Genomic DNA, 108349 nt, shown 5'->3' on the forward strand with positions numbered 1-108349 from the left:
ATCGGAGCCGGATTTATGTTATCCCCAGCAATTAAGGATGCGGCCAAGTTCGAGGCGCTGATGGGCACGTTGAGTGAAACGCTTGGCGACAGCATGAAAGATTTTATTAAATGGCAAAACACCGTCGGGGCATCGCTTGGGTTCTCGAAACTCCAATCCGCCGAGCTGGCGAATACGTTATCGCTGAACGTTAAACAGATTGCCACAAGCCAACAAGATTTGATGGAAAAAACCACAAAAATGATGGAAGCGGCGGCCATCATCGCCAACAAACGTGGAATGAGCATGACTGAAGTAGCTGATCGTATCCGGTCTGCGATGAACCAAGAGGCAGACGGCGCAGACGAACTCGGAGTCAATGTCCGTGTGGCGGCGATTCAGGCGTCGAATGCGTACAAAACGATGGCCAATGGCGTGCCGTGGGAACAGCTGAGCACGAACATGCAGAAAGCCATTTTGTATCACCATATCCTCGAATCGGTGAGCACGAACCTTGGAAACACGTTGCAGAACAACACAGCAATGAAAATGGCTGTGTTCACTGCATCTTTGAACGATGTGAAGTTGGCCTTGGGACAAGCTTTCCTCCCAATTTTAAACGTTGTTCTTCCTGTTCTGACTGCGTTTATGCGAAAGATCGAAGCGGCATTTCGATATGTCGCTGCCTTCACGCGAGCGCTCTTTGGTTTTTCGTCGGACACTAAACAACAGTCTAATCAGATCAAAGTATTTCAGCAGCAGACAGCAGCGACGAATAAACAAACAACAGCTGTCGCTGGGTTGGGGAATGCTTTATCCGGCCTTTCTAAAGCGAATGATCGGGTAGCAAAGAGTACAGAGAAAGCAGCTAAAGCCCGTAAAAAAGCACAAGGCTCGTTGGCTGGTTTTGACGAGATTAATAACATCAAAACAAGTTCATCGGACGCCGGAACTGGAGGTTCAGTCGGATCGGGAGGCAGTGGCGGCGCCGGCGGAGGGGTAGGTGGCGGAGTAGGTGCGCCGGTATCGACCCCTATTTTTGATGCAGGTCAGAGCGAAACAGCACTTGGGAAAGTCAGTAAGAAAGTGCAAGAGTTTGCGAATAAAGTTAAAAAATTTTTCCGTCCCATCGCCGAAGCGTTTAAAAAAGCATGGGAAGAAGTGTCTCGGTACTTCAAAGGGAAAGTACAAGAGTTAATTCAGTTTTGGAAGAAATACGGAGGACAATTTGTCCAGGCACTGAAAAATATTTGGTCTTTCCTCAAGCCGATTGTGTCATGGTTGGTCGGATTTATATGGGATTCAATTAAGGGTCTGATTGATGGTGTGATACAGTTTTTTGAAGGACTGATTAAGTTTATCGCCGGGGTGTTCACCGGCGACTGGAAAACGGCTTTTGACGGATTAAAAGACATGGTGATCGGTGCGTTTAAAGCCGTTTGGAACTTCTTCAATTTAACTCTGTTGGGTGGCATCAAGAAGGGTGTTCTAGCTCTTGTTAAAAACGTCATTAAAAAGCCTTTCTCAAGCCTATCGAAGTTCTTTAAGGACACCGGAGAAAAGATGGCCGAAGGCATCCAAAAGCCATTTTCCAGTGCTTCTCGTTGGTTCACGGAAAATGTGACCAAAAAGATTGTAAATGCATTCAGCGATGTTAAGAGCTCTGTAGCACAAAAAGCGGAAAACGTATGGAGCGCAATAAAAGACAAGTTCAAAAACGCCTATACATGGTTTGTTGACAATGTTGCGAAAAAGCCAATGGAGGCGCTCAACAATTGGAAGGCGTCTATCGCGAAATCGGCAGAAAATGTATGGAATGCCATTAAGGACAAATTCAAAGATGTTTATACATGGTTCGTTGAAAATGTCGCGAAAAAACCGATGGAGGCATTTAACAATTGGAAAAGCTCGATCGCCAACACGGCATTGAATGTGTGGAATGCGATAAAGGAAAAATTCAGCAACGCCTATGATTGGTTCAGAGATAACGTGGCCAAAAAGCCGATGGAAGCATTCAATAACTGGAAGACATCCATCGCCAATTCGGCATTGAATGTGTGGAATGCGATCAAGGAAAAATTTAGAGGCGCTTATGAGTGGTTTCGCGACAACGTTGCGAAAAAGCCAATGGAGGCGCTCAACAATTGGAAATCAGCAATCGGCAATGCCGCGTTGAATGTGTGGAACGCGATCAAAGAGAAATTCGGCGGTGCTTATACTTGGTTTAAAAACAATGTGGCAGATAAAATCGCACAAGCGCTATCTAAAATCAAAGACGCATTCAAAAAGGGAATCGGCGACGGTCTGAAAGCCGTCCTAAACCAGTTTATCAGCCTATTTAACAACACGATCGATAGCTTTAATAAATTCAAAGACCGAATTCCGATCATCGGCAAAAAAATTCCCGACATCCCGAAAATCCCGAAGCTTGCACAAGGCGGTTATGTAGCTGCCAACAATCCGATGCTGGCGATTGTCGGCGACAACCGGACACAAGGGGAAATCATCGCGCCGGAAGGGAAAATCTACGAACAAGCATATCGAGCGATTTCTGATGCTCTCGCTTCACTAGGTGGAATGGGAGCTAACCAACCGATCGAACTGACAATTAATCTTGGTTCAACAAGAATTTTTAAAGAGATCATAAACGGCATCAATAAAGTGCAACGTCAATCCGGGAAAACACTTATCACTGTGTAAAGGGGTGAGGCTATGCTTAAAATCAATGGGGTCAGCATTAAAGCGCCATCTTCATTTAAGGTGGACATCATGGACTTGGATGGGGAGGCGACGCGAAACGCGAAAGGCGAACTCATCCGCGACCGGATTGCCGTGAAGCGGAAAATTGAGTGTGAGTGGCCAGCGCTGACTATGTCGGAAATATCGACTATCCTTCAAGCTGTGCAGGACGTATACTTTCAGCTAGAATACCCAGACCCGATGGCAGGGGCGACCATCACCAAGACATTTTATGTCGGCGACCGTTCCGCGCCGATGTATCGCAATGTAAATGGGAATATCCTATGGGAAGGGTTGTCGATGAACTTCATCGAGAAGTAGGTGATTGGAATGTATAATGCATCAAGCGGTTTTAAAACAGCAGTTAAACAGCATTCTAGGGTTTTAGGGGCTAAAGTAGTTATCAATAGCAATACGTACTACGATGACAATATCGTGGAAATGGTATATGAAGACACGTCCAATTCGTCAGAGACATTCAGTGTTGGGGACGTGTCTTCTGCTGTTTTGGAGTTGACTGTAACCGGCGTGAATGAGGCGTTTGAAACAGCGACAGTCACACCATACATCGGAGTGAGTGTGAGTGGGACATTAGAATATGTCCCGCTTGGCGTTTTTTACGTGGATAATGTAGACAGAAAAAAAGATGTCACGAAACTCACTTGCTACGACGGGATGATTAAGCTTGAAAAGGGATATTTCAGCAGTCTCACCTATCCAGCTACGATCGCAGCTGTGATCAATGAGATATGCGCACAGACCGGCGTGCAGTTTTCCGGGACGCTTCCTAACTACTCGATCACGACAAAACCGGAAGGATATACGTTACGTGAGATGGTGGCTCTCATCGCATCGATGTGCGGCGGGTTCGCGAAGTTCGACCGAACCGGCAAGCTGACAATCAAGTCATACACAACGATAACAGAATCCGTCACGGCCGACCAATATATCGAATACGCCAAGAAAAAAGATAGCGTGTATAGAATTGATAAAGTAACGTGCCAAGTTGGTGATAGTACACTCAGCAAAGGAACGCTCTCGGCAGGCGGCAGTGAAGTGACATTTGAAAACCCGTTCGTAACAGACGCCATCCTAACGGACATCTATAATAAACTGAATGGGTTTCAATACATGCCGCTATACGTGAAATCCAACGGCAACCCCGCGTTGGAATGCGGCGACATCATTACCTTTACGACAATTGACAATCAGACCTATAGCATCCCGATTATGTCACATCGATTGACATATAGTGGAGGTTTAATCGGCGAGATTGAGTCGGTCGGTGAAACGCAGAACAGCAACCAGTTTAGCAGCAGTGGCTCGTTGGCGCAGAAAGTCGATCGCGTAGTATATGAACAAGCAATTATCAATGACGCAATGGTGAACAGCTTAAACGCGACGAATGCTCGGATTGACAACTTGCGTGTAACAACCGCGATGATTGATGACTTGGCTGTGACGACTGCAAAGATTGCGGATGCGGCTATCACAAACACGAAGGTGGCGAACGCAAGCATCGACAACGCGAAAATCGCGAATGCCGCAATCGGCACAGCGAAAATCCAAACAGGAGCGATTACCAACGCTCTCATCGCGAATGCGGCGATTCAAACAGCGAATATTGCAGATGCCTCCGTTACTAATGCCAAAATACAAGACGGAGCGATTACTAATGCCAAAATTGCCAATGCAACGATAGGAACGGCGCAGATTGCCGATGCTTCGATTACTACAGCTAAGATACAAGATGCAGCAATAACCAATACGAAAATCGCTAACCTAGCTGTGGATAATGCGAAAATCGCCAATGTAGACGCCGGAAAAATAACAACCGGAACATTAGACGCGAACCGTATAGCTGCAGGTTCAATTACAACCGATAAATTGGTTGTTGGTGATTTTACCAACCTGTGTACGAACCCTGTCTTTGAGGACGGAACAACAAAAGATTGGACGGGTATTTCTGTGTTAATCTCGTCTGACCCAAGTGTTCCTACAGACGCACCTACCGTTTATGTTGGAAAACAGAGTGCGCGTGATGGGTATGGAAGCGACTATTTTCCTGTTAGCCCCGGGGATAAATTTTATTGTGAGGTAACTGCCGCAACGTTAAACAGTACGAATCAGTTTAAAGCGGGACTTGCTTTCTATGATAAAAACAAAAAAGAATTCATTTGGCTAGGTACAAACTATTTATCACCATCTAGCACTTGGACGACAGCAACCGGAACTGTCATTGTTCCTTCAAACGCTGTTTACGCGAGAGTGTGGACGCAGATAAACGCTTTTTCAAATTTCGGAGATTGGTTCTTTACAAACGTCAAAGTGCGGAGAATTGTCGGTACGGCTTTGATTGACGACCTATCGGTAACAACAGCAAAAATTGCGGACGCAAGTATTACCAATGCGAAAATCGCCAATTTGGCTGTCGATAACGCTAAAATTGCAGACGCTTCTATTACATCGGCAAAAATTCAAGACGGTTCAATCACGAACGCCGACATTGCTAACGCGACCATCACCGGTGCTAAAATTGCAAGCGCAACGATTACAGGAGCAAATATCGCAAGTGCGACGATTGATACAGCGAACATAAAAGCAGGAGCAATCACGACAGCGTTAATCGGTACAGGTGCGGTTCAGACAGCACAAATTGCGGACGGTAGCATTACGGACGCTAAAATTGTTTCGTTGACCGCGAACAAAATTACAGCAGGAACAATTGATACCGGACAGGTAACTGTTCAAGGAACGAACGGAAAGTTGAAGATAGCGGGAAACAGACTGCAAGTGTTTGATAACCAACCGAAACCTGTAGAACGTGTAGCGTTAGGCGATGTAAACGGCGATGGGACGGCATATGGTTTAAAGGTGAGAAGTGCGGACGGAACAACTGTACTTTATGACCATAACGGAGTGTATTCGGCAGGTATTACGGATGGGGCTATCACAAATTCAAAAATTTCGAGCGGTGCTGTTGATAATCGCGTCATAGCTGCTAATGCTATTACAGCCGACAAAATCGTCGCAGGCACAATCACTGGCGATAAAATAGCGTCTAACACCATTACAGCAAACAATATCGCCGCTAATACGATTACAGCCGGATCGGCAATCATCGCAGACGGCGCAATTACAAGTGCCAAAATCGCTACTGCGGCAATTGGCACGGCTCACATCGCCGATGGCTCTATTACAAACGCCAAAATCGCCAATGCGGCAATTGATAATGCCAAGATCGCAAACATCGATGCTGGCAAGATCACGACAGGTACGCTTAATGCCGATCGTATCGGCGCTAGTAGCATTACAGTCGATAAACTGGTAGTAGCTGACCTTACTAATTTTTGCGTGAACCCTGTATTCGATGGCGGTAGCAACCAAGAATGGTATGGCGTGGTTGCTGTGCATAATAGCGCGGCTGGTGTACCAACAGGAGCGCCAACAACATATGTCGGTAAACAATCTAGCCGAGATGGCTATTGCGGCAAGTTTTTCCCGGTACGCGAGGGCGATAAATTCTATATCGAAGCATGGGTGGCAACGCCAGACAGCACATATCAATTCGGCGTGGGGTTGAATTTCCAAAAAGAGGATGGCACGAATACATGGGTACGAGGTTTTCAAACAGCGCCTGTTGGCTCATGGACAAAAATTAGTGGCGAGGTAACAGTACCATCTGGATTTACGAAGGCAAGAGTATGGACACAAATCGACGCTACTTCCAACTTCGGCAACTGGTATATGACGAAGATTACTGTACTTCGCAAGGCTAACACTGAACTAATCGTCGATGGAGCCATCACAGCATCAAAAATTGCCGCCGGAGCTATTACTGCGGGCTCTGCAATCATCGCAGACGGCGCAATTACAAGCGCAAAAATCGCTGACGCGGCGATTGGCACGGCGGCAATTCAGGATGGTGCCATCACAAATGCCAAGATCGCTAAATTAGCAGTAGGCACGGCACAAATCCAAGATGGTGCTATCACCAACGCGAAGATTGCAAATCTTGCAGTAGACGATGCGAAAATCGCTAGCTTACACGGTTCAAAAATTACAGCAAACTCTATTACAGCTGATAAACTCAATGTAACAGATTTATCTGCAATATCTGCTAATTTAGGAACAGTTACAGCAGGGACATTAAAAGCTGTTACATTAGACTCTGTTACAGGTACATTTTCTGGAAGCATTAAAGCGACAACATTGGTCGTTGATTCACAAAACACCGAACCACACCAAATAAAATTAAGAATGAACTTCATGAACGGTACAACTTACGCTGTCATCAAGGGATATAATGACGGTATTTATGCTAGAGGAACCCTATTTATTAACAGGGAAGTAGACGGAGTTCCTTCTTCATTAGGTTGTGTGAATTTAAACGTAACAGCTTTAGAATTAAACTCCGGTAATCTTCAAACGAAAGGAACTGTCTCATGTGCCTATGTTATATCAAGTGGAACTGTTGACGCTTTTGAAGGTATCAATGTGTATGGTTCTAGTTATATCTATACTCCTGACCGTGGGTGGATTGCCCCGACATTGTTAAATGGTTGGGTCAACTATGGTAGTGGTTATGAAACCGCGAGTTACTATAAAGACGCGCTCGGATTTATCCGTCTCAAAGGTCTAATTAAAGGTGGGACAATGGGGGCAGCTGCATTTGTGCTACCGGCAGAGTTTCGTCCTTCGGCTAGAAAAATATTCACGGTATTAACTGCAGGTGGCGTTGGGCGTGTGGATATTGATACATCGGGGAATGTACTGATAATGAACTATGGAACAGCTTCAAACGGATGGGTAAGTTTAGACGGAATAACATTCAATAGGTAATGAGGTGGTGACAATGATTAAGCAAGTATCAAAGATTGATAGTGACGGATTTTTTGTCGAGCCCGTAATTGTTAATGATGAAGATTTTGATGAAGATAATCCATTACATTTTAGCGACACCACAGGAGGGGGAATAGAATGAACGCTAATGTCGATTTAGTCGCGAATGAAGGGAGTGAGGCGTGATGGAAGTGAAGCCGGAATTGGTCATTAATGAGTTGCTGTCCCAAATCACTGCGTTGTCCCGTGAACGTGCGATCTATGCGGCGCTTGTGACGCAATACCAACAAGAACTTGCACAGGTCAAACAGGAACTCGAACAATTGAAACAAGAAAGCCCTGACAAAGAATAGTCGGGGCTTTTTCTATATCACATCTATATCACAATAGAAAGGGGAATGGATCATGAAAATCAGGATTGTAGAACATAGTGGAGAAGAACACATTACGGAAGTGGAAAAATTTAGCGCTAAAGCGGTGTACGAGCAAATCAAAGCGGCTCAAAATCACGATACGCCGGATTATGTCGTCGCGATTGGGGATGTCATTATTGATGCGAGAAGTGTGAAAGCAGTTGTGCCAATCAGAGAGTAGAAAGGTGGGATAGTATGGAACGATTTGACGCGATAATGAATATAACAAAAAAACCTCAGGAGCGTATTCCTGAGGTGAAAGTAAAGAGTATAGTTTATTCATCAGGTGAAATAGCAGATACTCGCTTGATGTATGAAAAAATTAAGAATTTAGAAAAATGTAATTTCCATTTTCAGGGTCAAAAGTGATGCCAGGAACAATCTGACAGACGATTTTACTTACCTCAATTTCATCGTCTGTGTCCCAAAAGTGATGGACATATTCTTCCACAAGACAAATAATTTTTTGTAATTCGCTAAGCCGTGTCCATTTTTCATAGCGAAACATCGCGTAGTTGGCTTGGGAACCAATTTGGTTTTCGGAAAAACTCAGGTTAACCGAATCATTGTCGGCAAAAATGACGTTGAGTATTCTTTTTCTTTTGTTTTTGAAGTCAGGATGATTCATTAACAAAATAATAGACATTTGGACAGCCTTTTTATCATCACCTGACAGTTCGACAGTAGATAAGAAGTTAAAAAGGCCGTCTATTTCTTTGTTTTGAAAAAACAATTTCTCTCGCGCGTTTTCAAGTTTCAAGCAATTCACCTCCTTTCCGTGGAAAATTATATCATTTAGAGGTGATAAAAAATGTTTACTGTAGATGAGTATTTTTAATAACAATATTCGCCGCGTCATAAATGAACTCGACGACGCTGTGGCCTTTCCGTGATCGAAGAAGCTCCAATCGGGCGGAGAGGTCTTGCTGGGATTCGACGATGTAAATGTGACTTTTATTGGGAAGGGGGGTTACATCACCTGACCTTTTCTTATGTCTATAAGGGGGGAATTCATATTCCTTATCATCACTCGCGGAGGTGGAATGAATGGAACGGTTTGATGTAATGTATAAAACCGGCGCGGCTGCGGTTGGGGCTGTTGTCGGGTATTTATTTGGGGGATGGTCTGAACTACTCGGTATTTTGCTGGCATTTGTCGTCATGGATTATGTCACGGGCGTATTGGCAGCGTCGAAAGAAGGAACATTGAGGAGTGCAGTTGGCTTCAAGCGTATTCCAAAAAAAATTATGATTTTCGTACTCGTAGCAGTCGGGCATTTAATTGATCGTGCAGTCGGAACGAATGGATTGTTCCGAGACGCAACGATCTTTTTTTATTTGGCCAATGAGCTTTTATCGATTATTGAAAACGCTGGTCGGATTGGGTTGCCAGTGCCGGAGCAAATCAAACAAGCTGTCGAGGTATTGCAGGGAAAAAGCGAGAAAGGAGAGGATCAATAATGGTACGTATCGTTTTAGACGCAGGACATGGTGGAAAAGATAGCGGAGCTGTAGGAAACGGGTTGAGAGAAAAAGACTTGACGCTGGACATCGTTAAAAAGATCGGCAATTTACTCGCCGAATACGAAGGTGTAGAAGTACATTACACCCGTACAGACGACCGATTTCTTGAACTTTCCGAACGCGCGGAGATCGCGAACAAATTGAAAGCCGATTATTTTATTTCCGTTCACATCAACGCAGGCGGCGGCACGGGCTTTGAGTCGTATATTTATAACGGCAACGTCAGTCAAGCGGCAATCGCATATCAAAACGTGATTCATTCGGAGATCACGAAAGCAATCGGCAACGTCAAAGATCGCGGCAAAAAACGAGCGAACTATGCGGTGCTTCGCTTGACGAATATGCCGGCCATTTTGACCGAGAACCTGTTCATCGACAACGCCAACGACGCGGCAAAGCTCAAATCGGACCAATTCTTACAACAAATCGCATATGGACATGTGGTGGGGTTAGAAAAAGCATTCGGACTCAAGAAAAAAGCAAAACCACAACCGCAACCACAACAAAAAACGTCTGACAAAAAACTGTATCGCGTACAAGTCGGGGCTTTTTCCGACCGGAAAAACGCCGAGCGATTGGTCGAGGAATTGAAGCAAAAGGGGTATCCGGCGTTCATTACAGACTGATCCCCGCCGTTTTGGCGGGGATATAAAAAATAACTGAAATAGAAAAATTTTTATTTTATCTATTGTAATATTTAAATAGATATGTTATAATACAATCAGAAAGGAGGTGAACGACAGGGAGATGATGAGGTGGCTGGACATCATCGAGAAACTTTGCAGTATCGCCGGTTTCGTCCTAGCGACTATCGCCTTCCTAGAAGGACGAAACCAAAAGAAAAAGCGACGCTCCAAAAAGAAACGTCGCAAATGACCGAAACGGAAGCCCGACCTTCGGGAAGGGCTTCTGTATAAAAAATATTATCATCTCCCGAAATGTATGTCAAAAGTAGCTTGGATTGCAAATATCTTATTGGCGTTTGTTGCCGTACGTTTTTTCGTGATCACTGACTTTAGGCATCTTAGCGTATTGGACATCGTGTTATTGATCGTTATTGTTGTATGGGGGATTGCAGGTATTACTTATGTTATCTCGTATTTTCGCGACAGATGAGGGGGAAGTGAACGTGTCATATCGCTTTGCATCACGAAAAGAACTCGAGGACTTCATTAAAAGTGAAGTCCTCGGAGTTGCTGAAACACTAGAGATTTTAAACGTGACATATCAACGTCTTAGCAAATTGATCGAGTCGGGAAGGATTGTTCCAATCAAGAGCTTTCAAAAAGATAAATTGTTTTTCCGAGATGATGTTGAAACACTTGCGAAAGAATTAAAGGAATTGCGGAAAAAATATCGACCGTATGATGCAGAATAATGCAAAAGCCCTTCTCATGTGAGAAATATCCGTTTTTCCATGAAGTTGAGGAAGGTAATTAGAAAGATCGGGAAGACAAGAAGCCTACTCGCTTTGAGTAGGCTCTTTTTTTATCCATATTTCATTGATCGGAAGCCTTAACTCCTCGCAAATTGCGTATGCCACTTGAAAAGAGGGCAGTGATCGGTTATTCACGATAGCACTCAGCGCTGCCTGGCTGATCCCGATCCTCTTTGCGAAATCCCCTTGTTTAATACCCCGTTCCGCAAATATCACTTTCAACCGGCATTTGAACTCCATTTTTTATCCCCTCGTGAAAAAGATAACCAATACAAAACTTTTTTAACCGGACAAGATATAAAGGACATGCCTTTTCTCATACCTTTTACCATACTCCGTTTCCTGCTCGTTTTCCTGCAAATATCACTGAAAAAAAGCAAAAACCGCGATTGCGGGAATAGCAACGGGAATGGAGGGTTGGCGAAAAAAACTTATTTCACAACCCGAAAAGGAGGGTGACAAGTATGTTAGAAGTCGTCGGAGGCGGATTGATTCTTGTGGGAATTGCCTTCGCGGAAAACCGTGGTTGGTTGGACAGGGAGAAGGTTGGTTTCATCGTCAACGTGGGTATGCAGGCGGGAATATGCGGGGGCTTGCTCTACTTCATCCATAAGTTGTCCGTGTTGTTCTTGTGATGTCTACCCTCGCATATTCCCCCACAGAACACGGGTGAGCAGGTTCGTGTTCCTGTATTCTATTGTATACCCAAGCTATCGGGAATATACCCGATGCTTGGGATAGTCTTTCTCTCCAGGGGTGATGTTTATGCTTGAATTTTTTCTCCTCCCTCTCACGGTGGGGGCAGCGGCCGTCGCATTCGGCCGACGGAGGCAAGGAGATTATGAGCGTGATATAGAAACCGCCTTTAAACACTTAAAAGTGGGTACAACCGTCTGCGGTGAGCACGTCTATCCGAAGCTCGTCGCAAAAGAGACAAAAGACTTGTACACCCGATATGTGTACCGTGTTCCGCTGGGATTGACCAAAAAGGCGCTTGAACCAGTTAAGGAAGTGCTGGAAGCAACGCTCGACCGATATGTGGAAGTGACGTTCAAAAAGTGGTTGTATATTGACGTGTTCCATCATGCGATGCCGGGAAAAGTGATGTATAAAGACGTGCCGGATAGAGGCGGATGGGTGATCCCGTTGGGGTTCAATGAGAAAGGGTGGCATTTTCACAACTTTGATAAGACGCCGCATTGTGTCGTCGGCGGAACAACACGCTTCGGAAAAACGGTATTCATCAAGTCGGCAATGACTTACCTCATCGAACACCATCCCGATGATGTGGAAATTTTTATTCTCGATATGAAGGGTGGTTTGGAATTTGAAAAGTACCGAAACATTAAACAGGTCATAAACGTGGCTAGCAGCCCCGCAGAGGCGTTTCAATGCTTGGAGAGTATTAAGACATTGCTTGAGCAGAAAATGATCGAATTTAAGCGAAATGGCTGGGCTAACGTGGTAAATAGCCCATATCCCAAACGAACATTTCTGTTTGTCGATGAAGCGGCTCAACTAGTGCCGGAACGATTCATGCCAAAAGAAACCCGCGATATGCTCTCCTATTGTCAAAGTGTATTGTCCGAAATTGCTCGGATCGGCGGAGCGTTGGGCTTTCGATTAGTGTTCTGTACGCAATATCCAACAGCTGATGCACTACCAAGGCAGATCAAACAGAACGCAGACCTAAAGATTTCATTCCGGTTACCAACCAGCTACGCTTCGTCTGTAGTGATTGATGAACACGGAGCTGAAGAATTGCCGAGCGACATAAGAGGGCGGGCGATCGTCAAGACGCATGAGAAAATGATCGTACAAACGCCCCTTATTGACGATGATGAGATGATGAAGCGATTGGAGGTGTACTGCGTTGAAAAGCCGGAGCGCCGAGAAGTTGACCGAACGTCAACTCAAGATTTTATACACTTTGAATAGCCTGCAAGCCCTCTCTCGTTCACAAATACAGCACATGTTTGAACTGGGAAGCAAGCGCAACGCCAATCGCATCCTGCACGGGATACGAGACTACACGCACACCAAACGGATCGGCGAGGACGTGTATTACCTAAACAAGCACGGTGCGGAGCTGATAGGTGGAGAAGCGACGATTCGCCGCAACAGTCCGCTGGAACACATCGTCATGCGGAATGACATCTATATTTTTTATCACTATCCGAACGATTGGAAAGCGGAAGCAAAGACGCGCTGGAAAGAAGGCAGCAAGGAATACAGCGTTGTGTCCGATGCGCGTTTCACTTATCACGGGCAAATGTACTTTTTAGAGGTGGACATCACGCAAAAGATGGTTGAGAACAAACGGAAAATCGAACGCTATGCTTACTTATTCCGGTTTATCCAGCGGCAGCAACTCGGCGAACCTGTTCTGCTGTTCTACACTGTATCCCAAATGAAGAAACGACAGATTGAAGCGATCACGAAGGAATATGGTGTTCATTGTGAATGTTTACTGAAAGCGTGAAGGAGGAGAAAGCATGATTGACATTTTGGTGAAACTGTTCCTGCTGCAAGCAACCGTCGCGGATCACCGACTACAATATGCGATGATCGAGACTGACGAGGAACGGGAACGGGCGTTTATTGAAGGAGTGCTGGCGGCGTGTGAATTCTTTGAGGAGGCGCTAGAAGAGATGTGGGAAGCGTAGAAAAGAAGAAAAGAAGGCGGAGTGATCCGCCTTTTTTATTGTCCTATTATAATACCTGTCCATTTGGTCGTCTCGACGATGCACGCCGCCGATGCAGTCGGCGCCGTCTACCGGCTGCATGAATTCGGCATTCCGCTCGGCGATTTGGCCGAGACGCTGCTTGCCGTCTCTGCCCAGCGGCTTGTCGAGCTTTGCTGCCCGCTGTGCGGCGACGATTGCCATCCATCGTGCGGCCGTCTTGGACGACGCCGGCGCACGGCTGTTTATGAGTTGCTTTGCGGTTCAGCACTGGAGGACGTGATTCGTTCCCTCTCCAATGGGAGAGGGAAGCCAAAGCGCTCTTATATGACGCTGGCGCGCTTGATCCGCAAGGGGATTGCGCTCGGCTACCTGCCCGTTCGCATGCTTGAGCTCGTCGGAGGGGGAGAAAGATGAAACGCAAAATGTGGCCGCTCGCTGAACAGGCGTTGTTTTTCACTCGGCTCGGCCGGTTGCTCGAGCGCGGTTACCCCCTTGGGCAAGCGCTTGAGTTTTTGGCCATTCAGGCTCCCACACACCGCCGGATGGAAGTGGAACGCTGTCTGCAGCAGCTGCGCGCCGGGCTGCCGCTGTTTGCGGCTGTCGAAGCGCTGTCGGTCGACCGCATGGCGGTTAACCTTCTCTTTTTTGCCGAACGGCATGGCGATTTACCGCGCGGCATGGCAGAGACAGGGGAAGCGCTGGCGCAAAAAGCGCGCTTCTACGAGCAGCTTCACCGCTTCAGCCGCTATCCGCTGTTCCTTCTTTCTTTGCTCATCATCATGCTCGTCTTGATGGAATGGTGGCTGCTGCCGCAGTTTGAACGGGCGGCGGCGGCGTTTTCTCCACAACGCGGGCACACCGCTTGGCTGCTTGCGGTGGTCGCCCATGCCCCTATGGCGATGGCGGCCATCGCCGTCTTGGCGGTGTTCTCCGGGCTGTTTTACACCGCTTATTTCCGCCGCTGGCCGGTCTCCCGAAAACTTCAATTCGCCTTGCGAATTCCAGGGCTTGCTTCGTTTCTAAGACTGTTCCTCACCTGCCTGACTGCCCGACAGCTCGGGCGCTTGCTGCAGGCCGGGTTGTCGGTTTATGATGCGCTCGGCGTGTTCAGCGAGCCGTCGTCCTGGCCATTTTTGCAAATGGAAGGCCGGCGCCTTCGCCACGGGTTGATGAAAGGGATGGCGCTTGACAGATTAATCGGCGCCGCCCGCTATTACGAACAAGAGCTGGCGCTTGTCATCCGCCACGGCCAGTCGAACGGCGAGCTTGGCAAAGAACTTGAACATTACAGCGAGTTTTTGCTGCAGATGATCGAAAAACGGGCCGAGGCTGCGCTGAAGCTCGTGCAGCCGCTTTTGCTGTCGGTTGTCGGGGCGCTGATTGTCGGCATGTATTTGGCCATTTTGCTGCCAATGTTTTCGATGTTGAACAGCTTGTAAAACAAGCGATAACTACATTTGTCGAGCGAGGAGGAATAGTTGTGAACCAAAAAGGGTTTACGCTCATTGAAATGTTGATCGTCCTGATGGTCATTTCCGTGCTGCTGCTCATTGCGATTCCGAACATTGCGAAACATAACAGCATGATTAACGAAAAAGGGTGCGAAGCGTTTCTGAACACCGTGCAGGCGCAAGTGAAGGCATACGAGATGGAGCATAACAAAATTCCGACGGTGCAGGAATTGCTCGCTGGCCGCTATATCAAGTCGGACAAATGTCCGAACGGTCATGCCATCCAAATCAGCGCGAACGGCGATGTGAGTGAAAGTGGCTCGTAACGGCGGGTTTACGCTGCTTGAGATGCTGATCGTTTTCTCGGTGGTGCTGGTGCTTGCCGCGCTGGCTGTTCCGACGCTTGGCAGCGCTGTGCGCCATCAAGAGGAGATGTATATGCTGGCTGTGCTGCGCGCGGATTTGTATGGCGCGCAGCAGCATGCCATCGCCCGGCGGGTGAATGTAGCGGTTTTTTTTACAGACGGCGGCGCTGGGTACAAGGCGATTGATGCAACGAGCGGCCGGCAGATTGTCGCTCGTTCGCTCCCTTCTCCGTGGCGGTTTCGGCTCGGCACGCTGCGCAATCCGCTCATCTTTACTGACAACGGCAACATTGAACGGGCTGGAACTATTTGGATAGGGGGTGGCCAAATAACTTATAAAGTCATCTTTTTGCTGGGGAAAGGGCGATTTTATGTGCAAAAAATGTAGCGGCGGATTTTTGCTTGTTGAAGCATTGTTCGCTTTGGCGCTGCTATGGACGACAGCGGCCGTTCTTCTTCCACTGTTGATGCAAATGGCGCATGAGCGCAACAGCTTCATTCTCGAGGAGAAAGCGCGCCGGCTGTTGGCCATCGCGTTGTATGAGGAGCCGCTTGCCGGAGAAACCATGATCGCCGACGGGCGTACAGTATTTCGGCTGCAAGCGAGCGATGAAGGGGGACGAATGTGGAAAGTATGCGTGCGTTGGAACGATTACGTCGGCCGCGAGATGGAGCGGTGCGGGTATGGCAAGCGGTAGCGGCAAAAGAAAACGGGTTTACGATGATCGAAGCGCTGTTGGCGCTGGCGGCTGCGATGGCGGTGGCGGCGGTCGTTCCGGCGTTGTTGTCCGTCCGCTTGCTGGCTCCGGAGCCGACGGACGCGTTTTCCCGCTTGGAATGGCGGCTGTTTTTGCAACAGCTGCAAATCGAGCTGAATGAAACGAGGCAGTGGTCGACTGGGGGCCATGTCCTCTATTTGCAAAAATGGAGCGGTGAGACGGTCAGTTTTTCTGTTGTTGCGTCAAGAGCCCAACTGATCCGCCAGGTGGACGGCGCTGGCAATGAAACGGCGCTCCGTCATGTGCGCGCTGTTTCGTACCGCGCCGGCGCCCGCGGGATATTTTTGCAAGTGACGGCTGATGACGGCACCGTTTGCGAGGCGTTTGTGGCGCGGGCGTTTTAGCGGGCGGCTTGTACGGTGAGACCCCCTTGACCGCCGCTTCCCCCTTTTAGACTGGAAAAACGAGGGAAGGGGAAATGGGTCGACAAGATGGTGTCATTTTTCCGATTGTGGCTGTCGTTTCTTTGTTGCTTGTCTTTTCTGTCACGCATGTCTTGCTCCTCTATGAAGCGGAACGACAGGCGGCTTATGCGGCCCGGCAGGCAGCCGAGGCGGACGAGCTTGTGCAGATGGCCGTGTTTGACGTAAAAGAACGCATCGCATCAGCCGATCCGTCGACCGCGGGAGAGGCTGGGGAATGGACCTATCCGCGCGGAAGGGCCGTCTACCGGTGGGTGCGGGAAGATGCAGCGCACGTTCGGGTTTCTTTGTCCATCCGTTCAGCCTCTGGGCTGAGGCGCGCTGTCATGTTTACTGTCACGCTTCCGGCGCTTCATATTGTCGAATGGAGCGAGCAAAACGGTTAAAAGAGGAAAGAAGCGGAAAAACTAAAAGAAAAAAGGGGGGATTTGATGGCGGTCAACGATTATGTCAAGTTTGTCACCCAACAATTTGTCGCCTACATGGACTTGCCGAAAGAGGAGCGGAGGCAGCGGCGTCAGGTGCGGAAACAAGAGCAGCTTCCGCTTTCATACCGCTTGTTTGGCATGGTGCCGCTTTCGCTTCGCTTGCTGTTTCGGCGCCGCCCGTAGCAGCCGCCCGCTGGCCTAGGCCGGCGGGCGGTTTTCGTGCCGACGGAAGGGAGTTCGTCGGTTTGAGCGCTGTGAGCCGGATGGACCCATCCCGGGGTTGATTCACGATGAGCGGGGCAGCAAATAAAACAGTCCGCCGTTGATGACGGAAACGGTGATGCGCGGCTTGTACTGCTTTTCCAACGCTTCCTTCTCAATATAATAGCACTCCGGCTTTTCTTCGCAGTCTTTGTAAAATTCATCAAGCAACGCCAAATCGTCGGCCCAGCGTCGGCGCGCCTCATCCGCCCACGCATGGTTGTCGGCGGCGATGCGGCTGCGTATGTATTGCTCGAGACGGCCGATGCCGCTTCTCGGTTTAATGAGCGGGGAGATGGTGAAACAGTAATCAGGGATTTTCGGCGTCAGCCGTCGCTCGCGCATCCGCTCATGAAACGACTCGACGATCGTTCCGCTAATGAGATGAAGGCCAAGGGAGACGATTTCATCTTTTTTTCGGTCGCATTCGTACGAAATCGTGACGTTCATGCCGAGCCATGGATGGAGGGCGGCGTTGCCTTCCAAAGGCGCGCTTGGCTCCTCATACAGGCGGATGAAGCTGCCGCGTTTTTGCGCTGAGCGGAACAGCTGGTGCAGCCGGGGAGCGCCGAAATGGAGGCGCTCGCCTTTGAGTTTGTCCGTCCGCTCGCTAGCGCGGGTGATGAGCGTCAGTCGCATCGGCTGCGGCACGCCGCCTGTCCGTTCAATATAATGCCAGTAAAACGGCCGATTCATCAGTTCTTTGTCCATTTCTGCCGTCAGCTGCACGGTGAGGTAGTCGTCGCTTGCTTCCACAAACGTGCAGCCGTTGGCCGCAAAATAGCGTTCGACAAAGCGGCGGATTTCATGTTGCTGCATGCCGCTCTCCTCCTTCCTTTCCAAGCTGCTCCGCCAGCTCGATCATCGCGACGATGTTTTCCATTTTGATTTTCATCTCCCCTTCGCTTCGTGAATGAACGAAGGCGTCTTCGAAGTAGCGCTCCAGGTTGGCGAGGTTCATTTTCGCCAAAATGTCGTCCAGCTCGCCGACGACTCGTTCGAACAGGCGGATTTTTTCGTACAGAAGCGTTAAAATATGTTCTTCGACCGTCTGTTTGACAGCGAAGTTATAAATGTAGACGTCATCCGTCTGCCCGAGCCGGTGGACGCGGCCGATTCGCTGCTCAAGGCGCATCGGGTTCCACGGCAAGTCGTAGTTGATGACATAGCGGCAAAACTGCAAGTTGATGCCCTCGCCGCCCGCCTCGGTGGCGATGAACACTTGGGCGTGGTGTTTAAACAGTTCCTGCATCCAGTCTTTTTTGCCGCGCCGGAAGCCGCCGCGAAACGGAACGGACGAGATGCCGTGCTGCTTTAAAAACCATTGCAAGTAAAGCTGCGTCGCCCGGTATTCCGTGAAAATAATGACTTTGTCATGAATGGAACGGATAAGCTCGAGCGCTTTTTCCGCCTTTGAGTTCGTCGTGACGGCGTTGATTTTTTCCAATACGCGTTCAAGCGGCTCCGGAACCGCTCCGCTGCATTTATCGATCATGTTTTTGATCGTGAGAAACAGCGCCTCGCGGCTGCTGCACGCCTCACGAAGAAGTGTGATGAGCGAAAACGAGCCGGCGAACGATTCGCGGCGGAGCGCCTTGACCGCTTCATACAGTTCCCGCTCCTCATTCGTAAACTCGATCAGCACCGGTTCAACGTGGCGCTTCGCCCATTCGATCGGCGTATCGGCGCGGCGGTTGCGGATCATCACTTTGTTGACGAGCGCTTTTAAATGGTCGTTCGTCTGTACGGCCCGCGTTTTTCCGTACGTTTTGGCAAACTGTTCCGAGCTGCCTAAATGGCCGGGTTTCAACAGCGAGACGAGGTTGAAAATTTCTTCGATCCGGTTTTGGATCGGCGTCGCTGTCAGGAGCAAACAAAACTTCTTTTTTAAATTTTGCACAAACTCGTAGTTTTTCGTTTTGTTATTTTTCAGTTTGTGCGCCTCGTCGATGATGATCATGTCGTACGACTGCCCGTAGATGATGTCACGGTGCGGCGGTTTTTTCGCCGTGTCGATCGAGGAAACGACGATATCGCACTGCTCCCAGACGTAGCTCTTTTTCTGCTGGACGGCCGGGATGAAAAATTTTTCGTTCAACTCTCTCACCCATTGCGAAACAAGGGAGGCGGGAACGAGAATCAGCGCTTTTTTCACAAGGCCGCGAATCATATATTCTTTTAAGACGAGCCCGGCCTCGATCGTTTTTCCAAGCCCGACTTCATCCGCCAAAATGGCTTTGCCGTTCATCTCCTCGACGACGCGGCGCGCCACTTCAAGCTGGTGCGGAAGGATCGTCAAGTGGGGCAGGTGTTTGGGCGCCTGCAAGCCATTAAATTCTGGGACGCTTAAATGATGGGCGGCCTCAAGAGCCAGTTCGTACATTTCCCAGCTCGCCCACGGACCGTCTTTTTCGATGCGTGCCAAAAATTCCTCCTTCCATGTTTCATCCATTTCAAGGTCAATGTTCATGGCGATCCCCTTCCCTTGTTGCGAATGTTTATATAGATTGCATGTGGTATGTTGAATAAAAAAAGAACATTATTATGACTAATTGCCATGAAAGTTCGATTATTTCCTATTGCCCTTTGACTGTGATTGATGGTAGTATAAATTTAGAACATTCTCATGACTCGTTGATCAGGGTGTTTGTTAGTATGCCCGATATGGAAACAATTTATTGATGGGCGGATGACGGCAAGGGGAGAGACTACGGAATGTAGCGCCGAAGGAGCAAGCGGAAACGCGAATCTCTCAGGCAAAAAGACTCTTGCTTGACGCAGCTCTGGAGAGCGCCTGCGTTCACGCAGGCCACCCAAGAGGAAACCGATCGGCCCCATGGACCGCGAACGGACGCGCCAAACGGGCCGGCGGGAAACTTTCAGGTGCCAGGACAGAGCCCCCTTACTTGTTGATAGGGGAAGTCTGTCCTTTTTTGTGTGACGTGGATCAAAGGAGGGAATCAGATGCTAAAGCGCACGCCCCTATTCTCGGTGTACGCCCGTTGCGGCGCCAAAACGATTGAATTTGGCGGCTGGGAAATGCCGGTGCAGTTTTCCAGCATCAAGGAAGAACATGAGGCTGTAAGAACGCGCGCCGGGCTGTTTGACGTCTCCCATATGGGGGAAATTGTCGTCCGCGGCCGTGGGAGCCTCGCGTTTTTGCAAAAGCTCATGACCAATGACGTCGCCAAACTGCGGCCCGGCCGGGCGCAATATACGCTCATGTGCTATGAGGACGGCGGCACAGTCGATGATTTGCTCATCTATCAAAAAGGAGAGAATGACTACTTGCTGGTCGTCAACGCAGCGAATACGGAAAAAGACTTCGCTTGGCTAAGCGGGCATGTTGAGGGCGACGTCGAGCTTCAAGATGTATCGTCCGAAACGGCTCAGCTTGCCTTGCAAGGGCCGGCAGCGGAGCGCGTCTTGCAGCGATTGACGGATTTTGATTTGGCGGCGCTGCGCCCGTTTTCATTCGCCGACGGCGTCGAAGTCTCGGGCGTGAAGGCGCTCGTTTCGCGCACCGGCTATACGGGGGAAGACGGGTTTGAGCTATATTGTAAAGCGGAAGACGCCGCCGCGCTATGGGAGGCGATCCTAGCGGCCGGAGCTCGTGACAGCGTTCTCCCATGCGGACTGGGGGCGCGCGATACGCTCCGCTTTGAAGCATGCCTGCCGCTTTACGGTCAAGAGCTGTCCGACTCGATTTCACCAGTTGAAGCCGGGCTTGGTTTTGCCGTCAAAACGGAAAAAGAGACGCCGTTTATCGGCCAAGCTGTATTGAAACGGCAAAAAGAGGAAGGGCCGCCGCGCCGGCTCGTCGGCATTGAAATGATCGACAGAGGCATTCCGCGCCACGGATACCTTGTATTTGCCGATGGCGAAGAGGTCGGGTTCGTCACGACCGGCACGCAGTCGCCGACGCTGAAGAAAAACATCGGCTTGGCCTTGGTGAAAGCGGATGTGGCTGCCATCGGCCGGGAGGTGGAGGTGGACATCCGCGGCAAGCGGCTGAAAGCGAACATCGTGCCGATTCCGTTTTACAGGCGGGCCAAGTGACGATTCCAAAGCGACAAGGAAAGGGGAAAAACGCAGTGCTCCATCGTTATTTGCCGATGACGGAAGAAGACAAACAGGAGATGCTGAAGACGATCGGCGTCGCCTCGATTGACGACTTGTTTGCCGATATTCCAGAACAAGTCCGCTTCCGCGGCGAGCTGAAGGTGAAACCGGCCAAATCCGAGCCAGAGCTGTGGAAAGAGCTTGCGGCCTTAGCGGAAAAAAACGCCAGCGTAAAACAATACGTTTCCTTTTTAGGAGCCGGGGTGTACGACCATTATATTCCGGCTGTCGTCGACCATGTCCTGTCGCGCTCTGAATTTTATACGGCCTATACGCCGTATCAACCGGAAATTTCCCAAGGCGAGCTGCAGGCGATTTTTGAGTTTCAAACAATGGTGTGCGAGTTGACCGGCATGGATGTCGCCAACTCGTCGATGTACGACGGCGGCACGGCGCTTGCCGAAGCGGTGCTTCTTAGCGCCGCGCATACGAAGCGGAAGAAAGTACTCATCTCGACCGCCGTTCATCCGCAATATCGGGAAGTCGTGCGCACGTACGCCAAAGGACAGAAGCTCGAAGTGAAAGAAATTCCGTATGACGGCGGCATCACCGATCTTAAGGCGCTTGAAGCGGAAATGGGGGATGATGTGGCGTGCGTTGTCGTCCAATACCCGAACTTTTTTGGTCAAATCGAGCCGCTGAAAGCGATCGCGCCGCTTGCGCATGAAAAGAAAAGTTTGTTTGTCGTCGCCAGCAACCCATTGGCGCTTGGTGTGTTGACTCCACCCGGAGCGTTTGGCGCCGACATTGTGGTCGGCGACATGCAGCCATTTGGCATCCCGACGCAATTTGGCGGCCCGCATTGCGGCTATTTCGCTGTCAAAGCGCCGCTCATGCGCAAAATTCCAGGCCGTCTTGTCGGGCAGACGACCGATGAGGACGGGCGCCGCGGGTTTGTCTTGACGCTTCAAGCGCGCGAACAGCACATCCGCCGAGATAAGGCGACATCCAACATTTGCTCCAATCAAGCGTTAAACGCCTTGGCCGCTTCCGTTGCGCTGTCGGCGCTTGGCAAGCGGGGCGTGAAAGAAATGGCGGCGATGAATATTCAAAAAGCGCATTATGCGAAGGTGGAACTTGAAAAGCGCGGACTGTCGTCGCCGTTTGCCGGCCCGTTTTTCAACGAGTTCGTCATCCGGCTTGGACGGCCGGTTTCTGATGTGAACGATCGCCTGCTCGAAAAAGGAATCATCGGCGGCTATGACCTTGGGGCTGACTATCCGGAGCTTGCCGGTCATATGCTTGTTGCTGTCACCGAACTGCGGACAAAAGAAGAAATCGATCGGTTTGTCAATGAATTGGGGGATGGCCATGCATAACGATCAACCGCTTATTTTCGAACGAAGCAAGCCGGGGCGCATCGCCTACAGCCTGCCAGCGCTTGACGTGCCGGCTGTCGATGTCAGCGAGCTCGTGCCGGCCGATTATCTTCGCACTGAAGAGCCGGAGCTCCCGGAAGTGTCGGAGCTTGACTTAATGCGCCATTATACGGCGCTCTCGAAACGAAACCACGGCGTCGATTCCGGTTTTTACCCGCTCGGGTCGTGCACGATGAAATACAATCCGAAAATCAATGAAAACGTCGCCCGCCTCGCCGGGTTTGCCCACATTCATCCGCTTCAGCCAGAGAAAACGGTGCAAGGGGCTCTTGAGTTGATGTACGACTTGCAAGAGCATTTAAAAGAAATCACGGGCATGGATGCGGTCACCTTGCAGCCGGCGGCCGGCGCCCACGGCGAGTGGACCGGGCTGATGATGATCCGCGCTTACCATGAAGCAAACGGCGACTTCAACCGGACGAAAGTGATCGTCCCGGATTCAGCGCACGGGACGAACCCGGCGTCGGCAACGGTCGCCGGTTTTGAGACGGTGACGGTCAAATCGACCGCCGATGGACTTGTTGATTTAGAGGACTTAAAGCGCGTCGTCGGTCCGGATACAGCGGCGCTTATGCTCACGAATCCGAATACGCTCGGGCTGTTTGAAGAGCAGATCGTCGAAGTGGCTGAAATCGTCCACGCAGCCGGCGGCAAGCTGTATTATGACGGGGCGAATTTAAACGCGATTCTTGGCAAGGCGCGCCCGGGGGACATGGGCTTTGACGTCGTTCATTTGAACTTGCATAAAACGTTCACCGGCCCGCACGGCGGCGGAGGCCCAGGCTCAGGCCCGGTCGGGGTGAAAGCCGACCTCGTTCCGTTTTTGCCGAAGCCGGTCATCGAAAAAGGAGAAAACGGCTATTATCTCGATGACGACCGCCCGCAGTCGATCGGCCGCGTCAAGCCGTTTTACGGCAATTTCGGCATCAACGTCCGGGCGTACACGTACATCCGCTCGATGGGGCCGGACGGCTTAAAAGCGGTGAGCGAGTACGCCGTGTTAAACGCCAACTATATGATGCGGAGGCTTGCCGACTATTACGATTTGCCGTACGACCGCCATTGCAAGCACGAGTTCGTCCTGTCGGGACGCCGGCAAAAGAAACTCGGCGTCAGAACGCTCGATATTGCCAAGCGGCTGCTTGATTTCGGCTTCCATCCGCCGACGATTTACTTCCCGCTCATCGTCGAAGAGTGCATGATGATTGAGCCGACGGAGACGGAGTCGAAAGAGACGCTTGACGCGTTTATTGACGCCATGATCCAAATTGCCAAAGAGGCGGAGGAAAATCCGGAAATCGTTCAAGAAGCGCCGCATACGACCGTTGTGAAGCGACTTGATGAAACGACCGCAGCGCGCAAGCCGATTTTGCGCTACCAAAAACCGAAACATAGCAATAACTGACGTTTGAGCATTGATGAGCGCTCGCTCCCTAACGGAGCGGGCCGTTTCTTTGTACGCCGGATGAGCCATTGACAAAAACGTCGAATTAGTTTATTATATAAACTAAGATCAAGAAAGAAAAAGCATGTGTCCATATGGAGAAGTTAGCCTTAACAGTCGGTGCACGGGCGCCCGACGGCTTGAGTGAAAAAGCGGATGGCTAAGAAGCCTGCACGGCAGGAATCGACGGATGCAGCAACCGCCATAATAGCGAGGCGCCCCTGCCCTTTCGCAAGACACATTCGATCAATCAAATGAAAAGGATGACAGAGACGTGCGGACAGGAAACATTTCTCTTGTAAAAAAAATGAATAAACAGCTCGTCTTAAAATTGATTCGCGACCAGCATCCGATTTCGCGCGCCGATATCGCCAAGACAACCGGATTGAACAAGGCCACTGTCTCCGCGCTTGTTGACGAACTGATCGCCGAGCATTTCGTCCATGAAAGCGGAATCGGCGAGTCAACCGGCGGGCGCCGGCCGCTCATGCTTCGCTTCAACGCCGACGCCGGCTCGCTTATCGGCGTTGAGCTGGGGGTGAACTATTTGTATGCCGTGTTGACCAATTTAAACGCGGACATTCTTTGGGAGCAACGGCGTTCGTTCCGCCCGTCTGAAGGGCAGGAGGCGATCATCGGCGAAATGATGGAGCTCATCGAGGCGGCCATCCGCCGGGCGCCGGCGACACCGTACGGTGTGATGGGAATCGGCATCGGCGTGCCGGGCGTCGTCCATACCGAAAGCGGGACCGTTGTGTTTGCTCCGAACTTGCGCTGGGACGATGTCGCCTTGGCGGCTGTTTTGCGGCAACGGTGGCCTGAGCGTCCTGTCATTGTCGAGAATGAGGCGAAACTGGCGGCGCTTGGAGAAAAGTGGTTCGGCGCCGGCAACGAGTTCGCCCACTTTGTTTACATCAGCGCCGGAATCGGCATTGGCGCCGGCGTCGTTCTTCACCATCAGCTCTATCGGGGTGTCAGCGGCCTAGCGGGTGAAATCGGCCATCATACGATCGATGTCAACGGCATTCGCTGCAGCTGCGGCAACATCGGCTGCTGGGAAATGTATGCGTCGGAAAAATACATTGAGCGCCGTTTGGCTGAAGAAGGGCGTTCCGAATGGCTCGATGAACGCTTTTCCATCGCTGCGATGGCGTTGGCAGCAGAAAGCGATGAACAGCTGGCGCGCATTTTGGAGGAAACGGGGCGCTATCTCGGCGTTGGATTGTTGCAGGTGATTTATGCGTACAATCCAGAAGCAGTCATCATCGGCGGTCCGATTGCCCAAGCGGGCGAGTATGTGATCGGTCCGGCGCGCCAAGAAGTGAGAAAGCGAATTCTCGTCAAAAAAGAAAGCGAGCCGTCCATCATCTCCTCCAAGCTGAAAGAGAAAAGCTGCGCCATCGGCGCGGCTGCTTCGGTGCTTGAGGCGGTCGTCCTGCCGCCGGAATTTGCGGCGGTCTAGCGCATGCGAAAAGAGGCGCCTGCCTGTTTGGGCAGAGCGCCTTTTTGGTTAACGGGCTACGCTTTTTTCTTCACTTTCCCGGTCCATGTTTTAAATCCGCCTTTTAAATGGTACAAGTCGCGGTATCCTTTTCGGTAGAGCATTTGCGCGGCTCGCCCGCTGCGCAGTCCGTTTTGGCAGTACAAATAGATCGGCTGGTCTTTGCGCAATTCTTTCATGCGCATGCGAAGCTGCGTGAGCGGGATGTTGCGAGCCCCTAAAATATGTCCAGCCGCAAACTCATCCGGTTCGCGGACGTCGACGAGTTGCGCTTTTCGATAACCGGCGCGGAACTCTTCCTCTGTCAATGCTTTGACAATTCTCTTCTGCCAGAAGTACGTAATGACGGAATACACGATGATTGCGCCGAGAATAATGAGCAATGCTTCCACCCGTCATGCCTCCTTTCGCTTCGTCTGCTATTTCCTATTATATAAAGTCGCCGCCGGGAAGCAAAGAGGTTTTCGCGATGCCATTTTTCTTTCCTTCACCGGCGTTGTTTGCTAAACTAATAAAGGCGGCCAAAAGCGTCCCGCCCCTTGGCGGTGGTCGACAAGCCGCCGCAGCGTTTAGAGTATGGAACAATAGAGAAGGTGGAACGATGGCAAAAGAAGTATGGCGCTTTATCGATTCCGGCTATTGCCCGCCGGCGTTCAATATGGCGCTCGATGAGGCGCTTCTCGATTGGCACAGCGAAGGCAAAATTCCGCCGACGGTCCGCTTTTATGGCTGGAATCCGCCGACGTTGTCGATTGGTTATTTCCAAAAAGTGGAGAAAGAAATTGATTTAGAGGCGGTCAAACGGCACGGCCTCGGCTTTGTCCGTCGGCCGACCGGCGGGCGCGGCGTCCTGCACGATAAAGAATTGACATACAGCGTGATCGTCTCCGAGTCGCACCCGGCGATGCCGAAGACGGTGACGGAAGCATACCGCGTCATTTCGCAAGGAATTTTAGAGGGATTTCGCTATCTTGGGTTGGATGCGTATTTTGCCGTGCCGAAAACGGAAGAAGAGAAGGCAGATTTGCGCAGCCCGCGCTCGGCCGTTTGTTTTGACGCGCCGTCATGGTACGAGCTTGTCGTTGAGGGGCGGAAAATCGCCGGCAGCGCGCAAACGCGGCAAAAAGGCGTCATTTTGCAGCACGGATCGATTTTGCTTGATCTGGACGAAGAGCTGCTGTTCAGCTTGTTTAAATATCCAAACGAGCGGGTGAAAGAGCGTCTGCAGCGCGATTTTAAAAAGAAGGCAGTCGCGATCAATGAGTTGACGAGCCGCACGGTGACGATCGAGGAAGCGAAAGAGGCGTTTTACAAAGGATTTGAAAAGGGATTGAACATCGTATTGGAACCGTACACGCTCACCGCCGAAGAGCGGGCGTACGTTGAAGAGCTGGCGCGGGCGAAATACGAAAGCGACGAATGGAACTTCAAGCGCTGAGCAGCGACGCGGTAAATCGTTCGTTTTCCGGCAAAAACAGCGGCACTCCCCCGTTTTTCTCCGCTTTTCGCCGTGTTTTGTTTTTTTGCTTGACAAAATGAAATCATTTGTTCTCTTTAACAATATATAGTATGATTTTCATAAAAAATCATACTATATATTGTTTTTTTCTGTTTGATATGGTAAGGTAGAGAAGACAGGACAACTTTGCCAAAAACATGAGAGATTATATAAAAGAGGAGAGATAGGAGAATGACGGTGGCGTCGTCCGAAAAAATGAAAATCAATATTGACAAGCTGAACGAGGATATCCGCCTATTTCCGCAAGTGCATCCGATTATGCCGGATATGCACATCACCCATAAAGGCGTATCCCGTTTGGTCATGCTTGACCGGTATTCATTCAAAGATACGGAAAAGCTGACGCTCACACCGGGCGATTTCGTCGTGTTGACGATCAAGGAGGACCCGAAATTCCCAGCCCGCGGTCTCGGTTTTATCGTCGATATTGACTGGGAGGCGAAAAAAGCGCGCGTGTTGATTGAAGACGAATACCGGCACGTGCTCGAAGGGGAAGAGGCGGAGACCGGCATTGTGGTTCGGTCGCTCGACATTATTGATAAGCCGCTCGAGATTTTCTATGAGCAAATCGCCAAGCGCAATGCGACTGGGCTGGCGGCGGTGGAAAAGACAGAAGAAAAGCGGAAAGAGTGGTTCGAAAAGTTTTATCAAGAGCTCGCAAGCTTGAATTTTGTTCCGGCCGGCCGTGTGTTGTACGGGGCGGGTTCGGGCAAGGAAGTGACGTATTTCAACTGCTATGTGATGCCGTTTGTGAAAGACTCGCGCGAAGGAATTTCCGAACATCGGAAGCAGGTGATGGAAATCATGAGCCGCGGCGGCGGCGTTGGGACGAACGGCTCGACATTGCGGCCGCGCCATACGCTTGCGCGCGGGGTGAACGGCAAATCGTCCGGGTCGGTCTCGTGGCTTGACGATATTGCGAAGCTGACCCACCTTGTCGAGCAAGGTGGCTCCCGCCGCGGCGCCCAAATGATTATGCTTGCTGACTGGCACCCGGACATTATCGAATTCATCGTCTCGAAAATGCAAAACCCGCGCATTTTGCGCTACCTGCTCGAAAATATGGAAGACGAAGGCATCAAAAAAGCAGCGCGCGACAAACTGAAATTTACGCCGCTCACCGAGCGGGAGCGGGCGATGTATGAAGCGATCGTCCGATACAAGAACGCGCCTGACTACGGCGGTTTCACTGAAGAAATCATCAAAGACGCCGAAGAAAAACTGCGCACCGGCGGTACATATACGGTGCACAACCCAGACTTTTTGACCGGTGCGAACATTTCCGTCTGCCTGACGAAAGAGTTCATGGAAGCGGTCGAAAAGGACGAAGAATACGCGCTCCGCTTCCCGGACGTGGAAACCTATTCCGAAGAGGAAATGCGCATTTACAACGAAAAATGGCATGAAGTCGGCGATGTACGCGAATGGGAGAAAATGGGCTATCGCGTCCGCGTCTACCGGAAAATCCGCGCCCGCGAACTGTGGAAGCTGATCAACATTTGCGCGACGTATTCAGCCGAGCCGGGCATTTTCTTCATCGACAACGCCAACGAAATGACGAACGCCCGCGCGTACGGGCAAAAAGTCGTTGCGACCAACCCGTGTGGGGAACAACCGTTGGCACCGTATTCGGTGTGCAATCTGGCCGCCATTAACTTGGCGAACATGGTGGACAAAGAACGGAAGGTCATTGACTACGAAAAACTGAAACGCACGGTCGAAATCGGGGTGCGGATGCAAGACAACGTCATTGACGCCACGCCGTACTTCCTTGAGGAAAACAAAAAACAAGCGCTCGGCGAGCGCCGCATCGGCCTTGGCGTCATGGGGCTTGCAGACTTGCTCATTTACTGCGAAAAAGCGTACGGCTCTGAGGAAGGAAACCAGCTTGTCGATGAGCTGTTCCGCACGATCGCCACGACCGCATACCGGGCATCGATCGAGCTGGCGAAAGAAAAAGGCAGCTTCCCGTTTCTTGTCGGCGAAACGGAGGAAGAGACGCGCAAGCTGCGTGAAGCGTTCATCAACACCGGCTACATGAAACGGATGCCGGAAGATATTCGTCAAGATATTTTGAAATACGGCATCCGCAACTCGCACTTGCTGACGGTGGCGCCGACAGGATCGACGGGAACGATGGTCGGCGTCTCAACCGGGCTTGAGCCGTACTTCTCGTTCTCGTACTACCGGAGCGGGCGCTTGGGCAAATTTATCGAAGTGAAAGCGGACATCGTCCAAGAATATTTGGACAAACACCCGGAAGCCGACCCGAACCACTTGCCGCCTTGGTTTGTGACGGCGATGGACTTGCCGCCGGAAGCGCACGCCGATGTGCAGTGCATCATTCAACGCTGGGTCGACTCGAGCTTGTCGAAAACGGTCAACGCGCCGAAGGGCTACACCGTCGAGCAAGTGCAAAAAGTGTACGAGCGTTTATGGCGCGGCGGCGCGAAAGGCGGCACCGTCTATGTCGACGGCAGCCGCGATGCGCAAGTGTTGACGTTAAAGGCTGAGGAGAATCAGATTGAAGAGCAACTTGAACTGCTTCCAGAGGAGCTCGAGGAAAAAGAGACGAAACGCCCCGTCGTGCTCGTTGATACGATTCAAGATGTGCGCGCCACCGATGTGACAATCGGTTCCGAAATCGGCAATATTTGCCCGATTTGCCGCGAAGGGACGATCGAAGAGATCGGCGGCTGCAACACGTGCACAAGCTGCGGCGCGCAGCTGAAGTGCGGCCTGTAATGGCGATACGGATGGGTTTGAATGGATGAAACGCTGGTTTCCGTAGAGGAACCGGCGTTTTTTTTACATAAAAGGCAAAAGCCAAAATATAGTGGTAAAAGGAGGGAACGAAAGGGGGAGCGTCATGATTGTTCATGTCGTAAAGCGCGGGGAGACGCTTTGGCAGTTGGCTCAGCGTTACGGCGTTCCACTCGAGCGGATTGTCGCCGCCAATGAACTGAGCGACCCGAACCGGCTAGCCGTTGGCCAAGCGCTCGTCATCCCGGTTCCATATCGTTACCATACGGTCCGCACAGGGGAAACGTTATGGCAAATTGCGCGCCAGTATGGAGTGGCGGTCGAAGCGATTATACAGGCGAACCGGATCACGAATCCGTCGCTCCTTTATCCAGGGACAACGTTGTTCATCCCAGCGCGCATCCATACGGTGCGAAGCGGGGAGACGCTGGCGCAAATCGCTTCGTTCTACGGAGTGACGGTTCAGCAGCTGATCGAAGTAAACGATATTACCGATCCGAACCGGATCGTCCCCGGACAGCGGCTCATCATCCCGCCGGCGAAGCCGCTCATCGAGGTGAACGCATTTACGGTGGACCAAGGGGAGAAAGGAGCGGAGCAAGTGCGCGAAGTCGGCCGCCATTTGACCTATGCCGCGCCATTCGCTACGGGGCGTCCATCCAATACGATGCGGCGGCCGCCTCGCCGTTTTACCGGTACACGGACGAGCAAGGCCGCCAGCACGAAGTATGGTTTGAAGACGCCCGCAGCGCGTTGGCGAAATTTGAATTGGTGAAAGAATACGGATTGCGCGGAATCAGCTACTGGGTGCTCGGGTATCCGTATCCGGAAAACTGGGTGCTGTTAGAAGACAATTTCCGCATTCGCAAGCGGGGATAAGCGGTTCGAGCGTATGCGCCGGTCATCGGGCATGCGCTTTTACTTTGTTTCTTGGAGTTCGAGCCGCTTTTTTAGCTGATAAATTTCCAGATCGTGCTGGCCGATCTTATGGTTTAAATATTCAATCGCAATGTTCGCGTTGCGCCAATCATGTGACAATATCTCGAACATGCGCCGATGGTCGGCCAGCTCGTCCTCGATTTTTTTGAAATGGCTGCGCGTCTCGATAATGAAATGGTCCAACTTTTCCTCGAGGCGTTGTTGCTGTTCTTCGAGGCGCTGTTGTCGTTCTTCGAGGCGTTGTTGTCGTTCTTCGAGGCGTTGTTGTCGTTCTTCGAGGCGTTGCTGTCCGGCTTCTAGGCGGTCGAGGCGTTCATGAATCGGCTGCAATTCCTCTTTCAGCACCGAGCGAAGCAATTCGACAAGCTCGTGAGACATTCTGCATCCCTCCTTTCAGTTTAGTTTTATTGTATCATTGCGTTCATGAGCTGTCATGGCAAATCTTGAGCAGCTTCGCGAAATCGGCCGCCAACGGGATTTGTTCCATGTGTATAACAACATGTGGGATCCGAAACTGCATCTGGATCGCATGATCAATGGCCGAGAATGCCGGCAAATCGTTGCCGAAACCGACGGCCATGCCCGCTGGTTTCGTTGGGAGGCGGATGGATGTGGATGAGGAGGCGACAAGGAAACGAAAAAAGAATTCCAAATAAAGTAAGATAACGACTCCCCCGTTCTCGTCCATACTAACTGTAAAGATGGACGAAATGGGGGAAAACGATGAAACCGTTTGTGCCCAAACTTGTGTATTTCGAACCGGAGGCGTTGCCGCATCCGCTCGGAAAGGTATTGCTCGCTTTTTTCCATCGGCCCAAGTGCAGTATTTTACGTAATGTCCCCTTCATGGTATAATGGGATTGATTGCTATTTTTTGTTTGCCTGGGCGGCCGACTGGCCCGGCAGCGTCTAGCCGAAGCGGGCAAAGCGGCAATGTTCATGAGAGATGCTGACGGCCGCTGCACTTGTCTGCGGCAGACAAATGTAATGGGAGGGGACAAACGTTGCCGACACCAAGCATGGAAGATTATATTGAGCAAATTTACATGTTGATTGAAGAAAAGGGCTATGCCCGCGTCTCTGACATCGCTGAAGCGTTGTCCGTCCATCCCTCCTCGGTGACGAAAATGGTGCAAAAGCTCGATAAAGATGAGTATTTAGTGTATGAGAAATACCGCGGACTCGTCTTGACGCCAAAAGGAAGAAAAATCGGCCAGCGGCTCGTCTACCGCCATGAGCTGCTTGAGCAGTTTCTCCGTTTGATCGGTGTCAGCGAAGAAAACATTTACCGCGACGTGGAAGGGATTGAACACCATTTGAGCTGGAACGCCATCGACCGGATCGGCGATTTGGTGCAGTATTTTCAAGAGGACGAACGCCGCCTTGAAGCGCTGCGCGATGTCCAAAAGCGCAATGAACAAGGAGAGTAAGCCGATGCTTGCTCTTTTTTGTTTGCCGTACTAAATGTCCTCCTTTTTTCTTACATATGTATAAACGGCAAAAAGGGGGAGGCGGCGGTGGACATTGATCTTGTCTTTTCCGGCGGCGGGGTGAAAGGGTTTGCGTTGCTTGGAGCGTATGAAGCGATTGAGGAAAAAGGTCTGCGCTGGAAGCGGCTTGCCGGCACGAGTGCGGGAGCGTTGCTTTCGGCGCTGCTATCGGCAGGCTACAGCGCCCGCGACATCGCCCGACTGCTTGAGGAGTTGGAGTTAGAGCAGTTTTTGGATGAACGGCCGCTATGGATTCCGTTTTCGCTTTGGAAATGGGTGCGCCTGTATTGGCATCTTGGGCTGTATCAAGGAAAGGCGTTTGAGCGGTGGCTCGAGGCGGCGCTCGCCGCCCGCGGCGTGCGGACGTTTCAAGATGTGCCGACCGGCAGTTTGTATATCGTCGCTTCCGATGTGACGAACGGACGCATCGTCGTGCTGCCGGACGATTTAGCCATATACGGCATTGACCCTGGGTCGTTTTCCATCGCCAAGGCAGTGCGGATGAGCATCAGCATTCCTTATTTCTTTGAGCCGGTCCGCCTTCGCGGGCGAAACGGTGTGGCTTTCATTGTCGACGGAGGGGTGTTGAGCAACTTTCCGCTGTTTTTGTTCGATGAAGAAAAGAAGAAAAAACGGCCGGTGCTGGGCGTTCAGCTGAGCCCAAAACCAGGGGAGCGGCCGAAACGAACGATCACCAATGCGCTCGATTTGTATGAGGCGCTGTTTGCGGCCATGAGAGAGGCGCATGATGCGCGCTACATTTCGCGCCGCCATGAAAAAAACATCGTCTTTTTGCCGGTGGACAACGTTATTTCCACGGAATTTTCCATCGACCTGGAAGCGCGCCGGCGCCTGATCGATTACGGACGCGAGCGGACGCGGCAGTTTTTGCGCCAATGGGCGTACTAGACGGGAAAGCGACAATAGGTCACACCTCTGCCGCCGATTTTTTAGCTGAACGGCAGAGGCAAACAAAAAAGAATCAAGCTAAAACGAAGCTCGATTCTTTTTTTTGCCTTTTTTGCCCTCGATCACGGTCAAGTGCGGAATGGCCGTCCGTTTTTTCAGCGGCCGCTTCAGTTTCGCCGGCTTTGCTTGTTTGCGCCCGGAGCGGGAATGGAGCTTTTTCGACTGCCGCACCGCCTTTAAATACGATAACCGATCTTGATCGGTGCGGCGTTGGTATACGAACCGGTAGAAGAGGTAAATGGCGGCCAAAAACAGCGCAACAAACAACAGCTGGCGGAACAGCACCGTCGGATGGGCAAAAAGGGTATAGACAATGCCAAGCGTTCCAAGCAAAATCATAAGCCCGACAAGCGGATGAATGGCCCGGCGCCGCAATGAGTCCACCCCCTTTGATCGATTACTGCACCGCTTGTTTCCTTTCGGCTTCCGCTTCCAAATCAAGAAGCCGCTGAAACGAGGCGATGGCCACTTCCACTTGGTCATCGTCCGGTTCTTTTGTCGTCAACCGCTGCAGCCATAGCCCGGGATAGCCAAGCCAGCTTAGCAGCGGAATATCCCTCAATTTATTTGTAAACTGCAAGACTTCAAACGAAACGCCAAGCACGACAGGAATTAAAGCGAGCCTGTTTGCGATTCGCAGCCAAAGCGGATCCGTCGGCACGAACAAATAAAGGAACAAGCTGATCATGACAGTAAATAAAATGAAGCTGCTGCCGCATCGGTAGTGAAGGCGCGAGGCGCGCTGGACGTGCTCAACAGTGAGCGGCCACCCTGCTTCAAAAGCGTTGATGACTTTATGTTCCGCCCCGTGGTATTGGAACACGCGCCTAACAAGCGGCGTCAACGAAATAAAGTAAATGTAGCCGAGCAAAAGAGCAAGCTTAAAGGCTCCTTCAAGCAAAATTTGCCCCATTTTCCCCGGTACGAGCGGTTTAAAGGCGTCGGCGGCGAGCGCCGGAACGAGCGTAAAAATGGTTTTGGCGAATAAAAACGATAGCACGCCGATGACGGCGGCGCCGAGAATCAGCCCGAATTTGGAGCGGTTTTCTTCGGCGGCCTGTTTTTCGTCCGAGGACGCCTCATATTGTTCGCTGGCAAACTGCAAATGCTTGGCCCCGTTTGCGCTCGCCTCAATAATGGCGACAATGCCGCGGACAAACGGGATTTTTTTTAGGGCAGCCAGCGTCGGATGGCTGCGGCGAGGCAGCGTAAAATAGTCAATCGTCCCGTCATGACGGCGAATAGCGGTGACGGAGTGCGTCTTGCCGGCAAACATCACCCCTTCAACGACCGCTTGGCCGCCGTATAACGGTTTCTCCATTGATGATTTCATCAGGCCAACACCAACCTATTTTTTATGTTTATTATTTTATTCTACAAGAAACATCCGGAAACCTCTAGGTTGATGCTACTATTATGATTTCCAAAAAATCCATGATTTACACAAGGGCGGTCATTTTTTCGTTTGATTCATGGGACGGTCGGCTATCGGTCATACTAACTGACAAGGAGGTGCACGATGATGGCGGAACAAAAAGGGAAGCTTGAGCAGGAGGAGACGGAGCGGCCGATGACGCTCATACAAAAAACGATCATCATCGGGTTTGTCGGCGGGGTGTTTTGGAGTTTGATCGGCTATTTGGCTTATTTTTTCCATTTCAGTGAAATCAGTCCGAATATGATTCTCATCCCGTGGGTTGCCGGGGACTGGAAATATGGGAAAGCCGGCAATTATGCGGCCATCGTGCTGATCGGCATCATTTCCATTGCGGCGGCGCTTTTGTACTACGCGTTCCTGCGCAAGATCGCCGGTATGTGGGCGGGAATGGTATATGGCGTGGTGCTTTGGATGATTGTCTTTTATTTGTTTAATCCACTGTTTCCAAACGTCCAACCAGTTGCAGATTTAGAAACGAATACGATTATTACGACGCTTTGCTTATACATTTTATATGGCGTATTTGTCGGGTATTCGATTTCTTTTGAAACGCAAGAAATGAATCGAACGGCGTTAAATGTCGGAAAAGAGGCGGAAAATGAAGGAAACTGACGAAGCTTCTTTCGCTGAAGTAAGTGCTGCATCAAGCGCCGCGCGGACGTCTAGCGGAAACGACCATCTTTATGGTAAAATAAAGAAGGTTTTGCATGTTTCAGCATCAGTCCATGGCTGCTGCGGGCGCTCGTGAAACTGGCGCGCCTACGAGGTCTTTCGCGTCATCCTGACCGCGAAGATTTTCTCCGCTCTCGACGCAGGCAGCGGAGGAGACGAGCACACTCTAAGGGAAGAGGAGACGGAAACATGGAAAAGCTGGAAAAGCTTCGGGAGCTTCTTGACGAGCAGCATATCGACGGGCTGTTAGTAACAAACGGCTACAACCGCCGCTATTTGACCGGGTTTACTGGCACGGCCGGCGCTGTACTTGTCAGCCGTCAAGGGGCGGTGTTGGTTACGGACTTCCGCTACGTCGAACAAGCATCGAGGCAAGCCCAAGGGTTTGAAGTCGTCCAGCACAGCGGGCCGATCATCGAAGAAATTGCCAATCAGGTGAAGCGGCTTGGCATCAAGAGGCTTGGCTTTGAGCAAGAACATGTCACCTATGCCGCATACAAGTCGTATGAAGAAGCCATCCGCGCTGAACTCGTGCCAACGTCTTGGCTCGTAGAAAAATTGCGCTTGATTAAGTCAGAGGCAGAGATTAAGATATTAAAGGAAGCAGCAGAAATCGCTGATGCGGCGTTTTCGCACATTTTGTCGTTCATCCGTCCAGGCGTTAAAGAAATCGAAGTGGCGAATGAGCTGGAATTTTTTATGCGCAAACAAGGGGCGTCTTCGTCCTCCTTTGATACGATCGTTGCCTCCGGTTACCGTTCGGCGCTGCCGCACGGGGTGGCGTCAGAGAAAACGATCGAGCGCGGCGAGCTCGTCACGCTTGATTTCGGGGCTTACTATAAAGGGTATTGTTCCGACATTACGAGAACGGTCGCCGTCGGCGACATTAGCGTGGAGCTGCGGACGATCTATGACATCGTTCTTGAAGCGCAGCAACGCGGCATGAACGGGCTCAAGGCAGGCATGACCGGCAAAGAGGCTGATGCGCTCACGCGCGATTACATCCGCGAAAAAGGGTATGGCGACTATTTCGGCCATTCGACCGGCCATGGGATTGGATTGGAAATTCACGAAGGGCCGACGCTTTCGTTCCGTTCGGATGTCGTGCTTGAGCCAGGCATGGTTGTCACCGTCGAGCCGGGCATTTACATCCCGGGGCTTGGCGGGGTGCGCATCGAGGACGATACGGTCATTACTGCTGACGGGAACGAAGCGCTCACCCATTCGCCAAAAGAACTGATCATTTTATAATGGATTGCGTGAGGAGGATTTCGGCTAATGATTTCAGTCAACGATTTTCGCACAGGACTTACGATTGAGGTGGACGGCGAGATTTGGCGCGTCCTTGAATTCCAGCACGTCAAGCCGGGCAAGGGGGCGGCGTTCGTCCGTTCGAAGCTGCGCAATTTGCGCACCGGCGCCATTCAGGAGCGGACGTTCCGCGCCGGCGAAAAAGTGAACCGGGCGCAAATCGACACACGCAAAATGCAATATTTGTACGCCAACGGCGACCAACACGTTTTTATGGATATGGAAACGTACGAACAAATCGAGCTGCCGGCGAAACAAATCGAGCATGAATTGAAGTTCTTGAAAGAGAATATGGAAGTATTTATTATGATGTACCAAGGCGAAACGATCGGCGTCGAGCTGCCGAACACCGTCGAGCTGAAAGTCGTCGAAACAGAGCCGGGCATTAAAGGTGACACCGCTTCTGGCGGTTCGAAGCCGGCGAAGCTCGAAACCGGCCTTGTCGTTCAAGTGCCGTTTTTCGTCAACGAAGGCGACACGCTCATCATTAATACGGCCGACGGCACGTACGTTTCGCGGGCGTAAGCGCAAGCCCGACAGGCACCGTCTCGGACACCTTCCGGGGCGGTGTTTTTTATGCGCAAAATGGGCGCCGTTTTGCTCTCCCCCATCGTTTTCCTCAGTAAAAACTTCTTCTGAAACGGCTTGTTTTCGCATACGTTTGTACTAATCGATCCCATTTGGCAAAACAGGAGGGGAACATGAAACATTGGCTGCGATCAATCGACCCGTCCGTTATGGCCATGGCTGGCATGCGGATGGTGTCCGCGTTCATTGAACTGAGCGCGGCGCTGTTGATGCTTGTGTTCAATGACGTGAAAAAAGCGCTTGCCGTTAATGCCGCGCTTGCTGTCGTCGGTCCAACCGTCATGATGGTGACCATGGCGATTGGACTGCTTTCGCTTGCGGACGAGCTCTCGTTTTCACGGCTTGGGCTTGTGGCGCTCGGGATCGCGCTCATTTTGTTCGCAATTTACAAGTAAGGCATAAACGGCGCATTCCGCCCATACATATGAACTAGTCCACAAGAAAAGGGGGAGGGCCATGGAAGCGGTGTGGGGAATTTTGCCGAAAACGGTCGCCGCCGCGTTGCAGCACCATCTTCCTTCATGCCGCCGCGGAATTGAAGAAATCCGCATCCGCGTCTCCCGGCCGCTTGAGGTGATCGTCGACGGAACGGCCCGATTGCTGCCGTATGAAGTGACGAAAGAAGACGGCGTGCATTTGCTCAACAAATTGAGTCATTATTCGATCTATGCCGTCGAAGAAGAGCTGAAGCGCGGATTTATGACGATTGAGGGGGGGCATCGCGTTGGGCTGGCCGGCAAAGTCATTACTGAAGGGGGCAAGGTGAAAGCGATCCGCGATGTTTCCTCGTTTAACATTCGCATCGCCAAGGAACAGATCGGCATCGCCGAGCCGCTGATTCCGTATGTGTACGACGGCCGCTGGCGTCATACGATGATCATCGGCTCGCCGCAGACGGGAAAAACGACGCTCCTGCGCGATGCGGCGCGCTTGATTAGCAGCGGGACGAGGCGCATTCCGGCGCAAAAGGTGGCGATCGTTGACGAACGATCGGAAATCGCTGGCTGTGTGAAAGGGATTCCTCAGTTTTCGTTCGGCCCGCGCCTTGACGTGTTGGACGCCTGCCCGAAAGCGGAAGGGATGATGATGATGATCCGCTCGATGAGCCCTGATGTCATGATTGTCGACGAAATCGGGCGCGAGGAGGACAGCGAGGCAGTGCTTGAAGCGGCCAATGCTGGCGTCTCTGTATGGACGACTGTGCACGGCCGCAACATCCAAGACGTCTGGCAGCGTCCGACGCTCGGACCGGTGATGGAACAAAAGGTGTTTGAACGGTTTATTGAGCTGACGAACATTCCCCATCCCGGCTCAATCCGACGCATTCTCGACGCTGGCGGAACGGTGCTGTATGAAAGGGCGGTGGTCCATCGATGAAATGGTTTGGCGCTCTGTTGATTCTCGCCGCCTCAACATGGCTTGGGTTTGCCGCCGCCCGCGTGTTGCACGAGCGGCCGCTCCAGCTCCGCCAGCTGAAAGCGGCGCTGAGGGCGCTTGAGGCGGAAGTGATGTATGGCCATACGCCGCTTGCCGACGCCGCTATGCATCTCGCCCGGCAAACGGCCGCCCCGTTGTCCGAATTGTTCGAGCGGTTTGCCGCCGCGTTATGCACAGAAGAAACGAGCGCCGCCGAGGCATGGGAAAAAAGCTTGCGAGCCGTATGGGGAAAAACCGCTCTAAAGCAAGGAGAATTTGAAGTGATGAAACAATTTGGCGCCACGCTTGGCCAATACGACCGGCTCACCCAGCAAAGGCAAATCGCGCTGGCGCTCGCCCATCTTGAGCGGGAGGAAGCGGAAGCGCTAGACAACCAGGCGCGCTACGCCAAGATGGCGAAAAGTTTAGGCGTGTTGGCCGGCCTGCTGCTCGTCATTTTACTCATGTAGACAGGAGGCAGAATCATGGGCATCGATGTCGATCTCATTTTGAAAATCGCCGGCGTCGGCATCGTCATCGCGTTTTTGCATACGGTGCTCGATCAGATGGGGAGGAAAGAATACGCCCAATGGGTGACGCTGCTCGGCTTTATTTATATTTTGTTTATGGTCGCTTCCATCGTCAGCGACTTGTTCCAAAAAATCAAGGATGTCTTTTTGTTCCGCGGGTAGGAGGGATCGGCCATTGACATTTTGCAAATCGTCGGCCTCGGGTTGATCGCGACGTTTTTGGTCGTGTTGCTGCAAGAGCAAAAGTCGAATCTGGCCTTTTTGTTGACCGTGTTTGTCGGCTGCACCATTTTTCTGTTGTTGGTCGATCAAATCAGCAGCATTTTGGCGATGTTGCGAAAAATGGCCGAAGGCGCCCATATTCAGATGGTGTATTTAGAGACGATGCTGAAAATCATCGGCATTGCCTACATTGCCGAGTTCGCCGCGCAAATTTCCAAAGACGCCGGCCAAGGGGCGATCGCCGCCAAAATTGAGCTCGGCGGCAAAATCGTCATTTTGGCGCTGGCTGTTCCGATTTTAACCGCGATCATCGAAGCGGTCATCGGCCTCATCCCGTCGGCGCGCTAAAGGGGGGAACGGATTGAAGCGAACAGCGTTCCTTATTGTTGGGCTGCTTTCTCTCTTTTTTTGTCCGTTGGTCGTACAAGCCGCAAGCGATGAACCGTCGGTCAGCGAGCAGCTTGCTCAGCTCGATGTGAGCGATATCCGCCGCTATTGGGAAACGATCGTCAGCGAGTATGGAGGGTTTTTGCCGGAAAGCGAGAAAGGGCCGCTCACCGATTTTTTAAGCGGCGACAAGCAATGGTCGCCGTCCGAATGGCTGAAGGCGCTCGCCCGCTATTTGTTTTATGAACTGCAGGTGAACGGCAAACTGCTCGGCACGCTCATTTTGCTTGCTGTCTTCAGCACGGTGCTGCAATCGCTGCAAAATGCGTTCGCTCAGCAGGAAGTAAGCAAAATCGCCCAGGCGGTCGTCTATATGGTGCTCTTGTTGATCGCCTTAAACAGCTTTCGCCTCGCGGCGGATTATGCGCTTGAGGCGGTGCGGACGATGAGCCATTTCATCATCGCCCTCGTTCCGCTGCTGCTCGCCCTGCTCGCCACTTCCGGCGGGGTTGCGTCGGCGGCGTTTTTCCACCCGATCATTTTGTTTGTGATGAACACCACCGGCACGGTCGTTGAATACGTCACCTTGCCGCTTTTGCTTCTGGCTGCGCTGCTTTCTGTCGTCAGCACGCTCAGCGACCGTTACAAGGCGACTCAGCTCGCTGATTTGCTCAACAAAGCCGCCCTCGGTTTGCTCGGCCTCATTTTGACCGTGTTCCTTGGCGTCATGTCCGTGCGAGGAGCGACAGCGGCCGTGGCTGACGGCGTGGCGCTCCGGGCGGCGAAATTTGTCACCGGCAATTTCATCCCGGTCGTCGGCAAGCTGTTCACTGATGCCGCCGATACGGTCGTCGCCGCTTCCATGCTGTTGAAAAATACGGTCGGGTTGGTCGGGGCGGCGATTTTGCTCATGATCGCCATCTTTCCAGCGGTGAAAATTTTCGCCATCGTCATCGTCTACAAACTATCGGCTGCTCTTCTGCAGCCGCTTGGCGGCGGACCGGTATTGTCCTGCCTCAACATCATCGGCAAAAGCATCGCTTACGTGCTGGCGGCGCTGCTCATTGTGTCGCTCATGTTTTTCTTAAGCCTCACCGTCATGGTGATGGCCGGGAACATTACGATGATGGTCCGCTAGGGGGAGCGCTATGCAGCTAGTCATTGAGTGGGTGACAAACATCATTTTGTTTTTGTTGTTTGCTATCATCATCGATTTTTTGCTGCCGTCGGGGACGATGCAAAAATACGTGAAAATGGCTGTCGGGCTTATGCTCGTTCTCGTGATGCTCGCTCCGGTACTCAGGCTCGCTTCCGTTGATCCCGAGCAGCTCATCGCGTCGGCGCTCGTCCATTTTTCCAACGGCCGTGCGGGGGAGGAGGCAATAAAAAATCAAATCGAACAGCAGAAAAAAGAAATACAAGCCTCGCAACGCGCATATATTTTAAAACAAATGGCTGTCCAGCTCGAAAACGATGTCAATGAGGAGTTGATGGAAAAGTATGGGCTGAAAGCGGATGTCAACGTTTACGCCAAGCCAAGCGACGACTGGCGCATGCCGGATGACATCAAGACGATTGAGGTCGTCCTTTCGAAACAGAAGTCAGCCGGTTCGGTGGAACCGGTTGTCATCGATACGACGAAGCCGCCGGCTTTGCCGGAGGGCGATGCTTCGCTGGCAGAGGAGGTGCGCGCTTTTCTCGCCGGCCGATGGGAAATCGATGAAGATAAAATTGACGTGCAATTTAGGGGGAGGGAATAGAGGGGGGATGTTGCCGCTCATCAAACGGCTCTTTTCTTCAGCGCCGAAAGACGGGGAAGGAGCACAGAAAAAATGGCCGTTTTCGTACGTCGTCGTCCTGCTGTTGGCTGGTGTCGCCTTGATGGCGGCAAGCCATTGGGCAAACAGTGGAGAGGAAGCCGAAGCGAAGCCTTCCGCCGGGCAGCCGTCCGCTCCAGCCGAGCCGGCATTCCTGGCAAGCAAGGAGACGAAAGAGAAAGTGATCGCCGCCTATGAGGAGCGGTACGAAAAAGAACTGAAAGCCGCTCTTGAGGCGATCGAAGGGGTGGATGATGTCACGGTCGTCGTCAATCTCGATTCCACGGAGTTGAAACTGTATGAGAAAAAGCGTTCGACTCAGCAGCAGACAACGGAAGAGAGCGACAAGGAAGGCGGGAAGCGGACGATCGAAAACGAGTCGACCAATGAAGAAGTCATCATTATTCATAACGGCGAAGAAGAAACGCCGCTTGTCGTCGCCACGAAAAAGCCGGACATCCGCGGCGTTCTCGTTGTCGCCAAAGGGGCGGATAATTTGCAAATCAAAAAATGGATCGTCGAGGCGGTGACGCGCGTGTTAAACGTTCCGAGCTACCGCGTCGCTGTCTTGCCGAAAAAATGACCGGGTAAGGGGAGGAGATCGGCATGTTGAAAAAACAAACCGTATGGCTGTTGACGATGTTGAGCTTGGTCGTTGTGCTGTCGGTCTATTACGTGACAGCTCCAAAAAATATGAACGACAGTCCGGCATTTACCGCCAATAAGAAAACGGAAAAAACAACTGATCAGCCGAGCGTCGCTGTCGAAGAGGCGAAAAAGCCGTCCGCGTCTGGCGAAACGGGCGACGACTTGTTTACAGCGCTGCGCATGAAAATTGAGGATGAACGGAGCCGGCTGCGCGATGAGCTGAACGCCATTGTCGCTTCAGCGAACGCGACGGCGGAAGAAAAAAGTGAAGCGATCGACAAAATTGAAAAATTGCAAGCATTGTCCGAAAAAGAAGCAACGTTGGAGACGCTCATCAAATCGAAAGGCGGTTATGAAGACGTGCTCGTGCGCGCCGATGACAACCAAGTGCGCGTGACGATCAAAGCGAAACAAAGCTCAGCTAAATCGGCGAATGAAGTCATTCATATGGTGAAAAAAGAAATACCCGATGCTGAATACGTGACGGTTGAGTTTCAGCCGGCTGGATGAACGCGCTGCTCTTTAGGGCAGCTTCTTTTTTTGCGGAAAAGTCTTTTGTTTGTCCTACTGTTGTGTGTATAATCGTTATGGACACGTTTAGGCACCGCCAGAAAGGAACGGGCTGCACGATACTTGGAGAAAGGTGTGAGATCGATGAAAATTCAAGAAATCCGTGAATTGATCCGCTTGGTCGACCAGTCCTCAATTGACGAATTCGTATACGAACAAGGCGAAACAAAAGTACATATGAAAAAAGGAACGGCTGCTGTCGCCGTTGCGTCGGCTGCGGCCGCACAGACGGCGGTCGCGCCGCCGGCGCCTGCCGCTCCGGCAGCGGTCGAACCGGCTTCGGCAGCTGCTCCCGTTCAAGCAGCGGCCTCAGAAGCGCCGGCACCGAAAGCGGAAACGCCGGTGGTCAAAGAAGAAAAGCCGGCTGTGGAAGGCAACTTGCATCAAATTACTTCGCCGATGGTCGGCACGTTCTACGCAGCGCCGGCGCCGGACAAGCCGCCGTATGTGAAGCCGGGCGACAAGGTGAAAAAAGACACGGTTGTCTGCATCATCGAGGCGATGAAGCTGTTTAATGAAATTGAAGCGGAAGTCGATGGCGAAATTGTCAAGGTGTTGGTGCAAAACGGCCAGCTCGTCGAATATGGCCAGCCGTTGTTTTTAGTCAAGCCTGAATAAGGGAGAGAACGGACGATGATCAAAAAAGTGTTGGTGGCGAACCGCGGGGAAATCGCCGTCCGCATCATCCGCGCCTGCCGCGAGCTTGGGATTGAGACGGTCGCTGTCTTTTCGCAAGCCGACCGCGACGCCTTGCACGTGCAGCTGGCTGATGAGGCGTACTGCATCGGGCCGACCGCTTCGAAAGACAGCTATTTAAATTTCACAAACATTATGAGCGTCGCCACGCTGACTGGCTGTGACGCCATCCACCCCGGTTACGGGTTTTTGGCGGAAAATGAAGCGTTCGCCGAGCTGTGCCGTGAATGCAACGTGACATTTATCGGCCCAAGTCCGGAAGCGATTGCAAAAATGGGCATTAAAGACATCGCTCGCGAGACGATGCGCGAGGCGGGGGTGCCGATCGTGCCTGGGTCGCGCGGGGTTATCGAAAGCCTTGATGAGGCGCGGGCGATTGCCGAAGAGATCGGCTATCCGGTCATCATTAAAGCGACGGCCGGCGGCGGCGGGAAAGGAATCCGCGTCGCCCGCGACGAAGGCGAGCTCGTCAAAGGCATCAACATCACCCAGCAGGAAGCGGCGACGGCGTTTGGCAACCCAGGCGTCTATATTGAAAAATATATCGAAGATTTCCGCCATGTCGAAATTCAAGTGCTCGCTGATTCGTACGGCAATACGATTCATCTCGGTGAGCGCGACTGCTCGATCCAGCGCCGGCTGCAAAAACTGGTCGAGGAAGCGCCGTCGCCGGCGCTTGACGACGAGATGCGCCGGAAGATGGGCGAGGCAGCCGTCAAGGCGGCGAAAGCGGTCAACTACACCGGCGCCGGTACGGTTGAATTTATTTATGACCACCGGAACAAACAATTTTACTTCATGGAGATGAATACGCGCATTCAAGTCGAACATCCGGTCACTGAACTGATCACCGGCATCGATTTGGTCAAGGAGCAAATCCGCATCGCCGCCGGTGAAAAGCTGTCGATCACCCAAGAGGACGTCACGTTTAACGGCTGGGCGATCGAGTGCCGGATCAACGCCGAAAATCCAGCGAAAAACTTTATGCCGTCGCCGGGGAAAATCGCCATGTACCTGCCGCCGGGCGGCCCGGGCGTGCGCGTCGATTCCGCCGTCTATCCAGGCTATACGATCCCGCCGTATTATGATTCGATGATCGCCAAATTGATCGTTCATGCGCCGACGCGTGCGGAAGCGATCGCCCGCATGAGACGGGCGCTTTCGGAGTTTATCATCGAAGGCATTCATACAACGATTCCGTTCCACATAAAATTAATGGAGCATGAGAATTTTCAAAGCGGTGAGTTTAATACGAAGTTTTTGGAGTTATATGATATTATGAAGGCGGAATAGGAGGTGCCTTATGTCTGAGCATGTCTTTGAAACAGAGCAAGCGTACCCGGCGCTCGGCAAGGTGGAAATTGCACCGGAAGTGATTGAGGTGATCGCTGGTATCGCGGCGTCAGAAGTCGACGGCATCGCGCAAATGCGCGGCAATTTTGCCGCCGGCGTCGCCGAGCGGTTTGGAAAGAAACACCATGGCAAAGGCGTCAAGGTTGATTTGCGCGACGACGGCGTCGTCATCGATCTTTATTGCCTCGTCCAGTTTGGCGCATCGATTCCGAACGTGGCGAAAAAGGTGCAGGAAAATGTGCGCCAGGCGCTTTGGAACATGACCGGCCTCGAGGCGAGCGAAGTGAACGTTCATATCGTCGGCATCCAGTTTGAGGGCGGCAAGCAGGAACAAGGAGTGATCGAACAGTGATCTCGCAAGGCAGTTGCTTTTTCGGCGGCTGCCTTTTTGTTTTTTTGGCCAAAGTTTGTTATTGTAATGAACGAGGCCGTTGTGGCGCAACCAACGGCAGCGCGAATGATTTGTGGGAAAAGGCTGGCTTTTTCCGAAAAATATGATATGATTTCATTGTGAATGTTCGTTTTTTTGGAAAGGGGGACCGCCATGAAGCGGCATGAAGCACGGGAAAAGGCGTTGCAGGCGCTGTTTCAAATCGATGTCGGACGCATTCCACCAGACGAGGCGCTCCACAATGTCACGGGCGGCGGCGACATCGACCCGTTTTTGCGCCAGCTCGTCTTTGGCGTCGTCGAGCACCAGGAGGAGATTGACGAGCTGTTGCGCGCCAATTTGGAAAAATGGACGCTTGAACGCGTCGCCAACGTTGACCGCGCCATTTTGCGCATGGCGACGTACGAGATGAAATACGCCGATGATGTGCCGGTAAGCGTCAGCCTCGATGAGGCGGTCGAGCTGGCGAAAAAATTCGGCGATTGGAAATCCGGAAGTTTTGTCAACGGCGTGCTTTCGAAAGTGAAGGCGGCGCTGCAAAAATAAAACCGGCTGCATCGCGGGCAGATATCGAACGATGAACGAGGAGAGGGGAACGAAACACGATGACAGCACAAATCATTAGCGGAACGGAGATGGCGAGGACGATTCGCACCGCATTGGCGGATGAAGCCGCACAGTTGAAAGCGGACGGCGTTGAGCCGGGGCTGGCCGTCATTCTAGTCGGCGACGATCCGGCATCGCATTCGTATGTAAAAGGAAAACAAAAAGCGTGCGCCGAGGTCGGCATTCGCTCGTTCCTTTACACGTTTCCGGCGGCGATCGACGAAGAGACGCTGCTTGCGAAAATCCGCGAGTTAAACGTCGATCCGGCGGTGCACGGCATTTTAGTGCAGCTGCCGCTGCCGGATCACATTTGCGAATGGTCGGTCATTGAAACGATCGCACCGGAAAAAGATGTCGATGGGTTTCACCCGATCAATGTCGGAAAAATGATGATCGGCCAACGGGCGTTTCTCCCTTGCACTCCGCATGGCATTTTAGTGATGGTGCAATCGGCCGGCATTGACATCGCCGGCAAGCACGTCGTCGTCGTCGGCCGAAGCAACATCGTCGGCAAACCGGTTGGCCAGCTGTTTTTGCGCGAACATGCCACCGTCACCTACACTCACTCGAAAACGCCGGATTTGGCCGCCATCACTCGGCAGGCGGACATTTTGATCGTCGCTGTCGGCAAGGCGCGCCTCATCGGCCCGGAACACATCAAGCCCGGGGCGGTCGTCATCGACGTCGGCGTCAACCGGCTTGAGAACGGCAAATTGTGCGGCGATGTCGATTTTGACGCTGTGAAAGAAGTGGCTGGCTATATTACGCCGGTGCCGGGTGGAGTCGGGCCGATGACGATTACAATGCTCTTGCACAACACGATTGAAGCGGCACGGCAGCTGGCCGCAAAGTGAGGGCAGGATCAGTGGAAGTGAAATATGTGACGGTCGGGGCGTTGACGAAGTACATCAAACGCAAGTTCGATGTCGACCCGCATTTGCGCGATCTATGGGTGAAGGGCGAGATTTCGAATTTTAAGCAGCATTCGCGCGGCCATATGTATTTTACGTTGAAAGACAGCCAAGGACGCATTGCCGCCGTCATGTTCGCCGGCTACAACCAGCATTTGCCGTTCCGTCCTGAAGATGGGATGAACGTGCTCGCGCGCGGGGAAATTTCCGTCTATGAACCGAACGGCAACTATCAGCTTTATGTCAAAGAAATGCAGCCGGAAGGTGTCGGAAGCCTCTATCTAGCCTACGAACAGCTGAAGCAGCGGCTCGAGGCGGAAGGGTTGTTTTCGCCGGTCCATAAAAAGCCGCTTCCAGCCTTCCCTCGCTGCATCGGCGTCGTTACATCGCCGACTGGAGCGGCGGTGCGCGATATTATGACGACGATTCGCCGCCGCTATCCGCTCGCTAAAGTCATTTTGTTTCCAGCGCTCGTTCAAGGGGACGGGGCGGCGCCCTCCATCGTGCGCGCCATCGAGCGGGCGAATTCGTTCGGCGGGGTTGATGTGCTGATTGTCGGCCGCGGCGGCGGCTCGATCGAAGAATTGTGGGCGTTCAATGAAGAAATCGTCGCTCGCGCCATCTTCGCCTCAAAAATACCGATTATTTCCGCTGTCGGCCATGAAACAGATTTTACGATCGCCGACTTTGTCGCCGATTTGCGGGCGCCGACGCCGACGGCAGCAGCTGAGATGGCGGCGCCGCATGTTGGGGAGCTCGCTGAGCGGCTCGCCGAGCGGAAATGGCGGCTCATCCGCGCCATGAAAGAGCAGCTTGCCGCTGATAAAGGGCAGCTTCGCCGGCTGCAAGGATCCTACGCATTCCGCTATCCCAAGCGGCTCTATGAACAAAAAGAACAGCAGCTTGATGCGTTGCTTGAGCGGCTTAGCCGCCAACGCGAACGGCTCGTCGACAAACATCGTCAGCGGTTGCATGAGCTTGACATGAGACTATGGCGGCACCATCCAGCTGCAGAGCTTGAGCGGATGAAAGAACGGCAAAAGGCGGCCGCCAATGCGCTGGAAAAAGCGATGCGCACCGCGGTGGAGCGCCATCGGTTCCGCTTTCGCTCCAACCTCGCCCGGCTTGAGGCGCTCAGTCCGCTTCGCATCATGGAGCGCGGCTACAGCTTGGTGTACAATGAGCAGGGCGAGCTCGTGAAACGAACGAACCAGCTTCGAATCGGCGAGCATCTTTCCATTCAAGTTCAAGACGGACGAGTCGATTGTCAAGTGACGGGAGTGGAGGAAAAACACGTATGAGCGAAGAAAAAGAGATGACGTTTGAAGAAGCGATGAAAAAACTGGAGGAAATCGTCGAAAAGCTCGAGGAAGGGAACGTGCCGCTTGAGGAGGCGATCGCCTTTTTTCAAGAAGGCATGAAACTGTCCAAGCTTTGCCATGATAAATTGCAGCATGTGGAGAAACAGTTGGAGTACATGCTGCGTGAAGACGGCGAGCTTGTCCCTTTTTCGCCGGAGGAGGAGTGACGGGTGGCGCAGCTTTCGGTTGAACAGTTTCTCAACGAACAAAAACGGGCCGTCGAGGCGGCGCTTTCCTCCTATATGGCGCGGCTTCGTGGGCCGGAGACGCTGAAAAAGGCGATGGCCTACTCGCTTGAGGCCGGCGGCAAACGAATCCGCCCGCTTTTGTTGCTGGCGACCATCCAAGCGCTTGGCAAAGACCCGGCGATCGGTCTGCCAGTCGCTTGCGCCATTGAAATGATCCATACGTACTCGCTCATTCATGATGATTTGCCAAGCATGGACAACGATGATTTGCGGCGCGGCAAACCGACGAACCATAAAGTGTTCGGCGAGGCGATGGCCATTTTGGCCGGGGACGCCTTGCTTACGTATGCGTTTCAATTGATCGCCGAGGTTGATGACGACCGCGTTCCGCCTTCCGTCCGGCTGCAGCTCATCGAGCAGCTCGCGAAGGCGGCCGGCCCGGAAGGCATGGTCGCTGGACAGGCGGCTGATATGGAGGCGGAAGGAAAAACGCTGGCGCTTGCGGAACTGGAATACATCCACCGCCATAAGACGGGGAAAATGTTGCAATACAGCGTGCACGCCGGCGCCCTGCTTGGCGGCGCCGATGGTCGGCAGACGCGCGAACTCAACGAGTTCGCCGCACATTTAGGCCTCGCCTTTCAAATTCGCGACGATATTTTGGACATTGAAGGAATGGAAGAAAAAATCGGCAAGCGAGTCGGCAGCGACCGCGACAACAAGAAGGCGACATATCCGGCGCTTCTTTCGCTAGGCGGTGCCAAAGAGAAACTGGCGTTTCACATCGACGCCGCGAAGCGCCATTTGCAACAAGCCAAAATCGATGACGCGGTGCTGGCCTACATTTGCGAGCTTGTCGCGGTCCGCGACCACTGATGCGGGGCGGCGGCCTCTTGTTCCCGTTGTTCGCTTTCCTTCGGGGCGGAGGCGGCCTTGTTTTTTTGGTTGTTTTCCGCCGGGCGGCCGCCGCAAGTTCTATAGATACACCACAAAACGCGTCCTAGGTGGTGACGGGCTGCGTTGGCGGGAAAAGTCGATTTTTCGCGCCGGATCATGTATAATAATACTACCTGTACGAGGAGAAACGGCTCGGAGAACGACAGAATGAAAGCGAGTGATCTTTGTTGGACTTGATAAAAATTGACCATCCGCGCGTTGTCAAAAACATGTCCATTCCTGAGCTGAAACGGTTAAGCGCCGAGATTCGGCGGTTTTTAATTGAGAAGTTGTCGAAAACGGGCGGACATATCGGCCCAAACTTAGGGGTCGTCGAGCTGACGATCGCCCTCCACCGCGAATTCGACAGCCCAAAAGACAAGCTCATTTGGGATGTCGGACACCAGTCATACGTGCATAAAATTTTGACCGGACGCGCCGTCGCGTTTGACACGCTTCGCCAATACAAGGGGCTGTCCGGGTTCCCGAAACGGAGCGAAAGCGAGCATGACGTGTGGGAAACGGGCCATAGCTCGACGTCGCTGTCGGCGGCGATGGGAATGGCGATCGCCCGTGATTTGAAAGGGACGGATGAATACATCGTGCCGATCATCGGCGACGGGGCGCTCACCGGCGGCATGGCGCTTGAGGCGCTCAACCATATCGGGCATGAGAAAACGGATATGATTGTCATCTTAAACGACAATGAAATGTCGATCGCCCCGAACGTCGGCGCGTTGCACAACATCCTCGGTCGATTGCGCACCGCCGGCAAATACCAGTGGGTGAAAGATGAACTGGAGCTGCTGCTCAAGCGCATCCCAGCGGTCGGCGGCAAGCTGGCGGCGACGGCCGAGCGGCTGAAAGACAGCTTGAAATATTTGCTTGTCTCCGGCGTGTTTTTCGAAGAGCTCGGGTTTACGTATTTAGGCCCGGTCGACGGCCACGATTTTGAGGATTTGCTTGAGAACTTGCGCTATGCGAAAAAGATGAAAGGTCCGGTGCTTGTGCATGTCATCACGAAGAAAGGGAAAGGATACAGTCCGGCGGAAAACGACAAAGTCGGCACATGGCACGGCACAGGGCCGTACAAAATCGAAACCGGCGCTTTTGTCAAAACGAAAGAGGCCGGTCCGTCATGGAGCGCGCTTGTCAGCGAAACCGTGCGCCGGCTCGCTCGCACCGACCCGCGCATCGTCGCGATTACGCCGGCGATGCCGGTCGGCTCGAAACTGGAAGGGTTTGCAAGCGAGTTTCCAGATCGGATGTTTGATGTTGGCATCGCCGAGCAGCACGCGACAACGCTCGCGGCTGGATTGGCGACGCAAGGGATGAAACCGTTTTTGGCCATTTATTCGACATTTTTGCAGCGCGCCTATGACCAAGTCGTCCATGATGTATGCCGGCAAAACTTAAATGTCTTTTTCGCCATTGACCGTGCTGGGTTGGTCGGGGCGGACGGCGAAACGCACCAAGGGGTGTTTGACATCGCCTTTTTGCGCCATGTGCCGAATTTGGTGTTGATGATGCCAAAAGACGAAAACGAAGGACAGCACATGGTGTACACCGCCATCCGCTACGACGACGGGCCAATCGCCATGCGTTTCCCGCGCGGCAACGGGCTTGGCGTACCGCTTGATGAGGAGCTGAAAGAAATCCCAATCGGCACGTGGGAAGTGTTGCGCGACGGCTGCGATGCGGCGATTTTGACGTTTGGCACGACGATTTCGATGGCGCTTAAGGCGGCCGACGAGCTGGCGAAAGACGGCATATCGGTGAAAGTCGTCAACGCTCGCTTTTTGAAGCCGATGGACGTGGCGATGCTTCACGAACTGCTTGAGAGCCGCCTGCCGATCTTAACGGTCGAAGAGGCGGTGCTGCAAGGCGGCTTTGGCAGTGCTGTGTTGGAGTTTGCTCATGATCATGGTTATCACGGAGCGGTCATCGAACGGATGGGCATCCCGGACCGCTTTATCGAACATGGAAGCGTCAGCGAGCTGCTCAATGAAATCGGGCTGACGTCGACCCATATCATCGACCGCATCAAAACGATGGTGCCAAGAAAACAGAAAAGGGCTTGAGACATGAAAGGAAAAAAAGAACGGCTCGATGTGCTGCTTGTCGAACGAGGGCTGGCGGAAACGCGGGAAAAGGCGAAGCGAGCGATCATGGCCGGGCTTGTCTATTCAAACGACGTTCGACTCGATAAGCCCGGGGAAAAAGTGCCGGTTGACATTCCGCTTGAGGTGAAAGGCAACCCGCTTCCGTACGTCAGCCGCGGTGGGTTGAAACTGGAAAAAGCGTTGCGCGAGTTTCATATTCGCGTGGAAAATAAAATTGTTCTTGACATCGGCGCGTCGACCGGCGGTTTCACCGACTGCGCCTTGCAGCATGGGGCGAAGCTGACGTATGCCGTCGATGTCGGCTACAACCAGCTTGCCTGGAAGCTGCGTCAAGACGAGCGCGTCGTTGTAATGGAGCGGACGAACTTCCGCTACGTGACGCCGGATCAGTTTACGAAAGGGCTGCCGGAAGTAGCTGTCATCGATGTCTCGTTTATTTCGCTGCGGCTCATTTTGCCGGTCGTCAAGACGGTCATGGTGCCGGGCGGCGATGTGATTGCGCTCGTCAAGCCGCAGTTTGAAGCCGGCAAGGAAAAGGTCGGCAAAAAGGGGATTGTTCGCGACCCGAACATTCACGAGGAAGTGCTCGAATCGATCATTCAATTCGCCTGTGCGGAAGGGTTCGATGTTCTTCATTTAACGTATTCACCGATTACCGGCGGCGACGGCAATATTGAATTTTTGCTTCATGCTGCCTATCCTGGAGGAAACCAGGAGGGAGAAAACCGACTGCCAGCATCCGTCGCCGACGTGGTGAGCGAGGCGCATGCCCGATTGCGGGCGGGGAGCGTGGAGCCAAGCGGCAAATAGCGTCGGCGGGACGGACAATCTGCTCTGCACTTTGAAAAGCGGGGAGGTGGCGCAATGTGAACAAAGGGCAAAGGCATATTAAAATTCGCGAAATCATTATGAACCATGACATTGAAACGCAAGACGAGCTTGTCGACCGGCTGAGAGAAGCTGGCTTTAACGTCACCCAGGCGACCGTCTCGCGCGACATTAAAGAAATGCAGCTCGTCAAAGTGCCGATGGCCAACGGCCGCTACAAGTACAGCCTTCCGTCCGACCAGCGCTTCAATCCGTTGCAAAAGCTGAAGCGGGCGCTTGTTGATGTGTTTGTGAAGCTTGACGGAACGGGCAACTTGCTTGTGTTGCGGACGCTGCCGGGCAACGCCCATGCCGTCGGCGTCTTGCTCGACAATTTGGAATGGAACGAAATCGTCGGTACGATTTGCGGCGACGATACGTGCCTGATCATCTGCCGTACTCCGAAAGATGCGGAAAAAGTGTCCGACCAGCTGTTGTCCATGCTCTAGGCGAGGACCGGCCCAGCTTCCGTTCCACGTTCAAGGACGGAACGACAGGGCGGTCCTCGTTTGCAAATCCGAACATACGTGCTATAATCAAAAGTGGAATCAATCGGACAGGCAAGGAGTGGTGAAATGCTCGCCGAGCTGTCGATTAAAAATTTCGCCATTATCGAGTCGCTCTCGTTGTCGTTTGACAAAGGGCTGACGGTGTTAACCGGCGAAACGGGAGCCGGCAAATCGATCATCATCGACGCGATTCATTTGTTGATCGGCGGACGCGGCTCCGCTGAATTTGTCCGCTTTGGAGCGGAAAAGGCGGAAATCGAAGGGCTGTTTTTGCTTGATGATGACCGCCATCCGTGCTGGCAAAAATGCGCAGACGTTGGCATCGACGCCAGCGACGGCATGATCGTGTTGCGCCGCGATATTTTCGCCAACGGCAAAAGCGTCTGCCGCATTAACGGCAAGCTCGTCACGACGGCGGTGTTGCGCGACATCGGGGCGACGCTTGTTGATATTCACGGCCAGCATGAACATCAAGAACTGATGGATCCGTCCCGCCATCTGCCGCTTTTAGACGAGTTCGGCGGCCTAGAGGCGGCAGAGGCGCTTGCTCGCTACCGCGCCGTCTACGAGCGGTATGAGGAGCTTGGAAACAAATTGAAAAAGCTGAGCGAAAATGAACAGCAAATGGCGCACCGGCTTGATTTGCTGACGTTTCAGCTGCGTGAAATCGAGCAGGCGGCGCTCGAGCCGGGCGAGGACGAGCGGCTGATGGAGGAAAAAGTTCGCATCGTCAATTTTCAAAAAATTTATACCGCGCTGCAGAAAAGCTATGAGGCCCTCTCCGGAGAGGGACGCGGGCTTGATTCCATCGGGGAGGCGATGCGCCATCTCGATGACGTCGCAGGCATGGATGCAGCGCTCAAAGATGCGCATGAAACGACGGCGAACTGCTACTATTTGCTCGAGGAAGTCATGTACAAGCTGCGCGATCAAATTGAGGAGATGGAATACGACCCAGAGCGGCTCGATGCCATTGAAAGCCGTCTCGCGGAAATCGGGCAGCTCAAACGAAAATACGGGGCGACGATCGCCGATATTTTGCACTATGCCGAGACGATCGCCGAGGAAATCGAGACAATCGAAAATCGCGAAACGCATGTGCATGAGCTTAAGCAGCAGCTCGCTCTGGTGACGGACGAGTTGCTCACGGAGGCGAAAAACGTCACCGCTGTTCGGCAAACATATGCCCGGCGCCTGATTGAGCGCATTCATCAAGAACTGAAAGACTTGTACATGGACAAAACGAAATTTGACATCGTATTTGCCAAGCGCGAAGGATCGCTTGACGCCCCCTTGGTCGACGGCGTGCCGGTTAGGTTCCAAGAAGATGGCATCGATGTCGTCGAGTTTTACATTTCGACGAACGTCGGCGAGCCGTTAAAACCGCTCGTCAAAGTCGCTTCCGGCGGCGAGCTGTCGCGCATTATGCTGGCGTTGAAAACGATTTTTTCCAAACATCAAGGAGTGACGTCGATTGTTTTTGATGAGGTCGACACCGGTGTCAGCGGACGCGTCGCCCAGGCAATGGCGGAAAAAATTTACCGCATCGCCAGCCAGTCGCAAGTGCTTTGCATTTCCCATCTGCCGCAAGTCGCTGCGATGGCGGACACGCACTTGTTGATCGCCAAAGAGACGGATGGGGAACGGACGAAAACAGTCGTGAGGAAGCTCAATGAGGAGGAGAAAGTGAAAGAAATCGGGCGGATGATTTCCGGCGTCGAGATGACGGAATTGACGAAACGGCATGCCAAAGAGCTGTTGGAACTGGCGGCGAAAATGAAACATTGATTCCTGTTTCCCCTGTTCGTCTAGGGGAGGCGCATCCCTCTCAAAGCGGGCCGATTCCGCCTGCCTGTTCTGCCTTGGCGCCCGCTTTCCTTAAGAGAACTACGGTGTTTCATAAAGATAAGCAAAAAGCCGCGCGGCTGTCCGGATGCAAGTCCATCCAATTCCGGGCAGCTTTTTTATCGGCAGGGCGATTATATTTTCCCCGGTTCAGGCAAAATTAAAACTGTAACCGTTTTTGCATGGTGTAGGCGGGAGCGAGGAGAGTGGACGACATTGAATAAAGAAACGGCGCGAAAAATCACAGGAGTGCTTCTCCTTGGTATATTGACGGCCATCGCTTTTTCCAAACCGATGAAGGAATATTGGCAAATTCCGAAGCAGCTTGTCCTGTTTGAAGGCGATGCGGTTGAATTTCCTGCCGCTTCCCTTCCCGTGCAAGCGGCCGTCAATGACCGAAACGCTCCCGAAACGCTCAATATTGAGCGAAAAAACGGTTCTCTGTCTGTAAAGGCGAAACGCCGCGGACATGAAACGATGATGTTGCAGGTTGCCGGAATGCCGATCAAGCAAGTGGATGTCAACGTGCTGCCGACGCTCAAAGTCATTCCCGGCGGACAATCGATCGGCGTCAAGCTCAATACCGTCGGCGTTCTTGTCGTCGGTTACCACATTGTCGAAACCGAGAACGGGAAAAAATCGCCGGGAGAGGCAGCCGGCATTCAAGTCGGCGACATCATTATCGGCATTAACGGCCAAAAAATCGAAAACATGAGCGACCTTTCCCCTTTCATCGAGGAGGCCGGCAAAACGGGAAAACCGCTTCATCTAAAAATTCTGCGCGATCAGCACTCCATGACGGTGAAGCTCGTTCCGCTGAGAGACAAGCATGACGATGTGTACCGCATCGGCCTGTACATTCGCGATTCGGCCGCCGGCATCGGGACGATGACATTTTACGACCCCAAATCAAAAACATATGGCGCACTTGGCCATGTCATCTCTGATATGGATACGAAAAAGCCGATTGTCGTGCAAAACGGGCAAATTATGCGCTCGACCGTCACATCGATCGAAAAAGGGACGAGCGGCAATCCAGGTGAAAAATTAGCCCGCTTTTCCGACGGCGAAGAAGTGATCGGCACGATCACCACCAACAGCCCGTTTGGCATTTTCGGCAAGCTGATCAAACCACTGCCGAACGGTCCGTTCACAAAACCGATCCCGGTTGCCTTGGCGAACCAAGTGAAAGAAGGACCGGCAAAAATATTGACAGTGGTGGAAAACGACAAAGTCGAGCAGTTTGACGTGGAAATTGTCAGCACCATTCCACAGAAATTTCCGGCGACCAAAGGCCTCGTGATTCGCGTCACGGACCCGCGCTTGTTAAAGAAAACAGGGGGCATCGTCCAAGGGATGAGCGGCAGTCCGATCATTCAGGATGGAAAACTCGTCGGCGCAGTGACGCACGTTTTCGTGAACGATCCGACATCCGGCTATGGCGTCCACATTGAGTGGATGCTGCAAGAGGCAGGCATCGATCTATACGGCAAACAAAAGAAAGCGAGCTGACAAAGTCGGCTCGCTTTTTCCCGGCAGCCAACATTCGATTCTTGCGTATATTTGGTGAAATGACGAGTGATGATTTGGTCACCATTCATCTCTTCCTGATCATCCCAAGGTCAATGTTTCGAAATGCTGTGAGCGGCTTGATTGATCCCGCCATATTGGTTAGGCTGCCACTAAAAATTTTTCAAAAAAGGCGGCAAAAATTTTGCCGGTTTGGCATAGATATTTGGTGAAACATCCGTTAAAATGAAATTTGTAAAGATTTTTCGACAAACGCATCGCTGGTGAAAACGAATATTGTCTAATGAGCTCGTTTTTTGTTATAATTTTTATTTTTTAAAAAATAAAAGGATTTTTTGCCGCTGTTGTCGAATGTACGTTAATGGAATGTTACATAGCAAGAAAAAGTGGGGAGGACGATCGTTTTGAGCATTAAGGTGTGCATTGCCGATGATAACCGCGAATTGGTGACATTGCTTGACGAATATATCTCGAGTCAGCCGGACATGGAAGTGATTGGCACGGCGTATAACGGCCAAGACTGCCTTCATATGCTCGAGGAAAAGCGGCCGGATATTTTGCTTCTGGACATCATTATGCCGCACTTGGATGGGTTGGCTGTGCTTGAGAAAGTCCGCGCAGGTTGTGAGCATCAGCCGAGCGTCATTATGCTGACGGCGTTCGGCCAGGAGGATGTCACGAAAAAGGCAGTGGAACTCGGCGCTTCCTACTTCATTTTAAAACCGTTCGACATGGAGAATTTGGTCCATCACATTCGGCAGATTCATGGCAAAACGGCGCCGATGGTCAGAAAAACCGGCTCTGCCTACCAGGCGCGCGACAACAAACCGAAAAATTTAGATGCGAGCATTACGAGCATCATCCATGAAATCGGCGTCCCGGCGCATATTAAAGGCTATCTGTACTTGCGCGAAGCGATCGCGATGGTGTACCACGACATCGAACTGCTCGGCTCCATCACGAAAGTGCTCTATCCGGACATCGCGAAAAAATACAACACGACGGCCAGCCGCGTCGAGCGCGCCATTCGCCATGCGATCGAAGTCGCTTGGAGCCGCGGCAACCTCGAATCGATTTCCTCGCTGTTCGGCTATACGGTGAGCGTCTCGAAGGCAAAGCCGACAAACTCGGAATTCATCGCCATGGTGGCCGATAAGCTCCGGCTTGAGCATAAAGCATCGTAACGGAAAACGAATGATAGCCAAAGCGGCAAGACGCTCCGCAATCGGGGGCGGCTTTTTTGCCGTTTGGCGGCTTGCTGGAACGAAAAAAGGGGGAACGTGGCTTGCGCCGGTGTGGTGCACAGAGGCGGCTTTACCGCCAAGGGCCAGACGGTTAAGATGGGTCGTTTTCTTTTTCTTTTTTCTCCAATTCCAGCAGCTTGTTCACCAAAATGTGCGGCGGCATATGCATGATCTGCTCGATCGGCACGCCGAGCGCTTTGGCCAGCTTTTGCGCTGTTTCCAGCGAAATTTTCAACGGCTGCATCATCTCCACCTCGTTTGTTCATAGTATTATTTTTAGTATAACGAACGACCGCCGGTTTCGGCCAGCTTGTTGGCTGAACGGCGAATAAATGCGAAAGGAAGAAGGCAGAATGACATTGATTTTTGCCCACCGCGGGGCGGCGGGGACGCACCCGGAAAATACGATGGCGGCGTTTATCGAGGCGGAAAAAGCGGGAGCGGACGGCATTGAATTGGATGTGCAGCTCACAAAAGACGGCGAAGTGGTCGTCATTCATGACGAAACGGTCGACCGGACGACGGACGGCAGCGGCTGGGTGAAAGACATCACGTACCGCGAACTGCGCCGATTGAACGCGGCGGCCATGTGGGACGGCAAACACGGCCATTGTCCGATTCCGCATCTTGAGGAAGTGCTTGCTTGGCTGTCATCAACACGGATGGCGGTCAACATCGAGCTGAAAAATAGCCTCATCGCCTACGAAACGCTTGAGCAAAAAACGATCTCCCTCGTGCGCCGCTATGGGCTTGAGAAGCGGACGATTTTGTCATCGTTCAATCATCATAGCATGCGCCTTTGCCGAACGCTTGCACCGGAAATCGAGACGGCGCTCTTGTACATTGAGCCGCTGTATGCCCCATGGACGTATGTGCGTGCCATGAACGCCGACGGGGTGCATCCGCACTATCGGACGGTGACGGCGGAATTTGCCGCCGAAGCGCGGCGGCGCGGGGTGGCGGTCCGCCCGTTTACGGTAAATAAGCGAAATGTGATGAAAACGATGTTTGCTTATGGCGTTGACGCCGTCTTCACCGACTACCCTCGCCAAGCGAAGCAATGGAAAGAGAAAACGCCTTAACGAGAGAGGTTAAGGCATTTTTTGTTTGCCTTGAAATGGATGTTTTCCCAGTGTAATAGGCATCAACGTTCCGGGTCAAGGCGTTTTTCGTTTTCGTTGAAAACGCGCCTGCACTTTGTTGCGTTTCCGGTCGCGGTGCAGCAAAAAACCGCCGAGAAACGCCAGCCCAGCGGCAAACAGCGCGAGCCCGGCGAGAAATTGCAGCCATAAGGCAGAAAACAGCGGCCCGTTGATGCCAAACAACGCATCGCGCATCCATTTGATGCCAAGCGCCGCTCCAAGCCCGGGAATGACTAAAATCAACAGCGCAATCATTCGCCCCATCGCGATCGCGTTCCTTTCCGAAAAGAGTAGCCTTATCGACTATCATAGCGGTTATTGGGTGTTTGTCAAGGAAAGAGCGAATCAAGTATGATAAAAATGTCTGCAAAAATTGGCATACTATATAAGTTGAAACTTTGTTTTACATCCAGTAGAACGCCCGCTGCATTCTATCAAAATGACTTGTTATGAAGGAAAACAGAATCGAACAATCGGAAAATCTTTATTGCAACTTATATATAAAGATATAAAGTGTGGTGAATGGACATGAAAAAAGTGATGCTTATTGGCGCTGACTCGCGTGGGACATCGTTGTTGAAGCTGCTCCATGGGGCATCAGGGTTTGAAGTCGTGGCAGTCGTGGATGTAGATGAACACGCTCCGGGGGTGCAACTGGCGCAAAAATGGGGCATCGCTGCTGCGAGCGACTGGCGTCCATGGATGGCCGAGCCGCTTGATTTGATCATTGAAACGACGGGCAGGGCGGATGTCCTTGAGGAAATCCGTCGATTGGCGCCAGAGGGAGCCAATATTGTCCCAAGTGCAGTCGCGCAGATGATGGCCGAGCTCGTTGAAGAAAAAGAAACGCTCATCGCCAAATTGAAAAGCGAAGCGGCCCGGCGCGCGCTCATCTTTCATTCGTCCCACGATGGCATGATTGTCGTTGATGAATATGGTTACATTACCGATATGAATCAAAGCGCGGCGGAGCTGCTTGAAGTCGATAAAGACAAAGTGATCGGCAAGCATATTTTGACCGTTCTGCCGTCAAGCGGCTTGCCGCGCGTGCTCGAAACGAGGCAGACGGAGTTTCATCAAGAAGTGGAGCTGGCCAATGGAAAAAAATTGATCACCACCCGCATCCCGATCATCGATGACAATGGCAAACTGTTTGGGGCGCTCGCGGTATTCAAGGACATCACCGAGCTTGTCGCTTTGGCGGAAGAAATCACCGACTTAAAAGAAGTCCGCATGATGCTCGAAGCGATCATCTATTCGTCGGAAGAGGCGATTTCCGTCGTCGATGAAAATGGGAACGGTATTTTGATCAACCCGGCGTATACACGGCTCACCGGTTTGACAGAGGAAGACGTCATCGGTAAACCGGCGACCGCCGACATCGCCGAAGGGGAAAGCATGCATATGCAAGTATTGAAAACGCGCCGCCCGGTGCGCGGGGCGCGCATGAAAGTCGGACCGAAAAACCGGGATGTCATCGTCAATGTCGCTCCGATTATTGTTGATGGCGTATTGAAAGGAAGTGTCGGCGTCATTCATGATGTGTCAGAAATCCAGCGGCTGACGGCTGAACTCAATCGGGCGCGGCAAATCATCCGCACGCTCGAGGCGAAATATTCGTTTGCCGACATCGTCGGCGAGTCGGAAGAGATGAAGGTTGCCATCGAGCAGGCGAAGCTGGCGGCGAAAACACCGGCGACAATTTTGCTGCGGGGGGAATCGGGGACGGGCAAGGAGCTGTTCGCCCACGCCATTCACAACGCGAGCGACCGAAAGTATAACAAGTTTATCCGCGTCAACTGCGCAGCCATTCCGGAAACATTATTGGAAAGCGAACTGTTTGGCTATGAGGAAGGAGCGTTTTCCGGTGCGCGGCGCGGAGGCAAGCGAGGGCTGTTTGAAGAAGCAAACAACGGAAGCATTTTCCTCGATGAAATCGGCGAGCTGTCGGCCAGCACGCAGGCGAAGCTGCTCCGCGTTTTGCAGGAGCGGGAGATCGTTCGCGTCGGCGGGACGAAGCCGATTCCGATCAACGTCCGCGTCATCGCCGCCACGAACGTCAACCTTGAAAAAGCGATTGCCGAAGGAGCCTTTCGCGAAGACTTATACTATCGGCTCAATCGGATGCCGATTTACATCCCGCCGCTGCGCGCCCGCAAGGAAGACATTCCAACGCTTTGCCGGCATTTGATCCAAAAGCTGAACCAAGATTACGGGCGCAACGTCGAAGGTGTCACGGATGAAGCGATGGCGAAGCTTCTTGCCTATGATTGGCCGGGAAATGTCCGCGAGCTCGAAAATGTGCTCGGGCGGGCGATGATTTTCATGAAATTTCATGAAGTAATGATCGATGCGACGCATTTGCCGCCGCTCGCTTCGCCTTCGTCAGTGCCGGCTCATCGAGTGGAAACGGAAGAGGAGATTCGGCCGCTTGAGGAAATGGTGAGCCGATACGAAGCGAGCTTGATTGAGCAGGCGCTTCGCCGCCATCGCGGCAATAAAACAGCGGCGGCCCGGGCGCTTGGCATTTCGGTGCGCAATTTATATTACAAGCTGGAGAAATACGGGCTTGACAAAAATATCATGCAATAATTTGCGCGGAGTGAAGAATATTGCACATATCTGTTTGCGAAGGTAGTGTGTTTTAAAGCGCTTTCAGTCATTTTTGGTTGGCACAGTTTTTGCATAAAAAGACTGTGCCGCACGATTTGCAGAAAAGGTTGGTGCAGATGATGAAGCTTGAATCGTTAGTGCAAAAAGCAAGACAATGCCAGGACCGGACGGTGGCCGTGGCGGCGGCGGAAGATGAAGAAGTGATTGAAGCGGTGGCGATGGCGCTCGAACACTGTCTCGGACGCTTTGTGCTTTATGGCGATCGGGAGCGGCTCGGACGGCTGTTGAAGGAAAAAGGATGCGCCCGCTTTTCCGACGTCGATGTCGTTCATGCGAATTCGATCGGGCAAGCCGCAGAGCTTGCCGTGCGCGCCGTCCATTTGAACGAGGCGGATGCGTTGATGAAAGGGCATGTGCCGACGGCAATGCTGCTGAAAGCGGTCTTGAACAAGGAGTATGGGTTGCGCGCTGGGAAGGTGTTGTCCCATGTCGCTGTTTTTGAGGTGCCGGAGTTTGAACGATTTGTCATCGTCACCGACGCGGCGATGAACATCGCTCCGGATTTGGAGCAAAAGGTGCAAATTGTCAACAACGCCGTCAGCATCGCGCGCTCCATCGGCATCGAGCGCCCGAAAGTCGCGGCGCTGGCGGCGGTGGAGACGGTCAATCCGGCCATGCCGGCAACACTTGATGCAGCGGCGCTCGCAATGATGCAAAAGCGGGGGCAAATCGAACATTGCCTCGTTGACGGACCGCTTGCGTTGGACAACGCGGTGTCGCTGGCGGCGGCGAAGCATAAGCGGATTGAAAGCGAAGTGGCTGGACAGGCTGATATTTTGCTTGTGCCGGACATTGAATCCGGCAACATGCTGTATAAGTCACTCGTCTATTTTGCGAACGCACGCGTCGGCGCAGTCATCGCTGGGGCGAAGGCGCCGATCGTGTTGACGTCGCGCGCCGACTCGGCGGAAAGCAAACTGTATTCGTTGGCGCTTGCTATTTGTTCGGCAGCAAAATGAAATATATATATAAGTTGCAATAAAGATTTTCCGATTGTTCGATTCTGTTTTCCTTCATAACAAGTCATTTTGATAGAATGCAGCGGGCGTTCTACTGGATGTAAAACAAAGTTTCAACTTATATAGATGCAATTTAAAGCTTTAACATTTTTCGTCTTTGCCGGTCATTGCATCCGACTGTCGAGTGACCGAACAACGCCGCTTCCAGACCCATGAATGGGTCTGTGAAGCGAGTCGTTGTTCGGTCTTCCGTCACGCTAAGGCGTGACGGAGGCAAGCCACACGCTTGCCTTCGACAGTCGAAAATGGGCAAACCACTTTTCTGTCAAGGATATGTTAAACTTCTTTGTTGCATCTATCCTGAAAATACCCGAACTTCAAAATGTGCAAGGTTTCAGAGTTCGACATAGCGGCATTTTCATCCCTTCGATGGTGACGAAATCTTTTTGTCATGGGAGTCTATATAGATGAAGGAGGCCATCAGTGATGGAACTGTTTCAATATATGGAAAAATATGATTATGAGCAAGTGTTGTTTTGCCAAGACAAAGAATCCGGATTGAAGGCGATCATTGTCATTCATGACACGACGCTCGGCCCGGCGCTCGGCGGGACGCGCATGTGGATGTACAATTCGGAAGAAGAGGCGCTTGAAGACGCCCTGCGCCTCGCCCGCGGCATGACGTACAAAAACGCGGCCGCCGGCCTTAATTTAGGCGGGGGCAAGACGGTCATCATCGGCGATCCGCGCAAAGATAAAAACGAGGCGATGTTCCGCGCGTTCGGCCGGTTCATTCAAGGGCTGAACGGCCGCTACATCACGGCGGAAGACGTCGGCACGACCGTTGCCGATATGGACATCATCTATCAGGAAACGGACTATGTCACCGGGATTTCGCCGGAATTCGGCTCATCCGGCAACCCGTCGCCGGCCACGGCTTACGGTGTATATCGCGGGATGAAAGCGGCGGCGAAGGAAGCGTTTGGCAGCGATTCGCTTGAAGGAAAAGTTGTCGCCGTCCAAGGGGTTGGCAATGTCGCCTACCATTTATGCCGCCATTTGCACGAAGAAGGAGCGAAACTCATCGTTACCGACATCAACAAGGAAGCGGTGGCGCGCGCGGTCGAGGAATTTGGGGCGAAAGCGGTCGACCCGAACGACATTTACGGCGTGGAGTGCGACATTTTTGCTCCATGCGCGCTCGGCGGCATCATCAACGACCAAACGATTCCGCAGCTGAAAGCGAAAGTGATCGCCGGCTCGGCGAACAACCAGCTGAAAGAGCCGCGCCATGGCGACATGATCCATGAAATGGGCATCGTCTATGCACCAGATTATGTGATCAACGCCGGCGGCGTCATCAACGTCGCCGATGAGCTGTACGGCTACAACCGTGAACGGGCGATGAAAAAAATCGAGCAAATTTATGACAACATCGAAAAAGTGTTTGCCATCGCCAAGCGTGACAACATTCCAACGTATGTGGCCGCTGACCGGATGGCCGAAGAACGAATTGAAACGATGCGCAAAGCGCGCAGCCAATTTTTGCAAAACGGCCATCATATTTTAAGCCGCCGCCGCGCCCGCTAATAGTGGCGAGGGGCGGCCTTCCGCCCCGCCGGCGGATGATGGAGGGACAGCAACGATGGAAGAGCAGAAGTTTCGCATTTTAACGATCAATCCAGGCTCGACTTCAACGAAGATCGGCGTCTTTGAAAACGAACGGCCATTGCTCGAAAAAACGATCCGCCATGAGGCGGACGTGCTTCGGCAATATAAAACGATCGCGGACCAGTATGAGTTCCGCAAGCAAACGATTTTGCAAGCACTGGATGAAGAAGGAATCAATTTATCGAAGTTGAGCGCCGTCTGCGGCCGCGGAGGGCTTCTCCGTCCGATCGAAGGCGGAACGTATCGCGTCAATGAGGCGATGCTTGAAGATTTGCGGCGCGGATATTCCGGCCAGCACGCGTCCAACCTCGGCGGCATTTTGGCGCATGAGATCGCCTCGGCCTTAAACATCCCGGCGTTTATCGTCGATCCGGTCGTTGTCGACGAACTCGATCCAATTGCCCGGATCAGCGGATTTCCGCTCATTGAGCGGCGCAGCATTTTCCATGCTTTAAACCAAAAGGCGGTCGCGCGCCGCGTCGCCAAGCAGCTTGGGAAACGGCATGACGAACTGAACTTGATCGTCGCCCATATGGGCGGCGGCATCACGGTCGGCGCCCACAAGCAAGGAAGGGTCGTCGATGTCAACAACGGCCTTGACGGCGAAGGCCCGTTCAGCCCGGAGCGCGCCGGGACGGTGCCAGCGGGCGATTTGGTTGCTTTATGCTTCTCTGGTGAATATTACCGCGAAGAGATCATGAACATGCTCGTCGGCGGCGGCGGCCTTGTCGGTTATCTTGGCACGAATGATGCGGTGAAAGTCGAGAAAATGATCGAAGCCGGCGATGAAAAGGCCAAGCTCGTGTATGAGGCGATGGCGTACCAAGTGGCGAAAGAAATCGGTGCGGCAAGCGCCGTGCTTTCCGGCAAAGTCGACGCCATCATTTTGACCGGCGGACTGGCGTATGGCAAATCGTTTGTCGAACAGATCACTCGCCGCGTGCAATGGATCGCCGATGTCATCGTCCATCCGGGCGAAAACGAACTGCAGGCGCTCGCTGAAGGCGCGCTTCGCGTCCTGCGCGGCGAAGAAGAGGAAAAAGTGTATCCAGGCAAGGCCGTTTCGCCGGTTCCAGCCCGGCGCTGATGCGGCAACGGACAGAAAGGAGAAGGCAAGATGGCAAAAGAATACGATGTCGTCATTCTCGGCGGAGGAACGGGTGGCTATGTGGCCGCCATTCGCGCCTCGCAGCTCGGGTTGAAAACGGCCGTTGTGGAAAAAGGGAAGCTCGGCGGCACGTGCCTGCACGCTGGCTGCATTCCGTCCAAAGCGCTGCTTCGCAGTGCCGAAGTGTACGCACAAACGAAAAACGGCGAGGCGTTTGGCGTCATCGCCGACGGCGTGCGCCTTGATTTTGCCAAAGTGCAGGCGCGCAAAGCGGCGATTGTTGAGCAGCTCCACAAAGGCGTGCAGCATTTGATGAAAAAAGGGAAAATCGATGTGTACGCCGGCACCGGCCGCCTGCTCGGCCCGTCGATCTTTTCCCCGCTGCCGGGGACGGTGTCGGTTGAGATGAACGACGGCAGCGAAAACGAAATGCTTGTCCCGAAATTCGTCGTCATCGCCACTGGTTCGCGGCCGCGCACGCTGCCGAGGCTCGAGCCGGACGGCGAATTCGTGATGACATCGGATGAGGCGTTGCAAATGGAGACGCTCCCCTCGTCCATCTTGATCGTCGGCGGCGGTGTGATCGGCATGGAATGGGCGTCCATGCTTAATGATTTCGGCGTTGACGTGACGGTGCTGGAATATGCCGATCGCATTTTGCCGACAGAAGATGAAGACGTGTCAAAAGAAATGGAAAAACTGCTCCGCCGCCGCGGCGTCAACATCGTCACAGGAGCGCGGGTGCTCGCGGAAACGCTCGAGAAAGGAAACGGCGTCACGATCCAAGCGGAGTATCAAGGCGAACGGAAAACGTTTGCGGCCGACAAGATGCTCGTTTCCGTCGGGCGTCAGGCGAACATTGAAGGAATTGGTCTTGAAAACACCGAGATTGTCGTGGAGAAGGGGTATATTCAAACGAACGAGTTCGGCCAAACGAAAGAATCGCACATTTACGCAATCGGTGATGTCATCGGCGGCCTGCAGCTGGCCCATGTCGCCGCCCATGAAGGGATTGTCGCCATTGAGCATTTGGCCGGGCACAACCCAGCGCCGATTGACTATACGATGGTGCCACGCTGCATTTACACCCGTCCGGAAGCGGCGGCGGTCGGCTTAACCGAACAAGAGGCGAAAGCGAAAGGCTATGATGTCAAGGTCGGCAAATTTCCGTTTAAAGCCATTGGCAAGGCGCTTGTGTTCGGTGAGGCGGAAGGGTTTGTGAAACTCATCGCCGACCGGAACACGGACGATCTGCTTGGCGTCCATATGGTCGGGCCGCATGTGACCGATTTGATTTCCGAAGCCGGTCTCGCCCGCGTGCTTGATGCGGCTCCGTGGGAAGTGGCGCATGCGATCCATCCGCATCCGACGCTGTCAGAGGCCATGGCGGAAGCGGCGCTGGCGGTCGATGGCAAAGCTATTCATTTTTAACCGATTTCGCCGTATGCGCGCGGCGCGTGATCATTGGTTGACTATGTGAATCTAAGGGAGGTTGTTGCGATGGCGCAAAACCGTCATCAGGCGCTTGGATTAAGCGATGACACGGTGTTGGAAATGTATGAAACGATGCTCTTGGCCCGCAAGCTCGATGAACGGATGTGGCTGTTAAACCGCGCGGGGAAAATTCCGTTCGTCATCTCATGCCAAGGGCAGGAGGCGGCGCAAGTCGGCGCGGCATTCGCCCTCGACCGGACGAAAGACTATGTCTTGCCGTATTACCGCGATGTGGGCGTTGTCCTGACGTTTGGCATGACGCCGAGAGAATTGATGTTGGCGGCGTTTGCCAAGGCGGAAGACCCGAACTCCGGCGGCCGGCAAATGCCAGGGCATTTCGGGAAAAAGAAAAACCGGATCGTCACCGGTTCATCGCCCGTGACGACGCAAGTGCCGCATGCGGTTGGCTTTGCGCTGGCGGCGAAAATGGAAAAGAAAGATTTTGTCGCCTTCGTCACGTTTGGCGAAGGGTCGTCGAACCAAGGCGACTTCCATGAAGGGGCGAACTTCGCCGGCGTTCATAAACTCCCAGTCATCTTTATGTGCGAAAACAACAAGTACGCCATTTCCGTGCCCATTTCGAAACAACTCGCGTGCGAAAAGGTGTCCGACCGCGCCATCGGCTATGGCATGCCGGGCTATACGGTCGACGGCACCGATCCGCTTGAAGTGTACCGAGTCGTGAAAGAAGCGGCCGACCGCGCCCGCCGCGGCGAAGGGCCGACGCTCATCGAGGCCGTGACATACCGGCTGACGTCGCACTCGTCGGACGATGACCACCGCGTCTATCGGACGGAAGAAGAGCTCGCCGAAGCGCGCGCCAAAGACCCGATCATCACATTTGCCAACTATTTGAAAGAAACGGGCGTTTTGACCGATGAACGGGATGAAGAAATTCAAGCGCGCGTCATGAAGGAAGTGAACGAAGCGACTGACTACGCGGAGAAGGCGCCGTACGCCGAGCCGGAGCACGCGCTTCGCTACGTGTATGCCGAGGAGTAAGGGTAAGGGAGGGGATTTGACGATGCCTGTTATTTCCTATATTGATGCGGTCACGATGGCAATTCGCGAAGAGATGGAGCGCGACCCGCGCGTGTTTGTGTTAGGAGAAGACGTCGGCCGGAAAGGCGGAGTGTTCAAAGCGACGCAAGGATTGTACGAGCAGTTTGGCGAAGAGCGCGTGATTGATACGCCGCTTGCCGAATCGGCGATCGTCGGCGTCGGCATCGGCGCGGCGATGTACGGTCTGCGCCCGATCGCGGAAATTCAGTTTGCCGACTTCATCATGCCGGCGGTCAACCAAATCATTTCTGAAGCGGCGCGCATCCGCTATCGCTCGAACAACGACTGGAACTGCCCGATCGTCATCCGCGCCCCATACGGTGGCGGCGTTCACGGCGCTTTGTACCATTCGCAGTCAGTCGAAGCGATTTTCGCCAACCAGCCTGGGTTAAAAATCGTCATGCCGTCGACGCCGTACGATGTGAAAGGGCTGCTGAAAGCGGCGATTCGCGACGAAGACCCGGTGCTCTTTTTCGAGCATAAACGCGCTTACCGCCTCATTAAAGGGGAAGTGCCGGAGGACGACTACGTGCTTCCGATCGGCAAGGCGGACGTCAAGCGTGAAGGCGATGACATCACGGTCATCACGTACGGGCTGTGCGTCCATTTTGCCTTGCAGGCGGCCGAGCGCGTCGCCCAAGACGGCATTTCTGTCCATCTGCTCGATTTGCGCACCGTCTATCCGCTCGACAAAGAAGCGATCATCGAGGCGGCGAGCAAAACAGGAAAAGTGCTGCTCATTACGGAAGACAATAAAGAAGGCAGCGTCATGAGCGAAGTCGCCGCCATTATCGCGGAGCATTGTTTGTTTGATCTCGACGCGCCGATTATGCGCCTCGCCGGCCCGGACGTTCCGGCCATGCCGTATGCGCCGACGATGGAAAAATTCTTTATGATCAATCCAGAAAAAGTCGAAAAAGCGATGCGCGAATTAGCGGCGTTTTGAGGCGAAGACATTGCAGCCAAGATAGGAGGGTATCGATGTGGCCATCGAACAATTGACGATGCCTCAGCTCGGGGAAAGCGTCACGGAAGGCACGATCAGCAAATGGCTCGTTTCCCCGGGCGACAAAGTGAACAAATACGACCCGATCGCTGAAGTCATCACCGATAAAGTGAGCGCGGAAATTCCGTCGTCGTTTGCCGGCGTCATCCGCGAGCTGATCGCCAAAGAAGGGGAGACGCTCCCAGTCGGCGCGCCGATTTGCACGATCGAAGTCGAAGGCGCTGCACCGGCTTCGGAAGCGAAGCCGGCGGATGAAGCGCCGAAAGCAGAAGACAATGCCAAGCCAGCCGCTCCGAAAAAGGCCGGCCGGGCAAACAACGGCCGCTATTCGCCGGCCGTGCTCCGCTTGGCTCAGGAACACGGCATTGACCTCGAACAAGTCGAAGGCACCGGCCTTGGCGGGCGGGTGACGCGCAAAGATTTGCTGAAGCTCATTGAGTCTGGACAAATTCCGAAAGCGGGAGCGGCACCGGCGGCGGAACAAGCCGCGCCAAAAGCGGAACCGAGAACGGAACAACCGGCCACAGCCGCCGCAACCGTTCAACCGTCTGCCGCGGCCGCGCCAACCGCGCCGCAGGCAGCGCCGATCAAACCAGCGGCCCCGAACGTCGAAGCCGGAGCGGGCGACATCGAAATTCCGGTCACCCCGGTGCGCAAGGCGATTGCGGCGAACATGCTCCGCAGCAAACACGAAGCGCCGCACGCTTGGACGATGGTCGAAGTCGACGTCACCGATCTTGTCGCCTACCGTGATGCCATCAAAGACGAGTTCAGGCGGCGTGAAGGCTTCAATTTGACGTATTTCGCCTTCTTCGTCAAGGCGGTCGCCCAAGCGCTGAAAGAATTCCCGCAGTTGAACTCAGTGTGGGCGGGCGATAAGATCATTCAGCGCAAGGACATCAACATCTCGATCGCTGTCGCGACGGATGACGCCTTGTTCGTGCCCGTCATCAAGCACGCCGATGAAAAAACGATCAAAGGCATCGCCCGCGAAATCGCTGAACTGGCGGCAAAAACGCGCGCCGGCAAACTGCGCCCGGAAGACATGCAGGGCGGCACGTTCACCGTCAACAACACCGGCGCGTTCGGCTCGGTGCAGTCGATGGGCATTATCAACTACCCGCAAGCGGCCATTTTGCAAGTGGAAACGATCGTCAAACGTCCGGTCGTCAAAAACGGCATGATCGCCATCCGCGACATGGTCAACTTATGTTTGTCGCTCGACCACCGCGTCTTGGACGGCCTCATTTGCGGCCGCTTCCTCGCCCGCGTCAAAGAGATTTTGGAAAATATGAACAAAGACAACACGCCGATTTATTAACGATTCCCCCATCGCCATCGGTTGGCGGTGGGGGTTTTTGCGTGGCGCGATTTCAAACTTGTTTCTGACCGGACGGTTTCTGTGGATCCCCAATGCCAAACCCGAACCAGCGATGCGGTTAAGTTGATCGCAAGCATCAAAGCGCTCTCGTGTCCATGAGCAGCTGAAGCAAGCCAAGATCGAAGACGAATGGATTGACGTGGCAGATTCCGCCGCTATGACGAAAGACACAAGGGCGCAGACGAAAGCCGCCAACGCCTTTTTGATCACCGGAAGCCTTTTGTTGTTGTGGACCGTAAAAACCGCGCTGGCCCAAGGCGATTCCAAGCACATGACGTGCGAGTCCTTTACCTATATTTTACAATGGATAAGCAAACAAAATACCTACTGTAGATGAGCAAATTCACTAACATAAATTGACAACCAAACAAAAAAGTTCTTCACCAAAAGATGTATATAAGTTGCAATAAAGATTTTCCGATTGTTCGATTCTGTTTTCCTTCATAACAAGTCATTTTGATAGAATGCAGCGGGCGTTCTACTGGATGTAAAACAAAGTTTCAACTTATATACTTGACTTTTAAAGGCAAACATGACAGCAATGTTGCCCAAAGAGAAGCATGGAATAAAAAGGAAGAAATACTATTTTGGTTTTACTTATCACAATCCTCTTTTTTTGTCAAGTGTAATTTGAAATGAAAATCCTTTTAATTTTTTTATTTACAATAAATATTTTTATTTACAATAAATACTATAAATTTTATAATAAAATTCAAAGCTATCTAAAAGGAGGATTACCCAGAAATCCTCCACTTTAAGCGTTAGCTAAGTGGGAGTGGTTCAAACTTTACAGTAAAAGGAGTTTTTTGAATGGAATATATATACTTACTTATTTTACCGATAATAGGTGTTTTGTGGTTTTTGAATTTAGCAAGCTTTTTAAAAAATTTGAACAGTGATGAAAACACACTTAATCAAACAATGATAGGAGCCGTATTAACCTTTCTCTTTGTTTTTCTATATATGTACGGGTTTTTAGGAACACATTAATATTCAATCATCCCCCTGTACAAAAAAAGATGGGACTGCCTCCACTTATCGGCTAATGCCGGTGGAAGTGGGGGATTCTTGTTTCCTTTGCAAACAAAATACTGCCGATTATCCCTTCTTTCGTGCATTTGGCCTTTGGATCCCGCTTGGCGTTCAAACAATCCGTCTTGTTAAGCATTGCCTACTCATTGAGCAAACTCTTCAATTCCGTTTCATACTTTGAAGGAACGAAACCATATTTCCCTGTTTTTTATCAAAGATAATCGTGTTATTCTTTTTAAACCAAATGTTGTAATTGAATAGCCTGTCCTTCGTTTTTTATGTTCGAGCCAAAAACGATAGTCAAGTTGACCTGCATCGACTTTGGTTGTTTTTGACCATTCTACGAATTTCATAATTTCCATTATTCTATATAGTGTCAAAGCATGCGCCGATTGATTAACGATTCCCCCATCGCCATCGATTTGGCGGTGGGGGGTTGCATGGCGCGATTTCAAACTTCTCTCACAAATGTGATGTATAATGGGGGCAGAAACGAATAGGTGAAGGAGAAACTCGAGATGAAACGAGCGAGCGTATGGATGCTGTTGTGTTTGTTCTTTATGCTAAGCGGCTGCGCCAATCCGTCGTTTCCCCCGGTGGCCGATTCGCTTTCTGTCGTCATCAGCCTCGATGTCAAAGCGGAAACGGTCACCTTTTTGAACGCGGAAAATGGCGGCAAGATCGCCCGTTGGAACATCAACGAACCGTTTCAAGGCGGGGCGTTGAGCCCGGACGGCCGGACGCTTCTTTTGTACGGGCGGGACCTCGACCGCATCTATCGGTACGACCTCGCGACCGGGAAGCTGCTTGGCGAATGGAAAATAGGAAGCGGCATTGTGAGCGCTGCTCCATCTCCGGATGGCCGCACGTGGTTTTTTGGCGACAGCACCCATCACGCGGTGCGCGTTGTGAGCCGGGGCGGGAAAGAGATCGCCCGCCTTTCGGTCGGACGCTCCCCGATGACGCTGCTTGTCAATCGCCAGGGAACGGAGCTGTATGCCATCGACTTTCAAGACGGCCGCGCCTTTGTCATTGATACGAGCCGCCTCCGTGTCATTCGCTCATTTTCTGTGCCGAAGATGGCGTTAGGCGGATTGATGCGCGAGCGGCAAGGGGAGCTGTGGGTCGGCGGACATGGAAGCGGAAACAAGGTGGAGAAGAATGTTCACGTCTATTCGCTTCAAGACGGCCGCTTGTTGCGGACGATTGCCGCCCCGGTCATGCCGGTTGATTTTGTCGAAACAGGCCGCGGCGTGTTTGTGCTAAGCCACGGTTCGAACACGATCTATCAGTTTTCAAAAGAAGGAAAACAGCTCGCTTCGGCGTCTGTCGGCGCCAATCCGTTTGCCATGGAAGCGGCAGGAAGCCGTTTGTATATTGCGAGTTATGACAGCGATGGCTTTTTCCGCGTCGACCGCGCCCGCACCCGCAAAGAAGGCGGCACCGGCTTGGGGCTTGCCATCGTCAAACAAATCGTCTCTCTTCATGACGGCGCGATTTGGTTCGACAGCGACCTTGGACGCGGGATGACCGTATTCGTCCGCCTGCCGCTCGTTCGGGAAGAGGAATAAACATCGTTCAAGACACAGGAATGGATGATGTATAATCAATATAAAATTAGGAGGCAGGTGGAGGATATGGGTTCACCAGAAAAGGAACAGGCCCCTATGACCTACAAAGAGTATGCGACATGGCCGGAAGGAAAACGGTGCGAGGTCTTGGACGGGAACATCATTAGCATGGCGCCGTCGCCGACACCGGAACATCAATCCGTTTCGCTCCAACTTTCTATTGAATTCGGGATGCATCTTCGTGGGAAGGATTGCCGCGTGTTGGCCGCCCCGATCGATGTGTATCTTTTCGAAGATCATCGAAAGGGATGGATGGATGAAAACGTCCGAAACTGGGTATGCCCCGATCTTGTCGTCATCTGCGACAAAAACAAAATTCAAAAAAACCGCATTGTCGGGGCTCCGGATTTGGTCGTCGAGATCTTGTCCCCCGCCACGGCCAAAATCGACCGGATGGACAAACGGATCGCGTACGAGCGGGCCGGGGTGAAGGAATATTGGATCGTTGACCCGGCGAATCAAGTGGTGGAAGTGTATTTGCGCGGAAAAACAGGAAGATTGGAACTTCATGGAGTGTACAACCGGGATGACGCCGTTTTGGTTCATGTATTGAAGGATTTCGTGATCGATTTGCGAAACATTTTCCAATGAATAAATGGCAGTTGAGATTTTCGCTAAGCGGCGATTTGGAGGGGGACGAGGGAGCATCGTCCAAGAGAGCATGCAACAACGCCCTCTTCCTTTCATGTTTTTTCAGGGCTTCTTGGAGGATTTGTGAATCGTTGAGATGGTGTTGTTTCGCCAAGTCATCGAGCCATTTCGGGATCGTTCATGTTTTTTTGACCGCTTTGTTTTCCATTTCATGGCGAAATGGTGGCATCAGCAAGTTGTTTGCCTTTTTGTTCATTGCCCAAACGCGGCCGATGTACTACAATAAACATAGAAACCGTTTTTTCCCACACGAAGCGTCATCAGCGCTTCGTTCTGAGCAGACGGGTTCGAGAGGGAAAGGTGCGGCTTGAAAAGAAAGCGGTTTCTTATGTCTGGAAGGCAAAGGGGGATCGGAATGAGCGGTGTCGCAAAGATGAAGGAAGCGGCGTTTCCGGCTCCGACGGTGGAGGAGTGGGAGCGGGAAGCGGAAAAGTCGCTGAAAGGCAAGCCGCTCGAGCGGCTTGTATCGATGACGTACGAAAACATTGCGGTCAAACCGCTCTATACGCGCCGCGATGTGGAGGCGCTCGGCCCGCTTGAGCAGTACCCGGGCTTTGGCCGCTATGTGCGTGGGGCGCGGCCGGAAGGGTATCGGGGCGAGCCGTGGAAGGTGAGCCAGGAGATTTCGGCAGCGAGCCCGTCCGACTGGAACGAGGCAGTGAAGCACGACTTGGAGCGGGGGCAGACGGAAATCCATCTTGCCCTTGGCCGGCTGCCGTTTGCCGTCGAGTCGGTTGATGATGTGGCGGCGATGTTGGATGGCGTGCCGCTGGACCGCTATTCGCTCCGTGTGGACGCCGGGGCGCGGTCGCTTTCGTTTTTGGCGCTGTTGGCCGCTTATTTAGAGGAACGGGGCGTCCCGCTATCGAGCGTACGGGGCGCGATCGGCATGGATCCGCTCGGAGCGTGGGCGGAGCAGGGGACGCTCCCGTGTTCGCTTTTGCGGCTGTATGATGAAATGGCGGAAGCAACGAAGTGGGCGAAGGAACAGATGCCTGCCGTTCGCACGATTTTGGTGCGCGGCGAACCGTACCATAACGGCGGGGCGAACGCCGTGCAGGAGCTCGCGTTTTCGTTGGCGGCAGCCGTCGAGTACATCCGCGCCGGGTTGGACCGGGGCTTGACGGTTGATGACATCGCGACAAGGATGCAAGTGTCGCTCGCCGTCGGAGCCGACTTTTTCATGGAAATCGCCAAGCTGCGGGCGGCGCGGCGGTTGTTTGCGCAAGTGATCGAAGCGTTTGGCGGCGGTGAATCAGCAAGGCGGATCGAGCTGCATGTGCGCACGTCGCCCTTTACGAAAACGGTGTACGACCCGTATGTGAACATGCTCCGAGCGGCGGCGGAAGCGTTTGCGGCCGTTGTCGGCGGCGCCGATGGCGTGCACGTGTCGCCGTTTGACGAGGCGCTCGGACTCGCTGATGAGTTTTCGCGGCGCATCGCCCGCAACACGCAGCTCATTTTGCTCGAAGAGGCGCATGTGGCGAACGTCATCGATCCGGCGGGCGGCTCGTATTATGTGGAAACGTTGACCGCCAAGCTCGCCGAAGAAGCGTGGAAGCTGTTCCAGCGTGTGGAGGAAAAAGACGGCATGGCGAAGGCGCTCGAAGACGGCTTCGTGCAGACGGAAGTGGAAGCGGTCGCCAAGCGGCGGCTGGATCGTGTCAAGACGCGGAAGGAAAAAATCGTTGGCACGAACGTGTACGCCAATTTGGAGGAAACGCCGGTCGAAAAACCGAAGCAAGCCGCGGCGAACGAGTTGCCGCCGCTGGATGAAAAGCGGGTGGCCGATATTCGCGCCTCGCTCGCGGGCGGGAAGTGGATGGAAGCGGCGATTCGTGCGGTTCGCCGTCGAGCAACCGCTCGGGAGATCGCGGCGGCGTTGGTCGATGGGAACGCGGTTGTTGCCATCACGCCGATTCGGGCATGGCGCTTGGCCGAGCCGTTTGAGCGGCTGCGCAAGGCGGCCGAGAAGCATGCGGAGCGTACGGGAAGCCGGCTTTCCGTTCACTTGATCAATATCGGGCCGCTTGTCCGCCATCAAGCGCGCGCCGATTTCATCGCCGGGCTGTTTGCGGCCGGCGGGGTGGCGGCTGAGCGGAGCGATGGCTTTGCCTCGGTCGCGGAAGCGGTCGAATGGGTGCGGAACACGAACGGGACGCATTATATCGTGTGCGGCGCCGATGACGATTACCCGGCGTTCGTTCCAGCGTTGGCTGAGGCGTTCAAGCAAGCCAAGCCGAACGCGAAGCTGTATGTCGCCGGAAAGCCGCCGGAAGAGCTTGAGAGAACGTACGCGGACGCGGGCGTGGACGGATCGATTCATCTCGGTTCGAACGCGTACGATGTGATCGTGGCGTTTCTAACGGAAAGAGGGGTGGCGCTTGATGGCGAAGTACGTTGATTTTACCAACATGACGCTTTCCGACGCAACGGCCGATGTGGATGAGAAACAGTGGAGAGACGCGGTGGAGCGGCGCGTGCAAGCGTCGATCGATGAGCTGTTGTTTCAGACGAACGAACACATTGCGGTGAAGCCGCTTTATACAAAGGAAGACATCGATGGGCTCGATTTTCTTGATTATATGCCCGGCTTGCCGCCGTACTTGCGCGGGCCGTACCCGACGATGTACGTCGTGCGGCCGTGGACGATCCGCCAATACGCCGGCTTTTCGACCGCCGAGGAGAGCAACGCCTTTTATCGGCGCAACTTGGCGATGGGGCAAAAAGGGCTGTCGGTTGCTTTTGACTTGGCGACGCACCGCGGCTATGACTCCGACCATCCGCGCGTCGTCGGCGACGTCGGCAAAGCGGGGGTGGCCATCGACTCGGTGCTCGATATGAAAATTTTGTTTGACGGCATCCCGCTCGACCAAATGTCAGTGTCGATGACGATGAACGGGGCGGTGCTCCCGATTATGGCGTTTTACATCGTCACCGCCGAAGAGCAGGGAGTGACGCAAGACAAGCTGTCCGGCACGATCCAAAACGATATTTTGAAAGAATATATGGTGCGCAACACGTACATTTATCCACCGGAGATGTCGATGCGCATCATCGCCGACATTTTCGCCTATACGGCCAAATACATGCCGAAATTCAACAGCATCAGCATTTCCGGCTACCATATGCAGGAAGCCGGGGCGCCGGCCGATCTGGAGCTGGCGTACACGCTCGCTGACGGGCTTGAGTACGTGCGCACCGGCTTGAAAGCCGGCATTGACATCGACTCGTTCGCGCCGAGGCTGTCGTTTTTCTGGGCGATCGGCATGAACTACTTTATGGAAGTGGCGAAACTGCGGGCCGCGCGCCTCATGTGGGCGAAAATGATGAAAACGTTCAATCCGAAAAATCCAAAATCGCTCGCTCTAAGGACGCATTCGCAAACGTCGGGCTGGAGCTTGACCGAGCAAGATCCGTTCAACAACGTCGTGCGCACGCTCATCGAGGCGCATGCGGCGGCGATGGGGCATACGCAGTCGCTCCATACGAACGCCTTGGATGAAGCGATCGCCTTGCCGACCGACTTCTCGGCGCGCATCGCCCGCAATACGCAGCTGTACTTGCAGGAAGAAACCGGCATTTGTCGGACGATCGATCCGTGGGCCGGTTCGTATTACGTCGAGACGTTGACGAACGAACTGATGAAGCGGGCGTGGGCGCATATCGAAGAAATCGAAAGCTTAGGCGGGATGGCGAAAGCCATTGAAACCGGCATCCCGAAAATGCGCATCGAAGAAGCGGCGGCCCGCCGCCAAGCGCGCATCGATTCAGGAGCGGAAACGATCATCGGCGTCAATAAATACCGCCCGGAAAAAGAAGAGCCGATCGACATTTTGGAAGTCGACAACACCGCCGTGCGCCAGCGGCAAATCGAGCGGCTGAACGAGCTAAAGGCGACGCGCGACAACGAGCAGGTCGAAGCGGCGCTTGACGCCATCACAAAAGCGGCGGAAACGGGCGAGGGGAATTTGCTCGAGCTTGCCGTCCAAGCGGCGCGCGTCCGGGCGACGCTCGGAGAAATTTCGTACGCGATCGAAAAAGTGGCGCGCCGCCATCGCGCCGCCATCCGCTCGATCAGCGGCGTTTACAGCTCGGAATACAAAAACGAAGCGCAGCTCGAGCGGGTGAAGCGGCGGGTTGAGCAGTTCGCCGAACTCGAAGGACGCCGCCCGCGCATCTTGATCGCGAAAATGGGGCAGGACGGCCATGACCGCGGGGCGAAAGTCATCGCCACGGCGTTTGCTGATTTAGGGTTTGACGTCGACATCGGCCCGCTCTTCCAGACGCCGGAAGAAACGGCGCGCCAGGCGGTCGAAAACGATGTGCATGCCGTCGGCATCAGCTCGCTCGCCGGCGGGCATAAAACGCTTGTGCCGCAGCTCGTCGAGGAGCTTGAAAAACTTGGCCGCGATGATATTTTGGTCGTCGTCGGCGGCGTCATTCCGCCGCAAGACTACGCGTTTTTGTATGAGCACGGCGCCGCCGCCATTTTCGGACCGGGCACGGTCATTCCGGAAGCGGCGGAAAAAGTGTTGGATGAAATTTACGCCCGGCTTGGCTATGAGGAAGTGAACCAATGAACGGCGAAGAGAAACGGCGGGAACAGGCAAGCGGCCAGAGCACAGTTTCGGACGGACAGCCGCGGCGCCCGGAATGGGCGGACGGCAATGGTCTGTCGTCGTACGTGCAAGCCGAGCGCCCACCTGCGCCGAAGCGGCTCGTGCGGCGAAAAGAACGATCGGTTAAAGAATACGTCCAAGGAGTGCTCGCCGGCGACCGCACCATTTTGGCGCAGGCGATTACGCTTGTCGAAAGCAATGCGGCCAGGCATATGGATCTCGCCCAGCAAGTGCTCAATGAACTGCTTCCGCACGTCGGCCGCTCGATTCGCATCGGCATCACCGGCGTGCCAGGGGCGGGAAAAAGCACGTTCATTGAAGCGTTTGGCACGTTTTTGTGCGAGCAGGGCCATCGCGTCGCCGTCTTGGCCGTCGACCCGACGAGTTCGTTGACCGGCGGCAGCATCCTCGGCGACAAAACGCGAATGGAGGCGCTCGCCCGCCATCCGCTTGCTTTCATCCGTCCGTCCCCATCGGGCGGGGCGCTTGGCGGCGTACACCGAAAAACGCGCGAGACGATGATGCTGTGCGAAGCGGCCGGCTATGACATCATCCTCGTCGAGACGGTCGGCGTCGGGCAAAGCGAGTTTGTCGTCCGAGGGATGGTTGACTTTTTCTTGTTGCTCGCCTTAACCGGCGCCGGCGATGAGCTGCAAGGCATGAAGCGCGGCATCATGGAGCTGGTCGACGCCATCGTCATCAACAAGGCGGACGGCGATAATAAAGAAAAAGCAAAAGCGGCGCAAAAAGAATACAACCAGTTTCTCCATTACCTCCGCCCGGCCACGCCCGGCTGGGAGACGAAAGCGTACACATGCTCGGCGCTTTTGGGAGAAGGGATCGCCGACATGTGGCGCGTCATTCAAACGTTTGTCGAGACGACGAAGCAATCCGGCGTCTTTTTCGACCGCCGCCGCCAGCAGCAAAAAGACTGGATGCACGCCATGATCAAAGAATATGTGGAAACGCGCTTTTTTGCCGATCCGGTCGTGAAAGAAAAGCTCCCGATGCTCGAGAACAGCGTCATTTCCGGCGCCAAACCGGTCACCGCCGCCGTCCGCGAGCTGATCGAGGCGTATGAACGGAAGCGAGGCGGTGAACTGTGATATGATAAAGGCAAATCGAAGGAGGTGTTGAGATGTTCCAATTTCAATTTCCGCTCTATAACGACATCGTCGAACAAGCGCGGCGCGAAGCGGTCGAAGCCGGATTTGAAGAACTGCGCACGCCGGAAGACGTCGATGCGGCATTCCGCCGTCCGGGCACAACGCTTGTCCTCATCAACTCGGTGTGCGGCTGCGCCGGCGGCATCGCCCGTCCGGCAGCGGCCCACGCGGTTCATTACGACAAGCGCCCGGACCATTTGGTGACCGTCTTTGCCGGCCAAGACAAAGAAGCAACCGCCCGCGCGCGCGAATATTTTGTCGGCGAGCCGCCATCCTCGCCGTCGTTCGCCTTGTTAAAAGACGGGAAATTGTGCGCCATGCTGCACCGCCACGACATCGAAGGGCACGAACCGGTCGCCGTCGTGCAAAAGCTGCAGGCGCTGTTTGACGAATATTGCGAGGAAGTGTGAAAGGAGAACCCGAAGTTCGAAAAGGGACTTCGGGTTTTTGCATGACCATTATTGTTTGTGATAATAGAAATGAAGAAGGAAATTGATCGTATCAGTCAAATAAATGAGCAACAAGTCACAACTGTTTTAGATGGTGTTTCAGAAAATGTCATGAGTAAAATTTACAAAGAATGGGTATTAAAATTATTACAGTATCGAAAAGAATGGCTCGTGAATTGGTATATGGAGGTGAAATAAGCGATGCGCCCTTTTGTGCTTTGGTTAATTTGGCAAAATGAATGTACTCGGCAGCGATATCATATTGGAAACTTATTACACGATGGGGATAAGTATGTATTTTATTATGAACGTAGCAGGAAGAGAAGAGGACTGTTCGAAGCACTAGAAAACGGTTATCAACCTCATTTGTCGTTTCCGGATATAGGAAAAAATACGTTTCTAACAGATTGTTCGGGCCTTTTGAGCGGCGTTTGCCTGACCGGCGCCGTCCGGATTTTTTAGAAATTTTGCGGACATACGGCTTGCCGCGCGATTGTACAGATATGGATATGTTGCGAGCGACTGGTGGTAAACTTGCGACAGATTCTTATGAATTTGTAGCGCCAATTTATGTATCGGGAAATCATTTCGATTTTGATTTTTATGTCGCGGGTTGGAGATATTACGAGGGAGATCGAGTAATTCAATATCTTAAAGTGGGGGATAAGGTACATTTTCGATTAGAGCCGGAGAATAGGCAAGATTCTAAAGCAGTAGAAGTGTTAACAGATGAAGGGTGTAAGCTAGGGTATATTCCTGCTTTCTATAGCGAGTTTATGTTTAACCTTATTCAAAATAACGGGCGTTATATGGCGAGAATTGAATCAATTCATGTTGAGGCTTTTCCACAGCGGAAAGTAAATATAAGTGTCTACGGTGAGCTCCTTCCATCTTGCCAGACGCAAGATCTCGATATGCTACATGAAATATCGTTAGAAGTGATTTAGTCTGTTCACTGTTTTCTGAAGTAGGCATGTTTGATTTCAGATGAATGAATATGTCCACGAAATCGAAACGCTACTGCAAAACATCAAAGAAGAAGTGATCGACCGTGATGTATGGAATGAGCCCGACCGTGTTTGAACGGCTGATGGCGTATTTCGCGGGCGAAGAAGATATACAAAAAGTCGTTTTGTTCGGCTCGCGGGCGCGCGGCACGGCCCGCTACAATTCCGACATTGACTTGTGCATGGACTACACCGGCAAGCAAAAGTGGAAAATCAAAGATGACATTGACGAGATTGTCGGCATTTATTCGTGTGATGTGCTCTTTTTCGACGCGCTGAACGAAGCCATCAAGCGCCAAATCGAGCGCGACGGGAAAACGATTTATGAGAAATCTCCGTCGTGAGCCTAGGCGGCTTGCCCTGCATGAGTGGGCGGCTGTTTTTTTGTGTCCGGCGGCCTTAGGGCAAGCGCGCTGTCCGTTTTTCAGTTGCATCGAAAGCGCTGTTATCGGTACAATGGAACTCACATTTCGCACCCTCCCGACAAATCGCACCCTCCCGACAAAAATCGGGAGGATTTTTTTTCGCCTTGCGTCGAATGAATCTTTGAAACACAAGGAAAGCGAAGGAGTTTTCACACCATGGGCATTCCAATCGATGCGGTCTATGAAGGTTCCTATTTGAATATAATAAGTGCCATATTCAAGAAGCTTGGCCTCCCCCAGTTGATTGACCGTCTCGTTCCGGTCGATCCTCAATGCCAAACCCGAACGAGCGATGCCGTTTAGGCCATCGTCTACAATCTTTGACGGCCGGCAAGCGCTCGTTCACTTGGAACGATGGGCGCATGAGATCGACTTGCCCAAGCTGATCCGTCTTGGACTTCACCCCTCTTGGTTCAATGACGACGCTTTGGCGCGCCATCTGGATCGCCTGTATGAGGCCGACATCCATCACGTCACGTCGGCTTGTCTCGTGCAGATCTACAAGAAGGAAGACCTCCCTCTTTGGGTGTTTCATGCCGATACGACCGATAAGACGGTATATGATGCGTACGAAACGAACTCGACCGAAGGCTTGCAAATCACCTATGGCTACAATCGGCATCATTATTGGCAAAAACAGATGGGATTCGGGTTGGTCGGCAATCAAGACGGCCTTCCGTTTTACGGAGATGTGCACGACGGCCATCTGCCCGATAAGACATGGAATCCTTCCGTGTTGGCACGGATGAAAGAATAGTTTGAACGCGCGGGAATCGAAGACGAATGGATTTACGTGGCCGATTCGGCCGCCATGACGCGCGGCACCTTGGCGCAAACGAAAGCCGCCAACGCCTTTTTGATCACGCGCGGCCCGGCTTCGCTTCGGATCGGCAAAACGGCGCTGGCCCAAGCCGATGCCGAGGACACGCCGTGGAGCGATCCGTTCGTCTTGGCAGAGAAAAACGGCGCGGCGTATCGAGTGTGGGAAACCGCCTCGACGTATGAAGGCCATCCGGTTCGGCTGATCGTCGTTGAATCCAGCGCGCTGGACCAACGAAAAGGAAAGAAACTTGAAAACAAACGGAAAAAAGAAGCAGAGCTTCTTTCACAAGAACAAGCCCAATGGGAGAGCCGCCTGTTTTCCTGCCGGGAAGACGCCGAACAAGCGCTGGCGTCTCTCAAGGCTTCCCTTCGCCCTCGGTTCCATCGCGTCGAGGCGTCCGTTGACGAGGTCATTCGCCCGAAAAAACGGCGCGGACGGCCGAAAAAAGGGGCGGAACCGGAGGTGGAAACGCGGTTCGCCCTTCGCCTGAACGCGGCATTCGACCAAGAGGCGTGGGAGCGGGCGAGACGGAAAGCGATCCGTTTTGTCTTGGTCACGACCGTTCCGGAGGAATGGAAGGGCCAACCGATGGACGCGAAAGAGATCTTGAAGCTGTATAAAGGCCACATCTCGGTGGAAATGAACTTAGCCTTTTTGAAAGACCTGTTCTTTACGGATGAAATCTATGTAAAAAAACCGGAACGAGTCGCGGTGCTGGGGTATTTGTTTTTGTTGGCGTTGGCCATTTATCGCGTCTTCCAGCGCCGGGTGCGCCAATTCATTACTCCGGAGCAGCCTCTAAAGGGCGCAGGAGGACGCAAACTGACCCGGCCGACGGGGCAAGCAATCTTTCAGTTGTTTCAGTATGTCAAAGTGGTGCTTCTCAAGCAGCCAGACGGGCAAATCCAACGTGCGTTAAGCCAACCGCTCACGTACGAGCAGCGAAGGATTCTGCAAGGGTTGGGGTTGGACGAGAGCATTTACGTCTAATGGGATAAAGAACGACCAGCGATGGTAAAAAAAGGATTGCCATCGCTCGTTGTGTTGGTTCAAAAGTTATTCTAAAAAAACAAATAAAAAATCCTTTCGTTCTACTTAGTAGGGGTGCGAAATGTGAGTTCCAATGTCAAATGAATCCTTGAAATACAAGGAAAGTGAAGGAATTTCCACACCATGGACGTTCGAATTCGTATCATTTATGAAAGTTCCTATTTGAAATAATAATCGCTATCTTTGAGGACCTTGGCCTCCATCAATTGAGCGTCGTTTTGTTCAGGAATTCTCCGCTTTGTTCCACTAGGATGTTAGTGTTTGCATCAATCTATTCCTCTTCCGCAAACATTGAACACTTCTCCTCCCTACGGTATGGGAAAATCATTGTGTTTGTTTCCCCACCATGCTATGATCATTAGTAAAGAAACCAAGAAATTTGGTTATTTTTTTGGAAGGAGGGGAATAATATGGTGCCATCAGATTCGATGACAAAGGAGAAGGTACCGATGGACAATATCCCTAACCGTAAGAAAAACCTTGTGAAACGAATTGCCGTATCGAGCAAAAAACAAATTACGATCCCAAAGGATTTTTATGAGCAATTAGGAATTGGAAACGAGGTGTTAATTGAGTTAGCGGATAATAAGTTAATTATTCATCCGATTCATGAGGATCATTTTGACTTTTCCGATCTGATTTTAAAAGACTTGATCGAAGAAGGATATACAGGCGAAGAACTATACAAAGAATTTGTATACCGTAAATCGCAAATTGCCCCTGCATTCAACGCGATGATTTCTGAGGAAAGACCGAAGGCAAAAACGTATACCGCGGATACGTTAGAGGAGTTATTTGGTGAAGATGATGAACCATAATCGACTGCAATTGCTTCCGAAAGCAGAAAAAGCCATTAAAAAATTGACAAAAAAGGATGCAGCTCTGAAGCAGCGTTTGATCGAAGCCTTGCGGCAGATTCTTACCGATCCCGCCGAAGCAGGGGAAGCGAAAACTGGTGATTTGGCAGGAATTTACGGTTATGACATTTATCATCGAGGCATCAATTATGAGATTGCTTATTTGATCGACCAAGATGACAGCGGACATGTTGTGGTCGTGGTTTTGGTGGGGACGCGTGAAAATTTTTACGAAGAGCTGAAGCGTTATATGAAGACGAATCAAGCGCCATTTTCGAAGCCATAGATGCAGATCCATTTAGGACAATGGGCAAAGGAGAACGATGGCATGGATGAACGAGAATCGATTGTATTATCGTACCAGCGCGCGTTTCGATTGTTGCTTCATTTGAAGAATGTCATTGCCGCGTCGAAGCAAGTGTCGGCAGAAGATGAACTGCTGAAGGAAGTATATCGTGATTCGATCGTGAAAAAGTATGAAATTTTGGAAGACCAGCTCTGGAAGCTGTTGTCGCGAATTTTCAAAGCGTCCGGTCTGGAATTGAACAACCCGCGGGCATGTTACCGCCAGGCGTTTAAGGAAGGGTGGATTCAGAATATTGATGTATGGAACGATATATTGCACTTGCGAAACGCTGCAGCCCATGTATATAACGAGGAAGACTATGAACAGATTAAAAACCGAATTGTATCACAATATGTCCATGAAATTGAAGCACTGCTCAAATACATCAAAAAAGAAGTGATCGATCGTGACCTATGGAATGAGCCCGACCGTGTTTGAACGGTTGATGGCGTATTTCGCGGGCGAAGAAGATATACAAAAAGTCATTTTGTTCGGCTCGCGGGCGCGCGGCACGGCCCACTACAACTCTGACATTGACTTGTGCGTGGACTACACCGGCAAACAAAAGTGGAAAATCAAAGAGGATCTTGACGAGATTGTCGGCATTTACTCATGTGACGTGCTTTTTTTCGACGCGCTGAACGAAGCGATCCGGCGGGAAATCGAGCGCGACGGGAAGACGATTTATGAGAAATCTCCGTCGTGAGCCTAGGCGGCTTGCCCTGCATGAGCGGACAGCCGCCTTTTTTGTCCTTTTGCGCCTGTTGGGACAGATCGGCTTCGGAGCGGAGGCCAGGATTGTCCGTTTTTCCTTGCATCGAAAGCGCCGTCATCTGTACAATGAAGTCGGCAACCATTGGCAAAGGAGACGGCGCGATGAAAATCGGCTATCGGACATTGAAAACGGCGGTGGGGGCGGCGCTGGCGATCGCCATCGCTCAGCTGATCGGCCTGCATAATTTCGCTTCCGCTGGCATTATCGTCATTTTATGCGTCCAAGTGACGAAAAAGCGGTCGCTTGAGACCGCTCGGGCCCGTTTTGCGGCGTGCGTCGTTGCGGTCGGGTTTGCGGCGTTGTTTTTTGCCGCCTTCGGCTATCATCCGTGGACGATCGGGCTGTTGCTTTTGTTGTTCATTCCGGTGACGGTTCGCTTGAAAATCAATGAAGGCATTGCGACAAGCTCGGTCATTATTTTGCATTTGTATGCGGCCCAAGACATCACGTGGGGATTGGTCGCCAATGAGATCTTGCTCGTGGCGGTTGGCATTGGGGTAGCGCTGCTGATGAACATGTACATGCCGAGCGCCGAGAAGGAGCTCAAAGAGTACCAGCGCATTGTCGAAGATTTGTTTCGCATTATTTTAAAAGAAATCGTCCGCTACTTGCGCACAAATGAGCTTGATTGGGATGGAAAAGAGCTGCCGCTTGCCGCCGAGACGCTCGACAAAGCGAAAAAACTCGCCATGCGCCACGCCGACAATCAATTATGGCGGAATGAGGATGAATATGTCCGCTACTTCCGCATGCGTGAGCGGCAGTTGGAAATCATCGAGCATATGCTTCCGCTTGTGACATCGCTCGTCTACACGGTCGAGCAGCGGATGATGGTCGCCGATTTTATCGACGAATTAAGCGACGCCATTCATCCGGGAAATACGGCGGACCGCTTTTTGCGGCGCCTTGCCGAGATGCGCGAACAGTTTAAAGCGATGCCGCTGCCAAAGACGCGCGAGCAGTTTGAAGAGCGGGCGGCGTTGTTTCATTTGGTGCGCGAATTGGAGCGATATTTAATCATCAAAAGCGAATTCCATCCCGGAAACGAACGAAAACCGCAGCGGCTGAAGGCATGATGCAGGGCATATGTTCATCCGTTTTGGCGCACACTATAGCCAAACATTCAAGCAAAGGATGGACGGATATGCGGGTATGGTTGGCCATTTGTTTCGTGCTCACCGCCCTGTTGGGAGCGCCTTTCCAGACAGCGGCGGAGGCGAAGCCGCTTGTCATTGTGAACAAAGCGATCAATAAGCTCGCGCTCGTCCGCGACGGCCGCATCGAAGCCGTTTATCCGGTGGCGACCGGGGTCAATGCCGATTTGACGCCGGAGGGGATGTTTACGGTGACGGTGAAGGCGAAACACCCGTATTATCGGAAAAAGAACATTCCAGGCGGGGCGCCGAACAATCCGCTCGGCACAAGGTGGATCGGCTTTAACGCGCGCGGGACGGACGGGCGCACGTACGGCATTCATGGCACGAACAACCCGGCGTCGATTGGCGGCTACGTTTCGCAAGGCTGTGTGCGCATGCACAACCGCGATGTCGAGCAGCTGTATGAACGGGTGCCCATCGGCGCCAACGTGCTCATTCTCCGCAGCAACGAATCGCTTTACGCCATTGCCAAACGGTACGGCGCTGTCCGATGAAAAACGCAAGCTCCGAAACGGAGCTTGCGTTTTTTTGGGCAGGTTTAAAACCACATGCTGATGCCGGCGAGGAGCGTCGTCAGCAGCATGCAAATGAGCATCAAGTAAACCACGAATTTTTGCGTTTTCCGCGACAACGGTCCGTCCTCCTTCCGTCCGCTGTTCTACGTTTATTGTAACGGCAAACCGCAGGGCGGACAAGGAAAAATGTCCGATGCCAAGCGAACCGATCCAAGGCTCGACCGTGGCGCGGACAAAGAAAAACAAAAAAGCAGGATTTTTTGTCGAAACGGCGAATGATAAAATGTTGGCCTCATCATTTTGCGGCAAAGGGGATGCAGACGATGGAAGTGAAAAAAGTCGACCATATCGGCATTGCCGTCCGCTCGATCGAGAAAGCGCTTCCGTTTTATACGGAGGTGCTCGGCCTGCCGTTTCTTGGCATCGAGGAAGTCGAGTCGGAGCAGGTGAAAGTGGCGTTTTTGCAGGCCGGAGAGGCGAAACTGGAGCTGCTTGAGCCGCTGTCGCCGGAGAGCGCGGTGGCGAAATTTATCGAAAAGCGCGGCGAAGGGATTCATCATGTGGCGCTTGGGGTTGAAGACATCACCGAGCGCATCCGTGAGCTGAAGGAGCATGGCATCCGCATGATTCAAGATGCGCCAAAACGCGGCGCCGGCGGGGCGTGGGTGGCCTTCATGCACCCGAAATCGACCGGCGGCGTGTTGTATGAGCTTTGTGAACGGACGAAAACGGAGGGACACCAATGAGCGACATGTACGATAAAATCAATGAATTATATGACCGCCGACGTGAGATTGAACTGGGCGGCGGCGATGAGAAAATTGAACAGCAGCACGCGAAAGGGAAGCTGACGGCGCGCGAGCGGATTGACTTGCTGTTGGATGAAGGGACGTTTGTCGAGCTCAATCCGTTCATCGAGCACCGCTGCACCGATTTTGGACTTGGCGAAAAGAAGGGGCCGGGCGATGGGGTCGTCACCGGCTACGGGAAGATCAACGGCCGCACCGTGTTTGTGTTTTCGCAAGATTTCACCGTCTTCGGCGGGGCGCTTGGGGAAATGCACGCGAAAAAAATTGCGAACATCATGGATTTAGCGGCGAAAACCGGGGCGCCGGTCATCGGCTTGAACGATTCGGGCGGCGCCCGCATTCAAGAAGGGGTCTTGTCGCTTGACGGGTACGGGCACATTTTTTACCGCAACGCCATTTATTCCGGCGTCATCCCGCAAATTTCCGTCATTATGGGGCCGTGCGCCGGCGGGGCCGTCTATTCGCCGGCCATCACGGATTTTGTGTTCATGGTCGAAAAAACGAGCCAAATGTTCATCACCGGTCCGAAAGTGATTGAAGCGGTGACCGGGGAGAAAATCAGCGCCGAAGATTTAGGCGGCGCCCGCGTGCACAACACGATCAGCGGCAACGCCCATTTTGCGGCGGCGAATGAAGAGGAAGCGCTCGCCGAGGTGCGGCGGCTCTTGGGCTATTTGCCGTCAAACAATAACGAAAAGCCGCCGTTTGGCCCGATTCCGGACGGGGACGACTACCGCCCCGATTTGGCCGATGTCGTGCCGATTGACGCCGTCCGCCCGTACGATGTGCGCCACGTCATCGCCCACGTCGTCGATGACGGATCGTTTCTGGAAGTGCAAAAAGATTTCGCCAAAAACATCGTGATCGGCTTTGCCCGCATCAAAGGCGAAGTGGTCGGGCTTGTGTGCAACCAGCCGAAGTTTATGGCCGGCGGGCTTGACATTGATTCGTCCGACAAGGCGGCGCGTTTTATCCGTTTTTGCGATTCGTTCAACATCCCGATCATTACGTTTGAGGACGTCACCGGCTTTTTCCCGGGCGTCAAGCAGGAGCACGGCGGCATCATCCGCCATGGGGCGAAAATTTTGTATGCCTACTCGGAAGCAACGGTGCCGAAAATTACGGTCATTTTGCGGAAAGCGTACGGCGGCGCGTACGTCGCCTTAAACAGCAAATCGATCGGCGCCGATGTCGTCTATGCGTGGCCGAACGCCGAAGTGGCCGTCATGGGGCCGCAAGGGGCGGCGAACATCATTTTCGCGAGCGAAATTGAAAAAAGTCCGAATCCGGAAGAAACGCGGGCGCAAAAAATTGCCGAATACCGCGAGAAATTCGCCAATCCGTATGTCGCCGCCAAATACGGCATGATCGATGACGTCATCGACCCGCGCGATACGAGAATCAAGCTCATTCAGGCGCTCGAGATGCTTCGAAACAAGCACGAGGAGCGGCCGAAGAAAAAGCATGGCAATATTCCGCTGTAAAAACGGGGTCAAGGGGCCCCGTTTTGTTGCTTGGCCTCTATTTTCGCATACGGATTCGCGTCCATCAGGCTCATTCCGCTGCTATGTCTCCCATTGCTTACGGATTTTTTCGTCTGTCGAACCCGGGAGCTCGCGCTGGCGCATTGCGAACGTGGCTGTCAGCGCTGTGCGTGCCGATCGTTCCGGCGTCCGGTTTGGCTCTTGGCGGAACATTTCGGTATACTTAAGGTGGAATACATAAGCAGGAGGAAAAAAGCGATGGTCAATGAACAGCGTCTTGTCGACGAATTTTTGGAACTCGTGCAAATCGATTCGGAAACGAAGCATGAAGGGGACATTGCGAAGGTGCTCAAACAAAAGTTTGAAGCGCTTGGCCTCGATGTGATCGAAGACGATGCGGCCGCGAAAACGGGGCATGGGGCAGGCAACTTGATTTGCACGCTCGCCGCGACGAAAGACGGGGTCGACCCGATTTACTTCACGTCGCATATGGATACGGTCGTGCCGGGCAAAGGGGTGAAACCGTCGATCCAAGACGGCTATGTCGTCACCGACGGGACGACGATTTTAGGGGCGGACGACAAGGCGGGCTTGGCGGCCATGTTGGAAGCGATTCGCGTGTTGAAAGAACAAAACATCCCGCACGGCGTAATCCAGTTTATCATCACCGTCGGCGAAGAGTCGGGGCTTGTCGGGGCGAAGGCGCTCGATCCGTCGCTCATCCAAGCGAAATACGGCTATGCCTTGGACAGCGACGGCAAAGTCGGCAACATCGTCGTCGCCGCCCCGACGCAGGCGAAGCTGAAAGTCGTTGTGCATGGCAAAACCGCTCATGCCGGTGTGGCGCCTGAAAAAGGGGTGTCAGCCATTACGATTGCGGCGAAAGCGATCGCGAAAATGCCGCTCGGCCGCATCGACGAGGAAACAACGGCCAACATCGGCCGCTTTGAAGGCGGCACGCAAACGAACATCGTCTGCGACCGCGTCGATATTTTAGCGGAAGCCCGCTCGCTTGTCCCAGAAAAAATGGAAGCGCAAGTGGCGAAAATGAAAGAGGCGTTTGAAACGGTCGCCGTGGAAATGGGCGGCCGCGCCGATGTCGAAGTGGAAGTGATGTACCCGGGCTTTAAGTTCAGCGACGGCGACCATGTCGTCGAGGTCGCCAAACGGGCGGCGGCGAAAATCGGCCGGCCGTGCAAGCTCGAGCGAAGCGGCGGCGGCAGCGATGCCAATATCATCGCCGGCTTCGGCATTCCGACGGTCAACCTCGCTGTCGGCTATGAAGAGATCCATACGACGAACGAGCGGATGCCGATTGAAGAGTTGGTGAAGCTGACAGAGATGGTTGTCGCCATTGTCGAGGAAGTCGCCAATGCCGAATGAGCATCCCGAGGCTGGATGCTCTTTTTTCTTGAACCTTTCGGTAAACATTCGGCCGGAATGAGCCGATAAAAAAAGCAGAGTGCGAATCACGAAAGAGGTGGCGGGGGAATGGACAAATACGTGGTGTTTCGCGTCGAGCGGGAACAGTACGCCGTTTCGATCGCGTATGTCGTCTCGATTGAGAAAATGACGGCGCCGACGGCCGTGCCGCATATGCCGGATTGTATGGCGGGCGTTGCGCGCATCCGCGGCGAGCTCGCGCCGGTGCTCGATATGCGAAAGCTTCTATATGGGAAAGCGATCGAGGAAACCGAGCAGACGCGTCTTGTCGTCGCCGCGGTCGACGGGTTGTCGGTGGCGTTTATCGTTGACGAAGCAAAGGAAATTGTCGATATTGAACCGGAAGCCATCAAACCGCTGCAGCTCGTATCCGCGGAGCGCACGCCGTATGTCGTCGGGATCGCGACGCTGCCGGAGCGGTTGCTCACGGTGCTGGATCCGCGCGTCTTGTTTGCCCATTTGGAAGAAGCGGACGCGATTCGCGAGCAAGTGGCCGCCGCCCAGGCCGCGGCCCAGGTCATCCAAGAGGAAGAGACGGTATAGGTGTTTGCCTATACCGTTTTTTCTTCCGCGCATATCCTAATCATGGAAATGAACTTCAACTCATGAAGAGGAGGCGCATTCCATGGTTCGACCGTTTGGCCCGTATCCGGGCGGCTTTTATCCGCCGTACTTTGGCGGCTACGGCTATCCTCCATACGGTTATCACCATCATCATTGGCATGGAGGGTATGACGGCTATCATCACTTCCCGTATGGCGTGCCTTATGGTCATTACCCGTTTGGACCATACGACTTCCCGCACTATGGAGGCTACTAAGCATGAGGGGCGTTGCGCCCCTTTCATTTTCAATATGAAAATGGCAAACAAATCCGTCGTGCCGCCTCGTTCCTAAATCGGTTTAGAAAAACTTGCAGGCAAGCGCAAACGTATGGTATGTTGTTTGATGAACAAACCAAAACGGAAAGGGACGTTGGACAATGGCGAAACAGCAAATCGGCGTCATCGGACTGGCGGTCATGGGGAAAAACTTGGCGCTCAACATCGAAAGCAAAGGCTATTCGGTGGCGGTCTACAACCGTTCGCGCGAAAAAACGGACGAGTTTTTGCAAGAAGCGAAAGGAAAAAACATTGTCGGTACATACAGCATTGAAGAATTCGTCAACGCCTTGGAAAAACCGCGGAAAATTTTGCTGATGGTGAAAGCGGGCGCGCCGACGGACGCGACGATCGAACAGCTGAAGCCGCATTTGGAAAAAGGCGATATTGTAATTGACGGCGGCAATACGTATTTTAAAGATACGCAGCGCCGCAACAAAGAACTCGCCGAACTTGGCATCCACTTTATTGGCACGGGCGTCTCGGGCGGCGAGGAAGGGGCGCTGAAAGGCCCGTCGATCATGCCAGGGGGCCAAAAAGAAGCGCATGAGCTCGTGCGCCCGATTTTTGAAGCCATCGCCGCCAAAGTCGACGGCGAACCGTGCACGACGTACATCGGTCCGGACGGCGCCGGGCATTATGTCAAAATGGTGCACAACGGCATCGAATACGGCGACATGCAGCTGATCGCTGAAGCGTACTTCTTGCTCAAACATGTGCTCGGCATGGATGCTGCAGAGCTGCACGAAGTGTTCGCCGACTGGAACAAAGGCGAGCTGAACAGCTACTTAATCGAGATCACGGCCGACATTTTCACGAAAATCGATGAAGAAACAGGCAAGCCGCTTGTTGATGTCATTTTGGACAAAGCCGGGCAAAAAGGGACGGGCAAATGGACGAGCCAAAACGCCCTCGATTTGGGCGTGCCGCTGCCGATCATCACGGAATCGGTGTTCGCCCGTTTCCTCTCGGCCATGAAAGACGAGCGCGTGAAAGCAAGCAAAGTGCTGGCAGGCCCAGCGGTGAAGCCGTTTGAAGGCGACCGCGCCCACTTCATCGAAGCGGTGCGCCGCGCGCTTTACATGAGCAAAATTTGCTCGTACGCCCAAGGATTTGCGCAAATGAAGGCGGCTTCTGAGGAATACAACTGGAACTTGCGCTATGGCGACATCGCCATGATCTTCCGCGGCGGCTGCATCATCCGCGCGCAATTTTTGCAAAAAATTAAAGAGGCGTACGACCGCGATCCGGCGCTTTCGAACTTGCTCTTGGATCCGTATTTCAAAGACATTGTCGAACGCTACCAAGACGCGCTCCGCGAAATCGTCGCCACCGCGGCGATGCGCGGCATTCCAGTGCCAGGATTCGCAAGCGCCCTCGCCTATTACGACAGCTACCGCACCGCGGTGCTCCCAGCCAACTTAATCCAAGCGCAGCGCGACTACTTCGGCGCCCACACGTACGAACGCGTCGACAAAGAAGGCATTTTCCATACGGAATGGTTGAAATAAGCGAAAAACCCTTAGAGCCGAAGGCGGTTCTAAGGGTTTTTTGGTGCTTGATGAAACGAAAGCTTTCCCAAGTGCGGCTTGCAAGCAGAAAACTCTTCCATCACACGGCCGAAATCGCGGATGCCGCAAACGTCGTACGACCATTGTTCCAAACGTGCTTTGATTTCTTGAAACAACGTCACATCATCTTCAATGAGCAAAATGTTCAACTTTGCCTCACCCCACTTGTTTCTATTGGGAGCTCCGTTTTCATTATATTTGTTTGACCGTTCGGGGGAAAGGAGGTTCAAAATGGAAAGCATGAAAATGCATTACACAGCAAAGCGATGGCCGCTGTTCGTGATCGGCGGCAGTTGGTGCATGCGGCCGAACAGGGGGCGTATGGCAAAAAGAGCTTGAAGTGATGATCAACGGTGGGCTATCATGGATATTGAGGATGGATAAGGAATGGTCAAATGTCGGTGCTCGATTGTTTGAGCTATGCTATGCGCAAGGAATGTATAAGGAAGGAATTAGAAATCATTGTTTGACGGGGGATTGGAATGGCGGGGAGATTTTTTACGGAAAGGCGCGCATCAATCCAGCCCAGCCCGGCGCATTGGTGGCCGCTGAATTTCCGGAGCCGCTGCGGGCGGCGAGCCGTCAATATATCATCACCAGCCGTGCCATTTATAACCGGGCAACAGGAACGAAAATCGCCGATTTGTCATCTGAAGCGCTGCTCGCAACGGCTGGAGATGATGGAATGATCTTCACGTATCGAAAAGTGGCTACGAACCATTATTTGATTAAGCAAAAACTGTCTCAGTAAAATTGCCATTGCTGGGAGCGTTGGTGCTTCTCCAAAGCGCATGAAACAGTTTTCACAACGTCTAGACGGGCTCGTACCTCCGCCCGTCTCGTTTTATAAAGAAGCAAATATGTCATCATGAGGATGATGCCCAAAGGTGAATTTTCCAAGGCGTTCAATCACTTAAACACGTCTGTTCACAGATAGGAGGGTCTTTCCATGTCACAACAGCGTAAATCGATCATCCCCGACAACTTTTTATGGGGCGGAGCGGTGACGTCGTTTCAGACGGAAGGGGCGTGGAACGAAGGCGGCAAAGGGCTGTCGATCGTGGATGCGCGCCCGATTCCAAAAGGGCATTCCGATTGGAAAGTGGCGGTCGATTTTTACCATCGCTACAAAGAAGACATCGCGTTGTTCAAGGAGCTCGGCTTTACCGCCTACCGGACGAGCATCGCTTGGACGCGCATTTTTCCGGACGGGGAAGGGGAGCCGAATGAAGCGGGGTTGGCGTTTTATGACGCCGTGTTTGATGAATTGAGAGCGAACGGCATCGAGCCGGTCATTACGCTGTACCATTTTGATTTGCCGCTGGCGTTGGCCAAGAAATACAACGGCTTTGCCTCGCGAAAGGTCGTCGACTTGTTTGAGCGGTACGCGCGCACCGTATTTGCGCGTTACCGCGGGAAAGTGAACTATTGGCTGACGTTCAACGAACAAAATTTAGTGCTCGAACAGCCGCATTTATGGGGGGCGATCTGCCCGGAAGACGAAGACCCGGAAGCGTTTGCCTACCGCGTCTGTCATAACGTGTTCATCGCCCACGCGAAAGCCGTGAAGGCGCTGCGCGAAATCGCTCCCGAGGCGAAGATCGGCGGGATGGTGACGTATTTGACGACGTATCCGGCGACATGCCGGCCGGAAGACGCTTTGGCGAACGTGCAGGCGAAAGAGCTGTTCCTTGATTTCTTCTTTGATGTGTTCGCCCGCGGCGCCTATCCGCGTTATGTGACCAACCGGCTTGAGAAAAAAGGAATCTGCCTGCCGCTCGAAGCGGGGGATGAGGAGTTGCTCCGTTCGCAAACGGTCGACTTTTTGTCGTTCAGCTACTATCAAAGCCAAATCGTCCGTCACCAAGAACAGGATGAACGGATCGTCAAAGGGCTGGAACCGAATCCCTATTTGCCAAAGACGAAATGGGGCTGGGCGATCGATCCGATCGGGTTGCGGATTGCCTTAAAAGACGTGTATGCCCGTTACGAAATGCCGATTTTCATCACCGAAAACGGCATCGGGCTTGAGGAGGAGCTGAATGAGGACGGCACGGTCGAAGATGATGAGCGGATCGACTATTTGCGCCGCCATATCGAACAAATGAAGATGGCCATGGAAGAAGGGGTCGAGGTGATCGGCTATTTGATGTGGGGGGCGACGGATCTATTAAGCTCGCAAGGGGAGATGCGCAAGCGCTACGGCGTCATTTTCGTCAACCGCGACGACGAGAACTTGCGCGATTTGAAGCGCTATAAGAAAAAAAGCTTCTACTGGTTCCAGCGCGTCATTCGCACGAACGGGGAAGAGCTGTAAACAGAGGCGAGGAAGCCCCCGCCATTTTACTAGTCTTTAGGGCGGCCATGGCGAATATTCAATTTGAAATGATCAAACAGCCGGTCCCATCGGGGAACCGGCTGTTTTTACGGCTCGCGGTCCAACAGCAAGACGCGCGCCGGGGCGGCGTCGGTGCCGACGAGTTTGAGCGGGGCGGCGATCATGAAATAGCGGCCTTCGGGGACGTCTTTCAGCCGCAGCCCTTCGATGATGATGACGCCGGCCGAAAAGAGCGTTTTATGGGTCGGATGGCCTTCTTGCGCTCGCTCAATGCCAAGGGCGTCGATGCCGACGCCGCGGATTTGTTTGTCGGCCAAATAACGAGCCGCGTCTTCGGCGACGAAAATAAACTCAAAGTTAAATGCATCATCAAAGGAGTTTTTCGTTTTAAACAGAACGAAGTCCCCTTCTTGAATGTCAAGATGTGCGATGTCGTCTTTCGTGATCCGGTCGTTGACATCGGTTAAATCGAACAGCTTGCACGGGCCGACGAGGTCGTCCAATGGAATCGTTTCAAACGTCGCTCCGCCTTCGACCATATGAAGAGGGGCGTCAATGTGCGTGCCGGTGTGCACGTCCATGTCAATGCGCGATTCGGTCACATAGCCGTTGGTGACGGTGGTGCGCTTCGGTTGTTTTTCCGGTTTGTTTTTATATACGGGCATGCCCTCGTAAATCGGGGCCGTGACGTCATACACCTTCATCGTTCATTCGCTCCTTTGCATGAGAGATAACGCTCGCTTGTCCAAAAGGGCGGCGGGCGCAAACGATTCGCGGTTATGGCCGCGGATGCGCGATCGGCCACCAGTGGAAGCCGTCTTGTTTGAGCAGCTCGTCCGCGGCCGCCGGGCCCATGGAGCCAGCCGCGTAGTTCGGAAAGTCGGAAGCTTTTGTGTTCGCCCACACCTCAGAAATTGGGTCGACAAACTGCCATGACGCTGCTACCTCATCCCAATGGGTGAAGTTTGTCGCGTCGCCGCGCATGCAGTCGTACAGCAGCTTTTCGTACGCTTCCGGCGTGTTGATCCCATCGATGCAGTTGTTGCAATAGTCGAGTTGAAATGGAGCTGTTATGGTCGTCGATTCCCCGGTTTTTTTGCCGTTTAAATGAAGGGTGATCCCTTCGTCCGGCTGGATGTGGATGACGAGCAAGTTCGGGGCGATCGTCTCATTCGTCCGGTAATACAAGTTCATCGGTACATCTTTAAATTGGACGACGATTTTCGTCGATTTTTCCGCCATCCGTTTGCCGGTGCGAATGTAAAACGGCACGCCAGCCCAACGGAAGTTGTCGATCAAAAGTTTTCCAGCGACGAACGTTTCCGTGTTCGAGTCCGGATCGACGTTCGGCTCCTCGCGGTACGCCGGCACGTGTTTGCCGTGGATCACCCCGCGCCCGTATTGGCCGCGCACGAAATAGCGGTCGACTTCATCGTGCGCAATCGGGCGCAAGGCGCGCAACACTTTCACTTTTTCATGGCGGATGTCATCGGTCGTTAATTTGATCGGCGGTTCCATCGCCAACAGAGCGACCATTTGCAGCATATGGTTTTGCACCATGTCGCGCAACGCCCCGGAATGGTCGTAGTAGCGGCCGCGGTCTTCGACGCCGAGCGTTTCGCTCGATGTGATTTGAATGTTGGCGATGAACCGGTTGTTCCAAAGCGGCTCGAAAATGGCGTTTGAAAAGCGGATGACCTCGATGTTTTGCACCATTTCTTTGCCGAGGTAATGGTCGATCCGGTAGATTTCCCGCTCGGAAAAGACGCGGCGAATCTCGTCATTCAGCTTCTCGGCGCTCGCCAAGTCATGCCCGAACGGCTTTTCGATGACGAGCCGCTTAAAGCCGTGCGTTTCCGTCAATCCTTCCGACTGCAAGCGGGACGTGACGGTGCCGAAAAATTCCGGCGCCATCGCCAAATAAAAGATGCGGTTGCCTTCGGTCTTGTATGTGCCGTCGAGCTGTTCGAGGAGCGACTTTAAGCGCTGATACGACTCGGCTTCCGTCACGTCGAACGGATGGTAATAGAAATGGGAGGTGAATCGGCCGTCGGCGAGCTTTTGGTGAAACGCCGTTTCGACCGAGTCGCGCACATAGTTCCGGAACTCGTCGGCCGACAACGGGCGGCGCGCGACGCCGACGACAGCGAATTGCTCGTTCAAATGCCCTTTTTCATACAGGCGGTAAAGGGACGGAAACAGTTTCCGTTTCGCCAAATCTCCCGTCGCTCCGAAAATGACGATGATCGATTTCGGATTCATGTTGTCCACCGTATGTACCTCGCTTTAACCAAATTTGTCTCTTCAATGAAACCATTGTAGAGGTTTGCCGGTCGGAACGCAAACACTTTGTTGCTTTCCGGCGGGAAAGCGTTTATGTTCATGAAAGAGCCGGGCGCCAACCCGGCGTTTTTGAGCGCAAAAGAAAGTTGAAAAGCCGTTTTGACATTGGTACGCTAACAACAGGCCATATTGAGCGAGAAAAAGGAGTGAAGCGCGTTGGAACTGTTGTTTTTAGGTACGGGTGCCGGCGTGCCGGCCAAAGAGCGCAACGTATCGTCCGTCGCCCTGCAGCTGCTTGGCGAACGCGGGGCGACATGGCTGTTTGACTGCGGCGAAGCGACGCAGCATCAAATTTTGCATACCGCCATTCGCCCGCGCCGCATCGAGCATATTTTTATTACGCACTTGCATGGCGACCATTTGTTTGGATTGCCTGGACTGCTAGGCAGCCGTTCGTTTCAAAGCGGCGAGACGCCGCTTACGGTCTTCGGCCCAAAAGGCATTCGCGCGTTTGTCGAAACGGCCCTTGCCGTCAGCGGGACAAAGCTCCGCTATGAACTGAACATTGCGGAGATCGATGAGGGCGTCATTTTTGACGATGAACGGTTTTCCGTCATCGCCAAACGGCTCGATCACGGCATGCCGTCATACGGTTTCCGCGTCGTGGAAAAAGATTTGCCCGGCCCGCTCTTGGTCGATCGATTGCAAGCACTCGGCGTCCGCCCCGGCCCGATTTATCAAGAAATTAAGCAAGGAAAAACGGTCGTGCTGGATGACGGCACGGTCATCGACGGGCGCGAATTTGTCGGGCCGCCGCAAAAAGGGCGGATCGTCGCGGTGCTCGGCGACACCCGTTTTTGCGAAGCGGCGATTGAACTCGCCCGCGATGCCGATGTCGTCGTCCACGAGGCGACGTTTGCCGCGGCGGAACAGCGGCTGGCCCATGACTATTTCCATTCCACGACCACAGACGCAGCCGAGGTGGCGAGGCGGGCCGGGGCGAAGCGGCTTATTTTGACCCATATCAGCTCTCGCTACCAAGGTGAGGCGGCGCTGCAGCTCGTCGCCGAGGCGCGGAAGGTGTTTCCGAACACCGATCTTGCCGCTGATTTCGCCTCATTTTCGATCCCGCGCGGTTAAAACCGCCAGCCGCGCTCATATTGGACGGGCGCCGAGATTTTTGCGCCCAGCTCTCTCGCCGCGGCGTATGGCCAATACGGGTTGCGCAGCAGCTCGCGCCCCAAAAAGACGAGATCGGCGCGGCCGTTTTGCAAAATTTCTTCCGCTTGCCAGCCGGACGTAATGAGGCCGACGGCGCCGGTCGGGATGTCTGCTTCACGGCGGATCAGTTCGGCAAATGGCACTTGGTAGCCGGGATAGACGTTCATGCGCGCCGGAACAATAGCGCCGGAGCTGACATCGACGAGGTCGACTCCTTGTTCTTTCATCCGCTTGGCGTATGGGACATAGTCTTTGGCCGTCAGCCCGTCCGGATGGTAGTCGGACGCCGAGATGCGGACAAAAAGCGGTCCGTCCCACACCTCGCGGACAGCGTCGATCACCTCGCCCAAGAAACGGTAACGGTTTTCCGGAGAGCCGCCGTACTCGTCTTGGCGCCGGTTGGAGAGCGGCGATAAAAATTCGTTAATGAGGTAGCCGTGGGCGGCATGGATTTCAATGACGTCAAAGCCGGCTTCCTTCGCGCGCCGTGCGCCGTTTTGGAACGCTTGCACCGTTTCTTCAATGTCGGCTTTCGTCATTTCTTTTGGCGTCGGCGACGAATCATCAAACGGGACGGCTGACGGAGCGATGATCTCTCCCGGCACTTGCGATTTTCTCCCCGCATGGGCAAGCTGGATGCCGATGGCCGCCCCATGCTCTTTCACAAGCCCAACGAGTTCGCGAAGCCCGGCGATATGGTCATCGCTCCAAATGCCTAAGTCGCGTTCAGAAATGCGACCTTGCGGCGTCACGCCGGTCGCTTCAACGATAATCAAGCCGACTTGGCCGACAGCGCGAGCCGGGTAGTGGATTTTATGCCACGTGCGTACGGCGCCGTCTTTCGTGTCGCACGAATACATGCACATCGGCGACATGACAATTCGGTTTTTCAGCGTCAGCCCGCGGATTGTATACGGCGAAAACAATACCGTGTTCATGACAAGCAGCTCCTTTCTAGGCCAATGAGTGGTTCATGACTGATGATAGCACGCTGCTTATCAAAAACAAAATAAAACGGATTGTCGCCGTGTTCGGGCTAGGCGGGAAAAGGAGCGGCGCGCTCCGGAGGTCCGCTCTTTACGCTTCGGCGATGGCAGCGAGAAGAGCGCTGCCGAGCTCTTCGGAGCGGGCCGTCGCCCGGCGGATGCAGGCGATGACCGCTTCTTGGAACCGGTATTGCTCAAGCACGCCAATGCCGGCTTCGGTCGTGCCGCCTGGGCTCGTGACTTCACGGCGCAGGACGGATGGGTGCTTGTCGGACGCTTTTAGCATCTCGGCTGCGCCGATGATCGTTTGCAAAATGAGCCGTTTGGCGACATCTCGCTCAAGGCCGATGTCGGCTGCCGCTTTTTCCATCGCTTCGACCAAGTAATACACATACGCCGGACCGCTCCCGGACAGGCCGGTGACCGCATGCAAGTCCTTCTCCGGCACAACAGCGACGATGCCGACCGTTTCAAACAGCTGTTTGGCGACCTCAAGATGTTCTTTCGCGGCGAAGCGGCCGCCGGCGATCGCGGTCGCTGATAAGCCGACGGCGGCGGATGTGTTTGGCATGGCGCGCACGACAGGGATGTTGCGTCCGGCGAGCCGTTCGATCGTCTCGGTCGTGATGCCGGCGAGCAGTGAAAGAATGAGCTGATGGGCGCGGAGGGTCGGTGCGATGGCGTTCATCGCTTCGACGACGTCTTTCGGCTTCATCGCCAAAATGACGATATCCGCTTGTTTGACGGCTTCTTGCGCGCAACCCGCCGTGCAAACACCGTATTGGCGCGCCAGCTCCTCGAGCCGAGCGCGGTTTTGTCGGTTGGCGACGACAATGTGCGCCGGATGGCAAAACGCTTTCGTCATGCCGGCGATGAGCGATTCCGCCATCGAGCCGGCGCCGATGAGCGCGATCGTTCGTTCGTTGTTCATCATTCCACTCCTCCTTGCCTTGGTGTATCCATCCAAAAGAAAAAGGTTTCCCGTCCTGCAAAAGGACGGAAAACCTTCGTTTCCGCGGTACCACCTTTTTTGGCCCGATTTGGCCCAAGCGCCAAACAGGCCCGACTCTGCCCCGATAACGCCGGGGAGGCGTTTAGGTTGGCCTAACAGCTCCTAGGGTAGGTTCAACCGCAAAGAGGGCCGCAAAGCCTTCCAGCCGCGGGCTTCGCTCTCTGGTGCCGTTTGCGGTTTACTGGCCCTGTTCATCGCCGGTTTGCCGTATCCGTGATGTTATTAGTCATTATGCCGCGGGACAGGCGCTGTTGTCAAGAGAGGAGAGCGAATTTTTTTGCAATTTCGTCGTGCGGAAGAAAAAGGCATGACAAATGGATGAAATCGATGTAAACTGTAAAATAAAATATAATGAATAACTATTCATTTTGACTGATGAAACGGTTCGAACGGAATGGTTCATGAACTTGAGGAAAGAAGGGAACGCAATGAACGAGGAACGAGTGTATCGGATCACGGTGCCGACGCCGTTTCCGGTCGGCGATGTGCATATGTACGTGATCGCCGGCGATCGGTTGACGCTGGTCGATGCCGGAGTGAAAACAGAGGAAGCATGGCAGCTGTTTGTGAAGCAGCTTGGCGAGGTCGGTTATGCGCCAGAGGATATTGAACAAATCGTCATTACTCACCATCATCCGGATCATGTCGGCTTGCTTGATTATGTTCCGCATGCGCCGATCATCGGCCATCCGAAAGCCGATCCGTTTTTGCGCCGCGAACGTTCGTTTATGGAGCGGTACGTCCAATTTTTTCAGGAATTTTTTACGGAATGCGGCGTCGACCGCCGTTTGTTCAGTCAACTGTCCAAAGAAGGCGGATCGCTTCGCTACGCAAGCCGGCGCGGGCTTGACATCATGGTGACGGAAGGGGACGCGGTGCCGGGGATGCCCGGGTGGCAGGTCATCGAAACGCCGGGGCATGCGCAAAGCCATATCGCCCTCTACCGCGAGGCGGACGGATTGCTGATCGGCGGCGATCATTTGCTTGTTCATATTTCCCCGAATCCAATGATGGAGCCGCCGGCGGAAGGAGAGACGGGACGGCCGAAACCGTTGTTGCAGTACAACGAGTCGCTGCAAAAAATGCTGCAATACGATATCGTTCGCTCGCTAAACGGCCATGGCGACGATGCGACCGATATTCCGGCGCTCGTTCGCGAGCGGCTGGGTAAGCAGCGCCAGCGCGCTGAGCGGGTGCTCGAAATGGTGAAAGAACGCCCGCATACGGTGTTTGACGTTTGTCAAAAGCTGTTTTCCACCGCTTACGAACGCCAGCTCATGCTGACGATGTCAGAGACGATCGGCCAGCTTGATTATCTCGAGGCGAACGGGTATGTGACGAAAAAGCAGGAAGCCGGCCGATACGTCTACGAAGCGGTGGGGGTGTCGGTGTGCGGCTGAAGGGGCGCCATGTCGTCATTACCGGAGCGTCGGGAGGAATTGGCGAGCAAATCGCCTATGAAGCGGCGCGCCAAGGGGCGGTGCCGGTGCTCTTGGCGCGCAGTGAAGAAAAGCTGAAAGAAGCGAGCGCGCGGATCGAAGCGCAAACCGGCATTCGCGCCCCGTATGCATCGCTTGATGTCAGCGACCGCGGCATGATCGAGGCGGTTGTTTCCCAGCTCATTGCGGATCTTGGCGCGATCGATGTGTTGGTCAACAACGCCGGGTTTGGCGTCTTTCGCTATGTCGAGGACATCGACTTGGATGAAATGGAGAGGATGTTTGCCGTCAACGTCTTCGGCCTCATCGCCTGTACGAAGGCGGTGTATTCGCATATGAAAGAGAGAGGAAGCGGCCATATTATCAACATTGCGTCGCAAGCCGGCAAAATCGCGACGCCGAAGTCGAGTGTCTATTCCGCGACGAAACACGCGGTCGTTGGCTTTACCGACAGCCTCCGCCTCGAGGCGGGGCGCTTTGGCATTTTTGTCACGGCCGTCAATCCGGGGCCGGTGGAGACGAACTTTTTTTCGGCCGCTGATGAATCGGGAGAGTATGTGCGCAATGTCTCGCGTTGGATGTTAAGGCCGGAGGCGGTGGCGAAGCGCGTTGTTGCCGCGATGATGACGCCAACGCGCGAAGTGAACATGCCGCGTTGGATGGATCTCGGCAGCCGGCTGTACCGGCTCGCTCCGGGTCTTGTGGAAAAGGTGGCAAAGCGGGCGTTTTTCCAAAAGTAAGCGAGGGTGTCCCAAATATAAGGGGCACCCTTTCTGATCATCGTCTAGACGCGCGAAACGCCTTTCCTCTTCTTGAAGAAAGATGGCCTTTGGGGCCAACCCCGTGTTCGTTTGACACGAGCCGGGTCAAGCGCTGGTGATGAACCGGTAGACGGCGTCATGGACAAGTTCATAGATGTCCGCGTTTGGCTGCCTCTCTTTGGCGGCGGCAATGCGGGTGCAAAGCTCGCGCCAGTCGTCTTCGCCAAGCGGCATCATGTCATCATCATAGCCATAATGCCGCAGGCAGTTGCGCACTTGTTTTTGCAGCCATCGTTCGTCCATCGGCTTCTCACCGCCTTATTGTTTATCCGTTTCCGGCAAAGGGGCGCGGACAACGGATTGGAAGCGGCCTTTGTGCGAACCGTCGCAAAACGGTTTGTTGTTCGACAGCCCGCAACGGCAGAGCGAAAACGTTTGTTTGGTCACAAACGGCTTTCCTTCTCCATCGAGCAGTTCAACATCGCCGGTGACGCGCAGCGAGCCGTTGTCGTTCACTTTGATTTGCACTTTTGCCATCGCTTTTTCCTCCTTGCTTTGTTTTGACAGTTTCTCATGTTGACAGGTAAAATAAATAAAGGAAATCAAAGGGAAAAGGAGCCAGCTATGAGTCTGTACATCACGTTTACGGATGCAGCCAAACGGGCGCTTGCCTCTATTGTAGCGGAATCCGGACGGCAGTTAAAGTTGATGTTTGACACTGACGGCTGCGGCTGTTTGGTCGACGGCGTGCCGGCGCTATGGCTTGTCGACAAAGCCGATGACGATGATTTGGCCGTCGAGACGAATTTTGCGCCGGTGCTCGTGGAACGGTCGCGCCTCATCTTTTTTGATGAAGCGATGACGATTGACGTCAAGCCGGGAACGACCGTTTTTCAGCTCAAAAGCCCAGGGCAAACGTTGAATGGTCATATGCCGCTTGTTGAGGTGAAATCCGGCCATGAACGGTAAGCTAGAGCAGCTCGCAAAGGCGGCGAAGCAAAAAACATGGGTGTCGTTCACCCATGAAAACGATCCGTACAGCTTGCTTCATTGGTCGGTCGCCGGCCCGTATCATGAGGCGAAAGACGTCTGGCTGCTGCAAAACGAAATGACGTTTGAAACGAAAGAGTTTCCGACGCTGGAGGCGGCGATCGCCTGGCTTGGCGAACATATGCCGCACATCACCGAAGTGTTGTAAAGGGGACGCCCTGAAAGCCGATTTGGGCTGCAGGGCGCCCCTTTTGATAAAAGCTGCATCGTCCATGTTGCGGTTATTGAGGACTGTTTTGCCGCTTGGTCGGGTGGATTGCTTTTTCCAATTCTTCTTTTGCGATCACCGGCTTGACCGTATCAGCAGATGGTTTCCCTTTTTGGGCGCGGTTTTTCGCCATCCATCATCTCTCCTTTTCTTTGTCGTGTAGTTGTATCGTTTGACAAATGAACGATTGTTATGCAAGGGGGGCGGACATGATGAAGAAGATCGGGCGAAAAAAAGAGCAAGGGACGGAGGCTTTGACGATCGCCGACCGGCTTGGCGCCGCGGTGGAAGCGAAGCTGCTTGAGAAAAAGCGCGCACTTGCCGAGGAAGAAGCGCGGAGGCGAGCGGCAGAGGAAGCGCGGCGCCGCGAGGAAGCGCGCCGCCGTGAGGAACAGAAATCGTTTGCCGAGCTGCTTGAGGAAAGCGAGCTAGACTGGCGGAAATTTAAGTAGCGGAGGGGATGGACGATGAAATCGAATGCGGCAGCGACGCGCCCCTCTTCTTTTCCATTCTGGACGGCTGGAGCAGTCGTCGCGTTGGCCGTCAATTTGCGCGCGCCGCTTACGACGGTCGGCCCGCTCGTCGCAAATGAGCGGCCGCACGTACCGAACGAGAGCCCGTATGCGGCCGTCAACGGCCGCCGGGCTCTCGATTTGTTTGCATTTTTTGGCTCGATCTATTTTTCAGCAAGGCATGTCGGCTTTCTTTCCGCTCCTTTGGTTTTTATCGATGCACGTCGTACACCGAGCGTTTTGTCGTTTGTTTCAGCCATTCGTATTCGTCGGCATCAAGCGGCGGGGCGGAAGCGGCGGCGATGTTTTCTTCAAGCTGCCGAAGCCGGCTTGCGCCCGGAATGACGGCGGCAACGACCGGGTCATACAGGCAAAATTGCAGCGCGGTCGCAGTCAATGAACGGCGCCCGGCCGTTTTTTCCTTCAGCTTCGGGATGAGCGCCTGCAGTTCTTCATACGAATAATCGAGGTAGCCGTGTTGTTTCACCGCGCTTCCCGCCTGCTCAAGCGGGCGGCTCGTGAGCAAGCCTTTTGCGACCGGGCCGCGGGCGATCACGCTGATGTTGTGTTCGCGAAGAAGCGGGAACCATTCTTCCGGGCGGCGGTCAAGCAAGCTGTATTGCATCATGACGCTGACGATGTTCGAGCGCTTCACATATTCGCGAATGACGTTTGGGCGGATCGAGGAGATGCCGTACCAACGGATGACGCCTTCTTGCTTCAACTCTTCGAACGCTTCAATCGTCTCATCGATCGGGTCGTCGATCGTGCCGCCGTGGAGCTGGTATAAGTCAATGTAGTCCGTTTGCAGGCGGCGCAGGCTCTCTTTGACCGCTTGTTTGATATAGGCTTTTGACGGATCCCAGTCCCAGCCGCTTCCGTCTCGGCGCCAACGGTTGCCGACTTTTGTCGCGATGATGACTTGGTCGCGTTTTCCTTTCACCGCTTTGCCGACAAATTCCTCGTTTAAGCCGCGGTCGTATAAATCGGCTGTATCCAAGTAGTTGATGCCGCGCTCCAATGCTTCATGGATGAGATAGATGGCATGGTTTTCATCAGTGCCGAGCGACATGCAGCCGAGTCCAATTTCGCTGACGTATAAGTCTGATGTGCCGATGCGGCGTTTGTTCATCTTTTGCGCCCCCTTTCGCGATCGATGATGATATGTTCATTGTACAACGGAAGCGAAAAAATGGCCAAACATGTAGTACAATGGAAAAGAGTCCATCAATCGATAGGGGAGAAGAAGAATGGAGAAGTTGTATGAAAAAACCGTCCGCAAAGAGAAATTGTTCAGCGGCCGCATCATTGACTTGTATATCGAGGAAGTCGAGCTGCCAAATGGGAAAACGAGCCGGCGCGAGGTGATCAAACATCCGGGGGCGGTGGCGGTGCTGCCGCTGTTGCCGGACGGGAAAATCGTTCTTGTCCGCCAGTACCGAAAAGCGCTGGAGCGCGCATTAGTCGAGATTCCGGCGGGCAAGCTAGAACATGGGGAAGAGCCGCTCGCTTCCGCACACCGCGAGCTCGAAGAAGAAACCGGCTACCGCGCCCAATCGATGCGCCATCTCATTTCCTTTTATACATCCCCAGGGTTTGCCGATGAACTCATCCATTTGTATGTCGCCGAGGGGCTGGAAAAAGCGGAGGACGGCGCCGGTTTGGATGAAGATGAGTTTGTCGAGCTGTTGGAAGTTACATTGGAGGAGGCGCTTGAGATGCTTCAACAACGCGACATTTACGATGCGAAAACGGCATACGCCTTGCAATATTTGCAGCTGCGCCGCGCGCTAGGGGAGCAAAATGCCGAATAAAAAAAACGAGCGCGGCCTCGGCTGTTATTACGCTGATTTACATATTCACATCGGCCGCACCGCCTCGGGCCGCCCGGTGAAAATTACTGGGGCGCGGACGTTGACGCTTGAGAACATCTTGCATGAGGCGGCTGAGGTGAAAGGGATCGACCTCGTCGGCGTCATTGACAGCCATGTGCCCGAAGTGCTGGACGAGCTCGAGCGGGCAATGGAGAAGCACGGTTGGCGCGAACATGAGGGGGGCGGCGTCAGCGCCGGGAAAGTGACGCTTTTGTTAGGCAGTGAAATCGAAGTATATGACGACCATTGCCATGGACCGATCCACGTGCTCGTTTTTTTGCCGACTGTGCAGACGATGCGCACGTTTTCCGGCTGGCTTGGCAAACGGATAAAGAACATGTCGCTCAGTTCACAGCGCATTTACGCCTCCGGCCGCGAGCTGCAAGCTGCCGCGAAAGAGCAGGGCGGCTGGTTCATTCCCGCGCACGCGTTCACCCCGTTTAAAAGCTTGTACGGAAAAGGGGTCAAGCACAGCCTGACAGAAGTGTTTGACCCGGATTGGATTGATGCCATTGAACTTGGGTTAAGCGCCGACACGGCGATGGCGGACCAGATCGCCGAATTGCATCGCTACCCGTACTTGACGGATTCCGATGCCCATTCGCTGCGGAAAATCGCCCGCGAATATGAAGAAGTGCGGCTCGCCGCCCCGACGTTTGCTGAATTGGAAAAAGCGCTGCGCGGTGAAGACGGGCGCGCGATTGTCGCCAACTACGGTTTAAATCCCAAACTCGGAAAATATCACCAGACAGTGTGCGAGCGCTGCCTTGCGCCGGTTGCACCGGACGTCGACCGCTGTGCGGCATGCGGCCATCATCGCTTCGTGAAAGGCGTGTTTGACCGGCTTGCGGAGCTGAAAACGGCGGAACGCGGGCCGAAACGGCCGCCGTACATTTATCAAGTGCCGCTTGAATTCATCCCCGGCCTTGGTTCAAAAGCGTGTCAACTACCCCCACTTAGCTAACGCTTGAAGCGGGGGCTTGCAACTCCCCAGAAGTGCGAACGGACTTCGTCCTCCTTCCTTGACTTGGGGTTGCATCAGGGGCAGGTTGACGACTACCCAACGACATAGGTCATGCCTATATCGCTACCGAGTGGCTCGGCATGTCTGTAGGCAGTACTTGACTTCCACGCACAACAGACGGATGTACGCTCGATGTTTTACGGTTGCAACGTTTCCTGCAACCAACTCCCTACATCGAGTAACGGGGATTGGAGTGCCTTGATTCAACGGTTTTCTCCACATTCTTATTCTATCATATACAAAAGAAAGGAGGAAGGGCGATTCCTCCCCGGAGTCAGTCAAGACTTTGTGGAGAACATTTTTTCGGTTCACTACGGGCGTTGTCAATCACTAGTTAGCGAACCATTTTCAGGAATTAATATCGTAAGCGCTTTCGGACTCTCATCCCTCATCTTGAGGCGATGATACGATATTCCATTTTTTTACACCCAACCACCATCCCGGAGCGCCGACAACGCTTGATGGATCGGTGTCCCGGATGACCGCTGCAGACACGGTAGATTCTGACGCACCACATCTGCCCATAACCGTCCGGCCTTCCGTTTGGCCTGTTCGATCCGCTTGGACTTTGTTGAGGCCGAGGCTGCCGTTCGGGTCTCTTCTTCCTCCACCAACTGCCCATTTCTCCGCCAAATCCCGTCGATTCGGGCTGCCATCGCCCTCAGAAACGCCCGAAGCCCTTGGTCTTTCCAGCTGCGGCGGGATTTCACCCGATGCGCAAACCGGCTCATCACGCTCTCGGCGTGGCCCATCGGACGCATGCCGGTCGTCTCCACCCCTTGCTCCGACAGCCACTCCCGATAGTCCCGGATGCATCCCGGCATCGACTCGATCCGGCG

General features: G+C 53.3%; 110 protein-coding genes, 9 pseudogenes and 1 riboswitch. Of the genes and pseudogenes, 98 read left to right on the forward strand and 21 right to left on the reverse strand.

Going from position 1 to position 108349, the window contains the following annotated elements:
* The 6 genes from CD000_RS03445 to CD000_RS03460 all read left to right on the forward strand — a co-directional run.
* A partial coding sequence (locus tag CD000_RS03445) for a phage tail protein (protein WP_158225539.1) occupies window positions 1–2679 on the forward strand: 2679 nt, incomplete at its 5' end.
* Between the two features lie 12 nt (window positions 2680–2691).
* Entirely contained in the window at window positions 2692–3039 is a 348-nt protein-coding gene (locus tag CD000_RS03450) for a DUF6711 family protein (protein ID WP_096224902.1), read from the forward strand.
* Between the two features lie 9 nt (window positions 3040–3048).
* The gene (locus CD000_RS03455; protein WP_096224903.1) at window positions 3049–7560 is read left to right on the forward strand and encodes a beta strand repeat-containing protein; all 4512 of its coding nucleotides are present in this window, start codon (window positions 3049–3051) and stop codon (window positions 7558–7560) included.
* A gap of 13 nt (window positions 7561–7573) precedes the next feature.
* Window positions 7574–7702: a hypothetical protein gene (locus CD000_RS19345; protein ID WP_255404827.1), complete on the forward strand. Its 129-nt coding sequence runs from the start codon at window positions 7574–7576 to the stop codon at window positions 7700–7702.
* Between the two features lie 43 nt (window positions 7703–7745).
* Entirely contained in the window at window positions 7746–7913 is a 168-nt protein-coding gene (locus CD000_RS18420; RefSeq protein ID WP_158225540.1) for a hypothetical protein, read from the forward strand.
* 52 nt (window positions 7914–7965) lie between these two features.
* Window positions 7966–8154, forward strand: coding sequence for a hypothetical protein (locus CD000_RS03460; protein WP_096224904.1), 189 nt, complete (start codon window positions 7966–7968; stop codon window positions 8152–8154).
* 141 nt (window positions 8155–8295) lie between these two features.
* Here the strand turns inward: CD000_RS03460 and CD000_RS03465 are convergent, their stop codons facing one another.
* Window positions 8296–8733: a hypothetical protein gene (locus CD000_RS03465; RefSeq protein WP_096224905.1), complete on the reverse strand. Its 438-nt coding sequence runs from the start codon at window positions 8731–8733 to the stop codon at window positions 8296–8298.
* 287 nt (window positions 8734–9020) lie between these two features.
* Here CD000_RS03465 and CD000_RS03470 point away from each other — a divergent pair, with 287 nt between their 5' ends.
* The 3 genes from CD000_RS03470 to CD000_RS03480 all read left to right on the forward strand — a co-directional run bounded on the left by CD000_RS03470 (window position 9021) and on the right by CD000_RS03480 (window position 10875).
* Window positions 9021–9434: a phage holin family protein gene (locus CD000_RS03470; protein ID WP_096224906.1), complete on the forward strand. Its 414-nt coding sequence runs from the start codon at window positions 9021–9023 to the stop codon at window positions 9432–9434.
* Window positions 9434–10123, forward strand: coding sequence for an N-acetylmuramoyl-L-alanine amidase (locus CD000_RS03475; RefSeq protein ID WP_096224907.1), 690 nt, complete (start codon window positions 9434–9436; stop codon window positions 10121–10123). The genes CD000_RS03470 and CD000_RS03475 overlap by 1 nt, the downstream gene beginning before the upstream one ends.
* A gap of 503 nt (window positions 10124–10626) precedes the next feature.
* Entirely contained in the window at window positions 10627–10875 is a 249-nt protein-coding gene (locus CD000_RS03480; RefSeq protein WP_233130389.1) for a DNA-binding protein, read from the forward strand.
* An 84-nt stretch (window positions 10876–10959) separates the two neighbouring features.
* On the opposite strand, the gene CD000_RS03485 is transcribed toward CD000_RS03480, so the two are convergent.
* Window positions 10960–11175, reverse strand: coding sequence for a helix-turn-helix transcriptional regulator (locus tag CD000_RS03485; protein ID WP_096224909.1), 216 nt, complete (start codon window positions 11173–11175; stop codon window positions 10960–10962).
* Window positions 11176–11399: 224 nt separating this feature from the next.
* Here CD000_RS03485 and CD000_RS18665 point away from each other — a divergent pair, with 224 nt between their 5' ends.
* The 12 genes from CD000_RS18665 to CD000_RS03535 all read left to right on the forward strand — a co-directional run bounded on the left by CD000_RS18665 (window position 11400) and on the right by CD000_RS03535 (window position 17250).
* On the forward strand, window positions 11400–11570 hold the full coding sequence (locus CD000_RS18665) for a hypothetical protein (protein WP_198962480.1): 171 nt from the start codon (window positions 11400–11402) through the stop codon (window positions 11568–11570).
* Between the two features lie 130 nt (window positions 11571–11700).
* On the forward strand, window positions 11701–12873 hold the full coding sequence (locus CD000_RS03490; RefSeq protein WP_096224910.1) for an FtsK/SpoIIIE domain-containing protein: 1173 nt from the start codon (window positions 11701–11703) through the stop codon (window positions 12871–12873).
* Window positions 12809–13417 (forward strand): replication-relaxation family protein, encoded by a 609-nt coding sequence (locus tag CD000_RS03495; protein ID WP_096224911.1) that lies wholly within the window; start codon window positions 12809–12811, stop codon window positions 13415–13417. Before CD000_RS03490 ends, CD000_RS03495 begins: the two co-directional genes overlap by 65 nt.
* A gap of 13 nt (window positions 13418–13430) precedes the next feature.
* Window positions 13431–13601, forward strand: coding sequence for a hypothetical protein (locus CD000_RS18670; protein ID WP_198962481.1), 171 nt, complete (start codon window positions 13431–13433; stop codon window positions 13599–13601).
* Window positions 13602–13622: 21 nt separating this feature from the next.
* Entirely contained in the window at window positions 13623–14036 is a 414-nt protein-coding gene (locus CD000_RS03500; protein ID WP_233130390.1) for an ATPase, T2SS/T4P/T4SS family, read from the forward strand.
* Complete coding sequence (gene comGB, locus CD000_RS03505) at window positions 14033–15061, forward strand: competence type IV pilus assembly protein ComGB (RefSeq protein WP_033016395.1); 1029 nt, start codon at window positions 14033–14035, stop codon at window positions 15059–15061. The genes CD000_RS03500 and comGB overlap by 4 nt, the downstream gene beginning before the upstream one ends.
* A gap of 41 nt (window positions 15062–15102) precedes the next feature.
* Entirely contained in the window at window positions 15103–15399 is a 297-nt protein-coding gene (gene comGC / locus CD000_RS03510) for a competence type IV pilus major pilin ComGC (protein WP_080706542.1), read from the forward strand.
* Window positions 15389–15826: a competence type IV pilus minor pilin ComGD gene (gene comGD, locus CD000_RS03515; RefSeq protein WP_096224912.1), complete on the forward strand. Its 438-nt coding sequence runs from the start codon at window positions 15389–15391 to the stop codon at window positions 15824–15826. Before comGC ends, comGD begins: the two co-directional genes overlap by 11 nt.
* Entirely contained in the window at window positions 15810–16136 is a 327-nt protein-coding gene (locus CD000_RS03520) for a type II secretion system protein (protein ID WP_011231913.1), read from the forward strand. Before comGD ends, CD000_RS03520 begins: the two co-directional genes overlap by 17 nt.
* On the forward strand, window positions 16115–16561 hold the full coding sequence (gene comGF, locus CD000_RS03525; RefSeq protein ID WP_069304413.1) for a competence type IV pilus minor pilin ComGF: 447 nt from the start codon (window positions 16115–16117) through the stop codon (window positions 16559–16561). Before CD000_RS03520 ends, comGF begins: the two co-directional genes overlap by 22 nt.
* Window positions 16562–16635: 74 nt before the next feature.
* Complete coding sequence (comGG, locus tag CD000_RS03530; protein ID WP_011231911.1) at window positions 16636–17025, forward strand: competence type IV pilus minor pilin ComGG; 390 nt, start codon at window positions 16636–16638, stop codon at window positions 17023–17025.
* A 45-nt stretch (window positions 17026–17070) separates the two neighbouring features.
* Window positions 17071–17250 (forward strand): YqzE family protein, encoded by a 180-nt coding sequence (locus CD000_RS03535; RefSeq protein ID WP_011231910.1) that lies wholly within the window; start codon window positions 17071–17073, stop codon window positions 17248–17250.
* Between the two features lie 102 nt (window positions 17251–17352).
* Here the strand turns inward: CD000_RS03535 and CD000_RS03540 are convergent, their stop codons facing one another.
* Entirely contained in the window at window positions 17353–18147 is a 795-nt protein-coding gene (locus tag CD000_RS03540; protein WP_096224913.1) for a YqhG family protein, read from the reverse strand.
* Window positions 18134–19798: a DEAD/DEAH box helicase gene (locus CD000_RS03545; RefSeq protein ID WP_014196337.1), complete on the reverse strand. Its 1665-nt coding sequence runs from the start codon at window positions 19796–19798 to the stop codon at window positions 18134–18136. The genes CD000_RS03540 and CD000_RS03545 overlap by 14 nt, the downstream gene beginning before the upstream one ends.
* A gap of 219 nt (window positions 19799–20017) precedes the next feature.
* A riboswitch (glycine riboswitch) is annotated at window positions 20018–20106 on the forward strand.
* A 186-nt stretch (window positions 20107–20292) separates the two neighbouring features.
* On the opposite strand from CD000_RS03545, the gene gcvT reads away from it, so the two are divergent.
* The 4 genes from gcvT (at window position 20293) to CD000_RS03565 (ending at window position 25735) form a co-directional block, all read left to right on the forward strand.
* Window positions 20293–21387 carry a glycine cleavage system aminomethyltransferase GcvT gene (gcvT, locus tag CD000_RS03550; protein ID WP_011231907.1) on the forward strand — a complete coding sequence of 365 codons (1095 nt, stop codon included), beginning with the start codon at window positions 20293–20295 and terminating at the stop codon, window positions 21385–21387.
* Between the two features lie 35 nt (window positions 21388–21422).
* Window positions 21423–22769 carry an aminomethyl-transferring glycine dehydrogenase subunit GcvPA gene (gene gcvPA, locus CD000_RS03555; RefSeq protein ID WP_011231906.1) on the forward strand — a complete coding sequence of 449 codons (1347 nt, stop codon included), beginning with the start codon at window positions 21423–21425 and terminating at the stop codon, window positions 22767–22769.
* A complete protein-coding gene (gene gcvPB, locus CD000_RS03560; RefSeq protein ID WP_047758062.1) occupies window positions 22762–24234 on the forward strand; it encodes an aminomethyl-transferring glycine dehydrogenase subunit GcvPB in 1473 nt (490 codons plus the stop codon). Before gcvPA ends, gcvPB begins: the two co-directional genes overlap by 8 nt.
* A gap of 313 nt (window positions 24235–24547) precedes the next feature.
* Window positions 24548–25735 carry an ROK family transcriptional regulator gene (locus CD000_RS03565; protein WP_014196334.1) on the forward strand — a complete coding sequence of 396 codons (1188 nt, stop codon included), beginning with the start codon at window positions 24548–24550 and terminating at the stop codon, window positions 25733–25735.
* A 56-nt stretch (window positions 25736–25791) separates the two neighbouring features.
* Here CD000_RS03565 and CD000_RS03570 read toward each other — a convergent pair whose 3' ends face one another.
* The gene (locus tag CD000_RS03570; protein WP_011231903.1) at window positions 25792–26166 is read right to left on the reverse strand and encodes a rhodanese-like domain-containing protein; all 375 of its coding nucleotides are present in this window, start codon (window positions 26164–26166) and stop codon (window positions 25792–25794) included.
* Window positions 26167–26375: 209 nt separating this feature from the next.
* Between CD000_RS03570 and CD000_RS03575 the strand changes: the two genes are divergently transcribed.
* The 3 genes and pseudogenes from CD000_RS03575 (at window position 26376) to CD000_RS03585 (ending at window position 30935) form a co-directional block, all read left to right on the forward strand.
* Entirely contained in the window at window positions 26376–27212 is an 837-nt protein-coding gene (locus CD000_RS03575) for a lipoate--protein ligase family protein (RefSeq protein WP_011231902.1), read from the forward strand.
* 252 nt (window positions 27213–27464) lie between these two features.
* Complete coding sequence (locus tag CD000_RS03580) at window positions 27465–30038, forward strand: vitamin B12-dependent ribonucleotide reductase (RefSeq protein WP_096224914.1); 2574 nt, start codon at window positions 27465–27467, stop codon at window positions 30036–30038.
* A gap of 124 nt (window positions 30039–30162) precedes the next feature.
* Window positions 30163–30935, forward strand: a pseudogene (locus CD000_RS03585) (LysM peptidoglycan-binding domain-containing protein).
* Between the two features lie 39 nt (window positions 30936–30974).
* Here CD000_RS03585 and CD000_RS03590 read toward each other — a convergent pair.
* Window positions 30975–31373: a hypothetical protein gene (locus CD000_RS03590; protein WP_011231899.1), complete on the reverse strand. Its 399-nt coding sequence runs from the start codon at window positions 31371–31373 to the stop codon at window positions 30975–30977.
* A gap of 64 nt (window positions 31374–31437) precedes the next feature.
* Here CD000_RS03590 and CD000_RS03595 point away from each other — a divergent pair.
* The 3 genes and pseudogenes from CD000_RS03595 to CD000_RS03605 form a co-directional block, all read left to right on the forward strand.
* Window positions 31438–31614: pseudogene (locus CD000_RS03595) on the forward strand (DUF2332 family protein); the annotation flags it as partial.
* Between the two features lie 385 nt (window positions 31615–31999).
* Window positions 32000–32425, forward strand: a complete 426-nt coding sequence (gene mntR / locus CD000_RS03600; RefSeq protein ID WP_096224915.1) for a transcriptional regulator MntR — start codon at window positions 32000–32002, stop codon at window positions 32423–32425.
* An 87-nt stretch (window positions 32426–32512) separates the two neighbouring features.
* Window positions 32513–33394: a patatin-like phospholipase family protein gene (locus tag CD000_RS03605; RefSeq protein ID WP_096224916.1), complete on the forward strand. Its 882-nt coding sequence runs from the start codon at window positions 32513–32515 to the stop codon at window positions 33392–33394.
* A gap of 78 nt (window positions 33395–33472) precedes the next feature.
* On the opposite strand, the gene CD000_RS03610 is transcribed toward CD000_RS03605, so the two are convergent.
* The gene (locus tag CD000_RS03610; protein ID WP_096224917.1) at window positions 33473–33829 is read right to left on the reverse strand and encodes an SA1362 family protein; all 357 of its coding nucleotides are present in this window, start codon (window positions 33827–33829) and stop codon (window positions 33473–33475) included.
* A gap of 22 nt (window positions 33830–33851) precedes the next feature.
* The gene (locus tag CD000_RS03615) at window positions 33852–34787 is read right to left on the reverse strand and encodes a DUF1385 domain-containing protein (RefSeq protein WP_011231895.1); all 936 of its coding nucleotides are present in this window, start codon (window positions 34785–34787) and stop codon (window positions 33852–33854) included.
* Between the two features lie 186 nt (window positions 34788–34973).
* Between CD000_RS03615 and CD000_RS03620 the strand changes: the two genes are divergently transcribed.
* From CD000_RS03620 to spo0A, 26 genes are all read left to right on the forward strand, one after another.
* Window positions 34974–35504, forward strand: coding sequence for a YqhR family membrane protein (locus tag CD000_RS03620; RefSeq protein WP_081130484.1), 531 nt, complete (start codon window positions 34974–34976; stop codon window positions 35502–35504).
* A 249-nt stretch (window positions 35505–35753) separates the two neighbouring features.
* Entirely contained in the window at window positions 35754–36815 is a 1062-nt protein-coding gene (locus CD000_RS03625) for a M24 family metallopeptidase (protein ID WP_011231893.1), read from the forward strand.
* A gap of 27 nt (window positions 36816–36842) precedes the next feature.
* Window positions 36843–37400, forward strand: a complete 558-nt coding sequence (efp, locus tag CD000_RS03630; protein ID WP_011231892.1) for an elongation factor P — start codon at window positions 36843–36845, stop codon at window positions 37398–37400.
* A gap of 176 nt (window positions 37401–37576) precedes the next feature.
* Window positions 37577–37858: a YqhV family protein gene (locus tag CD000_RS03635; RefSeq protein WP_011231891.1), complete on the forward strand. Its 282-nt coding sequence runs from the start codon at window positions 37577–37579 to the stop codon at window positions 37856–37858.
* A 61-nt stretch (window positions 37859–37919) separates the two neighbouring features.
* Window positions 37920–38840 carry a stage III sporulation protein AA gene (gene spoIIIAA / locus CD000_RS03640; protein WP_011231890.1) on the forward strand — a complete coding sequence of 307 codons (921 nt, stop codon included), beginning with the start codon at window positions 37920–37922 and terminating at the stop codon, window positions 38838–38840.
* A complete protein-coding gene (gene spoIIIAB / locus CD000_RS03645) occupies window positions 38837–39349 on the forward strand; it encodes a stage III sporulation protein SpoIIIAB (protein WP_014196327.1) in 513 nt (170 codons plus the stop codon). The genes spoIIIAA and spoIIIAB overlap by 4 nt, the downstream gene beginning before the upstream one ends.
* 15 nt (window positions 39350–39364) lie before the next feature.
* Window positions 39365–39571: a stage III sporulation protein AC gene (gene spoIIIAC, locus CD000_RS03650; RefSeq protein ID WP_011231888.1), complete on the forward strand. Its 207-nt coding sequence runs from the start codon at window positions 39365–39367 to the stop codon at window positions 39569–39571.
* A gap of 21 nt (window positions 39572–39592) precedes the next feature.
* The gene (spoIIIAD, locus tag CD000_RS03655) at window positions 39593–39979 is read left to right on the forward strand and encodes a stage III sporulation protein AD (protein ID WP_012820577.1); all 387 of its coding nucleotides are present in this window, start codon (window positions 39593–39595) and stop codon (window positions 39977–39979) included.
* A 13-nt stretch (window positions 39980–39992) separates the two neighbouring features.
* Complete coding sequence (spoIIIAE, locus tag CD000_RS03660; protein WP_096224918.1) at window positions 39993–41156, forward strand: stage III sporulation protein AE; 1164 nt, start codon at window positions 39993–39995, stop codon at window positions 41154–41156.
* Window positions 41157–41166: 10 nt separating this feature from the next.
* A complete protein-coding gene (spoIIIAF, locus tag CD000_RS03665; RefSeq protein ID WP_096224919.1) occupies window positions 41167–41778 on the forward strand; it encodes a stage III sporulation protein AF in 612 nt (203 codons plus the stop codon).
* A gap of 7 nt (window positions 41779–41785) precedes the next feature.
* The gene (spoIIIAG, locus tag CD000_RS03670; RefSeq protein WP_011231884.1) at window positions 41786–42418 is read left to right on the forward strand and encodes a stage III sporulation protein AG; all 633 of its coding nucleotides are present in this window, start codon (window positions 41786–41788) and stop codon (window positions 42416–42418) included.
* Between the two features lie 23 nt (window positions 42419–42441).
* Window positions 42442–42993 carry a SpoIIIAH-like family protein gene (locus CD000_RS03675; RefSeq protein WP_096224920.1) on the forward strand — a complete coding sequence of 184 codons (552 nt, stop codon included), beginning with the start codon at window positions 42442–42444 and terminating at the stop codon, window positions 42991–42993.
* A gap of 144 nt (window positions 42994–43137) precedes the next feature.
* A complete protein-coding gene (accB, locus tag CD000_RS03680) occupies window positions 43138–43671 on the forward strand; it encodes an acetyl-CoA carboxylase biotin carboxyl carrier protein (protein ID WP_096224921.1) in 534 nt (177 codons plus the stop codon).
* A gap of 15 nt (window positions 43672–43686) precedes the next feature.
* The gene (gene accC / locus CD000_RS03685) at window positions 43687–45042 is read left to right on the forward strand and encodes an acetyl-CoA carboxylase biotin carboxylase subunit (protein ID WP_011231881.1); all 1356 of its coding nucleotides are present in this window, start codon (window positions 43687–43689) and stop codon (window positions 45040–45042) included.
* A 10-nt stretch (window positions 45043–45052) separates the two neighbouring features.
* Window positions 45053–45454, forward strand: a complete 402-nt coding sequence (locus CD000_RS03690) for an Asp23/Gls24 family envelope stress response protein (RefSeq protein ID WP_096224922.1) — start codon at window positions 45053–45055, stop codon at window positions 45452–45454.
* Between the two features lie 192 nt (window positions 45455–45646).
* Window positions 45647–46039, forward strand: coding sequence for a transcription antitermination factor NusB (gene nusB, locus CD000_RS03695; RefSeq protein WP_011231879.1), 393 nt, complete (start codon window positions 45647–45649; stop codon window positions 46037–46039).
* Between the two features lie 59 nt (window positions 46040–46098).
* Entirely contained in the window at window positions 46099–46953 is an 855-nt protein-coding gene (folD, locus tag CD000_RS03700; protein WP_011231878.1) for a bifunctional methylenetetrahydrofolate dehydrogenase/methenyltetrahydrofolate cyclohydrolase FolD, read from the forward strand.
* Window positions 46954–46964: 11 nt separating this feature from the next.
* On the forward strand, window positions 46965–48311 hold the full coding sequence (xseA, locus tag CD000_RS03705) for an exodeoxyribonuclease VII large subunit (RefSeq protein ID WP_096224923.1): 1347 nt from the start codon (window positions 46965–46967) through the stop codon (window positions 48309–48311).
* Window positions 48308–48538: an exodeoxyribonuclease VII small subunit gene (locus CD000_RS03710; protein ID WP_012820585.1), complete on the forward strand. Its 231-nt coding sequence runs from the start codon at window positions 48308–48310 to the stop codon at window positions 48536–48538. Before xseA ends, CD000_RS03710 begins: the two co-directional genes overlap by 4 nt.
* Window positions 48539–48541: 3 nt before the next feature.
* Complete coding sequence (locus CD000_RS03715) at window positions 48542–49435, forward strand: polyprenyl synthetase family protein (protein WP_014196322.1); 894 nt, start codon at window positions 48542–48544, stop codon at window positions 49433–49435.
* A 248-nt stretch (window positions 49436–49683) separates the two neighbouring features.
* The gene (gene dxs / locus CD000_RS03720) at window positions 49684–51576 is read left to right on the forward strand and encodes a 1-deoxy-D-xylulose-5-phosphate synthase (RefSeq protein WP_096226224.1); all 1893 of its coding nucleotides are present in this window, start codon (window positions 49684–49686) and stop codon (window positions 51574–51576) included.
* 3 nt (window positions 51577–51579) lie between these two features.
* Window positions 51580–52428: a TlyA family RNA methyltransferase gene (locus tag CD000_RS03725; RefSeq protein ID WP_096224924.1), complete on the forward strand. Its 849-nt coding sequence runs from the start codon at window positions 51580–51582 to the stop codon at window positions 52426–52428.
* Window positions 52429–52484: 56 nt separating this feature from the next.
* The gene (gene ahrC, locus CD000_RS03730) at window positions 52485–52934 is read left to right on the forward strand and encodes a transcriptional regulator AhrC/ArgR (RefSeq protein WP_096224925.1); all 450 of its coding nucleotides are present in this window, start codon (window positions 52485–52487) and stop codon (window positions 52932–52934) included.
* 126 nt (window positions 52935–53060) lie between these two features.
* Complete coding sequence (gene recN, locus CD000_RS03735; RefSeq protein ID WP_011231871.1) at window positions 53061–54782, forward strand: DNA repair protein RecN; 1722 nt, start codon at window positions 53061–53063, stop codon at window positions 54780–54782.
* 273 nt (window positions 54783–55055) lie between these two features.
* Entirely contained in the window at window positions 55056–56351 is a 1296-nt protein-coding gene (spoIVB, locus tag CD000_RS03740; protein ID WP_096224926.1) for a SpoIVB peptidase, read from the forward strand.
* Window positions 56352–56773: 422 nt separating this feature from the next.
* Complete coding sequence (gene spo0A / locus CD000_RS03745) at window positions 56774–57553, forward strand: sporulation transcription factor Spo0A (protein ID WP_011231869.1); 780 nt, start codon at window positions 56774–56776, stop codon at window positions 57551–57553.
* Window positions 57554–57704: 151 nt separating this feature from the next.
* Here the strand turns inward: spo0A and CD000_RS03750 are convergent, their stop codons facing one another.
* On the reverse strand, window positions 57705–57857 hold the full coding sequence (locus CD000_RS03750; RefSeq protein WP_011231868.1) for a YycC family protein: 153 nt from the start codon (window positions 57855–57857) through the stop codon (window positions 57705–57707).
* A gap of 109 nt (window positions 57858–57966) precedes the next feature.
* On the opposite strand from CD000_RS03750, the gene CD000_RS03755 reads away from it, so the two are divergent.
* Window positions 57967–58695, forward strand: a complete 729-nt coding sequence (locus CD000_RS03755; RefSeq protein WP_011231867.1) for a glycerophosphodiester phosphodiesterase — start codon at window positions 57967–57969, stop codon at window positions 58693–58695.
* A gap of 75 nt (window positions 58696–58770) precedes the next feature.
* Here the strand turns inward: CD000_RS03755 and CD000_RS03760 are convergent, their stop codons facing one another.
* Window positions 58771–59019, reverse strand: a complete 249-nt coding sequence (locus tag CD000_RS03760; protein WP_011231866.1) for a DUF2627 domain-containing protein — start codon at window positions 59017–59019, stop codon at window positions 58771–58773.
* A gap of 264 nt (window positions 59020–59283) precedes the next feature.
* On the opposite strand from CD000_RS03760, the gene CD000_RS03765 reads away from it, so the two are divergent.
* The 11 genes and pseudogenes from CD000_RS03765 (at window position 59284) to CD000_RS03830 (ending at window position 73363) form a co-directional block, all read left to right on the forward strand.
* A complete protein-coding gene (locus tag CD000_RS03765) occupies window positions 59284–61347 on the forward strand; it encodes a sigma-54 interaction domain-containing protein (protein ID WP_096224927.1) in 2064 nt (687 codons plus the stop codon).
* A 140-nt stretch (window positions 61348–61487) separates the two neighbouring features.
* Window positions 61488–62387, forward strand: a complete 900-nt coding sequence (yqiS, locus tag CD000_RS03770; RefSeq protein ID WP_096226225.1) for a phosphate butyryltransferase — start codon at window positions 61488–61490, stop codon at window positions 62385–62387.
* Between the two features lie 486 nt (window positions 62388–62873).
* Window positions 62874–63977, forward strand: coding sequence for a leucine dehydrogenase (locus CD000_RS03780; protein ID WP_011231863.1), 1104 nt, complete (start codon window positions 62874–62876; stop codon window positions 63975–63977).
* Window positions 63978–64032: 55 nt separating this feature from the next.
* Window positions 64033–65145, forward strand: a complete 1113-nt coding sequence (buk, locus tag CD000_RS03785) for a butyrate kinase (protein WP_096224928.1) — start codon at window positions 64033–64035, stop codon at window positions 65143–65145.
* Between the two features lie 30 nt (window positions 65146–65175).
* Window positions 65176–66597, forward strand: coding sequence for a dihydrolipoyl dehydrogenase (lpdA, locus tag CD000_RS03790; protein WP_096224929.1), 1422 nt, complete (start codon window positions 65176–65178; stop codon window positions 66595–66597).
* 69 nt (window positions 66598–66666) lie between these two features.
* Window positions 66667–67662, forward strand: a complete 996-nt coding sequence (locus CD000_RS03795) for a thiamine pyrophosphate-dependent dehydrogenase E1 component subunit alpha (RefSeq protein ID WP_096224930.1) — start codon at window positions 66667–66669, stop codon at window positions 67660–67662.
* Window positions 67663–67684: 22 nt separating this feature from the next.
* Entirely contained in the window at window positions 67685–68668 is a 984-nt protein-coding gene (locus tag CD000_RS03800; RefSeq protein ID WP_096224931.1) for an alpha-ketoacid dehydrogenase subunit beta, read from the forward strand.
* 37 nt (window positions 68669–68705) lie between these two features.
* A complete protein-coding gene (locus tag CD000_RS03805) occupies window positions 68706–70049 on the forward strand; it encodes a dihydrolipoamide acetyltransferase family protein (RefSeq protein ID WP_096224932.1) in 1344 nt (447 codons plus the stop codon).
* A gap of 145 nt (window positions 70050–70194) precedes the next feature.
* Window positions 70195–70386, forward strand: a pseudogene (locus tag CD000_RS18015) (IS1634 family transposase); the annotation flags it as partial.
* Between the two features lie 2155 nt (window positions 70387–72541).
* A pseudogene (locus tag CD000_RS19525) lies at window positions 72542–72712 on the forward strand (ATP-binding protein); the annotation flags it as partial.
* 66 nt (window positions 72713–72778) lie between these two features.
* Window positions 72779–73363, forward strand: coding sequence for a Uma2 family endonuclease (locus CD000_RS03830; RefSeq protein ID WP_011231854.1), 585 nt, complete (start codon window positions 72779–72781; stop codon window positions 73361–73363).
* A gap of 94 nt (window positions 73364–73457) precedes the next feature.
* Here CD000_RS03830 and CD000_RS19000 read toward each other — a convergent pair.
* A pseudogene (locus CD000_RS19000) lies at window positions 73458–73592 on the reverse strand (type II toxin-antitoxin system HicB family antitoxin); the annotation flags it as partial.
* Window positions 73593–73778: 186 nt separating this feature from the next.
* Here CD000_RS19000 and CD000_RS03840 point away from each other — a divergent pair.
* The 13 genes and pseudogenes from CD000_RS03840 (at window position 73779) to CD000_RS03905 (ending at window position 86594) form a co-directional block, all read left to right on the forward strand.
* Window positions 73779–75827 (forward strand): methylmalonyl-CoA mutase family protein, encoded by a 2049-nt coding sequence (locus tag CD000_RS03840; protein ID WP_096224933.1) that lies wholly within the window; start codon window positions 73779–73781, stop codon window positions 75825–75827.
* Complete coding sequence (scpA, locus tag CD000_RS03845; RefSeq protein WP_096224934.1) at window positions 75811–78006, forward strand: methylmalonyl-CoA mutase; 2196 nt, start codon at window positions 75811–75813, stop codon at window positions 78004–78006. Before CD000_RS03840 ends, scpA begins: the two co-directional genes overlap by 17 nt.
* A complete protein-coding gene (gene meaB, locus CD000_RS03850; RefSeq protein ID WP_096224935.1) occupies window positions 78003–79151 on the forward strand; it encodes a methylmalonyl Co-A mutase-associated GTPase MeaB in 1149 nt (382 codons plus the stop codon). The genes scpA and meaB overlap by 4 nt, the downstream gene beginning before the upstream one ends.
* Window positions 79152–79183: 32 nt before the next feature.
* Window positions 79184–79621 (forward strand): BrxA/BrxB family bacilliredoxin, encoded by a 438-nt coding sequence (locus tag CD000_RS03855; RefSeq protein WP_011231850.1) that lies wholly within the window; start codon window positions 79184–79186, stop codon window positions 79619–79621.
* Between the two features lie 240 nt (window positions 79622–79861).
* Window positions 79862–80607: pseudogene (locus CD000_RS03865) on the forward strand (HIRAN domain-containing protein).
* A 107-nt stretch (window positions 80608–80714) separates the two neighbouring features.
* Window positions 80715–81011, forward strand: coding sequence for a nucleotidyltransferase domain-containing protein (locus CD000_RS03870; RefSeq protein ID WP_096224936.1), 297 nt, complete (start codon window positions 80715–80717; stop codon window positions 81009–81011).
* A 237-nt stretch (window positions 81012–81248) separates the two neighbouring features.
* Window positions 81249–82905, forward strand: a pseudogene (locus tag CD000_RS19005) (IS1634 family transposase).
* Between the two features lie 470 nt (window positions 82906–83375).
* Complete coding sequence (locus tag CD000_RS03880; RefSeq protein ID WP_233130393.1) at window positions 83376–83783, forward strand: AbrB/MazE/SpoVT family DNA-binding domain-containing protein; 408 nt, start codon at window positions 83376–83378, stop codon at window positions 83781–83783.
* On the forward strand, window positions 83770–84108 hold the full coding sequence (locus CD000_RS03885; RefSeq protein ID WP_082825804.1) for a type II toxin-antitoxin system RelE/ParE family toxin: 339 nt from the start codon (window positions 83770–83772) through the stop codon (window positions 84106–84108). The genes CD000_RS03880 and CD000_RS03885 overlap by 14 nt, the downstream gene beginning before the upstream one ends.
* A 42-nt stretch (window positions 84109–84150) precedes the next feature.
* A complete protein-coding gene (locus CD000_RS03890) occupies window positions 84151–84606 on the forward strand; it encodes an HI0074 family nucleotidyltransferase substrate-binding subunit (protein WP_096224937.1) in 456 nt (151 codons plus the stop codon).
* Entirely contained in the window at window positions 84587–84874 is a 288-nt protein-coding gene (gene mntA / locus CD000_RS03895; RefSeq protein WP_096224938.1) for a type VII toxin-antitoxin system MntA family adenylyltransferase antitoxin, read from the forward strand. The genes CD000_RS03890 and mntA overlap by 20 nt, the downstream gene beginning before the upstream one ends.
* Window positions 84875–85044: 170 nt before the next feature.
* Complete coding sequence (locus CD000_RS03900; protein WP_096224939.1) at window positions 85045–86019, forward strand: aromatic acid exporter family protein; 975 nt, start codon at window positions 85045–85047, stop codon at window positions 86017–86019.
* 68 nt (window positions 86020–86087) lie between these two features.
* On the forward strand, window positions 86088–86594 hold the full coding sequence (locus tag CD000_RS03905) for a L,D-transpeptidase (protein ID WP_096224940.1): 507 nt from the start codon (window positions 86088–86090) through the stop codon (window positions 86592–86594).
* Window positions 86595–86638: 44 nt separating this feature from the next.
* Here the strand turns inward: CD000_RS03905 and prli42 are convergent, their stop codons facing one another.
* On the reverse strand, window positions 86639–86731 hold the full coding sequence (gene prli42, locus CD000_RS18425) for a stressosome-associated protein Prli42 (protein ID WP_012820630.1): 93 nt from the start codon (window positions 86729–86731) through the stop codon (window positions 86639–86641).
* Window positions 86732–86938: 207 nt separating this feature from the next.
* Here prli42 and mce point away from each other — a divergent pair, with 207 nt between their 5' ends.
* The 6 genes from mce to gndA all read left to right on the forward strand — a co-directional run bounded on the left by mce (window position 86939) and on the right by gndA (window position 92742).
* Window positions 86939–87361, forward strand: a complete 423-nt coding sequence (gene mce / locus CD000_RS03910; RefSeq protein ID WP_096224941.1) for a methylmalonyl-CoA epimerase — start codon at window positions 86939–86941, stop codon at window positions 87359–87361.
* Window positions 87358–88908 (forward strand): acyl-CoA carboxylase subunit beta, encoded by a 1551-nt coding sequence (locus CD000_RS03915; RefSeq protein ID WP_096224942.1) that lies wholly within the window; start codon window positions 87358–87360, stop codon window positions 88906–88908. Before mce ends, CD000_RS03915 begins: the two co-directional genes overlap by 4 nt.
* A gap of 258 nt (window positions 88909–89166) precedes the next feature.
* Window positions 89167–90291 (forward strand): tripeptidase T, encoded by a 1125-nt coding sequence (locus CD000_RS03920; RefSeq protein ID WP_096224943.1) that lies wholly within the window; start codon window positions 89167–89169, stop codon window positions 90289–90291.
* Window positions 90292–90399: 108 nt separating this feature from the next.
* A complete protein-coding gene (locus tag CD000_RS03925; protein ID WP_011231828.1) occupies window positions 90400–90894 on the forward strand; it encodes a chemotaxis protein CheW in 495 nt (164 codons plus the stop codon).
* A gap of 82 nt (window positions 90895–90976) precedes the next feature.
* Window positions 90977–91171, forward strand: coding sequence for a hypothetical protein (locus CD000_RS03930; RefSeq protein WP_096224944.1), 195 nt, complete (start codon window positions 90977–90979; stop codon window positions 91169–91171).
* A 161-nt stretch (window positions 91172–91332) separates the two neighbouring features.
* Window positions 91333–92742 (forward strand): NADP-dependent phosphogluconate dehydrogenase, encoded by a 1410-nt coding sequence (gene gndA, locus CD000_RS03935; RefSeq protein ID WP_011231826.1) that lies wholly within the window; start codon window positions 91333–91335, stop codon window positions 92740–92742.
* 68 nt (window positions 92743–92810) lie between these two features.
* Here gndA and CD000_RS19530 read toward each other — a convergent pair.
* Window positions 92811–92951: pseudogene (locus CD000_RS19530) on the reverse strand (response regulator); the annotation flags it as partial.
* 227 nt (window positions 92952–93178) lie between these two features.
* Here CD000_RS19530 and CD000_RS03950 point away from each other — a divergent pair.
* Together CD000_RS03950 and CD000_RS03955 are read left to right on the forward strand one after the other, a co-directional pair.
* Window positions 93179–93553, forward strand: coding sequence for a hypothetical protein (locus CD000_RS03950; protein ID WP_233130394.1), 375 nt, complete (start codon window positions 93179–93181; stop codon window positions 93551–93553).
* A 198-nt stretch (window positions 93554–93751) separates the two neighbouring features.
* Window positions 93752–95119 (forward strand): glycoside hydrolase family 1 protein, encoded by a 1368-nt coding sequence (locus CD000_RS03955; RefSeq protein ID WP_096224945.1) that lies wholly within the window; start codon window positions 93752–93754, stop codon window positions 95117–95119.
* Between the two features lie 107 nt (window positions 95120–95226).
* Here CD000_RS03955 and CD000_RS03960 read toward each other — a convergent pair whose 3' ends face one another.
* Window positions 95227–95844, reverse strand: coding sequence for a cyclase family protein (locus CD000_RS03960; RefSeq protein ID WP_096224946.1), 618 nt, complete (start codon window positions 95842–95844; stop codon window positions 95227–95229).
* A 73-nt stretch (window positions 95845–95917) separates the two neighbouring features.
* Window positions 95918–97411, reverse strand: a complete 1494-nt coding sequence (zwf, locus tag CD000_RS03965; RefSeq protein WP_096224947.1) for a glucose-6-phosphate dehydrogenase — start codon at window positions 97409–97411, stop codon at window positions 95918–95920.
* 228 nt (window positions 97412–97639) lie between these two features.
* Here zwf and rnz point away from each other — a divergent pair, with 228 nt between their 5' ends.
* The gene (rnz, locus tag CD000_RS03970) at window positions 97640–98563 is read left to right on the forward strand and encodes a ribonuclease Z (protein ID WP_096224948.1); all 924 of its coding nucleotides are present in this window, start codon (window positions 97640–97642) and stop codon (window positions 98561–98563) included.
* Here the strand turns inward: rnz and namA are convergent.
* Both namA and proI read right to left on the reverse strand, forming a co-directional pair.
* Entirely contained in the window at window positions 98560–99582 is a 1023-nt protein-coding gene (namA, locus tag CD000_RS03975; RefSeq protein ID WP_033016477.1) for an NADPH dehydrogenase NamA, read from the reverse strand. The two genes, rnz and namA, sit on opposite strands and share 4 nt — an antisense overlap.
* A 139-nt stretch (window positions 99583–99721) precedes the next feature.
* Window positions 99722–100561 carry a pyrroline-5-carboxylate reductase ProI gene (gene proI / locus CD000_RS03980; RefSeq protein ID WP_096226226.1) on the reverse strand — a complete coding sequence of 280 codons (840 nt, stop codon included), beginning with the start codon at window positions 100559–100561 and terminating at the stop codon, window positions 99722–99724.
* Window positions 100562–101070: 509 nt separating this feature from the next.
* Here proI and CD000_RS03985 point away from each other — a divergent pair.
* On the forward strand, window positions 101071–102042 hold the full coding sequence (locus tag CD000_RS03985) for an MBL fold metallo-hydrolase (RefSeq protein ID WP_096224949.1): 972 nt from the start codon (window positions 101071–101073) through the stop codon (window positions 102040–102042).
* Complete coding sequence (locus CD000_RS03990; protein WP_014196272.1) at window positions 102033–102821, forward strand: SDR family NAD(P)-dependent oxidoreductase; 789 nt, start codon at window positions 102033–102035, stop codon at window positions 102819–102821. The genes CD000_RS03985 and CD000_RS03990 overlap by 10 nt, the downstream gene beginning before the upstream one ends.
* Before the next feature lie 126 nt (window positions 102822–102947).
* Here the strand turns inward: CD000_RS03990 and CD000_RS03995 are convergent, their stop codons facing one another.
* Both CD000_RS03995 and CD000_RS04000 read right to left on the reverse strand, forming a co-directional pair.
* Window positions 102948–103145, reverse strand: a complete 198-nt coding sequence (locus tag CD000_RS03995) for a YqzH family protein (RefSeq protein WP_011231810.1) — start codon at window positions 103143–103145, stop codon at window positions 102948–102950.
* 15 nt (window positions 103146–103160) lie between these two features.
* On the reverse strand, window positions 103161–103379 hold the full coding sequence (locus CD000_RS04000; protein ID WP_011231809.1) for a CDGSH iron-sulfur domain-containing protein: 219 nt from the start codon (window positions 103377–103379) through the stop codon (window positions 103161–103163).
* Between the two features lie 87 nt (window positions 103380–103466).
* Here CD000_RS04000 and CD000_RS04005 point away from each other — a divergent pair, with 87 nt between their 5' ends.
* The 3 genes from CD000_RS04005 (at window position 103467) to CD000_RS04015 (ending at window position 104552) form a co-directional block, all read left to right on the forward strand.
* A complete protein-coding gene (locus CD000_RS04005) occupies window positions 103467–103811 on the forward strand; it encodes an iron-sulfur cluster biosynthesis family protein (RefSeq protein WP_096224950.1) in 345 nt (114 codons plus the stop codon).
* A complete protein-coding gene (locus tag CD000_RS04010) occupies window positions 103801–104040 on the forward strand; it encodes a YqkC family protein (RefSeq protein WP_012820668.1) in 240 nt (79 codons plus the stop codon). Before CD000_RS04005 ends, CD000_RS04010 begins: the two co-directional genes overlap by 11 nt.
* A gap of 269 nt (window positions 104041–104309) precedes the next feature.
* Window positions 104310–104552, forward strand: coding sequence for a YqkE family protein (locus tag CD000_RS04015; RefSeq protein ID WP_033009052.1), 243 nt, complete (start codon window positions 104310–104312; stop codon window positions 104550–104552).
* A 271-nt stretch (window positions 104553–104823) separates the two neighbouring features.
* Here CD000_RS04015 and CD000_RS04020 read toward each other — a convergent pair whose 3' ends face one another.
* The gene (locus CD000_RS04020) at window positions 104824–105744 is read right to left on the reverse strand and encodes an aldo/keto reductase (RefSeq protein WP_096224951.1); all 921 of its coding nucleotides are present in this window, start codon (window positions 105742–105744) and stop codon (window positions 104824–104826) included.
* A gap of 118 nt (window positions 105745–105862) precedes the next feature.
* On the opposite strand from CD000_RS04020, the gene CD000_RS04025 reads away from it, so the two are divergent.
* Together CD000_RS04025 and CD000_RS04030 are read left to right on the forward strand one after the other, a co-directional pair.
* Window positions 105863–106426 carry an NUDIX domain-containing protein gene (locus CD000_RS04025; RefSeq protein WP_011231802.1) on the forward strand — a complete coding sequence of 188 codons (564 nt, stop codon included), beginning with the start codon at window positions 105863–105865 and terminating at the stop codon, window positions 106424–106426.
* A pseudogene (locus tag CD000_RS04030) lies at window positions 106416–107426 on the forward strand (endonuclease Q family protein); the annotation flags it as partial. The gene CD000_RS04025 and the pseudogene CD000_RS04030, both read left to right, overlap by 11 nt.
* A 506-nt stretch (window positions 107427–107932) precedes the next feature.
* Here CD000_RS04030 and CD000_RS04040 read toward each other — a convergent pair.
* The coding region (locus tag CD000_RS04040; protein ID WP_198962483.1) for a UPF0236 family transposase-like protein at window positions 107933–108349 on the reverse strand (417 nt) is incomplete at its 5' end.

The organism is Geobacillus sp. FJAT-46040, assembly GCF_002335725.1.
In the GTDB taxonomy this organism is placed as follows: Bacteria; Bacillota; Bacilli; order Bacillales; family Anoxybacillaceae; genus Geobacillus; species Geobacillus thermoleovorans.

Bases quoted from the DNA above. Each gene is read 5' to 3' on its own strand.
- CD000_RS03450 (WP_096224902.1), top strand. From the start codon at position 2,692: ATGCTTAAAATCAATGGGGTCAGCATTAAAGCGCCATCTTCATTTAAG.
- CD000_RS03455 (WP_096224903.1), top strand. From the start codon at position 3,049: ATGTATAATGCATCAAGCGGTTTTAAAACAGCAGTTAAACAGCATTCT.
- CD000_RS19345 (WP_255404827.1), top strand. From the start codon at position 7,574: ATGATTAAGCAAGTATCAAAGATTGATAGTGACGGATTTTTTGTCGAG.
- CD000_RS18420 (WP_158225540.1), top strand. From the start codon at position 7,746: ATGGAAGTGAAGCCGGAATTGGTCATTAATGAGTTGCTGTCCCAAATC.
- CD000_RS03460 (WP_096224904.1), top strand. From the start codon at position 7,966: ATGAAAATCAGGATTGTAGAACATAGTGGAGAAGAACACATTACGGAA.
- CD000_RS03470 (WP_096224906.1), top strand. From the start codon at position 9,021: ATGGAACGGTTTGATGTAATGTATAAAACCGGCGCGGCTGCGGTTGGG.
- CD000_RS03475 (WP_096224907.1), top strand. From the start codon at position 9,434: ATGGTACGTATCGTTTTAGACGCAGGACATGGTGGAAAAGATAGCGGA.
- CD000_RS03485 (WP_096224909.1), bottom strand. From the start codon at position 11,175: ATGGAGTTCAAATGCCGGTTGAAAGTGATATTTGCGGAACGGGGTATT.
- CD000_RS18665 (WP_198962480.1), top strand. From the start codon at position 11,400: ATGTTAGAAGTCGTCGGAGGCGGATTGATTCTTGTGGGAATTGCCTTC.
- CD000_RS03490 (WP_096224910.1), top strand. From the start codon at position 11,701: ATGCTTGAATTTTTTCTCCTCCCTCTCACGGTGGGGGCAGCGGCCGTC.
- CD000_RS18670 (WP_198962481.1), top strand. From the start codon at position 13,431: ATGATTGACATTTTGGTGAAACTGTTCCTGCTGCAAGCAACCGTCGCG.
- comGB (WP_033016395.1), top strand. From the start codon at position 14,033: ATGAAACGCAAAATGTGGCCGCTCGCTGAACAGGCGTTGTTTTTCACT.
- CD000_RS03520 (WP_011231913.1), top strand. From the start codon at position 15,810: ATGTGCAAAAAATGTAGCGGCGGATTTTTGCTTGTTGAAGCATTGTTC.
- comGG (WP_011231911.1), top strand. From the start codon at position 16,636: ATGGGTCGACAAGATGGTGTCATTTTTCCGATTGTGGCTGTCGTTTCT.
- CD000_RS03535 (WP_011231910.1), top strand. From the start codon at position 17,071: ATGGCGGTCAACGATTATGTCAAGTTTGTCACCCAACAATTTGTCGCC.
- CD000_RS03540 (WP_096224913.1), bottom strand. From the start codon at position 18,147: ATGCAGCAACATGAAATCCGCCGCTTTGTCGAACGCTATTTTGCGGCC.
- CD000_RS03545 (WP_014196337.1), bottom strand. From the start codon at position 19,798: ATGAACATTGACCTTGAAATGGATGAAACATGGAAGGAGGAATTTTTG.
- gcvT (WP_011231907.1), top strand. From the start codon at position 20,293: ATGCTAAAGCGCACGCCCCTATTCTCGGTGTACGCCCGTTGCGGCGCC.
- gcvPB (WP_047758062.1), top strand. From the start codon at position 22,762: ATGCATAACGATCAACCGCTTATTTTCGAACGAAGCAAGCCGGGGCGC.
- CD000_RS03575 (WP_011231902.1), top strand. From the start codon at position 26,376: ATGGCAAAAGAAGTATGGCGCTTTATCGATTCCGGCTATTGCCCGCCG.
- CD000_RS03580 (WP_096224914.1), top strand. From the start codon at position 27,465: ATGACGGTGGCGTCGTCCGAAAAAATGAAAATCAATATTGACAAGCTG.
- CD000_RS03590 (WP_011231899.1), bottom strand. From the start codon at position 31,373: ATGTCTCACGAGCTTGTCGAATTGCTTCGCTCGGTGCTGAAAGAGGAA.
- CD000_RS03615 (WP_011231895.1), bottom strand. From the start codon at position 34,787: ATGAAATCATCAATGGAGAAACCGTTATACGGCGGCCAAGCGGTCGTT.
- CD000_RS03620 (WP_081130484.1), top strand. From the start codon at position 34,974: ATGATGGCGGAACAAAAAGGGAAGCTTGAGCAGGAGGAGACGGAGCGG.
- CD000_RS03625 (WP_011231893.1), top strand. From the start codon at position 35,754: ATGGAAAAGCTGGAAAAGCTTCGGGAGCTTCTTGACGAGCAGCATATC.
- efp (WP_011231892.1), top strand. From the start codon at position 36,843: ATGATTTCAGTCAACGATTTTCGCACAGGACTTACGATTGAGGTGGAC.
- CD000_RS03635 (WP_011231891.1), top strand. From the start codon at position 37,577: ATGAAACATTGGCTGCGATCAATCGACCCGTCCGTTATGGCCATGGCT.
- spoIIIAA (WP_011231890.1), top strand. From the start codon at position 37,920: ATGGAAGCGGTGTGGGGAATTTTGCCGAAAACGGTCGCCGCCGCGTTG.
- spoIIIAB (WP_014196327.1), top strand. From the start codon at position 38,837: ATGAAATGGTTTGGCGCTCTGTTGATTCTCGCCGCCTCAACATGGCTT.
- spoIIIAC (WP_011231888.1), top strand. From the start codon at position 39,365: ATGGGCATCGATGTCGATCTCATTTTGAAAATCGCCGGCGTCGGCATC.
- spoIIIAF (WP_096224919.1), top strand. From the start codon at position 41,167: ATGCAGCTAGTCATTGAGTGGGTGACAAACATCATTTTGTTTTTGTTG.
- spoIIIAG (WP_011231884.1), top strand. From the start codon at position 41,786: ATGTTGCCGCTCATCAAACGGCTCTTTTCTTCAGCGCCGAAAGACGGG.
- CD000_RS03675 (WP_096224920.1), top strand. From the start codon at position 42,442: ATGTTGAAAAAACAAACCGTATGGCTGTTGACGATGTTGAGCTTGGTC.
- accB (WP_096224921.1), top strand. From the start codon at position 43,138: ATGAAAATTCAAGAAATCCGTGAATTGATCCGCTTGGTCGACCAGTCC.
- accC (WP_011231881.1), top strand. From the start codon at position 43,687: ATGATCAAAAAAGTGTTGGTGGCGAACCGCGGGGAAATCGCCGTCCGC.
- CD000_RS03690 (WP_096224922.1), top strand. From the start codon at position 45,053: ATGTCTGAGCATGTCTTTGAAACAGAGCAAGCGTACCCGGCGCTCGGC.
- nusB (WP_011231879.1), top strand. From the start codon at position 45,647: ATGAAGCGGCATGAAGCACGGGAAAAGGCGTTGCAGGCGCTGTTTCAA.
- folD (WP_011231878.1), top strand. From the start codon at position 46,099: ATGACAGCACAAATCATTAGCGGAACGGAGATGGCGAGGACGATTCGC.
- CD000_RS03710 (WP_012820585.1), top strand. From the start codon at position 48,308: ATGAGCGAAGAAAAAGAGATGACGTTTGAAGAAGCGATGAAAAAACTG.
- CD000_RS03725 (WP_096224924.1), top strand. From the start codon at position 51,580: ATGAAAGGAAAAAAAGAACGGCTCGATGTGCTGCTTGTCGAACGAGGG.
- recN (WP_011231871.1), top strand. From the start codon at position 53,061: ATGCTCGCCGAGCTGTCGATTAAAAATTTCGCCATTATCGAGTCGCTC.
- CD000_RS03750 (WP_011231868.1), bottom strand. From the start codon at position 57,857: ATGCAGCCGTTGAAAATTTCGCTGGAAACAGCGCAAAAGCTGGCCAAA.
- CD000_RS03755 (WP_011231867.1), top strand. From the start codon at position 57,967: ATGACATTGATTTTTGCCCACCGCGGGGCGGCGGGGACGCACCCGGAA.
- CD000_RS03760 (WP_011231866.1), bottom strand. From the start codon at position 59,019: ATGGGGCGAATGATTGCGCTGTTGATTTTAGTCATTCCCGGGCTTGGA.
- CD000_RS03765 (WP_096224927.1), top strand. From the start codon at position 59,284: ATGAAAAAAGTGATGCTTATTGGCGCTGACTCGCGTGGGACATCGTTG.
- yqiS (WP_096226225.1), top strand. From the start codon at position 61,488: ATGAAGCTTGAATCGTTAGTGCAAAAAGCAAGACAATGCCAGGACCGG.
- CD000_RS03780 (WP_011231863.1), top strand. From the start codon at position 62,874: ATGGAACTGTTTCAATATATGGAAAAATATGATTATGAGCAAGTGTTG.
- buk (WP_096224928.1), top strand. From the start codon at position 64,033: ATGGAAGAGCAGAAGTTTCGCATTTTAACGATCAATCCAGGCTCGACT.
- lpdA (WP_096224929.1), top strand. From the start codon at position 65,176: ATGGCAAAAGAATACGATGTCGTCATTCTCGGCGGAGGAACGGGTGGC.
- CD000_RS03795 (WP_096224930.1), top strand. From the start codon at position 66,667: ATGGCGCAAAACCGTCATCAGGCGCTTGGATTAAGCGATGACACGGTG.
- CD000_RS03800 (WP_096224931.1), top strand. From the start codon at position 67,685: ATGCCTGTTATTTCCTATATTGATGCGGTCACGATGGCAATTCGCGAA.
- CD000_RS03830 (WP_011231854.1), top strand. From the start codon at position 72,779: ATGGGTTCACCAGAAAAGGAACAGGCCCCTATGACCTACAAAGAGTAT.
- CD000_RS03840 (WP_096224933.1), top strand. From the start codon at position 73,779: ATGAGCGGTGTCGCAAAGATGAAGGAAGCGGCGTTTCCGGCTCCGACG.
- scpA (WP_096224934.1), top strand. From the start codon at position 75,811: ATGGCGAAGTACGTTGATTTTACCAACATGACGCTTTCCGACGCAACG.
- meaB (WP_096224935.1), top strand. From the start codon at position 78,003: ATGAACGGCGAAGAGAAACGGCGGGAACAGGCAAGCGGCCAGAGCACA.
- CD000_RS03855 (WP_011231850.1), top strand. From the start codon at position 79,184: ATGTTCCAATTTCAATTTCCGCTCTATAACGACATCGTCGAACAAGCG.
- CD000_RS03870 (WP_096224936.1), top strand. From the start codon at position 80,715: ATGTATGGAATGAGCCCGACCGTGTTTGAACGGCTGATGGCGTATTTC.
- CD000_RS03880 (WP_233130393.1), top strand. From the start codon at position 83,376: ATGGTGCCATCAGATTCGATGACAAAGGAGAAGGTACCGATGGACAAT.
- CD000_RS03885 (WP_082825804.1), top strand. From the start codon at position 83,770: ATGATGAACCATAATCGACTGCAATTGCTTCCGAAAGCAGAAAAAGCC.
- CD000_RS03890 (WP_096224937.1), top strand. From the start codon at position 84,151: ATGGATGAACGAGAATCGATTGTATTATCGTACCAGCGCGCGTTTCGA.
- mntA (WP_096224938.1), top strand. From the start codon at position 84,587: ATGAGCCCGACCGTGTTTGAACGGTTGATGGCGTATTTCGCGGGCGAA.
- CD000_RS03900 (WP_096224939.1), top strand. From the start codon at position 85,045: ATGAAAATCGGCTATCGGACATTGAAAACGGCGGTGGGGGCGGCGCTG.
- CD000_RS03905 (WP_096224940.1), top strand. From the start codon at position 86,088: ATGCGGGTATGGTTGGCCATTTGTTTCGTGCTCACCGCCCTGTTGGGA.
- mce (WP_096224941.1), top strand. From the start codon at position 86,939: ATGGAAGTGAAAAAAGTCGACCATATCGGCATTGCCGTCCGCTCGATC.
- CD000_RS03915 (WP_096224942.1), top strand. From the start codon at position 87,358: ATGAGCGACATGTACGATAAAATCAATGAATTATATGACCGCCGACGT.
- CD000_RS03920 (WP_096224943.1), top strand. From the start codon at position 89,167: ATGGTCAATGAACAGCGTCTTGTCGACGAATTTTTGGAACTCGTGCAA.
- CD000_RS03925 (WP_011231828.1), top strand. From the start codon at position 90,400: ATGGACAAATACGTGGTGTTTCGCGTCGAGCGGGAACAGTACGCCGTT.
- CD000_RS03930 (WP_096224944.1), top strand. From the start codon at position 90,977: ATGGTTCGACCGTTTGGCCCGTATCCGGGCGGCTTTTATCCGCCGTAC.
- gndA (WP_011231826.1), top strand. From the start codon at position 91,333: ATGGCGAAACAGCAAATCGGCGTCATCGGACTGGCGGTCATGGGGAAA.
- CD000_RS03950 (WP_233130394.1), top strand. From the start codon at position 93,179: ATGGATAAGGAATGGTCAAATGTCGGTGCTCGATTGTTTGAGCTATGC.
- CD000_RS03955 (WP_096224945.1), top strand. From the start codon at position 93,752: ATGTCACAACAGCGTAAATCGATCATCCCCGACAACTTTTTATGGGGC.
- CD000_RS03960 (WP_096224946.1), bottom strand. From the start codon at position 95,844: ATGAAGGTGTATGACGTCACGGCCCCGATTTACGAGGGCATGCCCGTA.
- namA (WP_033016477.1), bottom strand. From the start codon at position 99,582: ATGAACACGGTATTGTTTTCGCCGTATACAATCCGCGGGCTGACGCTG.
- proI (WP_096226226.1), bottom strand. From the start codon at position 100,561: ATGAACAACGAACGAACGATCGCGCTCATCGGCGCCGGCTCGATGGCG.
- CD000_RS03985 (WP_096224949.1), top strand. From the start codon at position 101,071: ATGAACGAGGAACGAGTGTATCGGATCACGGTGCCGACGCCGTTTCCG.
- CD000_RS03995 (WP_011231810.1), bottom strand. From the start codon at position 103,145: ATGGACGAACGATGGCTGCAAAAACAAGTGCGCAACTGCCTGCGGCAT.
- CD000_RS04000 (WP_011231809.1), bottom strand. From the start codon at position 103,379: ATGGCAAAAGTGCAAATCAAAGTGAACGACAACGGCTCGCTGCGCGTC.
- CD000_RS04005 (WP_096224950.1), top strand. From the start codon at position 103,467: ATGAGTCTGTACATCACGTTTACGGATGCAGCCAAACGGGCGCTTGCC.
- CD000_RS04010 (WP_012820668.1), top strand. From the start codon at position 103,801: ATGAACGGTAAGCTAGAGCAGCTCGCAAAGGCGGCGAAGCAAAAAACA.
- CD000_RS04015 (WP_033009052.1), top strand. From the start codon at position 104,310: ATGATGAAGAAGATCGGGCGAAAAAAAGAGCAAGGGACGGAGGCTTTG.
- CD000_RS04020 (WP_096224951.1), bottom strand. From the start codon at position 105,744: ATGAACAAACGCCGCATCGGCACATCAGACTTATACGTCAGCGAAATT.
- CD000_RS04025 (WP_011231802.1), top strand. From the start codon at position 105,863: ATGGAGAAGTTGTATGAAAAAACCGTCCGCAAAGAGAAATTGTTCAGC.